103 protein-coding genes, 4 tRNA genes and 3 pseudogenes (1 of these 110 cut by a window edge) are annotated in these 113,174 nt (G+C 69.2%); 32 read left to right on the plus strand and 78 right to left on the minus strand.

What is annotated here, in order from left to right; genetic code table 11:
• Positions 1–88: 88 nt before the first annotated feature.
• From tuf to rpsL, 4 genes are all read right to left on the minus strand, one after another.
• Positions 89–1,282 carry an elongation factor Tu gene (tuf, locus tag ACFT9I_RS07605; protein ID WP_382561781.1) on the minus strand — a complete coding sequence of 398 codons (1,194 nt, stop codon included), beginning with the start codon at positions 1,280–1,282 and terminating at the stop codon, positions 89–91.
• A 166-nt stretch (positions 1,283–1,448) separates the two neighbouring features.
• Positions 1,449–3,578: an elongation factor G gene (fusA, locus tag ACFT9I_RS07610; protein WP_382561782.1), complete on the minus strand. Its 2,130-nt coding sequence runs from the start codon at positions 3,576–3,578 to the stop codon at positions 1,449–1,451.
• 38 nt (positions 3,579–3,616) lie between these two features.
• Positions 3,617–4,087 (minus strand): 30S ribosomal protein S7, encoded by a 471-nt coding sequence (gene rpsG / locus ACFT9I_RS07615; RefSeq protein WP_023539364.1) that lies wholly within the window; start codon positions 4,085–4,087, stop codon positions 3,617–3,619.
• A gap of 3 nt (positions 4,088–4,090) precedes the next feature.
• Positions 4,091–4,462: a 30S ribosomal protein S12 gene (gene rpsL, locus ACFT9I_RS07620; RefSeq protein ID WP_003948652.1), complete on the minus strand. Its 372-nt coding sequence runs from the start codon at positions 4,460–4,462 to the stop codon at positions 4,091–4,093.
• Between the two features lie 418 nt (positions 4,463–4,880).
• Here rpsL and ACFT9I_RS07625 point away from each other — a divergent pair, with 418 nt between their 5' ends.
• The 6 genes from ACFT9I_RS07625 (at position 4,881) to ACFT9I_RS07650 (ending at position 11,998) form a co-directional block, all read left to right on the plus strand.
• A complete protein-coding gene (locus ACFT9I_RS07625) occupies positions 4,881–5,588 on the plus strand; it encodes a Crp/Fnr family transcriptional regulator (protein WP_382561785.1) in 708 nt (235 codons plus the stop codon).
• A gap of 202 nt (positions 5,589–5,790) precedes the next feature.
• Positions 5,791–6,591, plus strand: coding sequence for a hypothetical protein (locus ACFT9I_RS07630; RefSeq protein WP_382561787.1), 801 nt, complete (start codon positions 5,791–5,793; stop codon positions 6,589–6,591).
• Positions 6,588–8,858 carry a hypothetical protein gene (locus tag ACFT9I_RS07635; RefSeq protein ID WP_382561788.1) on the plus strand — a complete coding sequence of 757 codons (2,271 nt, stop codon included), beginning with the start codon at positions 6,588–6,590 and terminating at the stop codon, positions 8,856–8,858. Before ACFT9I_RS07630 ends, ACFT9I_RS07635 begins: the two co-directional genes overlap by 4 nt.
• A gap of 42 nt (positions 8,859–8,900) precedes the next feature.
• On the plus strand, positions 8,901–10,292 hold the full coding sequence (locus tag ACFT9I_RS07640) for a hypothetical protein (RefSeq protein ID WP_382561790.1): 1,392 nt from the start codon (positions 8,901–8,903) through the stop codon (positions 10,290–10,292).
• Entirely contained in the window at positions 10,289–10,801 is a 513-nt protein-coding gene (locus tag ACFT9I_RS07645; protein WP_382561792.1) for a Pycsar system effector family protein, read from the plus strand. The genes ACFT9I_RS07640 and ACFT9I_RS07645 overlap by 4 nt, the downstream gene beginning before the upstream one ends.
• A gap of 264 nt (positions 10,802–11,065) precedes the next feature.
• Entirely contained in the window at positions 11,066–11,998 is a 933-nt protein-coding gene (locus ACFT9I_RS07650) for a M48 family metalloprotease (protein WP_382561793.1), read from the plus strand.
• A 64-nt stretch (positions 11,999–12,062) separates the two neighbouring features.
• On the opposite strand, the gene ACFT9I_RS07655 is transcribed toward ACFT9I_RS07650, so the two are convergent.
• The 10 genes from ACFT9I_RS07655 to ACFT9I_RS07700 all read right to left on the minus strand — a co-directional run bounded on the left by ACFT9I_RS07655 (position 12,063) and on the right by ACFT9I_RS07700 (position 25,823).
• Positions 12,063–15,968, minus strand: a complete 3,906-nt coding sequence (locus tag ACFT9I_RS07655; RefSeq protein WP_354606540.1) for a DNA-directed RNA polymerase subunit beta' — start codon at positions 15,966–15,968, stop codon at positions 12,063–12,065.
• 133 nt (positions 15,969–16,101) lie between these two features.
• Entirely contained in the window at positions 16,102–19,584 is a 3,483-nt protein-coding gene (rpoB, locus tag ACFT9I_RS07660) for a DNA-directed RNA polymerase subunit beta (protein ID WP_382561795.1), read from the minus strand.
• Between the two features lie 741 nt (positions 19,585–20,325).
• Positions 20,326–20,706: a 50S ribosomal protein L7/L12 gene (gene rplL / locus ACFT9I_RS07665; protein WP_382561797.1), complete on the minus strand. Its 381-nt coding sequence runs from the start codon at positions 20,704–20,706 to the stop codon at positions 20,326–20,328.
• An 84-nt stretch (positions 20,707–20,790) separates the two neighbouring features.
• The gene (rplJ, locus tag ACFT9I_RS07670) at positions 20,791–21,354 is read right to left on the minus strand and encodes a 50S ribosomal protein L10 (RefSeq protein ID WP_078075571.1); all 564 of its coding nucleotides are present in this window, start codon (positions 21,352–21,354) and stop codon (positions 20,791–20,793) included.
• A gap of 377 nt (positions 21,355–21,731) precedes the next feature.
• Positions 21,732–22,691 (minus strand): hypothetical protein, encoded by a 960-nt coding sequence (locus tag ACFT9I_RS07675; RefSeq protein WP_382561800.1) that lies wholly within the window; start codon positions 22,689–22,691, stop codon positions 21,732–21,734.
• A 142-nt stretch (positions 22,692–22,833) separates the two neighbouring features.
• Positions 22,834–23,556 (minus strand): 50S ribosomal protein L1, encoded by a 723-nt coding sequence (gene rplA / locus ACFT9I_RS07680; RefSeq protein ID WP_354606544.1) that lies wholly within the window; start codon positions 23,554–23,556, stop codon positions 22,834–22,836.
• Positions 23,557–23,653: 97 nt separating this feature from the next.
• Positions 23,654–24,088, minus strand: coding sequence for a 50S ribosomal protein L11 (rplK, locus tag ACFT9I_RS07685; RefSeq protein ID WP_023539372.1), 435 nt, complete (start codon positions 24,086–24,088; stop codon positions 23,654–23,656).
• A 204-nt stretch (positions 24,089–24,292) separates the two neighbouring features.
• Positions 24,293–25,270 (minus strand): transcription termination/antitermination protein NusG, encoded by a 978-nt coding sequence (nusG, locus tag ACFT9I_RS07690; protein ID WP_382561802.1) that lies wholly within the window; start codon positions 25,268–25,270, stop codon positions 24,293–24,295.
• An 80-nt stretch (positions 25,271–25,350) separates the two neighbouring features.
• Positions 25,351–25,641 carry a preprotein translocase subunit SecE gene (secE, locus tag ACFT9I_RS07695; RefSeq protein ID WP_382561804.1) on the minus strand — a complete coding sequence of 97 codons (291 nt, stop codon included), beginning with the start codon at positions 25,639–25,641 and terminating at the stop codon, positions 25,351–25,353.
• A gap of 109 nt (positions 25,642–25,750) precedes the next feature.
• Positions 25,751–25,823: transfer RNA gene (locus tag ACFT9I_RS07700), tRNA-Trp, on the minus strand.
• A 225-nt stretch (positions 25,824–26,048) separates the two neighbouring features.
• Between ACFT9I_RS07700 and ACFT9I_RS07705 the strand changes: the two genes are divergently transcribed.
• Positions 26,049–27,275: a pyridoxal phosphate-dependent aminotransferase gene (locus ACFT9I_RS07705; protein ID WP_382561805.1), complete on the plus strand. Its 1,227-nt coding sequence runs from the start codon at positions 26,049–26,051 to the stop codon at positions 27,273–27,275.
• Between the two features lie 195 nt (positions 27,276–27,470).
• Positions 27,471–28,520 (plus strand): adenosine deaminase, encoded by a 1,050-nt coding sequence (locus tag ACFT9I_RS07710; protein WP_382561807.1) that lies wholly within the window; start codon positions 27,471–27,473, stop codon positions 28,518–28,520.
• 44 nt (positions 28,521–28,564) lie between these two features.
• Here ACFT9I_RS07710 and ACFT9I_RS07715 read toward each other — a convergent pair whose 3' ends face one another.
• The gene (locus ACFT9I_RS07715) at positions 28,565–29,167 is read right to left on the minus strand and encodes a TetR/AcrR family transcriptional regulator (protein ID WP_382561808.1); all 603 of its coding nucleotides are present in this window, start codon (positions 29,165–29,167) and stop codon (positions 28,565–28,567) included.
• Between the two features lie 105 nt (positions 29,168–29,272).
• On the opposite strand from ACFT9I_RS07715, the gene ACFT9I_RS07720 reads away from it, so the two are divergent.
• Positions 29,273–29,908, plus strand: coding sequence for an NAD(P)-dependent oxidoreductase (locus tag ACFT9I_RS07720; protein ID WP_382561810.1), 636 nt, complete (start codon positions 29,273–29,275; stop codon positions 29,906–29,908).
• 34 nt (positions 29,909–29,942) lie between these two features.
• On the opposite strand, the gene ACFT9I_RS07725 is transcribed toward ACFT9I_RS07720, so the two are convergent.
• The 8 genes from ACFT9I_RS07725 to ACFT9I_RS07760 all read right to left on the minus strand — a co-directional run bounded on the left by ACFT9I_RS07725 (position 29,943) and on the right by ACFT9I_RS07760 (position 34,787).
• Positions 29,943–30,998: a UDP-N-acetylmuramate dehydrogenase gene (locus tag ACFT9I_RS07725; protein WP_382561812.1), complete on the minus strand. Its 1,056-nt coding sequence runs from the start codon at positions 30,996–30,998 to the stop codon at positions 29,943–29,945.
• A gap of 66 nt (positions 30,999–31,064) precedes the next feature.
• Positions 31,065–32,513, minus strand: a complete 1,449-nt coding sequence (locus ACFT9I_RS07730; protein ID WP_382561814.1) for an MFS transporter — start codon at positions 32,511–32,513, stop codon at positions 31,065–31,067.
• A 127-nt stretch (positions 32,514–32,640) separates the two neighbouring features.
• The gene (locus tag ACFT9I_RS07735) at positions 32,641–33,201 is read right to left on the minus strand and encodes a TetR/AcrR family transcriptional regulator (RefSeq protein WP_382561816.1); all 561 of its coding nucleotides are present in this window, start codon (positions 33,199–33,201) and stop codon (positions 32,641–32,643) included.
• Positions 33,202–33,340: 139 nt separating this feature from the next.
• A complete protein-coding gene (locus ACFT9I_RS07740) occupies positions 33,341–33,769 on the minus strand; it encodes a MaoC family dehydratase (RefSeq protein WP_382561818.1) in 429 nt (142 codons plus the stop codon).
• A gap of 5 nt (positions 33,770–33,774) precedes the next feature.
• A complete protein-coding gene (locus tag ACFT9I_RS07745) occupies positions 33,775–34,227 on the minus strand; it encodes a MaoC family dehydratase N-terminal domain-containing protein (RefSeq protein ID WP_382561820.1) in 453 nt (150 codons plus the stop codon).
• A gap of 118 nt (positions 34,228–34,345) precedes the next feature.
• A complete protein-coding gene (gene rpmG, locus ACFT9I_RS07750) occupies positions 34,346–34,510 on the minus strand; it encodes a 50S ribosomal protein L33 (RefSeq protein WP_003956487.1) in 165 nt (54 codons plus the stop codon).
• Between the two features lie 84 nt (positions 34,511–34,594).
• Positions 34,595–34,667, minus strand: a tRNA-Met gene (locus ACFT9I_RS07755).
• A gap of 47 nt (positions 34,668–34,714) precedes the next feature.
• Positions 34,715–34,787, minus strand: a tRNA-Thr gene (locus ACFT9I_RS07760).
• A gap of 310 nt (positions 34,788–35,097) precedes the next feature.
• On the opposite strand from ACFT9I_RS07760, the gene ACFT9I_RS07765 reads away from it, so the two are divergent.
• Positions 35,098–36,342, plus strand: coding sequence for an amidohydrolase family protein (locus tag ACFT9I_RS07765; RefSeq protein ID WP_382561822.1), 1,245 nt, complete (start codon positions 35,098–35,100; stop codon positions 36,340–36,342).
• Between the two features lie 72 nt (positions 36,343–36,414).
• Complete coding sequence (locus ACFT9I_RS07770; protein ID WP_382561823.1) at positions 36,415–37,074, plus strand: SDR family oxidoreductase; 660 nt, start codon at positions 36,415–36,417, stop codon at positions 37,072–37,074.
• 59 nt (positions 37,075–37,133) lie between these two features.
• Here the strand turns inward: ACFT9I_RS07770 and ACFT9I_RS07775 are convergent.
• Positions 37,134–37,215, minus strand: a tRNA-Tyr gene (locus ACFT9I_RS07775).
• Between the two features lie 227 nt (positions 37,216–37,442).
• Between ACFT9I_RS07775 and ACFT9I_RS07780 the strand changes: the two genes are divergently transcribed.
• Both ACFT9I_RS07780 and ACFT9I_RS07785 read left to right on the plus strand, forming a co-directional pair.
• Positions 37,443–37,931 carry a YajQ family cyclic di-GMP-binding protein gene (locus ACFT9I_RS07780; protein WP_382561825.1) on the plus strand — a complete coding sequence of 163 codons (489 nt, stop codon included), beginning with the start codon at positions 37,443–37,445 and terminating at the stop codon, positions 37,929–37,931.
• Positions 37,932–38,116: 185 nt separating this feature from the next.
• Positions 38,117–38,842 (plus strand): alpha-ketoglutarate-dependent dioxygenase AlkB family protein, encoded by a 726-nt coding sequence (locus ACFT9I_RS07785; protein ID WP_382561827.1) that lies wholly within the window; start codon positions 38,117–38,119, stop codon positions 38,840–38,842.
• Here ACFT9I_RS07785 and ACFT9I_RS07790 read toward each other — a convergent pair.
• Entirely contained in the window at positions 38,786–39,055 is a 270-nt protein-coding gene (locus ACFT9I_RS07790) for a GlsB/YeaQ/YmgE family stress response membrane protein (protein ID WP_382561829.1), read from the minus strand. The genes ACFT9I_RS07785 and ACFT9I_RS07790 overlap by 57 nt on opposite strands.
• A 124-nt stretch (positions 39,056–39,179) precedes the next feature.
• Between ACFT9I_RS07790 and ACFT9I_RS07795 the strand changes: the two genes are divergently transcribed.
• A complete protein-coding gene (locus tag ACFT9I_RS07795) occupies positions 39,180–40,445 on the plus strand; it encodes an APC family permease (protein WP_382561831.1) in 1,266 nt (421 codons plus the stop codon).
• Between the two features lie 2 nt (positions 40,446–40,447).
• On the opposite strand, the gene ACFT9I_RS07800 is transcribed toward ACFT9I_RS07795, so the two are convergent.
• The 12 genes from ACFT9I_RS07800 to ACFT9I_RS07855 all read right to left on the minus strand — a co-directional run bounded on the left by ACFT9I_RS07800 (position 40,448) and on the right by ACFT9I_RS07855 (position 51,666).
• The gene (locus tag ACFT9I_RS07800; protein ID WP_382561833.1) at positions 40,448–40,840 is read right to left on the minus strand and encodes a YccF domain-containing protein; all 393 of its coding nucleotides are present in this window, start codon (positions 40,838–40,840) and stop codon (positions 40,448–40,450) included.
• A complete protein-coding gene (gene htpX, locus ACFT9I_RS07805) occupies positions 40,837–41,700 on the minus strand; it encodes a zinc metalloprotease HtpX (RefSeq protein WP_382561835.1) in 864 nt (287 codons plus the stop codon). The genes ACFT9I_RS07800 and htpX overlap by 4 nt, the downstream gene beginning before the upstream one ends.
• A 199-nt stretch (positions 41,701–41,899) precedes the next feature.
• Positions 41,900–43,507, minus strand: a complete 1,608-nt coding sequence (locus ACFT9I_RS07810; RefSeq protein ID WP_382561968.1) for an NADH-quinone oxidoreductase subunit N — start codon at positions 43,505–43,507, stop codon at positions 41,900–41,902.
• A 2-nt stretch (positions 43,508–43,509) separates the two neighbouring features.
• A complete protein-coding gene (locus ACFT9I_RS07815; RefSeq protein WP_382561970.1) occupies positions 43,510–45,084 on the minus strand; it encodes a NuoM family protein in 1,575 nt (524 codons plus the stop codon).
• A gap of 27 nt (positions 45,085–45,111) precedes the next feature.
• A complete protein-coding gene (locus tag ACFT9I_RS07820; protein ID WP_382561837.1) occupies positions 45,112–47,118 on the minus strand; it encodes an NADH-quinone oxidoreductase subunit L in 2,007 nt (668 codons plus the stop codon).
• Positions 47,115–47,534 carry an NADH-quinone oxidoreductase subunit NuoK gene (gene nuoK, locus ACFT9I_RS07825; protein ID WP_382561839.1) on the minus strand — a complete coding sequence of 140 codons (420 nt, stop codon included), beginning with the start codon at positions 47,532–47,534 and terminating at the stop codon, positions 47,115–47,117. Before nuoK (ACFT9I_RS07825) ends, ACFT9I_RS07820 begins: the two co-directional genes overlap by 4 nt.
• Positions 47,534–48,121, minus strand: coding sequence for an NADH-quinone oxidoreductase subunit J (locus tag ACFT9I_RS07830; protein WP_382561841.1), 588 nt, complete (start codon positions 48,119–48,121; stop codon positions 47,534–47,536). The genes nuoK (ACFT9I_RS07825) and ACFT9I_RS07830 overlap by 1 nt, the downstream gene beginning before the upstream one ends.
• The gene (locus tag ACFT9I_RS07835) at positions 48,118–48,699 is read right to left on the minus strand and encodes a NuoI/complex I 23 kDa subunit family protein (protein ID WP_382561843.1); all 582 of its coding nucleotides are present in this window, start codon (positions 48,697–48,699) and stop codon (positions 48,118–48,120) included. Before ACFT9I_RS07835 ends, ACFT9I_RS07830 begins: the two co-directional genes overlap by 4 nt.
• Positions 48,700–49,668 (minus strand): NADH-quinone oxidoreductase subunit H, encoded by a 969-nt coding sequence (locus tag ACFT9I_RS07840; RefSeq protein ID WP_382561845.1) that lies wholly within the window; start codon positions 49,666–49,668, stop codon positions 48,700–48,702. It abuts the gene before it with no gap.
• Positions 49,665–50,645 carry an NADH-quinone oxidoreductase subunit C gene (locus tag ACFT9I_RS07845; protein WP_382561847.1) on the minus strand — a complete coding sequence of 327 codons (981 nt, stop codon included), beginning with the start codon at positions 50,643–50,645 and terminating at the stop codon, positions 49,665–49,667. The genes ACFT9I_RS07840 and ACFT9I_RS07845 overlap by 4 nt, the downstream gene beginning before the upstream one ends.
• Positions 50,642–51,274 (minus strand): NADH-quinone oxidoreductase subunit B, encoded by a 633-nt coding sequence (locus ACFT9I_RS07850; RefSeq protein ID WP_382561849.1) that lies wholly within the window; start codon positions 51,272–51,274, stop codon positions 50,642–50,644. Before ACFT9I_RS07850 ends, ACFT9I_RS07845 begins: the two co-directional genes overlap by 4 nt.
• Positions 51,265–51,666 carry an NADH-quinone oxidoreductase subunit A gene (locus tag ACFT9I_RS07855; RefSeq protein WP_023539403.1) on the minus strand — a complete coding sequence of 134 codons (402 nt, stop codon included), beginning with the start codon at positions 51,664–51,666 and terminating at the stop codon, positions 51,265–51,267. Before ACFT9I_RS07855 ends, ACFT9I_RS07850 begins: the two co-directional genes overlap by 10 nt.
• Before the next feature lie 270 nt (positions 51,667–51,936).
• On the opposite strand from ACFT9I_RS07855, the gene ACFT9I_RS07860 reads away from it, so the two are divergent.
• The 6 genes from ACFT9I_RS07860 (at position 51,937) to rarD (ending at position 60,181) form a co-directional block, all read left to right on the plus strand.
• A complete protein-coding gene (locus tag ACFT9I_RS07860) occupies positions 51,937–53,148 on the plus strand; it encodes a sensor histidine kinase (protein WP_382561851.1) in 1,212 nt (403 codons plus the stop codon).
• Between the two features lie 237 nt (positions 53,149–53,385).
• Positions 53,386–54,702: a sensor histidine kinase gene (locus tag ACFT9I_RS07865; protein ID WP_382561853.1), complete on the plus strand. Its 1,317-nt coding sequence runs from the start codon at positions 53,386–53,388 to the stop codon at positions 54,700–54,702.
• 216 nt (positions 54,703–54,918) lie between these two features.
• On the plus strand, positions 54,919–55,590 hold the full coding sequence (locus ACFT9I_RS07870) for a response regulator transcription factor (protein ID WP_329076666.1): 672 nt from the start codon (positions 54,919–54,921) through the stop codon (positions 55,588–55,590).
• 273 nt (positions 55,591–55,863) lie between these two features.
• The gene (locus ACFT9I_RS07875) at positions 55,864–57,882 is read left to right on the plus strand and encodes a 2-oxoacid:acceptor oxidoreductase subunit alpha (protein ID WP_382561855.1); all 2,019 of its coding nucleotides are present in this window, start codon (positions 55,864–55,866) and stop codon (positions 57,880–57,882) included.
• Positions 57,875–58,933: a 2-oxoacid:ferredoxin oxidoreductase subunit beta gene (locus ACFT9I_RS07880; protein WP_382561857.1), complete on the plus strand. Its 1,059-nt coding sequence runs from the start codon at positions 57,875–57,877 to the stop codon at positions 58,931–58,933. The genes ACFT9I_RS07875 and ACFT9I_RS07880 overlap by 8 nt, the downstream gene beginning before the upstream one ends.
• Positions 58,934–59,194: 261 nt before the next feature.
• The gene (rarD, locus tag ACFT9I_RS07885) at positions 59,195–60,181 is read left to right on the plus strand and encodes an EamA family transporter RarD (RefSeq protein ID WP_382561972.1); all 987 of its coding nucleotides are present in this window, start codon (positions 59,195–59,197) and stop codon (positions 60,179–60,181) included.
• Here rarD and ACFT9I_RS07890 read toward each other — a convergent pair.
• Positions 60,118–61,593, minus strand: a complete 1,476-nt coding sequence (locus ACFT9I_RS07890; protein WP_382561859.1) for an MFS transporter — start codon at positions 61,591–61,593, stop codon at positions 60,118–60,120. The genes rarD and ACFT9I_RS07890 overlap by 64 nt on opposite strands.
• Positions 61,594–61,675: 82 nt before the next feature.
• Between ACFT9I_RS07890 and ACFT9I_RS07895 the strand changes: the two genes are divergently transcribed.
• On the plus strand, positions 61,676–62,218 hold the full coding sequence (locus tag ACFT9I_RS07895) for a winged helix-turn-helix transcriptional regulator (RefSeq protein WP_382561861.1): 543 nt from the start codon (positions 61,676–61,678) through the stop codon (positions 62,216–62,218).
• Positions 62,219–62,289: 71 nt separating this feature from the next.
• A complete protein-coding gene (locus ACFT9I_RS07900; RefSeq protein WP_382561863.1) occupies positions 62,290–62,739 on the plus strand; it encodes a VOC family protein in 450 nt (149 codons plus the stop codon).
• Positions 62,740–62,760: 21 nt separating this feature from the next.
• Here the strand turns inward: ACFT9I_RS07900 and ACFT9I_RS07905 are convergent, their stop codons facing one another.
• Positions 62,761–63,258: a tyrosine protein phosphatase gene (locus ACFT9I_RS07905; RefSeq protein ID WP_382561865.1), complete on the minus strand. Its 498-nt coding sequence runs from the start codon at positions 63,256–63,258 to the stop codon at positions 62,761–62,763.
• Positions 63,259–63,400: 142 nt separating this feature from the next.
• Here ACFT9I_RS07905 and ACFT9I_RS07910 point away from each other — a divergent pair.
• A pseudogene (locus ACFT9I_RS07910) lies at positions 63,401–64,369 on the plus strand (M28 family metallopeptidase); the annotation flags it as partial.
• A gap of 81 nt (positions 64,370–64,450) precedes the next feature.
• Here the strand turns inward: ACFT9I_RS07910 and ACFT9I_RS07915 are convergent.
• From ACFT9I_RS07915 to ACFT9I_RS07930, 4 genes are all read right to left on the minus strand, one after another.
• Positions 64,451–65,377 (minus strand): ABC transporter permease, encoded by a 927-nt coding sequence (locus ACFT9I_RS07915; protein WP_382561866.1) that lies wholly within the window; start codon positions 65,375–65,377, stop codon positions 64,451–64,453.
• Positions 65,364–66,314, minus strand: a complete 951-nt coding sequence (locus tag ACFT9I_RS07920) for an ATP-binding cassette domain-containing protein (protein WP_382561868.1) — start codon at positions 66,312–66,314, stop codon at positions 65,364–65,366. The genes ACFT9I_RS07915 and ACFT9I_RS07920 overlap by 14 nt, the downstream gene beginning before the upstream one ends.
• A 113-nt stretch (positions 66,315–66,427) precedes the next feature.
• Positions 66,428–67,714 (minus strand): outer membrane lipoprotein carrier protein LolA, encoded by a 1,287-nt coding sequence (locus ACFT9I_RS07925; RefSeq protein WP_382561870.1) that lies wholly within the window; start codon positions 67,712–67,714, stop codon positions 66,428–66,430.
• A 327-nt stretch (positions 67,715–68,041) separates the two neighbouring features.
• Positions 68,042–69,052 carry a polyprenyl synthetase family protein gene (locus ACFT9I_RS07930; RefSeq protein WP_382561872.1) on the minus strand — a complete coding sequence of 337 codons (1,011 nt, stop codon included), beginning with the start codon at positions 69,050–69,052 and terminating at the stop codon, positions 68,042–68,044.
• 317 nt (positions 69,053–69,369) lie between these two features.
• Here ACFT9I_RS07930 and fahA point away from each other — a divergent pair, with 317 nt between their 5' ends.
• The gene (gene fahA, locus ACFT9I_RS07935; protein WP_382561874.1) at positions 69,370–70,593 is read left to right on the plus strand and encodes a fumarylacetoacetase; all 1,224 of its coding nucleotides are present in this window, start codon (positions 69,370–69,372) and stop codon (positions 70,591–70,593) included.
• Complete coding sequence (locus ACFT9I_RS07940) at positions 70,590–70,892, plus strand: hypothetical protein (RefSeq protein WP_382561876.1); 303 nt, start codon at positions 70,590–70,592, stop codon at positions 70,890–70,892. Before fahA ends, ACFT9I_RS07940 begins: the two co-directional genes overlap by 4 nt.
• A gap of 14 nt (positions 70,893–70,906) precedes the next feature.
• Here ACFT9I_RS07940 and ACFT9I_RS07945 read toward each other — a convergent pair whose 3' ends face one another.
• The 18 genes from ACFT9I_RS07945 to ACFT9I_RS08030 form a co-directional block, all read right to left on the minus strand.
• A complete protein-coding gene (locus ACFT9I_RS07945) occupies positions 70,907–71,551 on the minus strand; it encodes a hypothetical protein (RefSeq protein WP_382561878.1) in 645 nt (214 codons plus the stop codon).
• Positions 71,551–73,194, minus strand: coding sequence for a hypothetical protein (locus ACFT9I_RS07950; RefSeq protein WP_382561880.1), 1,644 nt, complete (start codon positions 73,192–73,194; stop codon positions 71,551–71,553). Before ACFT9I_RS07950 ends, ACFT9I_RS07945 begins: the two co-directional genes overlap by 1 nt.
• Before the next feature lie 58 nt (positions 73,195–73,252).
• Complete coding sequence (locus tag ACFT9I_RS07955; RefSeq protein ID WP_382561881.1) at positions 73,253–73,558, minus strand: hypothetical protein; 306 nt, start codon at positions 73,556–73,558, stop codon at positions 73,253–73,255.
• Positions 73,559–73,569: 11 nt separating this feature from the next.
• On the minus strand, positions 73,570–74,055 hold the full coding sequence (locus tag ACFT9I_RS07960) for a hypothetical protein (protein ID WP_382561883.1): 486 nt from the start codon (positions 74,053–74,055) through the stop codon (positions 73,570–73,572).
• A gap of 171 nt (positions 74,056–74,226) precedes the next feature.
• Positions 74,227–75,879, minus strand: a complete 1,653-nt coding sequence (gene nuoN, locus ACFT9I_RS07965) for an NADH-quinone oxidoreductase subunit NuoN (protein WP_382561885.1) — start codon at positions 75,877–75,879, stop codon at positions 74,227–74,229.
• Positions 75,876–77,447: an NADH-quinone oxidoreductase subunit M gene (locus tag ACFT9I_RS07970; RefSeq protein WP_382561887.1), complete on the minus strand. Its 1,572-nt coding sequence runs from the start codon at positions 77,445–77,447 to the stop codon at positions 75,876–75,878. The genes nuoN and ACFT9I_RS07970 overlap by 4 nt, the downstream gene beginning before the upstream one ends.
• 4 nt (positions 77,448–77,451) lie before the next feature.
• Positions 77,452–79,347, minus strand: a complete 1,896-nt coding sequence (nuoL, locus tag ACFT9I_RS07975; protein ID WP_382561889.1) for an NADH-quinone oxidoreductase subunit L — start codon at positions 79,345–79,347, stop codon at positions 77,452–77,454.
• Positions 79,348–79,361: 14 nt separating this feature from the next.
• Entirely contained in the window at positions 79,362–79,661 is a 300-nt protein-coding gene (gene nuoK, locus ACFT9I_RS07980; protein ID WP_069927518.1) for an NADH-quinone oxidoreductase subunit NuoK, read from the minus strand.
• On the minus strand, positions 79,658–80,491 hold the full coding sequence (locus ACFT9I_RS07985; protein WP_382561891.1) for an NADH-quinone oxidoreductase subunit J: 834 nt from the start codon (positions 80,489–80,491) through the stop codon (positions 79,658–79,660). Before ACFT9I_RS07985 ends, nuoK (ACFT9I_RS07980) begins: the two co-directional genes overlap by 4 nt.
• Positions 80,488–81,147 (minus strand): NADH-quinone oxidoreductase subunit NuoI, encoded by a 660-nt coding sequence (gene nuoI / locus ACFT9I_RS07990; protein WP_382561893.1) that lies wholly within the window; start codon positions 81,145–81,147, stop codon positions 80,488–80,490. The genes ACFT9I_RS07985 and nuoI overlap by 4 nt, the downstream gene beginning before the upstream one ends.
• Positions 81,140–82,537, minus strand: a complete 1,398-nt coding sequence (gene nuoH / locus ACFT9I_RS07995) for an NADH-quinone oxidoreductase subunit NuoH (RefSeq protein ID WP_382561895.1) — start codon at positions 82,535–82,537, stop codon at positions 81,140–81,142. Before nuoH ends, nuoI begins: the two co-directional genes overlap by 8 nt.
• Complete coding sequence (locus ACFT9I_RS08000) at positions 82,534–85,071, minus strand: NADH-quinone oxidoreductase subunit G (protein WP_382561896.1); 2,538 nt, start codon at positions 85,069–85,071, stop codon at positions 82,534–82,536. The genes nuoH and ACFT9I_RS08000 overlap by 4 nt, the downstream gene beginning before the upstream one ends.
• Complete coding sequence (nuoF, locus tag ACFT9I_RS08005; protein ID WP_382561898.1) at positions 85,068–86,423, minus strand: NADH-quinone oxidoreductase subunit NuoF; 1,356 nt, start codon at positions 86,421–86,423, stop codon at positions 85,068–85,070. The genes ACFT9I_RS08000 and nuoF overlap by 4 nt, the downstream gene beginning before the upstream one ends.
• Positions 86,423–87,241, minus strand: a complete 819-nt coding sequence (nuoE, locus tag ACFT9I_RS08010; protein WP_382561974.1) for an NADH-quinone oxidoreductase subunit NuoE — start codon at positions 87,239–87,241, stop codon at positions 86,423–86,425. Before nuoE ends, nuoF begins: the two co-directional genes overlap by 1 nt.
• Before the next feature lie 32 nt (positions 87,242–87,273).
• Positions 87,274–88,596: an NADH-quinone oxidoreductase subunit D gene (locus tag ACFT9I_RS08015; RefSeq protein WP_382561900.1), complete on the minus strand. Its 1,323-nt coding sequence runs from the start codon at positions 88,594–88,596 to the stop codon at positions 87,274–87,276.
• Positions 88,593–89,288: an NADH-quinone oxidoreductase subunit C gene (locus tag ACFT9I_RS08020; protein WP_382561975.1), complete on the minus strand. Its 696-nt coding sequence runs from the start codon at positions 89,286–89,288 to the stop codon at positions 88,593–88,595. Before ACFT9I_RS08020 ends, ACFT9I_RS08015 begins: the two co-directional genes overlap by 4 nt.
• A gap of 77 nt (positions 89,289–89,365) precedes the next feature.
• Positions 89,366–89,920 (minus strand): NADH-quinone oxidoreductase subunit B family protein, encoded by a 555-nt coding sequence (locus tag ACFT9I_RS08025; RefSeq protein ID WP_160506582.1) that lies wholly within the window; start codon positions 89,918–89,920, stop codon positions 89,366–89,368.
• A 19-nt stretch (positions 89,921–89,939) separates the two neighbouring features.
• Positions 89,940–90,299 (minus strand): NADH-quinone oxidoreductase subunit A, encoded by a 360-nt coding sequence (locus ACFT9I_RS08030; protein ID WP_354607312.1) that lies wholly within the window; start codon positions 90,297–90,299, stop codon positions 89,940–89,942.
• A 722-nt stretch (positions 90,300–91,021) separates the two neighbouring features.
• Between ACFT9I_RS08030 and ACFT9I_RS08035 the strand changes: the two genes are divergently transcribed.
• The gene (locus tag ACFT9I_RS08035) at positions 91,022–91,840 is read left to right on the plus strand and encodes a C40 family peptidase (protein ID WP_382561903.1); all 819 of its coding nucleotides are present in this window, start codon (positions 91,022–91,024) and stop codon (positions 91,838–91,840) included.
• A gap of 228 nt (positions 91,841–92,068) precedes the next feature.
• Complete coding sequence (locus ACFT9I_RS08040; RefSeq protein ID WP_382561905.1) at positions 92,069–92,617, plus strand: glycoside hydrolase family 25 protein; 549 nt, start codon at positions 92,069–92,071, stop codon at positions 92,615–92,617.
• A gap of 34 nt (positions 92,618–92,651) precedes the next feature.
• Here ACFT9I_RS08040 and ACFT9I_RS08045 read toward each other — a convergent pair whose 3' ends face one another.
• Positions 92,652–93,935 carry a geranylgeranyl reductase family protein gene (locus ACFT9I_RS08045; RefSeq protein ID WP_382561907.1) on the minus strand — a complete coding sequence of 428 codons (1,284 nt, stop codon included), beginning with the start codon at positions 93,933–93,935 and terminating at the stop codon, positions 92,652–92,654.
• A 145-nt stretch (positions 93,936–94,080) separates the two neighbouring features.
• On the opposite strand from ACFT9I_RS08045, the gene ACFT9I_RS08050 reads away from it, so the two are divergent.
• A complete protein-coding gene (locus tag ACFT9I_RS08050; RefSeq protein ID WP_382561977.1) occupies positions 94,081–94,599 on the plus strand; it encodes a GNAT family N-acetyltransferase in 519 nt (172 codons plus the stop codon).
• A gap of 40 nt (positions 94,600–94,639) precedes the next feature.
• Here the strand turns inward: ACFT9I_RS08050 and ACFT9I_RS08055 are convergent, their stop codons facing one another.
• The 5 genes from ACFT9I_RS08055 to ACFT9I_RS08075 form a co-directional block, all read right to left on the minus strand.
• Positions 94,640–95,341 carry a demethylmenaquinone methyltransferase gene (locus ACFT9I_RS08055; protein ID WP_382561909.1) on the minus strand — a complete coding sequence of 234 codons (702 nt, stop codon included), beginning with the start codon at positions 95,339–95,341 and terminating at the stop codon, positions 94,640–94,642.
• Between the two features lie 323 nt (positions 95,342–95,664).
• Entirely contained in the window at positions 95,665–96,318 is a 654-nt protein-coding gene (locus ACFT9I_RS08060) for a hypothetical protein (RefSeq protein ID WP_382561979.1), read from the minus strand.
• 10 nt (positions 96,319–96,328) lie between these two features.
• On the minus strand, positions 96,329–97,528 hold the full coding sequence (gene mqnC / locus ACFT9I_RS08065) for a cyclic dehypoxanthinyl futalosine synthase (protein WP_382561911.1): 1,200 nt from the start codon (positions 97,526–97,528) through the stop codon (positions 96,329–96,331).
• Positions 97,529–97,665: 137 nt separating this feature from the next.
• Entirely contained in the window at positions 97,666–99,390 is a 1,725-nt protein-coding gene (locus ACFT9I_RS08070; RefSeq protein ID WP_382561913.1) for a serine/threonine-protein kinase, read from the minus strand.
• 48 nt (positions 99,391–99,438) lie between these two features.
• Positions 99,439–100,332 carry a menaquinone biosynthetic enzyme MqnA/MqnD family protein gene (locus ACFT9I_RS08075; protein ID WP_382561915.1) on the minus strand — a complete coding sequence of 298 codons (894 nt, stop codon included), beginning with the start codon at positions 100,330–100,332 and terminating at the stop codon, positions 99,439–99,441.
• Between the two features lie 319 nt (positions 100,333–100,651).
• Between ACFT9I_RS08075 and ACFT9I_RS08080 the strand changes: the two genes are divergently transcribed.
• Positions 100,652–100,855: a cold-shock protein gene (locus ACFT9I_RS08080; RefSeq protein WP_003967102.1), complete on the plus strand. Its 204-nt coding sequence runs from the start codon at positions 100,652–100,654 to the stop codon at positions 100,853–100,855.
• A gap of 103 nt (positions 100,856–100,958) precedes the next feature.
• Here ACFT9I_RS08080 and ACFT9I_RS08085 read toward each other — a convergent pair.
• Positions 100,959–101,132, minus strand: a pseudogene (locus tag ACFT9I_RS08085) (ATP-binding cassette domain-containing protein); the annotation flags it as partial.
• A gap of 40 nt (positions 101,133–101,172) precedes the next feature.
• On the opposite strand from ACFT9I_RS08085, the pseudogene ACFT9I_RS08090 reads away from it, so the two are divergent.
• Positions 101,173–101,388: pseudogene (locus ACFT9I_RS08090) on the plus strand (transcriptional regulator); the annotation flags it as partial.
• Positions 101,389–101,400: 12 nt separating this feature from the next.
• Here ACFT9I_RS08090 and ACFT9I_RS08095 read toward each other — a convergent pair.
• The 8 genes from ACFT9I_RS08095 to ACFT9I_RS08130 all read right to left on the minus strand — a co-directional run bounded on the left by ACFT9I_RS08095 (position 101,401) and on the right by ACFT9I_RS08130 (position 109,776).
• Positions 101,401–103,353 carry an AMP-dependent synthetase/ligase gene (locus ACFT9I_RS08095; RefSeq protein ID WP_382561981.1) on the minus strand — a complete coding sequence of 651 codons (1,953 nt, stop codon included), beginning with the start codon at positions 103,351–103,353 and terminating at the stop codon, positions 101,401–101,403.
• A gap of 159 nt (positions 103,354–103,512) precedes the next feature.
• Positions 103,513–104,160, minus strand: a complete 648-nt coding sequence (locus ACFT9I_RS08100) for a TetR/AcrR family transcriptional regulator (protein ID WP_382561983.1) — start codon at positions 104,158–104,160, stop codon at positions 103,513–103,515.
• Between the two features lie 163 nt (positions 104,161–104,323).
• The gene (locus tag ACFT9I_RS08105; RefSeq protein WP_382561917.1) at positions 104,324–105,724 is read right to left on the minus strand and encodes a dicarboxylate/amino acid:cation symporter; all 1,401 of its coding nucleotides are present in this window, start codon (positions 105,722–105,724) and stop codon (positions 104,324–104,326) included.
• A 409-nt stretch (positions 105,725–106,133) separates the two neighbouring features.
• Complete coding sequence (locus tag ACFT9I_RS08110) at positions 106,134–106,430, minus strand: DUF4229 domain-containing protein (protein WP_382561919.1); 297 nt, start codon at positions 106,428–106,430, stop codon at positions 106,134–106,136.
• 155 nt (positions 106,431–106,585) lie between these two features.
• Positions 106,586–107,119 (minus strand): GNAT family N-acetyltransferase, encoded by a 534-nt coding sequence (locus ACFT9I_RS08115; protein WP_382561921.1) that lies wholly within the window; start codon positions 107,117–107,119, stop codon positions 106,586–106,588.
• A 105-nt stretch (positions 107,120–107,224) separates the two neighbouring features.
• Positions 107,225–108,388, minus strand: a complete 1,164-nt coding sequence (gene mqnE / locus ACFT9I_RS08120) for an aminofutalosine synthase MqnE (protein ID WP_382561984.1) — start codon at positions 108,386–108,388, stop codon at positions 107,225–107,227.
• Positions 108,389–108,473: 85 nt separating this feature from the next.
• The gene (locus tag ACFT9I_RS08125) at positions 108,474–108,929 is read right to left on the minus strand and encodes an Lrp/AsnC family transcriptional regulator (RefSeq protein WP_023539462.1); all 456 of its coding nucleotides are present in this window, start codon (positions 108,927–108,929) and stop codon (positions 108,474–108,476) included.
• Positions 108,930–109,038: 109 nt separating this feature from the next.
• A complete protein-coding gene (locus tag ACFT9I_RS08130; RefSeq protein ID WP_382561924.1) occupies positions 109,039–109,776 on the minus strand; it encodes a UbiX family flavin prenyltransferase in 738 nt (245 codons plus the stop codon).
• A gap of 93 nt (positions 109,777–109,869) precedes the next feature.
• Here ACFT9I_RS08130 and ACFT9I_RS08135 point away from each other — a divergent pair, with 93 nt between their 5' ends.
• Positions 109,870–110,475: a rhomboid family intramembrane serine protease gene (locus ACFT9I_RS08135; protein ID WP_382561925.1), complete on the plus strand. Its 606-nt coding sequence runs from the start codon at positions 109,870–109,872 to the stop codon at positions 110,473–110,475.
• A 25-nt stretch (positions 110,476–110,500) separates the two neighbouring features.
• On the opposite strand, the gene mqnP is transcribed toward ACFT9I_RS08135, so the two are convergent.
• Both mqnP and ACFT9I_RS08145 read right to left on the minus strand, forming a co-directional pair.
• Positions 110,501–111,466 (minus strand): menaquinone biosynthesis prenyltransferase MqnP, encoded by a 966-nt coding sequence (gene mqnP / locus ACFT9I_RS08140; RefSeq protein ID WP_382561927.1) that lies wholly within the window; start codon positions 111,464–111,466, stop codon positions 110,501–110,503.
• The gene (locus ACFT9I_RS08145) at positions 111,463–112,920 is read right to left on the minus strand and encodes a menaquinone biosynthesis decarboxylase (RefSeq protein WP_382561929.1); all 1,458 of its coding nucleotides are present in this window, start codon (positions 112,918–112,920) and stop codon (positions 111,463–111,465) included. Before ACFT9I_RS08145 ends, mqnP begins: the two co-directional genes overlap by 4 nt.
• Positions 112,921–113,004: 84 nt before the next feature.
• Between ACFT9I_RS08145 and ACFT9I_RS08150 the strand changes: the two genes are divergently transcribed.
• A protein-coding gene (locus ACFT9I_RS08150) for a PLD nuclease N-terminal domain-containing protein (protein ID WP_382561931.1) crosses the window boundary here: on the plus strand, positions 113,005–113,174 show its start. 301 nt of this gene lie beyond the right edge of the window; 170 of the gene's 471 nt are visible here — the first part of the coding sequence; the start codon lies at positions 113,005–113,007; its stop codon lies beyond the right edge, outside the window.

The following is a 113,174-nucleotide window of genomic DNA, read 5'->3' on the forward strand; positions in this document are numbered from 1 at the left end:
CACACTTATGTGGGCCCCCCACCAGCTTCGGTGCGGGGCCCACTTCTTGGCTGCTCTTGGTGGAGCTACCAGGTCGGACCAGCGAGTACTACTTGCTGATCTTGGTGACCTGGCCGGCGCCCACGGTCCGGCCACCCTCGCGGATGGCGAACTTCAGGCCCTCCTCCATGGCGACCGGCTGAATCAGCGAGACCGTCATGAGGGTGTTGTCGCCCGGCATGACCATCTCGGTGCCCTCGGGGAGGGTAACGACGCCGGTCACGTCAGTCGTACGGAAGTAGAACTGCGGGCGGTAGTTGTTGAAGAAGGGGGTGTGACGACCACCCTCGTCCTTCGACAGGATGTAGGACTGGGCCTCGAACTCGGTGTGCGGCGTGACCGAACCGGGCTTGATGATGACCTGGCCGCGCTCGACATCCTCGCGCTTGATGCCACGGAGGAGCAGACCGACGTTCTCACCGGCCTGGCCCTCGTCGAGCAGCTTGCGGAACATCTCGATGCCGGTGACCGTGGTGGTGGTCTTCTCGGTCTTGATACCGACGATGTCGACGGTCTCGTTGACCTTGAGCACACCACGCTCGATACGACCGGTGACGACCGTGCCACGACCGGTGATCGTGAAGACGTCCTCGATGGGCATGAGGAACGGCTTCTCGATGTCGCGCTCGGGCTGCGGGATCGACTCGTCGACCGCCTTCATCAGCTCGAGAACGGTCTTGGCCCACTCCTTGTCGCCTTCGAGCGCCTTGAGCGCCGAGACCTTGACGACCGGCAGGTCGTCGCCCGGGAACTCGTACTCGGAGAGAAGCTCACGGACCTCGAGCTCGACGAGCTCCAGGATCTCCTCGTCGTCCACCATGTCGGCCTTGTTCAGCGCGACAACGATGTACGGCACGCCGACCTGGCGGGCCAGGAGCACGTGCTCCTTGGTCTGCGGCATCGGGCCGTCGGTCGCGGCCACCACGAGGATGGCGCCGTCCATCTGCGCCGCACCCGTGATCATGTTCTTGATGTAGTCCGCGTGCCCCGGGCAGTCGACGTGCGCGTAGTGACGCGACTCCGTCTGGTACTCGACGTGCGCGATGGAGATGGTGATACCGCGCTGACGCTCCTCGGGAGCCTTGTCGATCTGATCGAAGGCCGAGGCCTCGTTCAGGGTCGGGAACTCGTCATGCAGCACCTTGGTAATGGCGGCCGTGAGGGTCGTCTTACCGTGGTCGATGTGACCGATGGTGCCGATGTTGACGTGCGGCTTAGTCCGCTCGAACTTCGCCTTCGCCACTGGGGTCCTCCTGGAGTGGTTCTGTACGCCTTACTCATCGGCGCCAGGTGATCTTTGCTGGGATGCCGGGGCCCGGGGCACCGGACACTTCGCGCGGTTTCCCGTACGCGGTGTCCGACGGCCCCAGGGCTTGCCGGTGACAAGCCTAAAGCGTGCTCGGGACGAGCTACTCGCCCTTGGCCTTCGCGATGATCTCCTCGGCGACGTTCCGGGGAACCTCGGCGTAGGAGTCGAACTGCATCGAGTAGCTTGCGCGACCCGAAGTCTTGCTGCGGAGGTCTCCGACGTAGCCGAACATCTCCGAGAGAGGCACGAGGCCCTTCACGAGGCGAGCGCCGTGCCGCTCCTCCATGGCCTGGATCTGGCCACGGCGGGAGTTGAGGTCTCCGATGACATCGCCCATGTAGTCCTCGGGCGTGGTGACCTCGACCGACATCATCGGTTCGAGGAGCACGGGCGACGCCCTGCGGGCACCTTCCTTGAACGCCTGCGAACCGGCGATCTTGAAGGCGAGCTCCGAGGAGTCGACCTCGTGGTAGCCACCGTCGAGAAGGGTGACGCGCACGCCCACCATCTCGTAACCGGCCAGGATGCCGAACTGCATGGCCTCCTGTGCGCCCGCGTCCACCGAGGGAATGTACTCACGGGGGATACGGCCACCGGTCACCTTGTTCACGAACTCGTAGGTCGCGTCGCCGCCCTCAATGGGCTCCATCGCGATCTGCACCTTCGCGAACTGACCGGTGCCACCGGTCTGCTTCTTGTGCGTGTAGTCGATACGCTCGACGGTCTTGCGGATCGTCTCACGGTAAGCGACCTGCGGCTTACCGACATTCGCCTCCACGCGGAACTCGCGCTTCATGCGGTCGACAAGCACTTCGAGGTGAAGCTCGCCCATACCACCGATGATGGTCTGGCCGGTCTCCTCGTCCGAGTGAACCTGGAAGGAGGGGTCCTCCTCCGCGAGGCGCTGGATGGCGACACCCAGACGCTCCTGGTCACCCTTGGACTTGGGCTCGATCGCGACCTCGATGACCGGCGCCGGGAAGTCCATGGACTCCAGGATCACCGGGTTCTTGTCGTCGCTCAGCGTCTCACCGGTGGTGGTCTGCTTCAGGCCCATGACGGCGACGATGTCGCCGGCGCCCACCGACTCGATCTCCTCACGCTTGTTCGCGTGCATACGGTAGATCTTGCCGATGCGCTCCTTCTTGCCCTTCACGGAGTTCAGCACCGCGGTGCCGGCCGTCAGGCGACCGGAGTAGATCCGGACGAAGGTGAGCTTGCCCAGGTGCGGGTCGCTCGCGATCTTGAAGGCGAGCCCGGCGAAGGGCTCGTCGTCGGACGGGCGGCGCTGGATGACCTTCTCCGGGTCCTTGACGTCGTGGCCTTCGATGGCGTCGACGTCGAGGGGGGAAGGCAGGTAGCGCACGACCGCGTCGAGCAGGGGCTGAACGCCCTTGTTCTTGAACGCGGTGCCGCAGAAGACGGGCGTGACGGTGACGGAGTCGGCCGCGCCCTTGGAGGCGAGCGTGATACGGCGGATCGCCGCGTGCAGCTGCTCCTCGGTGGGCTCCTGGCCCTCCAGGTACAGCTCCATCATCTCGTCGTCGTTCTCGGACACGACCTCGAGAAGCTTGCCGCGCCATTCCTCGGCGGCCTCGGTGTGCGTGTCCGGGATGTCGACGACGTCGTACATCTCGCCCTTGGTGGCCTCGGCGGACCAGACGAAGGCCTTCATCGACACGAGGTCGACGACGCCCTTGAAGTCCATCTCGGCACCGATCGGAAGCTGCATGACGATCGGAACCGCGCCAAGGCGGTCCGAGATCATGTCGACGCAGCGGTGGAACTCCGCGCCGGTCCGGTCGAGCTTGTTGACGAAGCAGATACGCGGCACGCCGTAGCGGTCCGCCTGACGCCATACGGTCTCGGACTGCGGCTCGACGCCCGCCACGCCGTCGAACACGGTGACAGCGCCGTCGAGGACGCGGAGCGAACGCTCCACCTCGACGGTGAAGTCGACGTGACCCGGGGTGTCGATGATGTTGATCGTGTGATCGACATCGTCGAGCGGCCAGTGACAGGTCGTCGCGGCAGACGTGATCGTGATGCCGCGCTCCTGCTCCTGCTCCATCCAGTCCATCGTGGCAGCGCCGTCGTGGACCTCACCGATCTTGTAGCTCACACCGGTGTAGAACAGGATCCGCTCTGTGGTGGTCGTCTTGCCCGCGTCGATGTGGGCCATGATCCCAATGTTGCGGACCTTGGCCAGGTCAAGCGAAGTGGTGGCCATAAGGCTCAATCTTCTCTCGGTCTCGATGTGGGCGCTGACTACCAGCGGTAGTGCGCGAAGGCCTTGTTGGACTCGGCCATCTTGTGCGTGTCCTCACGCTTCTTGACCGAAGCGCCGAGGCCGTTCGAGGCGTCGAGCAGTTCGTTCATGAGGCGCTCGGTCATGGTCTTCTCGCGACGGGCGCGGGAGTAACCGACGAGCCAGCGCAGCGCGAGGGTGGAGGCGCGACCGGGCTTGACCTCGATCGGCACCTGGTAGGTGGCGCCGCCGACGCGGCGGGACTTGACCTCAAGAGACGGCTTGACGTTCTCAAGCGCGCGCTTCAGCGTGATGACCGGGTCGTTGCCGGTCTTCTCGCGGAGGCCTTCCATGGCGCCGTACACGATCCGCTCGGCGGTGGAACGCTTGCCGTTGAGCAGAAGCTTGTTGATCAGCGAGGTGACAAGAGGAGAACCGTAGACCGGGTCGATGATGACCGGGCGCTTCGGGGCAGGGCCCTTACGAGGCATTGTTTACTTCTCCTTCTTGGCGCCGTAGCGGCTGCGGGCCTGCTTGCGGTTCTTGACACCCTGGGTGTCCAGGGAACCGCGGATGATCTTGTAACGAACACCCGGCAGGTCCTTCACACGGCCACCACGCACGAGCACGATGGAGTGCTCCTGCAGGTTGTGTCCCTCACCCGGAATGTATGCCGTGACCTCGATGCCGGAGGTCAGACGCACACGCGCGACCTTCCGCAGGGCGGAGTTGGGCTTCTTCGGGGTGGTCGTGAACACACGCGTGCAGACGCCGCGGCGCTGAGGGGAGCCCTCAAGGGCAGGCGTCTTGTTCTTCTCGACCTTGTCCTGCCGGCCCTTCCGGACCAGCTGCTGGATCGTAGGCACTACTTCTCCGGTTTCTGTGTGCCGTTAGTAAAACTAACCTGGAACACTCGCCGACCCACGCGGTCGGGTGTGTCGAATACTGCAAGATCCCGCTGGAGGCGAGGAAAGCGCAGATTGCGGTGGCCTTTAATCCGGACTCGCCATGCGGTTGAGGACACGCACAGGAGCCCAGGCACACCCCAGGCACAAGGTCTGAGCGTACCTACCTCATCGACTCCGGTCAAAACAAATGCCGTGGCCCCGGACACGCCGGATCCGTCGGGCGCTCTTCGTCACTCACCGCGTCCGCAGAAATGCCGAATCCCGCCGCATCTCGGTCACGCCCCACCCGGAATCGCCGGAAACTTCCACCACTGTCCCACGGCCCCACCAGTCACTACTTTGATTGGCCCATGTCACAGGGGGACAGGACCTGGCGATGACTACTGATGCGAGCAACTCGATGGACGGCGGCCTCGACGACCGTGTGCCCTTTCTGGCACGCCTGGAACGGGACGAACGCGCCCTGCTCCTGGGACTCGGCAATCCGCTGCGCTTCGCCGCCCGAGCACCCCTCATCCATCAGCAGGAGCCGTCGTCGCACGTCCTTCTGATTCTGCACGGCTGGACGAAGGTCACCGCGTCCGCGCTCAACGGCTACCAGGCGCTCCTCGCGCTCCGCGGCCCCGGCGACATCGTCGGTGAGTCGTCGGCCCTGACCGGACGGACTCGCTCGGCGACCGTCACCGCGCTGGAACCGGTACAGGCAGTCGCCGTCGAGTGCGAGCGCTTCAAGGGCTTCCTCGCCGATTCACCGCGTTCCGCGTTGCAGTTGCTGAGCCTGACCAGCGACCGGACCAGGGCGGCCGACCGGCGCAGGTTGGAGTTCGCCTCTCTCACGGTGCGTGAGCGGTTCGCCATACTGCTGCTCGATCTCGCCAGGTCCCACGGCAGGCGTACCCCGGAGGGAATCGAACTCGCCGTACCGCTGAGCAAACAGGAGCTGGCCGGATCCATCGGCGCCTCACGGGAGATGGTGCAGCGGCTGCTCCGTGAACTGCGTGAGCGAGAGGCCGTGGCCACGGGCCGCCGCGCACTGGTGATTCTTCGGCCGGACATCCTCCGCAGGCTCAGCAGCGCCGGCTGACGCAGCTCCGCCGCGCAGCCCCCCGGCGGTGGCGCTGGCACTGGCACTGGCGCTGGCACTGGCACTGGCACTGGCACCGGCACGCACCCACCGCCTTCCTTCTGTAAACACCGTCACAGTTCTTCTGCGTCATTCGCCCTCACGCCCGAACCGTCGGCCGCGCCACGCTTCGGGCACCTCAGGCGAACCACGAAAGGCGATCATGACCGACCCAGTGAGCCGCACCATCCTGCTCTTGGACATCGAGCGGTACAGCGACCGTGACGACGTCGAGCAGGCGTATCTGCGGCGCATGCTGTACGGCATCACCGATCGCACCCTCACGGTGGCCGGCGTCGACGAGACCAGCCGGCAGCGCGCCGACCGGGGCGACTCCGTGATGGAACTGATCGAGGCGAGCGTCTCGGTGACCGCTCTGCTTCGTACGCTGCTCACCGAGGTCCCCGCCCAGCTCCGCACCGTGAACCGGATGGCGTCGAGCAGCGCCCAGATCCGGCTGCGCGGAGTCCTGGCCTCGGGTTACGTCGCGATCGACGAGCGCGAGGGCTGGGTGGGTTCCGACCTCAACCACGCCTGTCGGCTGCTCGACGCGACGGTGCTCCGTGCGGCACTGCGCGAACGCGGCGACGACTTCGCGCTGTGTGTCTCGGAGTCCCTGTATCAGGGCATCGTGCGGCACGATCACCACGGTGTGCCCGCCGCCGAATTCCACCGGGTGGAGCTGGACAGCAAGAACGGCACGCTGACCGCGTATCTGCACGGTCCCGTCACTCGTATGCCCGACGCGGAGAATCCCAGCCCCGCCACGGGCAGCACCGACACCGGCGTGAGGGCCACTGCTCCCGACACCCCGGCCGCCGCTCCCGGCGCCTCGTACAACTTCTCCGGCGGGAGCCAGAGCTTCGGCGGCTCCCTCGTCAACGGCGATCAGAACATCCTCTCCGGCGGCACCGTCACCGGCGACGTGGTGCTCGGCACCAAGAACACGGGTGACCGAAGTTGAGTCCGTACGAACCTGACGGCACCACACCCGGCCAGGCGGCACCCGGCGGGCCGCGCGCCGACGCCGCGGAAGGCCCGCCCGACGACGACGGTGCCACTCCCGCCCAGGAAGAGACGGGAGCGGCCGATGAGGCGGAGCAGAAGGAGGAGTCCGACCGGCCGCAGAAGGCGTGGGACGCCCGCCGTGACCTGATCGACCACAGCCCCGCCTATGTCTTCGGTGACAAGACGCGGTTCGGCGGCTCCCTCGTCAACGGCGATCAGAACGTCCTCGCCGAGGGCAAGGTCACCGGCGATGTGATTCTCGGCACGAAGACCGTCATTCATCAGACGAGCTTCTTCGGAACCGGCCATGCCTCGGGTGAGATCCCGCACGAATCCCTGGAGCGGATGGCCGGGTTCGTCGTCACCGACGGTCCGGCGTTCGAGCGCGCCCTCCAGCACCTCCGCAGGGACCGCTTTGTGGTGCTGTCCGGTCCGCACTTCACCGGCCGGCGAACCGCCGCGCTCATGCTCCTGCACCGGCTGGGTGTGTCGTCCGTACGCGCCCTCGATCGCGGCACCTCGCCGAGCGGCCTCGCCCACCAGCTCGAAGGCGGTGACGCCGCCTCCGTCCATGGCCATGTGCTGTGCGATCTGGTGACCGGCCGCGATCTGCCCCTGCGTGAACCGCATCTGCTGGCGGCCAGGGACAAACTCACCGACCAGGACGGCTATTTGGTCATTACGGTGGGACCGAGCGCCGCGCTGGAGGATGTCTCCGTCGTCGCCTGGCACCCACCGCCCGCCGACGCGGTCCTCCACGCCCATCTGCTGGACCTGACACGCGATCTCCCGGATCCGGGGCCGAGCGGGCGGACGGTGGCAAGCGTGGCGCAGCTGGAACAGCTCCCCGCAGTCGTCGACTTCCTCAGCCGTGACCACCAACTCCGCGAGGTCGCCGCCTTCGCCGGGATCCTGGCCCGCCACGCCAGGGGCGAGGCGTCGGAAGCCGAGGTCACCGAGTTCTCCCTCGCCACACTGGAGAACCAGGTCCAGGAGTGGTTCGACGACCCGGCGACCCCTCTGCGCGACAAGGCGTTCCTCATCTCCCTCGCGGCCTTCAACGAAGGTCCCTACGCGCTGACGGCCGAACTGAGCGATCTGCTCTACACCTTGCTCCAGAAGACCGAGGGTGGCTCGTCCCGTATCCCGGTCTTCGGTACCTCGATCGAAAAGCGCCTCCAACTCGCTCGCGCCACACAGTACGAGGAGAACGAGGCCACCGAATGGGGCCCCGTCCCCCAGTCCAAGGCCGCCTACCGGGACGAGCGTGCCTCCCTGGTGCTGCTCCGCGAGGTGTGGACCGGCCATCCGTCAGCCCGTCCGGCGTTCGTCGGCTGGCTCCGGCGGCTCGCCGACGACGGCAGGCCGCTGGTCCGCAACCGGGCCGCCGTCACCGTCGCCATCCTCACCTGCGTCGATCTGCCCTCGGCCATGGCTCTGGTGATCGAGCCCTGGGCCACCGACAAGCTCTACCGGCGACGACTCGCCGCGGCCGGCTCACTCGTCCTGGCGCACCATCTCGACGCCCCGAATGTGCTGCGGATTCTCGACGGATGGTGCGAGGACGAAGAAAACGATCGGTTGCGCTGGACTGCCATCCGCGCCTACGCCCTGCTCGGCCCCGCCCAGCCCGAGGAGGCCCTGGCCGCCCTTCGCGCGGCCGCCCGCAGGCGGGACCGGCCCGGCACCGACACCGAGAGCCCCGCCTACGAGGAAGAGGGCGCCGAACTCGCCTCCGCCCTGGAGCTGTTGCTGCTCTCCACGATCGGAGAGCGCGTACTCCCCGAGATCTCCGAGCTTCTGCGCGGTGCCCCGTCCGAACACGAACTGGCGCTGCGGACGTTCTTGGGTGCCTGTGGCCGTGCCGACACCACGGGCCCGGATCCGACGGGGCGACCGCTGCTGCTGGAGTGGTACGGGCGTACGGCATCCGAAGGCGGGCGGGACGCCCACGCGATCGCGGCACTGTGGGTGGCGGCGCTGAACGACCTCACCTACACGACGCTCGCTCTCGACCGGCTCGCCGACTGGGTGCGTATCGCCGGCGACGACACGACCGCCGAGTGGGAACTCGCCTCACTGCTCGCCCTCCTCGCCGTGGGAGACCACGACCGACGCCGGCTCGCCCATCTGCTGCGCACGATGCCGGGCGAGCGCGGCGGCCCCCCACCTCCCGTAGCCACCCGCCTGTTGACCGTTCTGACGCCGTCGACCGTGAACTGACCCGAACACCACCGCCGACCACCCCTTTGAGGAGATGAGCCCATGCCTGATTTCCATCGCCCGCCCGAGTGGCAGCAACACGCCGACCGTAGCTCCGTGTTGACCGACCCCGTGCTGACCGTGCGGCAGCTGTCGCGCTTCCAGTACGCGGCCCGTAAATCCCCCCTGCGGATCGATCACGCCCTGGTGTTCGCCACGGCGCAGGGAGATTACGAGGCATTCCTCCCGCCGCTGCGGCCCACCCGTACCGAAGTGGCCACCAAGCGGTACACGGCCGTGTACGAGGTCGACATGGGGATCCACCCCCTGCACACCGAATTGGCACTGCCCAGCGACAACGACGCGTTCTCGTTCGGGGTCGGCGTCGATCTCTCCTGGCAGGTGGTCGACCCCGCACGCTTCGTCGACAGTCGCCATCGCGACGTGCCCGATCTGCTGCTCGGTGAGATCAGCAGGGCCGGCCGTGCGGCCACTCGGAACTTCGCGATCGCACGGAGCGCCGAGGCCGAACAGGCTCTGCTGCACGCCATTGATGTCTACGGTCCCCTCGGCGCGACCGCCGGTCTCCAGGTGAACTGGACGGTGCGGGTCCGCAGGGACGACGAGAACATCGAACACATGCGGCGGCTTCAGGCCCTGACCCACGCGGGCGCCGAGGAGATCCACGCCACTCGGCTCGGACAGACCCAGGACGTGGCCCACGACGAACGCGCGCGAGCGCAGGACATGCTCCAGCTGGGACGGGCGGAGGCGTACGGAACACGCCGGCACGAGCTGGTCCTGGAGCAGCAGAGGAGGGAGCACGAGCTGGCCCTGCTCCAGGGTGAGCAGCAGCTGACCATGCAGTCCGTCGAGGCACAGAAGATCGCTTTCTACCAGCATCATCTGGAAAGCGGTGGCGTCTCGGCCTGGGCACTGCACCTGTCCCAGCATCCGGACGACTCGCGACTGGTCATGCAGAGTCTGCACGAGGACCAACTGCGACTCGTCCAGTCGCAGATGGATCTGGTCACCCAGCTGCTCGGCGACGGTCAGGCCGAGCGGTTCGAGCTGGCCGGAGCCAAGGAGCTCGCTCTGCGGGCGGTGAACGAGATCCTGAACCAGCGGCTGCCAGGGGTCGCGAACGGGCCGTCGCCGTCGCCGCTGCCGGTGGAGATGGGGTCTGGCATCCACGACCACGAGCCGGCCCCTTCCATGCCGTCGGCGGCGCAGGTGTCGGAAGCACCGGCGGGGCCCGCGGAGCCGTACATGTCGCCTCCCGCGCCCCCGATACCTTCGTACGCACCGGCCGCAGGCTGGACGCCGCCTCCCGGATACGGCGTGCCGCCCTCGCGCCCGCCCTCGCACACGCCCCCTCCCCCCGCTGCGGACGAACACACGGGCGCGGATCCCACGGTCGACCGGGACGCCCCGCCTCCTCAGGCACAGCCGTGACCGTGCCCGAGCCCGTACCGGTCGTCGACGATGCCGCGACCCGCCTCCTCGCCGATCTGCGCACCGAGATCGCCAGGGCCGACAGCAAGGCGGCGGTGCTGGTGAGCGCGCTCGGTATGACGGTCACGGCGTTCGGCGCACTGCTGGCCGGCAGTAACTGGAGTCCGGCCGAACTCATCACCATGGCCGCCGCGGCGTGGTGGGTCGGCGCGGCCTCGCTCATCTCAGCTCTCTTCGCCCTGCTCATGGCGGTCCTGCCCCGCCACATCACCAGCCGGTGGACACCGGGACACCCGCTCACCTACTTCGGCGACATCCGGCGGGCGGTCGCGCTGGGGGTGCTGCCGGCCGCACTGGCGGCGACGGACGCCGACCCGCAGGCGGGACGGATACACGCGCTGGCCGAGACCAGCCGTATCGCCACCCAGAAGCACCGCTGGATCCGAGCCGGCCTCATCGCTTTCGTCGTCAGCGTCGTGCTGCTGCCGGGTGCCGCCGTCCTCGGCTGACCGCGACCCCCGGCACCCGTACGCACTCACCACCCGCGCACCCGTCCCTCATCAGGAGCACCTGACATGACGTACCCGCCGGAGCCGCAGCATCCGGGCGAGCCCGCCGCACCACCGAGGTACCCCACCGCACCACCCCAGTACCCGGTCCCTCCGCAGCGGTCGGCTCCGCCTCCGTACCCGCAGCCCCACTACCCTCAGAGCCCTCCCCCTCGGCCGGCGGCCGCCCCTGCGGCGCAGCAACCCGCCCGGCATCCGCATGAGATGGACTTCGAGCAGCGGCGTGCGCATATTGCAGCGCACCAGCGCGCCACCGACATCACGGCCTGGGGCCAACTCCTCTTCCACCTGCCGAACTTCGTGGCGAGCCTGCTGCTGATCGCGGGGATCTCCGTGACCCTGCTCGGCGATGCCTACTGGATCGCCCTGATCGTATGGACAGCCAGCGGCGCCCTGGTCTTCCACCGGCCGACCGAGAGCTTCTTCGCCACCTACTTCCTGCATCTGCGGCGGCCGTCCCCGGCCGAGGCCGCCAGGCTCGGCCCCATCTGGCGCGAGGTCACTCTGCGCGCCGGTGTCGACGGCGGCAACTACGAGCTGTGGATCGAGGAGAGCGACGACGTCAACGCCTACGCGGCGGCGGGCCATATCGTCGGCGTCACCCGCTTCTCGCTGGACCGGCTGCCCAGTGGCCAGCTCGCCGCCGTACTGGCCCATGAGCTGGGGCACCACACCGGCGGCCACGCCTGGTCCGGTCTGCTCGGGTTCTGGTACGCGCTGCCGGGCCGCTTCGCCTGGGTCGTGGTGCGCAAGGTGGCGCGGGCATTGATCGTGGTGTCATCGTTCCTGTCCCCACCCGTGACGGCGCTCATCGCGCTGGCTCTCGGCTGCGGACTGGTCGGCTTCGTCGCCACGGCGTGGTTCATCGTGCTGCCGGTGCTCCTCGCGCCCTATCTGCTCGCGGGGGTCAGCCGACAGGCGGAGCTACGGGCGGACCGGCACGCGGCCGCGCTCGGTTTCGCGCCGATGCTGGTCGAGGTGTTCGGGGCCATGCAGGCACAGGAGGCGGCGCGGGAGGCTGCCCATCTCGCCGCCGGCGGGGCCCCGCACCGGCCGGGGACACTGGCGAAGCTGCTCTCGTCCCACCCCGACCTGCACATGCGCGTGCACCATCTCCAGCAGGGGCCACCGCGGTAACGCCAGAGGGCGGTCACCCCGTACGAAACGGGGTGACCGCCCTCCGGTCGATCAAGCGACTCTCTTACTGGTTGTACGGACCGTAGTCGTAGTCCTCCAGCGGAACGGCCTGGCCGGAGCCCGTGCCGAACGGTGAGTAGTCGATGTCGTCGTAGCCGACGGCCGAGTACATCGCGGCCTTGGCCTCCTCGGTCGGCTCCACCCGGATGTTGCGGTAGCGGGAGAGACCCGTACCCGCCGGGATGAGCTTTCCGATGATGACGTTCTCCTTGAGGCCGATCAGGGAGTCCGACTTGGCGTTGATCGCCGCGTCGGTCAGGACCCTGGTCGTCTCCTGGAAGGACGCCGCCGACAGCCACGACTCGGTGGCCAGCGAGGCCTTGGTGATACCCATCAGCTGCGGACGGCCGGAGGCCGGGTGGCCGCCTTCCGTGACCACACGACGGTTCTCGGTCTCGAACTTCGAGCGCTCGACGAGCTCGCCCGGCAGCAGTTCCGCGTCGCCGGACTCGATGATCGTCACGCGGCGCAGCATCTGCCGGATGATGATCTCGATGTGCTTGTCGTGGATCGACACACCCTGCGAGTTGTAGACCTTCTGGACTTCGCCGACCAGGTGGACCTGGACCGCGCGCTGACCGAGGATTCGCAGCACGTCGTGCGGGTTGGTGGCACCCACGGTGAGCTTCTGGCCCACCTCGACGCGGTCACCGTCGCCCACGAGCAGACGGGCGCGCTTGGAGATCGGGAACGGCGTCTCCTCGCTTCCGTCGTCCGGGGTGACGACGAGCTTCTTCGTCTTCTCGGTCTCCTCGATGCGGACGGAGCCCGCGGCCTCGGAGATCGGCGCGACGCCCTTGGGCGTACGGGCCTCGAAGAGCTCGACGACACGCGGCAGACCCTGCGTGATGTCGTCGCCCGCCACACCACCGGTGTGGAAGGTACGCATCGTCAGCTGGGTGCCGGGCTCACCGATGGACTGGGCGGCGATGATGCCGACCGCCTCACCGATGTCGACCAGCTTGCCGGTGGCCAGCGAACGGCCGTAGCAGAAGGCACAGGTACCGACCGCGGACTCACAGGTCAGGACCGAGCGGGTCTTGACCTCCTCGACGCCCGCGGCGACGACCGCGTCGATCAGGACATCGCCCAGGTCGACGTTGGCCGGCGCGATGACCTTGCCGTCCACGACGACGTCCTCGGCGAGCATCCGCGCGTACACGGACGTCTCGACGTCCTCCGCCTTGCGCAGGACACCGTCGGCGCCGCGCTCGGCGATCCGCAGCTTGAGGCCGCGGTCGGTGCCGCAGTCCTCCTCGCGGATGATGACGTCCTGCGAGACGTCCACCAGACGACGGGTGAGGTAACCCGAGTCGGCGGTACGCAGGGCGGTGTCGGCCAGACCCTTACGGGCACCGTGGGTGGAGATGAAGTACTCCAGCACGGACAGGCCTTCACGGAAGGACGCCTTGATGGGACGGGGAATCGTCTCGTTCTTGGCGTTCGACACCAGACCACGCATACCGGCGATCTGACGCATCTGCATCATGTTTCCGCGGGCACCCGAGTTGACCATCATGGAGACGGGGTTGGTCTTCGGGAAGTTCGCGTTCATCGCCTCGGCAACCTCGTTGGTCGCCTTGGTCCAGATCGCGATGAGCTCCTGCGTGCGCTCTTCCTTGGTGATCAGACCGCGCTCGTACTGCTTCTGGACCCTCTCGTCCAGCGCCTCGTAACCCTGGACGATCGCCTTCTTCGCGTCAGGAACGACGATGTCGGAGATCGCCACGGTCACACCGGAGCGGGTCGCCCAGAAGAAGCCGGCCGCCTTCAGGTTGTCGAGCGTCGCCGCCACGATGACCTTGGGGTAGCGCTCGGCCAGGTCGTTGACGATCTCGGAGAGCTGCTTCTTGCCCACCGAGTAGTCGACGAACGGGTAGTCCTCGGGCAGCAGCTCGTTGAAGAGCGCGCGGCCCAGGGTCGTACGCAGCCGGAACGGGTCGCCCTGCTGCCACTCGGCGTTCGTCTCGCCGTCCTCGCCGACCGGCGGGGTCCAGCCGCGCGGCGGGATGGTGCCCACCGGGAAGCGGATGTCGACCTTCGCCTGGAGCGAGAGCTCGCGGTTGTCGAACGCCATCGTGGCCTCGGCGCTGGAGCCGAAGGACCGGCCCTCGCCGATGACTACGCGCTCCTCCTCGTCCGTGGTGAGGAAGAAGAGGCCGAGCACCATGTCCTGGGTGGGCATGGTGACGGGACGGCCGTCGGCCGGCTTGAGGATGTTGTTCGAGGACAGCATCAGGATGCGGGCCTCGGCCTGCGCCTCCGCGGAGAGCGGCAGGTGGACGGCCATCTGGTCACCGTCGAAGTCCGCGTTGAACGCGGTGCAGACGAGCGGGTGGATCTGGATGGCCTTGCCCTCGACCAGCTGGGGCTCGAAGGCCTGGATGCCGAGGCGGTGCAGGGTCGGAGCACGGTTCAGCAGCACCGGGTGTTCGGCGATGACCTCTTCGAGGACGTCGTACACGACGGTGCGGCCACGCTCGACCATGCGCTTGGCCGACTTGATGTTCTGCGCGTGGTTCAGGTCCACCAGGCGCTTCATCACGAACGGCTTGAACAGCTCCAGCGCCATGGCCTTCGGCAGACCGCACTGGTGCAGCTTGAGCTGCGGTCCGACGACGATCACGGAACGGGCCGAGTAGTCGACTCGCTTGCCGAGCAGGTTCTGGCGGAAACGGCCCTGCTTGCCCTTCAGCATGTCGCTGAGGGACTTCAGGGGCCGGTTGCCGGGACCGGTGACCGGGCGACCGCGGCGGCCGTTGTCGAACAGCGCGTCGACGGCCTCCTGCAGCATCCGCTTCTCGTTGTTCACGATGATCTCGGGGGCACCGAGGTCAAGGAGACGCTTGAGGCGGTTGTTGCGGTTGATCACACGGCGGTACAGGTCGTTCAGGTCGGAGGTCGCGAAGCGGCCACCGTCCAGCTGCACCATCGGACGCAGGTCCGGCGGGATCACCGGCACGCAGTCCAGCACCATGCCCTTGGGGCTGTTGCTGGTCTGCAGGAACGCGGAGACGACCTTGAGGCGCTTGAGCGCGCGGGTCTTCTTCTGGCCCTTGCCGGTACGGATGATCTCGCGGAGCCGCTCGGCCTCTTCGTTCAGGTCGAAGGACTCCAGGCGCTTCTGCAGAGCGGCGGCACCCATGGAACCGTCGAAGTACGTGCCGAAGCGGTCACGCAGCTCGCGGTAGAGCAGCTCGTCGCCCTCCAGGTCCTGGACCTTGAGGTTCTTGAAGCGGCTCCACACCTCGTCGAGCCGGTCGATCTCGCGCTGCGCACGGTCGCGCAGCTGCTTCATCTCACGCTCGGCACCTTCGCGCACCTTGCGGCGCACGTCGGCCTTGGCGCCCTCGGCCTCCAGCTCGGCCAGGTCGGTCTCGAGCTTCTTGGCGCGGGCTTCGAGGTCGGAGTCGCGACGGTTCTCGACCTGCTGACGCTCGACGGAGACATGCGCCTCCAGCGACGGCAGGTCACGCGTACGGCGCTCCTCGTCCACGAACGTGATCATGTACGCGGCGAAGTAGATGACCTTCTCGAGGTCCTTCGGCGCGAGGTCGAGCAGGTACCCCAGCCGGGACGGAACGCCCTTGAAGTACCAGATGTGGGTGACGGGAGCGGCAAGCTCGATGTGGCCCATCCGCTCACGGCGCACCTTGGCGCGCGTGACTTCGACGCCACAGCGCTCACAGATGATGCCCTTGAAGCGGACACGCTTGTACTTGCCGCAGTAGCACTCCCAGTCCCGGGTCGGACCGAAGATCTTCTCGCAGAAGAGTCCGTCCTTCTCGGGCTTGAGCGTGCGGTAGTTGATGGTCTCCGGCTTCTTCACTTCGCCGTGGGACCAGGTCCGGATGTCGTCCGCGGTGGCGAGGCCAATCCGCAGCTCGTCGAAGAAGTTGACGTCGAGCACTTGTCGTCAATCCCTCTTTCGGGGTCGAGTCTCAATTGATGGTCTGAGGGGGTCCCCCCACGCCCTCCAGGGCGTAGGGGGAGGGTCCAGAGGAGCCCCGGCCGCTCCGAGACGGGAGCGGCCGGACTACCCGTCAGACCTCTTCGACGCTGCTCGGCTCTCGCCGGGACAGGTCGATACCGAGCTCCTCCGCCGCGCGGAAGACGTCCTCGTCCGTGTCGCGCATCTCGATGGACATGCCGTCCGAGGACAGCACCTCCACGTTGAGGCAGAGCGACTGCATTTCCTTGATGAGCACCTTGAAGGACTCGGGAATGCCGGGCTCGGGGATGTTCTCGCCCTTGACGATGGCCTCGTAGACCTTCACGCGGCCGGTCACGTCGTCGGACTTGATCGTCAGCAGCTCCTGGAGGGCGTAAGCGGCGCCATAAGCCTCCAGCGCCCACACCTCCATCTCACCGAAGCGCTGACCGCCGAACTGGGCCTTACCACCCAGCGGCTGCTGGGTGATCATCGAGTACGGACCGGTCGAGCGGGCGTGGAGCTTGTCGTCGACCAGGTGGTGGAGCTTGAGGATGTACATGTAGCCGACGGACACCGGCTCGGGGAACGGCTCACCGGAGCGGCCGTCGAACAGGCTGGCCTTGCCGGAGGCCTTGACCATCCGCTCGCCGTCGCGGTTCGGGATCGTGGCCTCGAAGAGACCGGAGATCTCGTCCTCGCGCGCGCCGTCGAAGACGGGCGTGGCGACGTTGGTACCGGCGGCGACGTCGTCGGCGCCGATGACCTTCAGCCGCTCCATCCAGTCCTCGCTGCCCTCGACCTTCCAGCCCTGACTGGCGAGCCAGCCGAGGTGGATCTCGAGGACCTGTCCCGGGTTCATTCGGGACGGGACGCCGAGCGGGTTGAGGATGATGTCGACCGGGGTGCCGTCCTCGAGGAACGGCATGTCCTCGATCGGCAGGATCTTGGAGATGACACCCTTGTTGCCGTGCCGGCCGGCGAGCTTGTCGCCGTCGGTGATCTTGCGCTTCTGGGCGACGTAGACGCGGACCAGCTGGTTCACGCCCGGAGGCAGCTCGTCGCCCTCCTCGCGGTCGAAGACGCGGACACCGATGATCTTGCCGGTCTCGCCGTGCGGCACCTTCAGCGAGGTGTCGCGGACTTCACGGGCCTTCTCACCGAAGATCGCGCGGAGCAGGCGCTCCTCCGGCGTCAGCTCGGTCTCACCCTTGGGCGTGACCTTGCCGACGAGGATGTCTCCGGCCGTGACCTCGGCACCGATACGGATGATGCCGCGCTCGTCGAGGTCCGCGAGGACCTCTTCGGAGACGTTCGGGATGTCCCGGGTGATCTCCTCCGGGCCGAGCTTGGTGTCACGGGCGTCGACCTCGTGCTCCTCGATGTGGATCGAGGAGAGGACGTCGTCCTGCACCAGCCGCTGGCTGAGGATGATCGCGTCTTCGTAGTTGTGGCCCTCCCACGGCATGAACGCCACGAGGAGGTTCTTGCCGAGCGCCATCTCACCGAGCTCGGTGGCGGGACCGTCGGCGAGCACCTGGCTCTCGACGACCCGGTCACCCTCGGAGACGATGACCTTCTGGTTGACCGAGGTGCCCTGGTTGGAGCGGGAGAACTTGGCGATGCGGTACGTGGTGTACGTGCCGTCGTCGTTGGCGATGGTGATGTAGTCCGCGGATACCTCCTGGACCACACCCTCCTTCTCCGCCTTGATGACGTCACCGGCGTCGACCGCGCAGCGGTACTCCATGCCGGTGCCGACGAGCGGCGCCTCCGACGTGATGAGCGGCACGGCCTGACGCATCATGTTCGCGCCCATGAGGGCACGGTTGGCGTCGTCGTGCTCCAGGAACGGAATCATCGCGGTCGCGACCGACACCATCTGGCGCGGCGAGACGTCCATGTAGTCGACGTCGTCACCGGGGATGTAGTCGACCTCGCCGCCACGACGGCGGACGAGGACGCGCGGCTCGGTGAACCGCATCTCCTCGGACAGCGTCGCGTTGGCCTGCGCGATGACGAAGCGGTCCTCTTCGTCGGCGGTCAGGTAGTCGACGTCGTCGGTGACGACACCGCCGACAACCTTGCGGTACGGGGTCTCGACGAACCCGAACGCGTTGACCCGGCCGTACGACGCGAGCGAGCCGATCAGGCCGATGTTCGGGCCTTCGGGGGTCTCGATCGGACACATGCGGCCGTAGTGCGACGGGTGCACGTCACGGACCTCGAAGCCGGCCCGCTCACGGGACAGACCACCGGGGCCGAGCGCGTTCAGACGGCGCTTGTGGGTCAGACCCGACAGCGGGTTGTTCTGGTCCATGAACTGCGACAGCTGGCTGGTGCCGAAGAACTCCTTGATGGAGGCGACGACCGGCCGGATGTTGATCAGGGTCTGCGGCGTGATCGCCTCGACGTCCTGAGTCGTCATGCGCTCACGTACGACGCGCTCCATCCTCGCCAGACCCGTACGGACCTGGTTCTGGATGAGCTCGCCCACGTTGCGCAGACGGCGGTTGCCGAAGTGGTCGATGTCGTCGGTCTCGACGAGGATCTGGGTGCCGCTCTCGCCGACCGTCTCGGTCTCACCGGCGTGCAGCTTCACCAGGTACTTGATCGTGGCGATGATGTCGTCGGTGGTGAGCACACCGGCGTCCAGCGGCTCCGCCGCGCCGAGCTTCTTGTTCACCTTGTAGCGGCCGACCTTCGCGAGGTCGTAGCGCTTGGGGTTGAAGTAGAGGTTCTCGAGCAGCGTCTGGGCCGCCTCGCGCGTCGGGGGCTCGCCCGGACGCAGCTTGCGGTAGATGTCGAGCAGCGCGTCGTCCTGGCCCTGGGTGTGGTCCTTCTCCAGGGTGGCGCGCATGGACTCGTACTCGCCGAACTCCTCCAGGATCTGCTCGGTCGTCCAACCGAGAGCCTTGAGCAGGACGGTGACGGACTGCTTGCGCTTGCGGTCGATACGGACACCGACCATGTCGCGCTTGTCGATCTCCATCTCCAGCCAGGCACCCCGGGACGGGATGATCTTGGAAGAGAAGATGTCCTTGTCGGACGTCTTGTCGATCGAGGAATCGAAGTAGACACCCGGCGAGCGCACCAGCTGGGTCACCACGACACGCTCGGTGCCGTTGATGACGAAGGTGCCCTTGTCCGTCATGAGCGGGAAGTCGCCCATGAAGACGGTCTGGGACTTGATCTCGCCGGTCTCGTTGTTGGTGAACTCGGCGGTGACGAAGAGCGGGGCCGCGTACGTGAAGTCGCGCTCCTTGCACTCGTCGATCGAGTTCTTGGGCGGCTCGAAGCGGTGGTCGCGGAAAGTCAGCGACATCGACCCGGAGAAGTCCTCGATCGGAGAGATCTCCTCGAAGATCTCCTCCAGCCCCGACTTCCTGGGGACGTCCTGGCCGCTCTCAAGAGCTGCCTCGACACGCGCCTTCCAGATGGCATTGCCGAGCAGCCAGTCGAAGCTCTCGGTCTGCAGCGCGAGAAGGTTCGGAACCTCGAGGGGCTCCTTGATCTTTGCAAAGGAAATGCGCAGCGGGGCGGTGCTGGCGCCGTTGTTCGTATTCGTGGTCGAGGCGTTGCGCGAGGCGGCCAAGAGGGGGTCCTTCCGAGGGCTCGGACTCACTACGCGCGTACCGGTCCCGAGCTGGACACACCGGATGACAGGCCCCGAAAGGGCAGGTCAGCCGACGATGTCATGCATGGGGGTGCCCCTGGTGACGGGCAGGGAGCAGCTAACAGGCAGCGCAAAGGGTCAGTGTAGCCACTTGGCACACTGATGTCCAGGCCGGGTTTTGCGAGACCCTCGTTGTTCTCAACACCTTGTCTCAACTGCGTATCGACCCACGCCGTAGGCGCACATCGATCCTGCCCTCTTCGTCGCCGATCCATGCCTCGGATTCGGATCGATATCGCGACGCGTCCTGAGAATTGCGCGCTCCGTGCGGTTCGTCAAGGCCCCCCGCTCCGTACGGATCGTCACCGGTCGTACGGAAGGCACGGCGATGATCACCATACTCGCAGCCGGCCGAAGAGCAAGGAACCCCTCGCGGCAACGGAGAAGGGGGGGGGCCCCCAGCGGGGTGCCGCCCGAGGCGGAACACCAGGGCACAACCCGGGGGGGGGGGGGGCACCACGAGGGAGGGGGGGCGCGCGGCGGCACCGCCGCGGCCCCCCCCCCACCCCCCCCCCCGCGCCCCGGGCGCGGGGGGGCCCCCGCTGGGGGCCCCCCCCCTTCTCGTCAACGCTGTGCACCTCGCGGTGCGGTCGCCGTCACCTCGTCTCGCGGGAGCCGTCACGGCTCCCTGGGACGGATGTCGGCGAGGGTCCTACGAAGTCACTTGACCTCGACGGAGGCGCCGGCGGCCTTGAGGGACTCGGCAGCCTTCTCGGCGGCCTCCTTGGCGACCTTCTCGACGACGGGCTTGGGAGCGCCGTCCACGAGGTCCTTGGCCTCCTTGAGGCCCAGCGAGGTGAGCTCACGCACGACCTTGATGACCTGGATCTTCTTCTCGCCGGCACCCGTGAGGATGACGTCGAACTCGTCCTGGACCTCTTCTTCGACGACGACAGCGGCGCCACCGGCGGCGGCAGCGGCGACCGGGGCGGCAGCCTTGACGTCGAACTTGGCCTCGAACGCCTTGACGAAGTCGGACAGCTCGATGAGGGTCAGGTCTTCGAACTGCTTGAGCAGGTCGTCCTGGGACAGCTTCGCCATGGTGGCGGTCCTTCCACTAATTTCGGCAGGTGCCGGATGAATGTGAATGGCGGGCGTACGGGCCCGCTGCGACGCGGCGCCGAACTACTCGGCGTCGGCCTCGGCGGGAGCCGGCGTACCGGCACCGCCCTGCTCGGCCTCACGCTTGGCGCGAAGGGCGTCCGCGGTGCGGACGAACTCCGACAGCGGGGCCTGGAATGTCGCCGCGGCCTTGGCCATCGACGCCTTGATTCCACCGGCCACCTTGGCGAGCAGCACCTCGCGGGACTCGAGGTCCGCGAGCTTCTTGAACTCGTCGGCGGACAGCGCCTTACCGTCAAGGACACCGCCCTTGATGACGAGGTTCGGGTTGTCCTTGGCGAAGTCACGAAGACCCTTCGCCGACTCCACCGGGTCACCGGTGACGAAGGCAACCGCCGTCGGACCCGCGAACAGGTCGTCCAGCGTGTTGATCCCGGCCTCGTTGGCCGCGATCTTGGTCAGCGTGTTCTTCACCACGGCGTACTGGGCGTTCGCACCGAGGGAACGGCGCAGCTCCTTGAGCTGCGCCACGGTGAGACCCCGGTACTCGGTCAGCACTGCGGCGTTCGAACTGCGGAATTGTTCCGTCAGCTCGGCCACCGCGGCAGCCTTGTCGGGCCTTGCCATGAGCGTCGGCCTCCTTCCGGGTGATGAGGACCGCTCAGAAGGGGCTGAACAAGACGAACGCCCCGGCGCAAGCGCACGGGGCGTAGCTCAACCGGGACGAACCCGGGAACTCTCCTCGAACACCTACGCGGGTCGTCCGCTTCCAGCGGATCCTTCGGTCGCCTCACCCTCTTGCGAGAGCACGGCGACGACCAGCGGTCTTTGGCTTCCTGTGGAGAGTACGTGACGGAGTTACCCGCAGGCAAATCCGGTCGCCGGGGCCGTAAACCCGCCCCGGCGACCGGAATTGTGGATCAAGCACTTCCGGATCGCGCTCCGGACCGGCCCTCCGGAGAGGGCTGCCGGAGAGGGCTGCCGGATCAGCAAGAACCTCGGGATCAGATCCCGGAGTCGTCCGCGCCGGCGCCGGACTCAGCTCCGAGGTCGCCCAGCATCTTGAACAGGTCGACGGTGTCGGCGGCCGGCGGCGTCTGGACCGAGGCCTTGGCGCCATAGTCGCTGTACCGCGCGCTGATCTTGATGGCGCCGTCCGGGGAGTCCATCGCGACGTCCATCTTCACCGGGTAGTCGTCCTCGTTGACCCAGACCTCGGTGTCGTACCCCGTGATGCCCGTCTTCTCGATGTTGGCGAGAAGGTCCTTGCGCTCCTTGGCGCTGAGCACGTCGAGCGACTCGTTCGACTCCAGCATCTCGGCGACCGTGAGCGTGCCCTTGTAGTGCTGCGCCTCGACCCCGTCGACCTTCTCGGAGCCGACGTGCTTCACGTTCGGCGAGTCCAGCAGCAGCGCGAGCTGCTGGGCCGGGTCCTGGTTCATGTTCTCCATGCCACCGGTGAGCTCCTTGGTGGCCGCCGGGTCGCCCGAGGCCTCCGCCGCCGCGGCCAGGTCCAGCTTCATCCAGCGCTTGCCGTCCATGTCCTTGGCCGCCTCGGCGCCCATGTCCATGTACATCGCGTTCTTGACCCACACCATCCGGATCTTCTCCGGGGCGTCGGGCTCGGCCTGCATCATCGAGCCGGACATGGTCATGTCCATCACCATGGGGTCCCAGCCCATGACGCCGGTCATCTCCATGTCGCCGCCCCCCGCGGCACCCGCCAGGCCCTCAGGCATCGACATCGTCATGCTGACCTTGGCCGACTTCGCGGCCGCCGTCTTCTCGTACGCCGCCGTCAGCACGTCCGTGACCGCGGAACGCGACTGCGGCGCGTCCTTGGCCGACGAACTCCCGGCGTTCTTCTTCGAGTCCGCGTCTCCGCTCTGACAGCCGGCGACACCCGCTACAACGGCCACTGCCGTCAGCGAGACGCCAACGCGCCCCCATGTCGACATGGTCATACCCCACCCCTTTTTTCGATGTACTTAGTTGAACGGTAACGCACGGGTATGACAGCCCGCGCACGTAAAAACCGGCCCCGACACCTCAACAGAGGTGCCGGGACCGGCTCTTGACACGCGTTGGCGCGACTTCCGTCCAGGATCAGACGGAGGCCGGGTCCTCCTCGACGAGGAGGTTACGAGTGCGGTTGGCGTCCAGCGGGATGCCGGGGCCCATCGTCGTCGCCAGGACCGCCTTCTTGATGTAACGGCCCTTCGCGGCGGACGGCTTGAGACGGAGGATCTCCTCCAGCGCCGCGGCGTAGTTCTCGACCAGCTTCGTCTCGTCGAAGGAGACCTTGCCGATGATGAAGTGCAGGTTCGAGTGCTTGTCGACGCGGAACTCGATCTTGCCGCCCTTGATGTCGTTCACGGCCTTCGTGACATCGGGGGTGACGGTGCCGGTCTTCGGGTTGGGCATCAGACCACGCGGGCCGAGGACGCGGCCGAGGCGGCCGACCTTGCCCATGAGGTCCGGGGTGGCGACGACGGCGTCGAAGTCGAGACGGCCCTTCTGGACCTCGTCGATCAGCTCGTCGGAGCCGACGATGTCGGCGCCCGCGGCGCGCGCTGCCTCGGCACGGTCACCGGTCGCGAAGACCAGGACCCGGGCGGTCTTGCCGGTGCCGTGCGGGAGGTTCACGGTGCCACGGACCATCTGGTCCGCCTTGCGCGGGTCGACGCCCAGACGCATGGCGACCTCGACGGTGCCGTCGAACTTGGTGGTGTTGGTGTCCTTGGCGATACGGACGGCCTCGAGCGGAGGATAGTTACGCTCCGCGTCGATCTTCGCGTCCGCGCTGCGGAGTGCCTTGCTGCGCTTCACTTCTGCTCCTGGTGATTCATTCAGGTGTGGAGTTCGTGGTACGGGCCGCGCATGGCCCTTCCACTTGGCGCGCCCGAACGGGCCCGCCGGGCGGGACTCAGCCCTCGACCGTGATGCCCATGGAACGGGCGGTGCCGGCGATGATCTTCTCGGCGGCGTCCAGGTCGTTGGCGTTCAGGTCGGGCATCTTGGTCGTGGCGATGTCACGCACCTGGTCGCGGGTGAGCTTGGCGACCTTCTTGACGTGCGGCTCGCCCGATCCCTTGTCCACACCGGCGGCCTTGAGGATCAGCTTCGCGGCCGGCGGAGTCTTGGTGATGAAGGTGAAGGAGCGGTCCTCGTAGACCGTGATCTCCACCGGCACGACCATGCCACGCTGCGACTCGGTCGCGGCGTTGTAGGCCTTGCAGAACTCCATGATGTTGACGCCGTGCTGGCCCAGCGCGGGGCCGACCGGCGGCGCCGGGTTGGCCGCGCCGGCCGAGATCTGGAGCTTGATGAGCCCCGTGACCTTCTTCTTCTTGGGAGGCATGTGCTCTCTCCGGGTCCTAGTGAGAGTGTTCCGGCCCAGTCATCCGGTCATCCGGATGCGGGCATACCGCGCAACGATAACGGGTATAGCTGCACGGCCAAAAACCGAGCAGGTCAGACCCTCTCCCGCGAGCGGGGAGCAACCCCCTGCGAGAGCCTGTCTGACCTGGTCGGAAGTGGCTTTACGAGCGCGCGGAACCGCGCGTCAGTTCTTCTGGATCTGGTCGAAGCTCAGCTCGACCGGAGTCTCGCGGCCGAAGATCTCGACGAGGCCCTTGACCTTCTTCGAGTCGGCGTTGATCTCGTTGATCGTCGCCTGGAGCGTCGCGAACGGGCCGTCGGTGACGGTGACCGAGTCGCCGACCTCGAAGTCCAGCACCTGGACCTCGACCCTGCGGGACGGAACCGGCTTGCCCTCGGCCTCGGCCGCCTCGCGCGCGGCCTTCTCCTCGGCCTCGGGGGCGAGCATCTTGACGATCTCGTCCAGCGTCAGCGGGTACGGGTCGTAGGCGTTGCCGACGAAGCCGGTGACGCCCGGTGTGTTCCGTACGACACCCCAGGACTCGTTCGTCAGGTCCATCCGCACCAGGACGTAGCCCGGGAGCTTGTTCTGGCGGACGTTCTTGCGCTCGCCGTTCTTGATCTGGACGATCTCTTCCTCGGGCACCTCGGCCGAGTAGATGAAGTCCTCGACGTTGAGCGAGACGGCGCGCTGTTCCAGGTTGGCCTTCACGCGCTTCTCGTAGCCCGCGTACGTGTGGATGACGTACCACTCGCCGGGCAGCGTGCGCAGTTCCTCACGGAGCGCGGCGACCGGGTCGGCGGCGGGAGCGGGCTCCTCGACGAGCTCGATGTCGTCGCCGTCCTCGCCGTCCTCGGTGTCAGCCTCGGCTTCGGCGTCCTCGGCCTCTTCGGCGTCGGTCGCGGCGTCAAGCTCGGCTTCGGCTTCGGCTTCGGCTTCGGCTTCGGCTTCGGCGGGAGCGGACTCCGCGTCGTCGTCCGTGTCCACGTCCACGTCCGCTTCCTCGACGTGCAGCGCCGACTCCTCGGCCGGCTCGCCGGCCTCGGCGTCAGCGGCTTCGGCCTGGTCTGGCTCGACAGCGTCCGCCGCCTCGACGATGTCGGTCTCGTCCTCGCGGGACTCGACCGCCTCGTTGGCGTCGTTCAGGTTCGGGTCAGACACGTTGGCTGCTTCTTCCTGGCTTCACGATGGGTGGAACATGCGGAAAGGGACGCCTGTGGGCGCCCTCCGCCTCCGCGGCTTTAGCCGAAGACGTACTTGACTACTCTCTGGAAGCCGTAGTCCATCACGGTCACCAGACCGATCATGACGACGACGAAGACGATCACAACAGTCGTGTAGGTCGTCAGCTGGTTGCGAGTCGGCCAGACGACCTTGCGCAGCTCCGCGACGATCTGACGGTAGAAGAGCGCGAGACGGCCCAGGGGGCCCTTCTTGCCGCGCTTGCCACCCTTACGGGTCTTCTTGCTCGACTCTGCGGACTCGTCATCGTCAGCATCAGGCTTGTCGATGGAGCCCACGGCGTCCGTCACGCTCTCTCACCTGATTCCGGGTCGTGGCCGTGCCGCGCCCGGTGGAGCCGCACGGCAGTGCTTTTGAAGTACGTACATGCGCACACATCCTGGCGAAGGATGTGTGTAGCAGGGCCGGAGGGACTTGAACCCCCAACCGCTGGTTTTGGAGACCAGTGCTCTACCAATTGAGCTACGACCCTTTGCGTTTTCCCCAACCTACCGCATCCGACCGGGAGCACGGTGTGTGCGGATCGGCGGTGGCGGGTGAGGGCCAACGACCAGTGAGTGTACGTGCTCAGGGGCCATGCGTCGAACAGGTAACACGGGACCGGCTCTTGTCCGAACCTGTCCACTCTCTGTCCGGGGCTGTCCAGTCGGCGAAACCCCTGTGCCCGGGTCTCGGGGGGTCTGGGACCATGGCCCGCATGAGCGCTGCAATTCCTCCGACCGAGCGCCGGGTCTCCGCCCGAGTCGGCGCAATCTCCGAGTCCGCCACCCTCGCCGTCGACGCCAAGGCCAAGGCCCTCAAGGCCGCCGGCCGGCCGGTGATCGGCTTCGGTGCGGGTGAGCCCGACTTCCCGACGCCCGGCTACATCGTCGAGGCCGCGAGTGAGGCCTGCCACAACCCGAAGTACCACCGCTACACCCCGGCCGGCGGGCTTCCCGAGCTGAAGGCCGCCATCGTCGCGAAGACGCTGCGTGACTCCGGCTACGAGATCGACCCCGCCCAGGTCCTGGTGACCAACGGCGGCAAGCAGGCGATCTACGAGGCCTTCGCCGCGATCCTCGACCCGGGCGACGAGGTCATCGTCCCGGCGCCGTACTGGACGACGTACCCCGAGTCGATCCGGCTGGCGGGCGGTGTCCCGGTGGACGTCGTGGCCGACGAGACCACCGGCTACCGGGTCACCCTCGAACAGCTGGAGGCGGCGCGCACGGAGCGTACGAAGGTCGTGCTCTTCGTCTCGCCCTCCAACCCGACGGGCGCCGTCTACAGCCGCGAGGACACCGAGGCCATCGGCCGCTGGGCCGTCGAGCACGGTCTGTGGGTGCTGACGGACGAGATCTACGAGCACCTCGTGTACGGGGACGCGGAGTTCACCTCGCTGCCCACGGTCGTGCCGGAGCTGCGCGACAAGTGCATCGTGGTCAACGGCGTCGCCAAGACGTACGCGATGACCGGCTGGCGGGTGGGCTGGGTGGTCGGCCCCAAGGACGTGGTGAAGGCCGCGACCAACCTCCAGTCGCACGCGACGTCGAACGTGGCCAACGTGTCGCAGGCCGCCGCGCTCGCCGCCCTCACCGGCAACCTGGACGCGGTGGACGAGATGCGGATCGCCTTCGACCGGCGCCGGGGCACCATCGTCCGGATGCTCAACGAGATCGACGGCGTCATCTGCCCGGAGCCCGAGGGTGCCTTCTACGTGTACCCGTCGGTGAAGGCGCTGCTCGGCAAGGAGATCCGCGGCAAGCGCCCGGCGACCTCGGTCGACCTCGCCACGCTGATCCTCGAAGAGGCCGAGGTCGCGGTCGTACCGGGTGAGGCCTTCGGTACGCCGGGGTATCTGCGGCTGTCGTACGCGCTGGGTGACGAGGACCTGGCCGAGGGTGTCGCGCGGCTGCAGAAGCTGCTGGCGGAGGCCCGCGACTGAGCGTCCTCCGACGAGATATCACGGGTCCCCGGTGCCGTCCGGGGGCCCGTTCTTCTGTGCGGGCTTTCGTGAGGGCTTCGGTACGGGCTTCCTTGCGGGATTTCGTACGGGATCGCGTTCGGGCTTTCGTTCGGGCAACGACCCGAAGGTGGAAAGGGACTCCCGGAGTCCGCGTGAGTACGGCAAGATCCATGGATGGAGAACGTTTCCGGCCCCCCGCACGACGACCGCGCCACCCGCGACATCCGTCTGTTGCCCAAGGCCCATCTGCATCTGCACTTCACCGGCTCGATGCGGCCCACGACCCTGCTGGAGCTGGCCGACAAGTACGGCGTCCATCTCCCCGACGCGCTCACCGGCGGTGAGCCGCCCGAGCTGCGGGCGACCGACGAGCGGGGCTGGTTCCGCTTCCAGCGGCTCTACGACATCGCCCGGTCGTGTCTGCGCTCCCCCGAGGACATCCAGCGGCTGGTGCGCGAGGCCGCCGAGGAGGACGTCCGGGACGGTTCGCAGTGGCTGGAGATCCAGGTCGACCCCACCTCGTACGCCCCGCTGCTCGGCGGACTGATCCCGGCGCTGGAGATCATCCTGGACGCCGTGGACGCGGCGGCCAGGGACACCGGGCTCGGGATGCGCGTCGTGGTCGCGGCGAACCGGATGAAGCACCCGCTGGACGCCCGCACGCTGGCGCGGCTGGCCGTGCGGTACGCGGACCGGGGTGTCGTCGGCTTCGGTCTGTCGAACGACGAACGCCGGGGCATGGCACGGGACTTCGACCGGGCCTTCGCCATCGCGCGGGAGGGCGGGCTGCTCGCGGCGCCGCACGGCGGTGAGTTGAGCGGGCCGTCGTCGGTACGGGACTGCCTGGACGATCTGCGCGCGACCCGGGTCGGGCACGGCGTACGGGCGGCCGAGGATCCGCGGCTGCTGCGCAAACTGGCCGAGCGCGGGGTGACCTGTGAGGTGTGCCCGGCGTCGAACGTGGCGCTGGGCGTCTACGAGAAGCCCGCCGACGTACCTCTGCGGACACTGTTCGACGCCGGGGTGCCGATGGCGCTGGGCGCCGACGACCCGCTGCTCTTCGGCTCGCGGCTGGCCGCGCAGTACGAACTCGTGCGCAAGCACCACGGGTTCACGGACGTCGAGCTGGCGGAGCTGGCGCGTCAGTCGGTACGGGGCTCGGCGGCGCCGGCCGGGACGCGGGACAAGATGCTGGCCGGGATCGACGGCTGGCTGGAGGACTGACCGGGGCCAGGGCGGGGACGGGGGCTGTCAGGGGGTCGGGGCTGTCAGGGGTTGAGGCCGGACAGGACCGTCCGCACCAGCGCCGGGGCGAACTCCTCCAGTGGCGTGACCTGTTCGCCGTCCGGGAAGGCCTTCAGGAAGGCCCGCTGCAAGCACGCGCCGAGCAGCAGCGAGGCCACGGCGTCGACGTCGGCGTCGGCCCGTACGCGGCCCGCCTCGCGTTCGGCGCGCAGGTAGTCGGCGAGCGCGCGCAGCGGCCGGTGCGGGCCCGCTCCCAGGGCGTGAACGCCCTCGGCGTGACGGCGCAGCAGCGCCGGTTCGGCGAAGAGTGAGGCGCCGATCGGGAAGGTCGCCTCGTAGAAGAGTGCCGCCTGGCGGACGACCTCGGTGAGATTCTCCTCGACACTCCGGCCGGCGCTCGCGTCGAAGGGCCCTTCCGCGAGTTCGGCGAGCAGCGGGCCGAGGCGGGGCAGCCGTTCCTCCAGTACGCGCAGGAAGAGTTCCTCCTTGCCGGAGAAGTACTTGTAGAGGGCGGCCTCCGAGCAGCCTGCGGCGCGGGCGATCTCCTTGGTGGTGGCGCGCGCCAGCCCGATGGTGCCCATCAGCTGGGCGGCGGCGTCCAGAATGCGGGCCCGCGCGGGTTTCATCGATGCGCTCCGATCGCCATGACGAGGCTTGACGTGGGGTGGGTGGATACTCACCATAGAGGTGAGTGAATACTCACCCACCATAGAACGGAAGAGGCGAGGACGATGAAGCTCACCGTGTTCGGGGCGACAGGCGGCGTCGGCCGGGAGATCGTGCGGCAGGCCCTGGCGGCGGGCCATCGGGTCACGGCGGTGGTGCGCGACCCTGCGCGGCTGGACGTCACCGGGGACCGCCTCGATGTGTTCACCGCGACCGCGTTCGACGACCCGGAGTCGCTGCGGCCCGCCGTGGCGGGGCGGGACGCGGTGCTGTCGGGCGTCGGTCCGCGCGGGCGCAAGGACGCGGGGCTCGCGGCACCGGTGACCCGCTCGATCCTGCGGGCGATGGACGCGGAGGGGGTGCGCCGGCTGGTGGTGGTGAGCGCGGCGCCGGTCGGCACGGTGCCGCCGGGTGAACCCCTGCTGGGGAGGCTGGCCATGGGCGTGGTCAAGATCGTGCTCAAGCCCGTCTACACCGACCTGGCCCGCATGGAGGAGGAGTTGATCCGGAGCGCCACCGACTGGACCTCCGCCCGGCCCCCGCAGCTCGTGGACACCCCGGTGACGGGCGTCTACCGCGCGGTGGTGGGCGCGAACCCCCGCGGCGGCAACAAGATAGGCCGCCCGGACCTGGCCCACGCGATGCTGGCGATGCTCGACGACCCGGCGACGGTGAGGCAGCCGGTGGGGGTCGCGTACTAGGGGGTGTCTTGTCGATCAGGCCGGATCAGGGAGGTCAGAGGCTTACGCCGACCGTCACCGGCTCGTTGACCAGGGTGATCCCGAACGCCTCGTGCACCCCGGCGACGACCTCCCGCGCGAGCGCCAGCAGGTCCTCGGTGGTGGCGTCGCCGCGGTTGGTCAGGGCCAGCGTGTGCTTCGTGGAGATGCGGGCCGGGCCCGTGCCGTACCCCTTCGTGAAGCCCGCGCGGTCGATCAGCCACGCCGCCGACGTCTTCGTGCGGCCCTCCCCCGCCGGGAACGCGGGCGGTGTGACGTCCGGCCCCAGCCGCTCCGCCGCGCGGGCGAGGAAGGCCGCGTGATCGGCGTCGTCGAGGATCGGGTTGGTGAAGAAGGAGCCGGCCGACCAGGTGTCGTGGTCCGCAGGGTCGAGCACCATGCCCTTGCCCGCGCGCAGTTCGAGTACGGCCCGGCGGGCGGTGGCCGCCGGGACCCGGTCGCCGGGTTCGACGCCCAGGGCGCGGGCTGTCTCCGCGTACTTGAGCGGGGCCGAGAGCCCGCCCGCGTCCTCCAGCGCGAACCGGACGCGCAGGACGACATGGCGCTCGGGGTGCTCCTTGAAGCGGCTGTGGCGGTACGAGAACCGGCAGTCGGCGTTCGTGAGGGTCAGCGTCTCGCCGGTGACCCGGTCGTAGGCGACGACCTCGGTGATGGTGCTGGACACCTCCTGGCCGTACGCGCCCACGTTCTGGATCGGCGTGGCACCGGCCGAGCCGGGGATGCCGGCCAGGCACTCGATGCCCGCCAGGCCCGCCTCGACGGTACGGGCGACGGCGTCGGTCCAGGTCTCGCCGGCGGCCAGTTCCAGCGCCGTACCCGCGAGGTCGAAGCCGCGCGTGGCGATCCGCAGGGCGGTGCCCTCGAAGCCCTTGTCGCCGATGACCAGATTGCTGCCGCCGCCGATGATCAGCAGCGGTGTGCCCGCGTCGTCCGCCTCGCGCACGGCCGCGACGACCTCGGCGTCGGTGGTCGCGGTGATCAGCCGGGTGGCGGGGCCGCCGAGGCGGAAGGTGGTCAGGGGGGCGAGGGGGGCGTCGTGGAGTTCCTGCACGGCACAAGACTACGTTCGGATCCGGAGACGGTTCGTTCCGGATCCGAACGTGCGAGTCGGCAAAGGTCAGACGCCCGCCGTCTCGCGTGCCTCCTCGCCCGCCGACTCCCGTACGACCGTGGACTTCCGCAGCGTCCGGCGACCCGGCATCGCCAGGGCCGCCAGGGCGGCGAGCGCTACGACGCCCGAGCCGATCCACAGGGCAGGGACCGTGCCGTCGACGAAGATCTGCGGCGTCTCGTAACCGCCCTGCGCCGAGAACACCGCGCCGAGGATCGCGACTCCGAGCGCTCCGCCGACCTCGCGGAGCGCGTTGTTGGCGCCGGACGCGATGCCCTGTTCGGCGGGCCGGACGCTGGACATGACCAGGCTCGCGGCCGGGGCGAAGTACAGCGCCATGCCGAGCCCGCTGACGATCAGGGCCGGCAACTGCGCCGCGTACGACACGCCGGGCTCGATGGTCATGGCGAACAGGGCCAGGCCGACGGCCTGGAGGGCGAGGCCCGCGGTGACGACGGGCCGGCCGCCGATCCGGTCGGAGAGGATCCCGGCGAGCGGCGCGACGAGCAGCGGCATCGCGGTCCACGGGAGCATCCGCAGGCCGGCCTCGGTGGGCGAGTATCCGGCGACGCCCTGCATGAACTGGCTGAGCAGGAAGATCGAGCCGAACATGCCCAGGAACATCAGCAGGCTCGCGGCGTTGATCCCGGCGAAGGTGCGGTCCTTGAACAGCCGCATCGGGAGCATCGCGTCGGGCCTGCGGATGCCGTGGTGCACGAAGCCGCCGATCAGGAGCGTGCCGACGATCAGTCCGGTGAGGACGAGCGGGCTGGTCCAGCCCTCGGCGTTGGCGTTGACCAGGGCGTAGACGATGCCGAAGAGGCCGCCGCTGATGAGCAGGGTGCCGGGGATGTCGATACGGGCGTCGGGGGCGTACGACTCCTTGAGCCGCGTCCTGGCCAGCGGCAACAGCACGAGGCCGACCGGGACGTTCAGCCAGAAGATCCATTCCCAGGAGATGTGCTCGGTGAGGCTGCCGCCGACGAGTGGACCGGCGGCGACGGCGATGCCGGTGACGGCGCTGAATATGCCGAGGGCGGCGCCGCGCTTCGCGGCCGGGACCGCCGCGGTGAGCAGGGTGAGTGCCAGCGGCATCATGATCGCCGCGCCGACCCCTTGGACGGCGCGGGCGGCGATCAGGCTGTTGATGCCGGGCGCGAGGGCGGCGGCGGCCGACGCCGCGGTGAAGATCGAGAGACCGCTGACGAAGAGTCGGCGACGGCCGAACCGGTCGCCGAGGGCCGCGCCGAACATGAGCAGCACCGCGAAGGTGAGCGTGTAGGCGTTGACCGTCCACTCCAGGTCGGCGAGCTTGCCGCCGAGGTCCTCGCGGATGGAGGGCAGGGCGGTGGTGACGACGAGGTTGTCGAGGGCGGCCATGAAGCCCGCGGCGCCGGTGATTATGAGGGCCCAGGTGGCGTTCGCGCCGCCGCGGGCTGTTGCTGGCTGGTTCATCGTTCTCCCCGATCTGGTTAGTTATTAATGACTAACTTCTATGGGCATGGCGAGAGTGGGCGATCCGCCGCCCATCTCGGATCAACTTGTCCGCACTACCTGAACTGCCTGAACTACCTGAACCACCTCAACCGCCCGTCGGCCGCGCGGAGTCGTAGAAGCCGGCCCAGACGCGGTGGTCGGGCGGAAACCCCATCGCGACCAGTGTGTTGATCAGCATTCCGTACGCCAGGAAGTTCGTCGTCTCCTCCGGGTCCGCGCCGAGCGCCAGGTGCGAGGTGTCCCAGAGCGCCTCCCACCCGGCCCGTACCGAACGGCCGAACTCGTGGTCCCCCGCCGCCTCGGCCGCCGCGACCGCGACGTACGTCTGCATCTGCATCATCAGCTTCGCCGGGTCGTCCGCGATGAGCCGCTGATAGGCGGAGCCCATGGCGTGGACGGCTTCCTCGGGGCCCAAGCCCTCGGACGCCTTCTCGAAGATGCGCCGGGTGTCGCCGAGGCAACGCTCCGCCGCCGCGAGGAAGATGGCCTGCTTGTTCGGGAAGAGCCGGAAGAGGTACGGCTGCGAGACGCCCACGCGACGGGCGATCGCCTCGGTGGAGGTGCCGTGGTATCCGGTGCGGGCGAACTCGGTGATCGCCGCGCGGATGACGCTCTCGCGTCGCTCTTCTGCGCTCATCCTGACCATGAGAGCTAAGTTATTGAGCAATTACTAACCTGTCAAGCCCCACCGCTCCACAGCCCCGGAGCCGCACCCGGCTCCCGAGCACCGACGCCGGGCGGCCCCGCATGGGGGGCTGCCCGGCGTCGGACGCTCAGGGATCGACTCAGGCCAGCTGGACGACGGCGCGGGACATCCCCAGCACCTTCTTGCCCTCGCTGGTCGCCGTCAGATCCACCCGCACGCGGTTGTCGTCGAGCTTGGCGCCGACCTTGGCGGTCACCTCGACGACCGCGCCCGTCCCGTCGTTGGGCACCACGACGGGCCTGGTGAAGCGGACGCCGTACTCGACGACGGCCCCCGGGTCCCCCACCCAGTCGGTCACCACCCGGGCCGCCTCGGCCATGGTGAACATGCCGTGCGCGATGACGTCGGGCAGCCCGACCTCCAGGGCGAACTTCTCGTTCCAGTGGATCGGGTTGAAGTCCCCGGACGCGCCCGCGTACCGCACCAGGGTGTCGCGCGTCACCGGGAACGTCCCGGTCGGCAGCTCCGTGCCGACCTCGACGTCCGCGTAGGTGATCTGCGTAGCCACCGTCATCACTCCCCCTCGGCGCCGCGCGCCACCAGCTTGGTCCACGCGGTCACGACGTGCGCGCCCGCCTCGTCGTGCACCTCGCCGCGGACGTCGAGGATGTCGTTCCCCGCCATGGACTTGATGCCCTCGATGGTCGAGGTGACGGTCAGCCGGTCGCCGGCCCGTACAGGACGGGTGTACGCGAACTTCTGGTCGCCGTGCACGACCCGGCTGTAGTCGAGACCGAGCTGCGGATCGGCGATGACGTCGCGCGCCGCCTTGAAGGTGATCGCGAAGACGAAGGTCGGCGGGGCGATCACATCGAGGTGGCCGAGGGCCTTCGCCGCGTCCGGATCGGCGTACGCGGGATTGGCGTCGCCCACCGCCTCGGCGAACTCGCGGATCTTCTCCCGGCCGACCTCGTACGGCTCGGTCGGCGGATAGGTCCGCCCGACGAAGGACTGGTCGAGCGCCATGGACTCGTTCCCTCCTGATGAGACTGCCCTGATGAATGGTGCACAACTATGGATCGGGCACGGCAAACGACACGAGGCCGCCCCCCGTTAAGGGGACGGCCTCGGGTACGAGCCTGGTTCAGCGCGTTTCGCGGTGAGCCGTGTGCGAGTTGCAACGAGGGCAGTGCTTCTTCATCTCAAGACGGTCCGGGTTGTTACGCCGGTTCTTCTTGGTGATGTAGTTCCGCTCCTTGCACTCCACGCAGGCCAGCGTGATCTTCGGGCGGACGTCGGTGGCAGCCACGTGAGTGCTCCTGGACAGATTGACGGGTTAACGCATAAAAGAGTAGCCGATCGAAGGATCGCCCCCACCATCGGCTACCGTGTGTAGCGGTGACCGGACTTGAACCGGTGACACAGCGATTATGAGCCGCTTGCTCTACCGACTGAGCTACACCGCTGTGATGTCGGATCCCCTCGCCCGAAGGCGAGGAGCGCCGTACACCAGAGCCCCAATACGGAATCGAACCGTAGACCTTCTCCTTACCATGGAGACGCTCTACCGACTGAGCTATTGGGGCGAGCGATGAAGACATTACACGGTCCGTCGCCGATCGCCCAAATCCGTTTCCCGGTCTCTCGTCCGGCTCTCGTCCCACCTGTCCCTTCCGTCTCGGGGCGGGTGCCGGGCGGGCGTTGAGAGGGTGCGGCACGGGCGTTGGGGGGCCTTGGTGAGGGGCCTGCGGACGGGGGCGGAAGGCGTTCCGTACACCAGGGAGAGCCACGCCGGTATGACTATTCCCTTCCTCCTCGAAGCCCGCCCGGGGCGCCTCTAGGCTCGACGCACGCCGCGTGATCTTGCACGTCAGAGCCACCCAGCCCAGGAGCGCGATGCCCGACAGCCAGCCGCAGCCGTCACACGGCGCCACGGCGAACGCCACCGCGCTGCTCCTGCGCGGGGCCCGGCTCACCGACGGCCGGGTCGTCGACGTACGGCTGAGCGGCGGCCGTATCGAGGCCGTCGGCACCGCCGGCAGTCTCACCGCGCTCGGCGCGTGCGTGGACCTCGACGGGCATCTGCTCCTGCCCGCCCCCGCCGAACCGCACGCGCACAGCGACACCGCGCTGAGCGCCGTCACGTCGGACGGGCCCGTGTCGTACGACCCCGACGACGTCCAGCGCCGCGCGACCGAGGCCGCGCTGCTCCAGGTCGGACACGGCGCGACCACGCTGCGTACGCATGTGCGGATCGGTGACGCGCAGGAGTTGGCTCCGCTGGGGGCCGTGCTCCAGGCGCGGCGTTCGCTGCGCGGGCTCGGCGATCTGACGGTCGTCGCCGTGCCGCGCCTGCTGACCGGGGTCGCCGGGGCCGACGGGCTCGCGATGCTGCGCGACGCGGTGAAGATGGGCGCGGGGGTGGTGGGCGGCTGCCCCGACCTCGACCCCGATCCGACCGGGTACGTGGAAGCGGTGCTGAGCGTCGCCGCCGAGCACGGCTGTCCCGTCGACCTCCATACGGACGGCGGCGACCCGGCCCGGCTGGCGCGCCTCGCGGCGATGGCGGGCGGGCTGCGGCCCGGCGTCTCGATCGGGCCCTGTGCCGGTCTGTCCCGGCTGCCGGCGGACGCCGCGGGCCGGGCGGCCGACCAGTTGGCGGCGGCGGGCGTGACGGTCGTCTGTCTGCCCCAGGGCGGCTGCGGCGGTGTCGAGCAGCGGGGCGTGGCGCCCGTACGGCTGCTGCGTGCCGCCGGTGTGCGGGTGGCGGCCGGCAGCGGGGCCGTACGGGACGTGGCGAACCCGGTGGGGCGCGGGGATCCGTTGGAGGCGGCGTATCTGCTGGCCTCCCAAGGAGGACTGCGGGCGGCGGAGGCGTACGAGGCGGTGAGCACGGTCGCGCGGGAGGCCATGCGGCTGCCGGAGGTACGGGTGGAGGCGGGGTTTCCCGCCGAGTTGCTGGCGGTGCGCGGGGAGCGGCTGGAGGGGGTGCTGTCGCTGGCGTACAGCAGGATCGTCATCCACCGCGGCCGGGTGGTGGCCCGGACGAACGCCGTGCGGGAGTACTGCGACTCGGCGGTGGCCGTGGCGCTGGACCTCCCGCGACAGGGGCGGCAGGGGCGGCCGGAGTCGGCGCCGTAGGCTGCGGGAATCGCGCCTCTTACGGAGGTGGTGCGTGAGCGGTGACGGCCCGTCGGACGTACGGTCGTGAGCATGCGAATTGTCATCGCCGGAGGACACGGTCAGATCGCGCTGCGGCTGGAGCGGTTGCTCGCCACGCGCGAACACGAGGTCGCGGGCATCATCCGCAAACCCGAACAGGCGGAGGCGCTGAGGGAGGCGGGCGCCGAAGCCGTCGTACTCGACCTGGAGTCGGCCTCGCCGGACGAGGCCGCCGCGGCGCTGGAGGGCGCGGACGTGGCGGTCTTCGCGGCCGGGGCGGGACCGGGCAGTTCCACGGAGCGCAAGGACACCGTCGACCGGGGCGCGGCGGTCCTGTTCGCCGACGCGGCGCAGCGGGCGGGCGTACGGCGCTATGTGATCGTCTCGTCCATGGGCGCCGACCCGGACCACGAGGGCGACGACATCTTCGACCACTACCTGCGGGCCAAGGGCGCGGCGGACGCGTACGTGCTGTCCAAGGAGGGGCTCGACACGACGGTACTGCGCCCGGGAATGCTCACGAACGACGCGGGCACGGGCCTGGTGAACCTGGCGCCGTCAACGGGCCGTGGGCCGGTGCCACGGGACGATGTGGCCGCGACGCTGGCGGAGTTGGTGGAGTCACCGGCGACGGCGGGCCTGACCCTGGAACTGATCAGCGGGACGGTGCCGGTCGCGGACGCGGTGAAGAACGCCGCGTCGTCCGCCTGAGGGATACGAAGATGGCCCCCGGTCTGCGTCTCCGCAGGCCGGGGGCCATCATTTCCGTGTGGCGGCGCCAGGATTCGAACCTGGGAAGGCTAAGCCGGCGGATTTACAGTCCGCTCCCATTGGCCACTCGGGCACACCGCCATGGGATGTCGCTGCGGGATGGGCGCTGTGGGCGCTGCTCCGTGGCAACGACGTAAACGATACCCGATGCGTGGGGGTGCTCCGCCACCGGATTGATCAGGCCGGAAGAGGGTGGAGATGACTAGGCTTTGCGGGAGCGGGCCGGGAGCCCGGCCCTGATTTTCGGCATCAGTTGCGGCGAGAGCCGCGGCACCCTTTCCAGTACCCGATACAAGGAGCCACAGGACATGGCCGACTCCAGTTTCGACATCGTCTCGAAGGTCGAGCGGCAGGAGGTCGACAACGCCCTCAACCAGACCGCGAAGGAGGTCTCCCAGCGGTACGACTTCAAGAACGTCGGAGCCTCGATCGCCTGGTCCGGCGAGAAGATCCTCATGGAGGCCACCAGCGAGGAGCGGGTCAAGGCGATCCTCGACGTCTTCCAGTCCAAGCTGATCAAGCGGGGCATCTCGCTGAAGGCGCTGGACGCGGGCGAGCCGCAGCAGTCCGGCAGGGAGTACAAGATCTTCGCCTCCATCGAGGAGGGCATCACCCAGGAGAACGCGAAGAAGGTCGCCAAGATCATCCGCGATGAGGGCCCCAAGGGCGTCAAGGCGCTCGTGCAGGGCGACGAGCTGCGCGTCAGCTCGAAGAGCCGGGACGATCTGCAGGCCGTACAGGCGCTGTTGAAGGGGCAGGACTTCGACTTCGCGCTGCAGTACGTGAACTACCGCTGATCGACGGGTCCCACGGGGCCGGCGCGTCCGACACGTCCGGCGCGCAGGGGCGTTGTCGGGCCCAGCACGGGCGAGCGGGCAGGGTGCGACGGGGGCGGTCGGCCGGGGACTTCCTCGGCGGCGGCCCCCGTCGCGTTCTTCCGCACGGATTCGGCCGGACCGGGACCGAGGGAGTGGGGGTGGGCGTGAACGAGGCGTTGTTTCCGCGGGCGCGGGCCGTTGTCGCCGATGGGGCCGTGCATGTGCCGGGGTGGCTGGGGGGCGCGCGGCAGCGGGAGTTGGTGGAGGCGTGCCGGGCGTGGGCGCGGGGGCCCGTGCCCATGCGGCACACCACCCTGCCCAACGGGGGCGTGATGTCCGTGCGGACGGTCTGTCTGGGGTGGCACTGGCAGCCGTACCGCTACACGCGTACCGCCGGGGACGTGAACGGCGCGCGGGTCGCGGCGTTTCCCGAGTGGCTCGTGGAGTTGGGGCGCGCGGCGGTCGACGAGGCGTACGGGGAGGGGGCCGGGGCCGGCTATACGCCGGACACCGCGCTGGTCAACTTCTACGAAGGCGCCGCCACCATGGGCATGCACCAGGACAAGGACGAGAAGTCCGGCGCGCCGGTGGTGTCGCTGAGCATCGGGGACAGTTGTGTCTTCCGCTTCGGCAACACGCGGACGCGGACGCGTCCTTATACGGATGTCGAGTTGGCGTCCGGCGATCTCTTCGTCTTCGGCGGGGCGTCCCGGTTCGCGTTCCACGGCGTCCCCAAGGTGTATCCCGGGACCGCCGACCCGGCGAGCGGGATGCGCGCCGGGCGGCTGAACATCACGTTGCGCGAGACCGGGTTCGGTGGCGGCCGAGCCGCGTCAGCGGGAGCGGGAGTGGCCGAAGAGGAGGCGGTAGATGATCAGCAGCACCAGTGAGCCGCCGATCGCCGCCGCCCAGGTCGCGCCGTCGTAGAAGTCGCTGGTGATCGGGCGGTCCAGCCAGCGGGACGATATCCAGCCGCCGATGAAGGCGCCCGCGATACCGATGAGGGTCGTGCCGACCAGGCCACCCGGGTCCCGGCCGGGCAGCAGGATCTTGGCGACGGCTCCGGCGAGGAGTCCGAGGACGAGCCAGCCGATGATGGTCATGCCGTGAACCTGCCTTTCGTGCGGTGTTGTGCGTGTTCAGCCGTGCTGTGCGGGCTGTGCCGTGTTGTGCGGAAAGACGCCCGTGGGGCGGGGCGCGGTTGCGGAGATCGGTAGCGTGCGGCGTATGACACAGCAACTGCGTCGCACGCTGGGCGTCTTCGATGCCGTGGTCGTCGGGCTGGGGGCGATGCTCGGGGCCGGGGTCTTCGTCGCGCTCGGACCGGCGGCCGGGGCGGCCGGGACCGGCCTGCTGTGGGGGCTGGCGGTGGCGGCCCTGGTGGCGTACTGCAACGCGATGTCGTCGGCCCGGCTGGCGGTCGACTACCCGGCTTCGGGCGGGACATACGTGTACGGCCGGGAGCGCCTGGGGCCGTTCTGGGGCTGGCTGGCGGGCTGGGCGTTCGTGGTCGGCAAGACCGCCTCGTGCGCGGCGATGGCGCTGACGGTCGGGACGTACGTGTGGCCGGGGCAGGCGCACGCGGTGGCGGTCGCGGCGGTGGTGGTCCTGACCGCCGTGAACTACGGGGGGGTACGGAAGTCGGCGACGCTCACGCGGGTGATCGTGGCCGTGGTGCTGGGCGTCCTCGCCGCCGTCGTGGTGGTGTCGCTCAGCTCGGACGCGGCCGACGCGGGGCGGCTCGGGCTCGGCCTCGGTACGGAGGCGGACCCGGGTTCGGTCCCGGTTACGGCGCGGGGGGTGTTGCAGGCGGCCGGGCTGCTCTTCTTCGCCTTCGCCGGGTACGCCCGCATCACCACGCTCGGCGAGGAGGTGCGTGACCCGGCCCGTACGATCCCGCGCGCCGTACCGCTGGCCCTCGGGCTCGTGCTGGCCGTGTACGCGTGCGTGGCGGTGGCGGTGCTCTCGGTCCTCGGGGCCGGGGAGCTGGGGCGCTCAGCGGCTCCCCTGGCCGATGCCGTACGGGCCGCCGGGGCGTCCTGGCTGGTGCCCGTGGTGCGCGTCGGGGCCGCCGCGGCGGCGCTGGGGGCGCTGCTGGCCCTGATCCTCGGGGTCTCCCGTACGACGCTGGCGATGGCACGGGACGGGCACCTGCCGCGCGGGCTGGCCGCCGTGCATCCCCGCTTTCAGGTGCCGCACCGCGCGGAGGTGGCGGTGGGCGCGGTCGTGGCCGTGCTGGCGGCGACCGTGGACGTGCGCGGGGCGATCGGCTTCTCGTCGTTCGGGGTGCTGGCGTACTACGCGATCGCCAACGCGTCGGCGTGGACGCTCGGTTCGGCCGGGGCGGGCGTACGGGTCCGGGTGCGCGTACGGGCGGCGGTCGGGCTCGTGGGCTGTGTCGTGGTGGCCCTCGCGCTGCCTGTCCCGTCCGTTGTGGCCGGGGCGGCCGTGCTGCTGCTGGGGGCGGCCGTGTACGCCGTACGACGCCGCTGAGGTCACCAGCCCGCGAACGCCTGGTCCGTACGGACGATGTCGCGGCCGAAGGGCAGCAGCGAGACCGGGATCAGCTTGAAGTTGGCGATGCCCAGCGGGATGCCGATGATCGTCACGCAGAGCGCGATACCGGTGAAGATATGGCCGAGGGCGAGCCACCAGCCGGCCAGGATCAGCCACAGCACGTTGGCGACGAACGAGGGTGATCCCGCGTCGCGGCGCTCCACCGTCGTATAGCCGAACGGCCACAGCGCGTAACGGGCGATCCGGAACGCGGCCACCCCGAAGGGGATGCCGATCACGGTGATGCACAGGAGCAGTCCGGCGAACATGTAACCGAGGAACAGCCAGAAGCCGCTCAGGAACAGCCAGATGATGTTGAGGATTGTCTTCATGGACGGCCACCTGCCATCTGCTCGAGTCGGGCGATGCGCTCCGCCATCGGCGGATGCGTGGAGAACATTCTCGATACACCCTGCCCAGGCCGGAACGGATTAGCGATCATCAGGTGACTCGCTGTCTCGATCCGTGGCTCGGGCGGCAGCGGCAGCTGCTTCGTACCGGCTTCGAGCTTGCGCAGGGCGCTCGCGAGGGCCAGCGGGTCGCCGGTGAGCTGGGCGCCGGACGCGTCCGCCTCGTACTCCCGGGAACGGCTCACGGCGAGCTGGATCACCGAGGCGGCCAGCGGGCCGAGGAGCATCACCAGGAGCATGCCCACGATGCCGGGGCCCTCGTCGTCGTCCGAGCGGCCGATGGGGATGAGCCACGCGAAGTTCACGAGGAACATGACGACCGAGGCGAGGGCGCCGGCGACCGAGGAGATGAGGATGTCGCGGTTGTAGACATGGCTCAGCTCATGGCCGAGGACCCCGCGCAGCTCCTGCTCGTTCAGGATCTGCAGGATCCCGTCCGTACAACAGACGGCCGCGTTGCGGGGGTTGCGGCCCGTGGCGAACGCGTTGGGTGCCTGGGTCGGCGAGATGTAGAGCCGGGGCATCGGCTGGCGCGCGGTCGTGGACAGCTCGCGGACGATGCGGTAAAGCTCCGGCGCCTCGAACTCGCTGACCGGGCGGGCGCGCATGGCGCGCAGCGCGAGCTTGTCGCTGTTCCAGTACGCGTACGCGTTCGTGCCGAGCGCGACGACGACCGCGACGATCAGCCCCGTCCGGCCGAAGATGCTGCCGATGACGATGATGAGTGCGGACAGTCCCCCGAGGAGTGCGGCGGTCCTCAACCCGTTGTGCCGGCGGTGCACGGAACGCCCTCCAAATCATGCGGCAGGGGAACCCTCTACGTGATGTCGCTCCACTCTCCAGTGGACCCTTCCTCACTGGTCAACGCCAGGCGAGGGTCACGGGTTCCCTGGCGCGCCCGCGCAGGGGTCTACGCCGTACGGGTGGCGGCCGGGACGGGCGGGGGGACGGGTGGGGTGGGCTCCGGGGGCGGCGCGTGCCTCAGAAGAGGCTTTCGGCGGCGAAGCGGAGGACCAGCTGGGGTGCTCCCGACAGGGCGACACCGGCGGCGGCGGTGAGGCCGATCGCGGCGAGCACCGGGGCCGGGGCCGGGGCGCGGTGGACGGCGAGGGTGCCGACGGGCTGGGGGGACGGCTCGGCGGCCGGGGTCTGTGCCGCGTCCGGGGTCTGTGCCGTCTCCGGGGCGCGGAAGAGGTCCGCCGTCCACTGGAGGTAGTAGAAGAGCGCGATGACGACGTTGACGGCCATCACCACGGCCAGCCAGCCGAGCCCCGCGTCGACGGCCGAGGAGAAGACCGTGACCTTCGCGAAGAGGCCGATGACGCCGGGCGGCAGTCCCGCGAGGCAGAGCAGGAAGAAGCCCATGGCGAGCGCGACGAGCGGGCGCTCGGAGGCGAGGGCGCGGTAGTCCGAGAGTCGGTTCAGGGGCTTCGTACGGGCGACCAGGGCGGCGACGGCGAAGGCGCCGAGGTTCACGACGGCGTACATCAGGGCGTACGCGACGGTGGAGCCGATCTGGTCCGTGCCGGCGTACGCCGCCGCCGCGATCGGCACCAGCAGATAGCCGGCCTGGGCGACGGACGACCACGCGAGGAGGCGTACCGCGCTCCACGCGCGCGTGGCCGACTGGCGGAGCGCCGCGACGTTGCCGACGGTCATGGTGAGCGCGGCGAGCACGGCCACGGCCGGGCCCCACACGTCGGAGTGGCTCGGGAAGGCGATGACCGTCACCAGGACGAGGCCGGAGAATCCGACGGCCTTGCCGACGACGGAGAGGTACGCGGCGATGGGCAGCGGCGCGCCGACGTAGGTGTCGGGGACCCAGAAGTGGAAGGGCGCGGCGGCGGCCTTGAAGGCGAAGCCGACGAGGGTCAGGGCGACGCCCGCCGACGCGAGGGTCTCGAACTTTCCGGGGACGTCGTCGAGCCGGCCGGCGATCTCGGTGAGATGCAGGGTGCCGGTGGTGGCGTACACGAAGCTGACGCCCAGCAGCATGACGGCGGTGGCCGTCACCGAGGAGAGGAAGAACTTCAGGGCGGCCTCGGACGAGAGCCGGTCGCCGCGCTTGAGGCCGACCAGCGCGAAGGCGGGGAGGGTCGCGACTTCGAGGGCGACGACGAGGGTCGCGAGGTCGCGGGCGGCGGGCAGGAGGGCGGCGCCGGCCGCCGAGGAGAGCAGCAGGAACCAGAATTCGCCCGGCGGGAGCTGCCCATGCCTGTCGCCGTCGCTCGTGCCGCCGCTGAGTTCGGTGACGGAGAGCAGCGCGGTGAGCAGCGCGCCGCCGAGCACCAGGAGCTGGATGACGAGTGTGAAGTGGTCGACGGTGTAGCTGCAGACGTCGGCGTCGGCCGTCAGGCAGAAGGTGGAGCGGTCGCCGGCGCGGAGCGGGATGAGCAGGAGGAGCGCGGCGGCGAGGCCGGCGACGGAGAGGGCGCCGAGGAGCGGCTTACGGCGTTCCGGGACGAACAGGTCGGCGACCAGGACGATCAGTGCGACGGCGGCGGTGAGGGCCGGGGGCGCGATGGCGAGCCAGTCGACGGACTGGACGAGGCTGGCGGCGCTGTCGGCGGCGCCCTGGGCAGCGGCCACGATCACGACTTGCCTCCTGCGAGAAGCTTCTGCACGGCCGGGTCGGTGAGGCCGAGGAGGACGGCGGGCCAGAGTCCGGCGAGGACGGTGAGGGCGACGAGCGGGGTCCAGGCGGCGAGTTCGTAGCCCTGGACGTCGGCGAGTTCGGGTGCCGGGCCCGTCTCCTCGGCTCCGGCGGGCTGGTGGGTCGCGCCCATGCAGACGCGGCGGACCACGATCAGCAGGTACGCGGCGGTGAGCAGTGTGCCGAAGCAGGCGATCGCCGTGAAGGTGACGAAGGCGGGGCGGCTGAGGCCGGGCGCGGGGTCGAAGGCGCCGAACATCGCGAGCATCTCGCCCCAGAATCCGGCGAGGCCGGGCAGGCCGAGCGAGGCGACGGCGGCGAAGGCGAGCAGGCCGCCGAGGCGCGGTGCGCGGCCGTACAGCGCCGCGCCGGTGGCGCCGGCGAGGGTGTCGAGGTCGGCGGTGCCGTAACGGTCCTTGAGCGCTCCGACCAGGAAGAACAGCAGGCCGGTGATGAGGCCGTGGGCGACGTTCGCGAACAGCGCGCCGTTGACGCCGGTGGGGGTCATGGACGCGATGCCGAGCAGCACGAAGCCCATGTGGCCGACGGAGGAGTACGCGATGAGGCGCTTGAGGTCGCCGCCCGCGCCCTGCCGGGCGAGGGCGAGGCAGGCCAGGGAGCCGTAGATGATGCCGACGACGGCCAACGCGGCGAGGTACGGCGCGAAGGTCCGCATCCCGTCGGGTGCGACCGGCAGGACGATACGGACGAACCCGTACGTACCCATCTTGAGCATGACCCCGGCGAGGAGAACCGATCCGACGGTCGGGGCGGCGGTGTGGGCGGCCGGGAGCCAGCTGTGCAGCGGCCACATCGGGGTCTTGACCGCGAGCCCGATCCCGATCGCCAGAACGGCGGTGACCTGCACGGATGTGCTCAGCCCACGGCCGTTGTCAGTGGCGAGTGCCACCATGTCGAATGTGCCCGCGTGCAGCCCGACGAGCAGCAGGCCGAGCAGCATGACCACAGATCCGAGCAGCGTGTAGAGGATGAACTTCCAGGCGGCGGCCTGCCGTTCGGCACCGCCCCAGCGGGCGATGAGGAAGTACATCGGGATGAGCACCATCTCGAAAGCCAGGAAGAAGAGCAGCAGGTCGAGGACGGCGAAGGTGGCGAGGGTGCCGGATTCGAGGACGAGCAGCAGGGCGACGAAGGCCTTCGGGGAGGGGCCCGCCGGGGGCTTGAAGTAGCTGTAGAGCGCGCAGAGGAAGGTCAGCAGCGCGGTCAGGACCAGAAGGGGGAGAGAGATGCCGTCGACGCCGAGGTGGATCCGCACGTCGAGTGCGGCGATCCAGCTGATGTCCGTCGTGGCCTGCATCCTCGACGGCTGGTCGTGGTCGAAGCCGAGCGCGAGGACGATCGCGGCGATGAGGACCGCGCCGGTCACGGTCACGCCGTGGCGTAGTACGGCCTGGTCGGGGCCGGTGCCCCGGAGTCCGGGCGGGGCGGGGAGCAGCGCCGCGACGGCGCCCAGGAGGGGGGCGACGACGATGAACGCGAGAAGGAACTGCATCACGGACGGACTGATATCGATCACGGCTCACGCTCCGGCGGCAACGAGTACGGCGGCGATCGCCAGGACGACCGTTCCGGCGAGCAGGGCGCCCAGGTAGGTCTGCACATTGCCGGTCTGCGCGCCGCGTACGGCGGTGCCGAGCCAGCGGGTGCCGGTGCCCGCTCCGCGTACGTAGGTGTCGACGACCTCGCGGTCGAGGAAGCGGACCAGCCGGGCCGCGCCCTGGACCGGGCGTTGGAAGAGGACGCGGTACACGGCGTCCAGGTGGAAGCCGGCCGCGGCGTGCGGGTGGAGCCTGCCGAGCAGGAGCCGGCCGGGGTCCGCGGGGTCGGGTGCCGAGGCGATGTCGCCGTAGGCGGGGGTGTGGCTGGCGATGGCCTCCGCCTCGGAGAGTGCGGGCTCGGCGTCGGGGTGCGCGGCGACGGCGCCCATGGGGGTGCGGGCGGCGAGCGCGGTGGTGTGGGTCCAGGCGCCGTAGGTGATCAGTCCGCCGACGAGCGCGACTCCCGTGCCGAGTACGGAGGTGGTGACCGTCGGGGTCAGGCTCTCCGCGTCCACCCAGGGGGCGATGAGGCCGACGGTCAGGCCGAAGGCGAGCGAGGGGACGGCGAGTACCCACAGGACGGCGTTCATCGAGAGGGGCTGCTTGCCGTGGTCGGCCGCTTCGGCGCCCCGGCCGCGGAAGGCGAGGAGCCACAGGCGCATCGCGTAGGCGGCGGTGAGGAGGGCGGTGAGCAGACCGGCGACGAGCACGGTCCAGCCGGCGATGTCCGGGGCGATGTCGGACTCGCCGAGAGCGGTGTGTTCGGCGGCGACGAGGACGGCTTCCTTGGAGAAGAAGCCGGCGAACGGCGGGATGGCGGCGAGCGCGAGGAGCGCGATCGTCATCGTCCAGTAGGCGTCGGGGACGCGTTTGGCGAGGCCGCCCATCCGGGACATGGCGGCGAGCGAGTTGGTGCCGGCGGCGTGGATGATCACGCCGGCGCCGAGGAAGAGAAGCGCCTTGAAGGCGCCGTGCGAGATGAGGTGGAAGACGGCCGCGCCCCGGTCGCCCACGGCCAGCGCGCCCGACATGTAGCCGAGTTGGCCGATGGTCGAGTAGGCGAGGACGCGTTTGATGTCGTCCTGCGCGAGGGCGGCGAGCGCGGACCCGACCATGGTGATCGCGGCCATCACGGCGAGCACGGCGAGGGCGACCGACGAGGCGGCGAAGACGGGGAGGAGACGGGCCACGAAGTAGATACCGGCGGCGACCATCGTCGCCGCGTGGATCAGCGCGGAGACGGGGGTGGGGCCGGCCATCGCGTCGGGCAGCCAGGTGTGCAGCGGGAATTGGGCCGACTTGCCCGCGACGCCCGCGATCAGCAGCAGCGCGATCAGGGTGGGGTGGTCGAGCCCGTCGTCCGCGACGGACTGGAGGACGCCGGTGATCCGGAACGTTCCGGTGTCGACGGCGAGCGCGAACAGCCCGAGCAGGAAGGGGACATCGCCGAGCTTGGTGACCAGGAAGGCCTTCAGGGAGGCGGCGCGCGCCTCGGGGGTCTCCCAGTAGTGGCCGACGAGGAAGTACGAGCAGATGCCCATGATCTCCCAGCCGACCAGGAGCACCATCAGGTCGCCGGAGTAGACGACGAGCAGCATCGCGGAGGTGAAGAGGGAGACGAGGGCGGCGTACGAGGGGTAGCGCGGGTCGTCGCGCAGATAGCCCGTCGAGTAGATCTGCACGCAGGTCGCGACGACGCCGACGAGGATCGCGACGAGGGCGGCGAAGCCGTCGATGTGCAGGGCGAGATCGATCGGGACCGAGCCGGTCGGGGTGAGCTGGGTCGCGGCGTCGATCGGTGCGCGGGTGCCGCCGTGCCCGTTGCTCTGGCGTACGGCGACGATCACGGCGAGTACGGCGGCGGTGAGCGGCGGCAGCACGGCCAGGGGCCGGACGAATCCGGGGGCCGTACGGCCGAGGAGCAGTCCGGCGACCGCGCCGAGGAACGGCAGGAGGGGGACGAGGACGGCGAGGGTGGTCGTGGTCACGCGGTGGCCTCAGCCTTCTTTGCCCGGACGGCGGCTTCGGCAGCGGCTTCGGCTTCCGCTTGGGCTCGGGCCTGTTGGACGGACTCGGCCGCGGCCTCGTCGGTCGCGTCGCTCTCGACGCTGTCGCGGAGCCGGTCGACGTCCGAGGTGCCGCGGTTGCGGTAGACCATCAGCACGATCGCCAGGCCGATGCCGATCTCGGCGGCGGCGATGGCGATCACGAAGAGGGTGAGGGCCTGGCCGGCGTGCAGGGTGTCGCGCAGCCATACGTCGAAGGCGACGAGGTTGAGGTTGACGGCGTTGAGCATCAGCTCGACGGACATGAGGACGAGGATCGCGTTGCGGCGGGCGAGCACCCCGTACAGACCGGTGCAGAACAGCAGCGCCGCGAGCACGGCGGGATAGGCGAGATGCATCAGCGCTGCTCCTTGCCACGGGGGCTGCCGGGCGCGTCGCTCTTGCGGGACAGGACGATCGCGCCGATGAGCGCGGCGAGCAGCAGGACGGAGAGTGCTTCGAAGGGCAGGACCCAGTGCCGGAAGAGGAACTGGCCGGACACCTCGGTGGATCCCTGGGCGGGTCCTTCGAGTTCGATCCAGGTCGTACGGAACGCGTCGACGACGACCCACACCAGTGCGACGGCGGCGGTGAGGGCCACCGCGAGCGCGACCCACCGGTTCTCCGAATCCGCGTCGGGGGAACGGCCGATGGGCGCCTTCGTGAGCATCAGCCCGAACAGAAGGAGGACGACGACGGAGCCGACATAGATCAGGACCTGCACCCAGGCGATGAACTCGGCCGTCAGCAGCAGGTATTCGACGGCCAGGCCGCCGAGCGCGACGACGAGCCACAGGGCGGCGTGCACGAGTTGCTTGGTCGTGACGGTGATGACGGCCGCGCCGAAGGTGACGAGGCCGACGAGGAGAAAGGCGATCTCGACGCCGGTCGGGGACAGGAAGCCGGGGTGGGCCGCCGCGAGGGAGGTCGCCGCGAGGGGGGTCACTCGCCGTCCACCCGCTCCTGGGCGGCTGCCGTGGTCACGGCGGCTTCCGCCGCTGCCGCCGCGGCCAGCTTGTCGGCCGTCTTGCGGGCGGCGGCGATCTCCTTCGGCTCCTCGGCGCCCGGGTCGAGGGCGGGCGGGGCAGGCACGGTCCACATCCAGTCGCGGAGTTTGTCCCGCTCGTGGGTGAGTTCCAGGATGTCCGTCTCCGCGTACTCGAACTCCGGTGACCAGAAGAGCGCGTCGAAGGGACAGACCTCGATGCAGATACCGCAGTACATGCAGAGCGAGAAGTCGATGGCGAACCGGTCGAGGACGTTCCGGCTGCGCTCGCGCCCGCCGGGGGCCGTGGCGGGCAGCGTCTCCTTGTGGGAGTCGATGTAGATGCACCAGTCGGGGCACTCACGGGCGCAGAGCATGCAGACCGTGCAGTTCTCCTCGAACAGTCCGATCACTCCGCGGCTGCGGGGCGGGAGTTCGGGCTGGGTGTCCGGGTACCGCGCGGTGACGGTCTTCCTGGTCATCGTACGAAGGGTGACGGCCAGCCCCTTGGCCAGGCCGCTACCGGGGATCGGAGGCACTTACTGGATCACCACCTTGACGATGCCGGTGAGGGCGATCTGGGCGAGGGCGAGCGGGATGAGGACGGTCCAGGCGAGCTTCTGGAGCTGGTCCTCGCGGAGCCGGGGATAGCTGACGCGCAGCCAGATGACGACGAAGGCGAGGAGGAACGTCTTGAGGAGGGTCCAGAGCCAGCCGAGGTCGTCGCCGCCGAACGGGCCGTGCCAGCCGCCGAGGAACAGGACGGTGGTCAGTCCGCACAGGACGACGATGCCCGCGTACTCGGCGAGCAGGAACAGCGCGAACCGCAGACCGGTGTACTCGGTGTACGCGCCGAAGATGATCTCGGAGTCGGCGACCGGCATGTCGAAGGGAGGGCGCTGGAGTTCGGCGAGGCCGGCGATGAAGAAGACGAGGGCGCCGACGATCTGCCAGGGCACCCACCACCACTCGAAGGCGTTGAGGATGCCGGGGAGGGAGACGGTGCCGGCCGCCATCGCGACGGAGGCGGCCGTGAGGAGCATGGGCAGTTCGTACGCGAGGAGTTGGGCGGCGGTGCGGAGGCCGCCGAGCAGGGAGAACTTGTTCGCCGATGCCCAGCCGGCCATGAGCGACCCGAGGACACCGACGCCCATCACAGCGAGCACGAAGAAGATCCCCGCGTCGACGACCTCGCCGACCGCGCCCTCCTGGGGGCCGATCGGGATCGCGACCAGTACGAGGAGGTAGGGCAGCAGGGCGACGGCCGGGGCGAGTTGGAAGATCCGGCGGTCGGCGGCGGCCGGGACGATGTCTTCCTTCTGGGCGAACTTGACGCCGTCGGCGACGAGTTGGGCCCATCCGTGGAAACCGCCGACGTACATGGGCCCGAGGCGGCCCTGCATGTGGGCCATGACCTTGTGCTCGGTCTGCCCGACGACGAGGGGAAGCACGAGGAAGGCGGCGAAGACGATGAGCAGCCGAATGGCGACGTCGAGCACGTCGTTCACGCGTCTCCTCCGGGGCGGTCGGGGTCGGGAGCGGGAGCGGGGCCGGTGGAGCCGCTGTCACGGTCGCCGCTGTCGCTGCCACCGGGTTCGGCCTCCGGCGCCGACGGCGACTCGGGTTCCGGCTTCGGTGACGGGGCGTCGAACGCCGGGCGCGGGTCGTGCCAGGGGGCCGGGGCGGCGTTCGGCGTGGGGGCTGCGGGCGCTGCGGGTTCCGTGGGTGCGTCGGGCTGCTGGCTCGTGGAGCCTTCCGAGACGCTGCGGGCGCGCCGGACCGGGCGGTCTCCCGTCGCCGCACGCGGGGTGCGGGGCGTGCGGGCCGGGGCCGGGGGGAGTTGGCCCTTGAGGGGGCCCCATTCGTTCGGGTCCGGTACGCCCGGGGGAAGCATCTGACGGCGCTTGGGGCCCGAGTGGCCCGGCGCGGACTCGCCCGGCTCCTTCGCGCCCGGCCAGGCCTTCGCGACCCGGGCCGCCAGGACGAAGTCCTTGCGCAGCGGGTGGCCTTCGAAGGTCTCGGGCAGCAGGAGGTGCACCAGGTTGGGGTGGTCGGTGAAGGAGATGCCGAACATCTCGTACGTCTCGCGCTCGTGCCAGCCCGCGCCCGCGTAGACCCCGAGGGCCGTGGGCAGTTCGGGGGCGTCGTGCGGGACGGTCGTACGGACCAACAGGCGCCGTACGGAACGGGGTTCGACCGACGCGACGTGTGCGCTGACGCGGAACCCGGTGCCCGGTTCGTCGACGGCGCTCAGCCAGTCGAAGTACGTGCACCCCAGCGCGTCACGGGCGGTTTCGAGCGCGGTCAGCCAGGAGGCGGCGGGGACGTCGACCGTCAGGAGGTCGTACGCGCGCTCCGCCGTGGCGTCCGCGCCGAAGATCTCGGCGACGCCGTCCGGCAGGCTGTCGTACGCGTCGGCGGGCGTCAGGCGCTCCCCGGTGTCCGCGGGCGTCAGGCGCTCTCCCCCGGCGTCGGCGGGCGTCACGTGCTCTCCCCCGGCGTCGGCGGCGCCGCGATCAGCCCGCTGCGCAGTGCGGCCGTGCTGGGCCGCCGGCCCTCGGAGCCGTAACGCTCCCCCAGCGACTCGCGGGAGATCTTCTCCTGGAGCTTGAGGATCCCCTGGAGCAGCGCCTCGGGACGCGGCGGGCAGCCCGGTACGTAGACGTCGACCGGGATGATCTGGTCGACGCCCTTCGTGACGGAGTACGAGTCCCAGTACGGCCCACCGCAGTTGGAGCAGGCGCCGAAGGAGATCACGTACTTCGGCTCGGGCATCTGCTCGAACAGCCGCTTCACCGCCGGTGCCATCTTGTCCGTCACCGTGCCGGACACGACCATCAGGTCCGCCTGGCGCGGGCCCGGTGCGAGGGGGATGACGCCGAGCCGGATGAAGTCGTGCCGGGCCATCGACGCGGCGATGAACTCGATGGCGCAGCAGGCGAGTCCGAAGTTGAAGACCCAGAGGCTGTAGCGGCGGCCCCAGTTGAGGACCACCTTCATCGGCTGGGGCGCCAGGCGGGAGAGCACGCCCAGGCGTTGCGGGTTCGGCAGCTCGACCGGTGCGGCGGGAGTGGCGGCGGCAGCGGGAGCGGGAGCGGCGGGGGTCACGTCCATTCCAGGACGCCCTTCTTCCATGCGTAGAGCAGTCCTACGGCCAGGAAGCCGAGGAAGATGAACATCTCGACGAGCGTCGTCGCGCCGTATCCCGGCGCCGCGAAGACCGTCGCCCACGGGAAGAGGAAGATCGAGTCGACGGCGAAGATGACATACAGGAAGGCGTAGACGTAGTAGCGGACCTGGGTATGTGCCCAGCCCTCGCCCACCGGGTCGACGCCGCATTCGTACGTAAGCAGTTTCTCGGGCGTCGGTACCACCGGCCGCAGCAGTCGGCCCGCCCCGAAGGCCACGGCGACGAAGAGCACGCCGACGACCGCGAGCAGTCCGACCACCGAGTAGCTCTGGAAGTACTCCGACGCGAGAACGGTCGGTTCCGGCACGTCCGTCACCCGCTCCTCGCTCCGCCGTTCGGTGATCCGTCAGTGATCCGTGTGGTCTGTGATTCGTACGGACGGGAGTCTAGGCCCTGCTAAAGGGACCGTAAGCAGTCGGTCGCGCATCAGTCATGGCGGGGTCATGACCAGCTCCGGCACGGGCGGGTTCAGGCGCTGGTCGCACCGCGTTTCCGGGGTCATGGCGGGATGGTGGGGTTATCCCCACCTCGGCTCCCCCAGCCACCCCATGGCGTGGGCCCCCGTGGCCGTGCAGGCTAGGGCCTTATGAGCGTCCGCAACAGTGCCCCCGACGACGACCGGCCACCGCCGCCGCCCCGTTTCGCCTTCAACCGGCACACCTGGAAGGAGATCGCGCATCTCCTCGCCAATCTGCCGGTCTCCATCGCCGGTTTCGTCTATGTCGTGGCCGTCGTGCCCACCGGTGTCGTCCTGTCCGTCACCGTGATCGGTCTGCCCTGGCTCACCGGCGGCCTGGCCGGTGCCCGGCTGCTGGGCAAGGCCGAACGGGCGCGTGCGCGCGCCCTGCTGGGGGTCCGGATCGACGAGCCGAGCCCCCTCCGGGGCCGGAACCGCCGGGAGAGGCGCGCACGCGGCACCGACGGGTTCTTCCACTGGATGTGGACGGGGCTGAAGGACCCGGTGGCCTGGCGGACCACGCTGTACGAGTTCATCCGGCTGCCGTGGGGAATCCTGACCTTCGCGATCACCCTGGTGAGCCTCTTCGTCCTCTGGCCGGTGCTGCCCCACATCGCGCGCGGTCTGACCAACGTCGACCGGGCCCTGGTGCGCGGGCTGCTCTCGCCGTCCGACGAGTTGGAGAGCCGGATCGCGGAGCTGGAGTCCGACCGGGGCGTCGTCGTGGACACGGCCGCCGCCGATCTGCGCCGTATCGAGCGCGATCTGCACGACGGGGCACAGGCCCGGCTGGTGGCGCTGGCCATGGGGCTCGGCCTCGCGAAGGAGAAGCTGCTGGAGGACCCGGAGGCGGCGGCGAGCATGGTCGACGAGGCGCACGGCGAGGTGAAGCTGGCCCTCCAGGAGCTGCGCGATCTCGCGCGGGGCATCCACCCCGCCGTACTGACGGACCGGGGCCTGGACGCCGCGCTCTCGTCCGTGGCGTCCCGCTGCACCGTCCCGGTCAAGGTCGAGGTCGAGCTGACCGAGCGGCCGGCGGCGGCGATCGAGGGCATCGCCTACTTCACCGTCTCGGAGCTGCTGCAGAACGTCAGCAAGCACAGCGGGGCGCGCATGGCCAGCGTCGAGGTGTGGCGGACGAAGGACCGGCTGCTGATCCAGATCGAGGACGACGGGCGCGGGGGCGCGCGGCTGGAGGGCGGGACGGGCATGGCGGGGCTGGCCGAGCGGCTGGGGGCGGTCGACGGGCTGTTCGTGCTGGACTCGCCGGTCGGGGGGCCGACGATCGTCACGGCCGAACTGCCGTGGCGTGAGCGTGAGCCTGAGCGCGAGCCGTCCTGACTCCTGACCGGGAGCGGGCGCTGACGCGGGCGCGGGCGTCGGTACGGGCGCAGGTACGCACGCCGGGGCCGGTACGGGTGCCCGCGCCGGTGCCGGGGACGTGAAACCGCACCACGGGGGTGGGGAAAACCCCAGGGCGAAGACGGATACCGCCCTCATGGTGCGGGCGCCGCCGGCGGATCAGCATGGAGATACGACTTGAAGCCCGACCGCCCCGCTCGCAGAACGGACGACACGATGGCCACGGATTACGGCACGCGGACAGAGCCACGGCGCCACACCCTTCCTCCGGCACTGCGCGCTCCGTTCGAGGCCCGCATGGCGAAGGAGTTCGTCTATCTCCTTCTCAACCTTCCGATGGGCATCCTCTTCTTCGTCTACGTGGTGACGACGCTCTCGCTCAGCGCGGGCCTCCTCGTGACCTTCCTCGGCATTCCGCTGCTGGCCGCCGCGCTCGTCGGCTGCCGGGCCCTGGGCGCGGTCGAGCGGGCCAGGGCGCGGGTCCTGCTCGATCTGGACGTCGCGAGCCCGCTGCCCGTACGGGGGGAGAAGGCCGGAGTGATGTCCTGGGTCGGCGCGGTCCTCAAGAGCGGCGTGTCCTGGCGCCACGTGCTCTACGGCTTCCTGCACTTCCCGTGGGTGCTGTTCTCGTTCGTCACGTCCGTGACCTTCGTGGTCACCAGCTGGAGCCTCTTCCTCTATCCGCTGTGGCAGTGGGTCTTCCCGGAGTATCTGAACCAGGACGGCATCGCGGTCTTCAGCGACGGCTCCCGGGAGTTCTACGTGGACACCCCGTTCGAGATCGCCGCCACCAGCGTCGTGGGTCTCGTCCTCGTCCTCGGCTCGCCGTGGCTGGTCCGTGGACTGACCGGGGTGGACCGGCTGTTGGTCGCCGGTCTGCTGGGCCCGTCCAAGCTGGCGACGCGCGTCTCCGAGCTGGAGTCGGACCGGGGCGTCGTGGTCGACACCGCCGCCGCGGATCTGCGCCGTATCGAGCGTGACCTGCACGACGGGGCGCAGGCCCGGCTGGTGGCGCTGGCCATGGATCTGGGGCTGGCGAAGGAGAAGCTGCTGGCGGACCCGGAGGCGGCGGCCCGGATGGTCGACGAGGCGCACGGCGAGGTCAAGGTCGCGCTTCAGGAGCTGCGGGACCTGGCGCGGGGCATCCACCCGGCGGTCCTCACCGACCGGGGCCTGGACGCCGCGCTCTCCTCCGTCGCCTCGCGCTGCACCGTGCCGGTCCAGGTCGAGGTCGACCTGGAGTACCGCCCGGCGGCGGCCATCGAGGGCATCGCCTACTTCACCGTCTCGGAGCTGCTGCAGAACGTGAGCAAGCACTCCCAGGCCACGCGCGCCTCGGTGGACGTGTGGCGGATGGAGGACCGGCTGATGCTCCAGGTCGCGGACAACGGCCGGGGCGGCGCCAACACCTCGTCGGGCAGCGGCCTGGCCGGTCTCGCGGAGCGGCTCGACTCGGTGGACGGGATCCTGGTCGTGAACTCGCCGGTCGGCGGGCCGACGACGGTGACAGCGGAGCTGCCCTGGCGGAAGTGACGCCTCCGAGGACCAGGAGACTCGAAGACATACGTACGCGGCTGCGGCGCACCGGACCTGGTCCGGTGCGCCGGAGGCGCGTCCAGCGCGTCCATCGCTTCGATCGCTTCGATCGGTTCCCGGTCGGTGGGCGCACGGCGATACGAATACTGGGATGCTGGGACCGCAGGGCGGACGCGGAGCGCGTACGCACATCGACATGGGGGCTACACGGTCGTGGAGGACAGGGTACGAGTGGTCATCGCCGAGGATTCGGTGCTCCTGCGGGAGGGCCTGACCCGGCTGCTGACCGATCTCGGGCATGACGTGGTCGCCGGTGTCGGGGACGGCGAGGCGCTGATCAAGACCGTCGGCGACCTGGCCCGTGAGGGCGCGGCGCCGGATGTGGTGGTGGCCGACGTACGGATGCCGCCGACGCACACCGACGAGGGGGTGCGGGCGGCGGTGCAGCTGCGCAAGGAGCATCCGGGGATCGGTGTGCTGGTGCTCTCGCAGTACGTGGAGGAGCAGTACGCGACCGAGCTGCTCGCCGGCAGCAGCCGGGGGGTCGGCTATCTGCTGAAGGACCGGGTGGCCGAGGTCCGCGAGTTCGTGGACGCGGTCGTACGGGTGGCCAGGGGCGGCACCGCGCTGGACCCGGAGGTGGTGGCCCAGTTGCTCGGCCGGAGCCGTAAGCAGGACGTGCTGGTCGGCCTGACCCCTCGGGAGCGTGAGGTGCTGGGCCTGATGGCGGAGGGCCGGACGAATTCGGCGATCGCCAGGCAGCTGGTCGTGAGCGACGGCGCGGTGGAGAAGCACGTCAGCAACATCTTCCAGAAGCTGGGCCTGTCCCCGAGTGACGGAGATCACCGCAGGGTGCTGGCCGTGCTGACGTATCTCAACTCATGACCGCGGCCCCGGCTGGACCGGACGCCGCTGTCATATAGCAGGTTCTAGGGGTCCTAGTCCAAAAGACTGAGTTCAAATCGGCACAGACAGGGACGAAGACAGAGCGCCCGGGGGCGGAGAAAATATGGCAAATTGCCACAAGAGGGTGTCTCAAAAAGACGTCCACCATGCGAGCGGTCAAGGGAAGGCGACCCTTACCGACGTAGGGTGGCCCCTGGGTGTGCCGGTCGCGCCGGTCAGCCCCAGCAGCCGCCTCGAGGGAGGTCCAGTTCAGTGACCAGCCAGGTCAGTAGCCCAGCCGAGCAGGCCGACGAGGCTGACGACGCGAGTGACTCCGTCGTCGGCGAACAGCGCACCTTGCCAGGCACGTCCGACGCACCTGACACGGTCGGCGTGGACGGCGCCGTCGGCGTGGACGGCACCGTCGGCACCGTCGGCACGAAGGAAGTCCGCCGTCTGGACCGGGTGATCATCCGTTTCGCGGGTGACTCCGGTGACGGCATGCAGCTGACGGGTGACCGGTTCACCTCGGAGACGGCGTCGTTCGGGAACGACCTGTCGACGCTGCCGAACTTCCCCGCCGAGATCCGCGCGCCCGCAGGCACACTGCCGGGCGTCTCCTCGTTCCAGCTGCACTTCGCCGACCACGACATCCTCACCCCCGGCGACGCGCCGAACGTGCTGGTCGCGATGAACCCGGCCGCGCTCAAGGCGAACATCGCCGATGTGCCGCGCGGCGCCGACATCATCGTCAACACGGACGAGTTCACCAAGCGCCCCATGGCGAAGGTCGGCTATCTCACCTCGCCGCTGGAGGACGGGTCGCTGGAGGCGTACCAGCTCCACCCCGTCCCCCTGACGACGCTGACGATCGAGGCGCTGAAGGAGTTCGGGCTCTCCCGCAAGGAGGCCGAGCGTTCGAAGAACATGTTCGCGCTGGGTCTGCTGTCGTGGATGTACCACCGCCCGACCGAGGGCACGGAGCAGTTCCTGCGGACGAAGTTCGCGAAGAAGCCGAACATCGCCGAGGCCAATGTGGCGGCGTTCCGGGCGGGCTGGAACTTCGGTGAGACGACCGAGGACTTCGCCGTCTCCTACGAGGTCGCCCCCGCCACCAAGGCGTTCCCGACCGGTACTTACCGCAACATCTCCGGGAACCTGGCGCTGTCGTACGGGCTGATCGCCGCGTCCCACCAGGCTGATCTGCCGCTGTACCTCGGGTCGTACCCGATCACCCCGGCGTCCGACATCCTCCACGAGCTGTCGCGCCACAAGAACTTCGGCGTCCGCACCTTCCAGGCGGAGGACGAGATCGCCGCCATCGGCGCGGCGCTCGGCGCCTCCTTCGGCGGCTCCCTCGCCGTGACGACGACCTCCGGACCCGGTGTGGCCCTGAAGTCGGAGACGATCGGTCTGGCGGTGTCGCTGGAGCTGCCCCTGCTGGTGGTGGCGATCCAGCGCGGCGGGCCGTCGACGGGTCTGCCGACCAAGACCGAACAGGCCGACCTGCTCCAGGCGATGTACGGCCGCAACGGCGAGGCGCCGGTGCCGATCGTCGCCCCGCAGACCCCCGCGGACTGCTTCGACGCGGCCATCGAGGCCGCCCGGATCGCGATCACGTACCGCACACCGGTCTTCCTGCTCTCCGACGGCTACCTCGCCAACGGCTCCGAGCCCTGGCGGATCCCCGAGCAGGAGGAACTGCCGGACCTGGGCGTGCAGTTCGCGTCGGGACCGAACCACACGCTGGCCGACGGCACCGAGGTGTTCTGGCCGTACAAGCGTGACCCGCAGACTCTGGCCCGTCCGTGGGCCGTGCCCGGCACGCCCGGTCTCGAACACCGCATCGGCGGCATCGAGAAGCAGGACGGCACGGGCAACATCTCGTACGACCCGGCGAACCACGACTTCATGGTCCGCACCCGCCAGGCCAAGATCGACGGCATCCAGGTGCCGGACCTCGTCGTGGACGACCCGGACGGCGCGCGCACGCTGGTGCTGGGCTGGGGCTCCACGTACGGCCCGATCACCGCCGCCGTCCGCCGGCTGCGCACCAACGGCCACCCGATCGCGCAGGCGCACCTCCGCCACATCAACCCCTTCCCGCGGAATCTGGGCGAGGTGCTGAAGCGTTACGACAAGGTCGTGGTGCCGGAGATGAACCTGGGTCAGCTCGCCACGCTCCTGCGGGCGAAGTTCCTCATCGACGCGCACTCCTACAACCAGGTCAACGGCATGCCGTTCAAGGCAGAACTGCTCGCCACGGCTCTCAAGGAGGCCATCGATGCCTGAGGTCAACGAGCTGCTTTCCCTCGTCCCCAAGGCCGAGGCCAAGCAGTCCATGAAGGACTTCAAGTCCGACCAGGAGGTCCGCTGGTGCCCCGGCTGCGGCGACTACGCCGTGCTGGCCGCCGTGCAGGGCTTCATGCCGGACCTCGGGCTGGCCAAGGAGAACATCGTGTTCGTGTCCGGGATCGGCTGCTCCAGCCGCTTCCCGTACTACATGAACACCTACGGCATGCACTCCATCCACGGACGCGCGCCGGCCATCGCCACCGGGCTCGCGTCCTCGCGCCGCGATCTGTCCGTCTGGGTCGTCACCGGTGACGGCGACGCGCTGTCCATCGGCGGCAACCACCTGATCCACGCGCTGCGACGCAACGTCAACCTGAAGATCCTGCTGTTCAACAACCGGATCTACGGGCTGACGAAGGGCCAGTACTCGCCCACCTCCGAGGTCGGCAAGATCACCAAGTCGACGCCGATGGGTTCGCTGGACGCGCCCTTCAACCCGGTGTCGCTGGCGATCGGCGCCGAGGCGTCCTTCGTGGCCCGCACCGTCGACTCCGACCGCAAGCACCTCACGAGCGTGCTGCGCCAGGCGGCCGACCACCCGGGCACGGCGCTCGTGGAGATCTACCAGAACTGCAACATCTTCAACGACGGTGCCTTCGAGGCGCTGAAGGACAAGGACCGCGCCCTGGAGGCGGTCATCCGCCTGGAGCACGGTGAGCAGATCCGGTTCGGGGCCGACAACGCCAAGGGTGTCGTACGGGACCCGGCAACCGGCGATCTCGTCGTCGTACCGGTGACGGCGGACAACGAGCACCAGATCCTGGTGCACGACGCCCACGCCACCAGCCCCACCACGGCGTTCGCGCTCTCACGGCTCGCCGACCCGGACACGCTGCACCACACGCCGATCGGTGTGCTGCGCAGCGTCCAGCGACCGGTCTACGACACGCTGATGAACGACCAGCTCGACACCGCCGTCGAGCAGCACGGCAAGGGCGACCTGTCGCAGCTGCTCGCCGGCAACGACACGTGGACGGTCGTCGGCTGACACCGCCGACCCGTCCGTACATGCCGGGGCCCGGATCTCGTCCTCCACGAGATCCGGGCCTCGTCGTTGTCCCGGGCCTCGTCGTTGTCCCGGCGCGAAAGGCTGTCATGACCGTATGCCGATACGGACATGACAGCCCGGCCCGCCCGGCGCTACCTTCGTCGAACTGATGTGTGCGGTTCGGGAGGGCCAGTGCCAGTGCCAGAGAAGTCGGACGGCGAGCAGCGGGCGGGATTGCTGTACGGGATCGGCGCCTACGGCATGTGGGGTCTGGTCCCGCTCTTCTGGCCCCTGCTGAAGCCCTCCAGCGCGGTCGAGATCCTGGCCCACCGGATGGTCTGGTCGCTGGCCGTCGTCGTGATCGCGCTGCTCGTGGTGCGCCGGTGGGCGTGGATACGGGAGTTGCTGGGCCGGCCCCGCAAGCTCGGCCTGCTGGTGGTCGCCGCCACCGTGATCAGCGTCAACTGGGGCCTGTACATCTGGTCGGTGAACACCGGTCATGTCGTGGAGGCGTCCCTCGGTTACTTCATCAACCCCCTCGTCACCATCGCCATGGGCGTCCTGCTCCTCAAGGAGCGGCTGCGGCCCGCCCAGTGGGCGGCGGTCTCCGTCGGCCTGCTCGCCGTACTGGTACTGGCGATCGGTTACGGGCAGCCGCCCTGGATCTCGCTCACGCTGGCCTTCTCGTTCGCGACGTACGGCCTGGTGAAGAAGAAGGTCAACATCGGCGGTCTGGAGTCGCTGGCCGCCGAGACCGTGATCCTGTTCGTGCCCGCGCTCGGCTATCTGATCTGGCTCGGGGCCTCCGGGGACGCCACGTTCGGTCCGGAGGGGGCGGGGCACGCCGCGCTGCTGGCGGCCACCGGTGTGGTGACCGCCGTGCCGCTGGTCTGCTTCGGGGCGGCGGCGATACGGGTGCCGCTGTCGACGCTGGGGCTGTTGCAGTATCTGGCGCCGGTCTTCCAGTTCCTGCTCGGGATCCTGTACTTCCACGAGGCGATGCCGGCCGAGCGGTGGGCCGGCTTCGCGCTGGTGTGGGCGGCGCTGACGATCCTGACGTGGGACGCGCTGCGGACGGCCCGGCGTAACAGGGCGGCGGCGGAGGCACTGCGGCGGGCGGCGACCGAGGCGGCGTCGGCGTCGGCGTCGGCGTCGGAAGCCGAGGCGGAAGCCGCGATCCGTGCTCAGTCGCCGGACGGGGCCAAGGCGGTGGGCGGACGCGTGGAGTCGAGTACGTCCGGCGAGTGAGGACCGCGCGGCTTTCGGGGCCGTAGTCCCGCCGCCGTGACCATCAGCCCCAGCAGCACCATCACCACCGGCACCACCAGCGCCGCCCGGAAGGCGCCCAACTCCCCATCCGCGCCTGTCGTCGAGGCCAGGCCGTACACGGCCGTCACCGCCGAGATACCGATCGCCGAACCGAACTGGGTCGACGTGTACAGCAGCCCGCTCGCCAGCCCCTGCTCCTCCGGCGCGACACCGTCCGTCGCCGCGATGGACAGCGGCCCGTACGCCAGCGCGAACGCGACGCCGGTCAGGATCAGCGTCGGGGCCATCAGCCAGAACGACCAGTCCGCGCCGACCGGCAGGAACAGCGCGTACGCCACGGCCGCCGCCGCGAAACCGCCCAGTGCCACCCGTGTGTTGCCGAACCGGTTGACCAGGACGGGCGTGAGGGTCGGGGCGAGGATCGCGTCGAGGCCCATCAGGGCCAGCGCGAGCGAGGTCTCCAGCGACGACCAGCCGCGCAGCTCCTGAAGGTAGAGCGTCGCCATGAACTGGAAGCCGAAGAAGGACCCGAGGAACAGCATCGCGCTCAGATCCGCGCGGACCATCGACGCCTTGCGGAAGATCGCGAGCCGCACCAGCGGGGCGGCCGACCGGCGTTCGACGGCGACGAAGACGTACACCAGCAGCAGTCCGGCGGCGAACGCCCCCACCGTCAGCGGCCATCCTGAACCGCCGTGCTCCAGCCGTACGACGCCGGCGGCCAGCAGCATCATCGCGCCCGCCGCCGCGGCGGCTCCCGGCAGGTCGAAGCCGCTCGGCGTCTTCTCGGGTACCTCGGCGGCGGCCTCGGTACGCGGCAGCAGCCGGAACGCGGCGATCAGGATGGCGCCCGCGAGCAGCACGGGGGCGAAGAACACCCAGCGCCAGCCGATCTGTGTCAGCAGACCGCCGATGACCATGCCGAGCGAGAAGCCGCCGGCGGCCGTACCGGCGAAGACCAGCAGGGCGCGGTTGCGCTGCGGCCCCTCCTCGTAGGAGGTGGTGATGATCGACATCGCCGCCGGGGTCATGAAGGCGGCGGACACGCCGGTGACGAACCGGGCGACGAGCAGCATCCAGCCCTCGGTCGCGAAGCCGCCGAGGCCGGAGAAAAGCATGAAGACCGTGAGCCAGACGAGGAACATCCGGCGCCGTCCGAGCAGATCGGCGGCGCGCCCGCCGAGCAGGGTGAATCCGGCGTAGCCGAGGATGTACGCGCTGATCACCCAGGCCGCGGTGCCGGTCGACAGGCCGAGATCGGCCCGGATCGAGGGGATGGCGACGGCGAGCATGGCGATGTCGATGCCCTCAAGGAAGATCGTTCCACTCAGGACCAGCAGCAGTGCCCAGGCCCGTGCGGACAGGGCTGGGACCGCGGTGGCGGATGGCATGACTGTCTCCTCGGATCGGTTACCCACGCGAGGGTCGGTTCCCTCTTGTAACCGTCCCGATCCTGCGGCACCATCAGGTGCCATGGAAGAAGGCACTTTGAAGTCACCGAGGCACCCTGCGGGTACCGTGACCGCCGCCGCCACCACCGTTTCCGCAGCCGCCGTTTCCGCTGCCGCCGCGTCCGTCGCCGTCGGAGCCGCCGCAGTCGGAGCCGCCGCCGCGCGCTGCGACTACGGAGACGCGGACCCCTTCCAGTGGGACACCCGCGAGGACTGCGAGGTACGGCAGATCCTCGACCGGATCGGCGACAAGTGGTCGCTGCTGGTCATCGCCCTGCTCGACCTGAACACGCTGCGCTTCACCGAGCTGCGCCGGGAGATCGACGGCATCAGCCAGCGCATGCTGACGGTGACGCTGCGGCAGTTGGAGCGCGACGGCCTCGTGAAGCGCACGGTGCATCCGGTGGTGCCGCCGCGCGTGGAGTACCAACTGACGCCGATGGGGCGGACGTTGCACACGACGATCAACGCGCTGGTGGTCTGGACCGAGGAGCACCAGAACCAGATCGCGTCGGCGCGCGAGGACTACGACCGGCGCGCGGCGGAGGCGGCGGAAGCGCTCTGACGGATCGGTGTGGTCGATGTGATCGGCGTGTTCGCCGGGTGCGATGACGGGCGGGCGCTACGACTGGTCCCATGACCCTGCACTGGAAACTCGTCATCGATACGACCGATCCGCACAGCCAGGCCGACTTCTGGGCCGGGGCCCTGGGTTACGAGGTCGAGGACAACAGCCCGTTGATCGAGCGGCTGCTGGGCATCGGAGCCGTACCGATCGAGCAGACGGTCGATTCGCACGGCCGCCGGGCGTGGCTCGATCTCACCGCCGTCCGCCATCCGGACGACCCCTTCGACCCGGACACGGGCGAGGGCGCCGGCAGGCGCATCCTCTTCCAGCGCGTACCGGAGACGAAGGCCGGCAAGAACCGCGTCCACCTCGACGTACACGCGCCGGAGGGACGGCGCGCGGTGGAGGTGGCCAGGCTGGAGGGGCTGGGCGCGACGGCTCTGTACGAGGCGAACGAGCCCGGGGGTGTGTGGGTGACAATGACGGACCCGGAGGGCAACGAGTTCCGCGTGCAGTAGGAACGCCCGGTCCCGGGTGCCTCAGGGGGCGCCCGGCGCCGGCAGGCGCAGCGTCCACTCCCGCTGTTCGGCGGTGTCCGGGACCGCGAGACCGCGGGCCTTCTCAAGGGCGGCCCACGCGGTGTCCTGGTCGGTGCCGCCCAGGATCAGCAGGGCGGCCGCCAGGAGTGAGGCGCGGCCTATGCCGGCCCGGCAGTGGGTGCCCACATGCGCGCCGTCCGCGAGTCGGGCGGCCAGTTCGCGCAGCGTCGGGAGAATCGCGGCCAGGTCCGGCGGGGTCGTGCGGTCGGGGATGGGGACGGAGACGAAGCGCAGGCCGGCCGCGCCGGCCGCTCGTTCCTCGTCGGACAGACCCAACTCGTCGCGTTCGGCCGCTGTGAGCGCGCAGACCAGGACATCGACGCCCGCGTCGCGCAGGCCCCGCATCTCGTCGTCCAACCAGTCGGCTCCCCGAGGTTTGGCCATGGTGCTCAGACGTCCGGGGCCGGGCAGGTCGACGGTGAACAGCGTGGGTCGCATGTCAGCAGCATAAGTATCCGTAAGTCGAACACGCGTGTCCGATTCCCGCCCTTGACGCTGAGTCAAGCGTGCATTGACCATCAGCACGCATCATGCGCACCACCTTCCGTCAGTCCCCATACGGAATCCGGAGCCCCCACCCATGAAGCTCAGATCGCTCTCCGTTCCCGCCCGTACCGTCCTCGTCAGCGCGCTCGCGATCGGCGGGCTGCTCGCGTCCGTCGCTCCCGCCGCGACGGCGTCACCGGCCCCCGCCACCACCACGGCGACGTCGAAGGCGCTCGCCGCCCCCGACATATCCCTCGCCAACGTGAAGGCGCACCTCACCCAGTTCTCCTCGATAGCCGCCGCCAACGGCGGCAACCGCGCCCACGGCCGCCCCGGCTATCTGGCGTCGGTCAACTACGTGAAGGGCAAGCTGGACGCGGCCGGGTTCACCACCTCCGTACAGCAGTTCACCTCCGGCGGGCGCGTCGGCTACAACCTGATAGCCGACTGGCCCGGCGGCGACCCCAACCAGGTCCTGATGGCCGGAGCCCACCTCGACTCGGTGACCTCGGGCGCCGGGATCAACGACAACGGGTCCGGCTCGGCCGCCGTACTGGAGACCGCGCTCGCGGTGTCCAGGGCCGGGCTCCAGCCGACGAAGCATCTGCGGTTCGGCTGGTGGGGCGCGGAGGAGCTGGGGCTCGTCGGCTCCCGCTACTACGCGAACAACCTGCCGACCGCCGAGCGCGCGAAGCTCGACGGCTATCTCAACTTCGACATGATCGGCTCGTCGAACGCCGGTTACTTCGTCTACGACGACGACCCGGCCATCGAGCAGACCTTCAAGACCTACTTCGCCGGACTGGGCGTCCCGACGGAGATCGAGACCGAGGGCGACGGCCGCTCGGACCACGCCTCCTTCATGAGCATCGGCGTACCGGTCGGCGGGCTGTTCACCGGCGCCGGGCGTACGAAGACGAGTGCCCAGGTCCAGAAGTGGGGCGGCACGGCCGGCCAGGCCTTCGACCGCTGCTACCACTCGTCGTGCGACACGACGGCGAGCATCAACGACACGGCGCTGGACCGCAACAGCGATGCCGTCGCCTACGCGATCTGGGAGCTGGGGACCTGACCCCTCGTAGCATCGTCAGCCGCTGAAGTCGTTGAAGTCGCTAAAGCCGCTGAAGTCGCTGACCCGCTGACCTCACGCACTGATGTCCTTCGCCGTGAAACGCGCCCAGGCCGCCGAGCCGAACACGGCCGCGTACACGCCCTGCAGGCCGAGATTCTTCAGCACGTCGTCCCAGTAGAACGGCTCGCGGAGCAGATCGGCGAAGGACAGCCAGTAGTGCGGGAAGAGATACGGGTGGATCCCGTGCAGCTGCGGGATCGTGTCCAGGATCTGCACCGTGATCACCAGCCCGACCGTCGTCGCCATGGCCGCGATACCGCTGCTGGTGAGGGTCGAGACGAACAGGCCGAGCGCCGCGAGCCCGATCAGTGAGGCGGCGACGACCAGCGCGATCAGCAGCGCCCTGACCAGCCCGTCGCCGAACGAGATGCGTGTGCCGGAGATGGTCGTGACCTCGCCGAGCGGGAAGAGCAGCGCCCCCACGATCAGCGCGGAGACCGCCACCGCCAGGGTCGCGGCCAGGCAGAACACCAGCGTCGCGGCGTACTTGACCAGCAGGAGCCGGGTCCGGCCCGCCGGTGCGACCAGCAGATAGCGCAGGGTGCCCGCGTTCGCCTCGCCCGCGACCGCGTCGCCCGCGATGACGCCGACCGCCATCGGGAGGAAGACCGGCAGCGTCGCGGCGAGCGCGGCGAAGACCAGGAACAGCCCGTTGTTGGTGATCTGCGTCAGGAAGGCCGGGCCGCCCCCTCCCCCGCCGGGCCCGACGGAGCCGCCGTCGCTCGTCTCTATCTTGATGGCGATGCCGATCAGGACCGGTACGGCGGCCAGCACGCCCAGCAGCGCGAGGGTGCGCCAGCGGCGGAAGGTCGTGGTCAGCTCGGAGCGGAGGAGCCCGAGCGTCCAGAGCGGCGATACGGGACGGGCCCCGGCGCCGCCCGGAGCCGTACCCGCCTCCGTACTGACGTCCTCAACCTTCACGTCCTCAGCCCGCGACATCGAATCCCTCCCCGGTCAGCGCCACGAACGCGTCCTCCAGCGACGCCCGTTCGACCCCGAAGGCCCGCACGCGCACCCCCGCCCGTACGAGCCCCGCGTTGAGGTCGGCCGGCTCGGCCGGATCCCCCTCGCCGGACACCGGCAGCTCCCCGCTCACCCGGTCCCCGGCCACCGTCACATCGGTGACGCCCAGCTCCTTCAGCACCCGCGCCGCGTCCGCCGGATCGGGCGTCGTGACCGCCAGCCGCCCCCGGGTGCCGGCCGCCAGCTCGGGGACCGTGCCCTGGGTCAGCAGCCGCCCGCGCGCCATCACGGCGGCGTGCGTGCAGACCTGCTCGATCTCGTCCAGCAGATGTGAGGAGAGGAAGACCGTCGTGCCCTCCCGCGCCAGCTCGCGCACGAGCGCCCTGATCTCGCGCATGCCCTGCGGGTCGAGGCCGTTCGTCGGCTCGTCGAGCACCAGGAGCTTTCGCGGCTGGAGCAGTGCGGCGGCGAGCGCGAGCCGCTGCTTCATACCGAGCGAGTACGCCTTCGCCTTCTTGCCGCCCGCCGCCGTGAGCCCGACGCGCTCCAGCGCCCCGGCCACCCGGGCCCGCCGGGTGCGCGGATCGGCGGTCGGGTCGGCGGAGTCGTACCGCAGGAGATTGTCGCGGCCGTTCAAGTACCCGTACAGCGCGGGGCCTTCGATCAGCGCGCCCACCTGCGGCAGTACGGCCCTGGCGGCGCGCGGCATGGCGCGGCCGAGGACCGACGCGGTGCCCGCGGTCGGTTCTATGAGGCCCATCAGCATGCGGATGGTGGTGGTCTTGCCGGAGCCGTTGGGGCCGAGGAAGCCGAAGACGCTGCCGGCCGGTACGGCGAGGTCGAGACGGTCGACCGCGAGCTGCCCGCCCCGGTAGCGCTTGGTGAGCCCGTGTGTCTCTATGACGACGGTCATCCCGCGCCCATCCCTTCTCCCGCCCCATGTACTCCGGTGCGTCCGCGGACAGCGGTCCGCCCCGCCGTACGGAGCGTACGACGGGGCGGGCCACCTGTGCGTGGTGCTTCGCGCTACTTCGCCTCGTTGGCCGCCTTCACCAGCGCGTCCTTGGTGACCGCGCCGACGAAGACCTTGCCGTCGTCCGTCATCAGGGCGTTCACCAGGCGCGTCTTGAAGACCGTGCCCGAACCGAACTTCCCGTCGACCTTGTCGCCCAGCGCGTTCATGAACTGCTCCGCCTGGGCGGGCATGTCCTTCGACACGGCGCCCGGTCCCTTGGCGCCGGTGTCGAGCTGGACCACGGTGGTCCAGCCCTCGCCGATGACGTTCGGCTCCGTCCCGAGGTCCTTGGCGTCCTTGGGCGCCTTGTGGGCCTGGTCCTTGCCCGCGGCCTTCGACTCGTCGGCCTCCGTCACCTTCGCGCCCTTGGGGGGCGAGAAGTCGAAGGTGGACGCGGCCGGCTTCGAGAAGTCGACCTTGGTGAAGCCGACGTCGATCGCGGCCTTGCCACCGCTGCTCGGCTGGAGCGTGAACTTCAGCGGCGTACCGGTCTCGGAGTCGACCGCCACCTTGACGGAGCCGACCGTCGAGCCGTCCTGCTTGGGCTTGATCAGCAGCTGGTAGGCGTCACGGCCCGCGATCCGCGCCGTGCCGTCGACGGTCACCGAGGTGGTGTCGCCCGCGGCCTTCAGTGCCTCCTTGGCGAAGTCCTGGGGCGTGGCGGGCAGGTCCTTCGGCGCGACCTGGTCCTTGCCCTTCTCGCCCTTCTCGCCCTTCTCGCCCTTTTCCGAGCCCTTCGCGTCCGCAGGCGCCTTGGCGTGGTACGCCTCGTTGGAGGCGCTGTCGTACGCCCACACCTCGTCGCCGTTGCGGATCAGGCTGTACTCGGCGGCGCTGTCGAGGATCGACACGCGCTGCTTGTCGGGTCCGTCGGCGGCGACGCGCAGCGTGTGCTCGCCGGTGGCCAGCTCCATCAGCCGGCCGGTCGGCTCCGCGGCCGAACCGCCGTCCTTGTCGCCGTCGGCTCCGCCCTTCGGCGCGAGCGCTCCGGCGGCCGAACCACCGAGGTCGCCGAGGCTCCCCAGCGACGGGATACCGAGGTCCGTGGTGATCTTGACCGTGCCGGACAGCTGTTCGGTGTCGGACGCGGCGATCTTCTCGATCAGCTTCTCCGCGCTGATCTTCGGCAGGTCCGGATCGCCCGACGCGGCGAGAGCCGGGACGAGGCCGATGGTGGCCGCCGCGATTCCCGCGACCGCGACCGGGACGACATAGCGCGCCGCTCTGCGACGGCCCGCCGGAACATCCCCGGTCTCGCCGGTCTCGCCGGTGATCTGTGCGCTGTCGTTCGGTGCCATGTGTGCCCTACCTCCGTGGTCGGCGGCTTCCGTCCCTTGCACTCGTCCACCCCTTGCCGCCATTCTCACTCGAATTGGTCCGGGGTGGTGCTCTCCATAAGACCAAATCGGCTAATCGGAAGCGTCACCCCGCAGAGGCAACCTCGCGTACTGCTCTGGGATGACAGTCGCCGCCGCCAACTCCCCCATCCAGTAGGGGACGGGGGAATCCGGCCTCGGGGACGACGCGACAGGACTCGAACGGGCGTCGAACGGGCGCCGAAGGGGCGTCAACGGGGCATCGACGGAGACGCCGACGGGACGTCAACAGGACCTCAACGGGCGGGATCAGCCCGCCCGGTGGACCACCGCGTCGCACAGCTCCAGCAGCGCGGACTTCGCGTAGCACTCCGGCAGCGGCGCCAGCGCCGCCCGCGCCTCCTCGGCGTACCGGACGGTGTCCCGCCGTGCCTGCTCCAGCGCCGGGTGGGCGCGCAGCCTGCGCAGCGCCTCCCCGTGCCGGGCGTCGTCCGTCAGGTCGCCGTCCAGCAGCTCCACCAGCTCGATGTCCTCCGGGCGGCCGTGCGCCTGCGCCTGGGCGCGCAGCAGCAGCACCGGCAGCGTGGGGATGCCCTCGCGGAGGTCGGTGCCGGGGGTCTTGCCGGACTCGTGGGAGTCGCTGGCGATGTCCAGGACGTCGTCGGCGAGCTGGAAGGCGACGCCGAGCCGCTCGCCGTACTGGGTGAGGATGTCGATGACCGTCTCGTCCGCGCCGGACGTCAGCGCGCCGAAGCGGCCGGACACGGCGAACAGCGCGCCGGTCTTGCCGGCGAGCACGTCGAGGTAGTGGCCGACCGGGTCGCGCCCGTCGCGCGGTCCGGCCGTCTCCAGGATCTGACCCGTCACCAGCCGCTCGAACGCCTCGGCCTGGATCCGTACGGCCTCGGGGCCGAGGTCCGCCAGGATGTACGAGGCGCGCGCGAAGAGGAAGTCGCCGGTGAGGACCGCGACGGAGTTGCCCCAGCGGCTGTTGGCGCTGTCCACACCTCGGCGTACGTCCGCCTCGTCCATCACGTCGTCGTGGTAGAGCGTCGCCAGGTGGGTCAGCTCGACGACCACGGCGGCCGGGACGATCCCCGGGGCGTACGGGTCACCGAACTGGGCCGCCAGCATCACGACCAGCGGCCGGAACCGCTTGCCGCCGGCGCGCACCAGATGCTGCGCCGCTTCCGTGATGAAAGGGACCTCGCTCTTGGTGGCTTCGAGGAGACCCGCCTCCACGGCCGACAATCCGCTCAGGACATCGGCTTCAAGAGCCGGGTCCCGCACGCTCAGCCCGAACGGCCCGACGACGGTCACGAGGGGTACTCCTGTCTGCTGACGATCACATGGATTGTCGATGTGTCGCTGCTGTCATTCAAGTCAGCGTATCCGGTCGAGTTTCGATCACCATGGGCGCCTTCCCGGCTCCGCCCGTATGTTCGTGATCAGTAAATACGACCCGAACTGACCCCGTTTGTCCGCACCCCTGCCCGTTCGGGCTACCGCCGGTACGGTGCCCCAACACCCCACCACACTCAGGCCCTTTCGGTCATTGCGCGCTTTTCACCACTGCCGCCGCTGGGCAACACCGACGTAACGTGTCCAGCATCGATCCGGAAAGCGAGGCAGCACCGATGCCCGAGCAGAGCCCGCTCGAACTGGCCGAGGGTGACCCCTTCGGTCCGCACAACCTCCCGTACGGCGTCTTCACCACGGCCGACGAGCCCGAGCGCCGTCGGCTCGGGGTCCGTGTCGGCGGCCATGTGCTCGACGCGGGAGCCGCCGCGCACGCGCTGGGCTCCCCGTACGCCGCGCTGCTGGACCGGCCAAGTCTCAACCCGCTGATGGCCGCGGGACGCACCGCCTGGCGCGATGTCCGCCGGGCCCTCACCGCCTGGGTCACGGTGCCCGCCCACCGCCCGGACATAGAGCCCCTGCTGCACCCGCTCGGCTCGGTCACGATGCATCTGCCGTACGAGGTCGCCGACTATGTCGACTTCTACGCGAGCGAGCACCACGCCACCAACGTGGGCCGGATCTTCCGCCCCGACGGTGACGCGCTGACCCCCAACTGGAAGCATCTGCCGATCGGTTACCACGGCAGGGCGGGCACGATCGTCGTCTCGGGTACGGACGTGACGCGCCCGTCCGGGCAGCGCAAGGGGCCCGCCGACCCGGCGCCCGTCTTCGGGCCCTCCGTCAAGCTCGACATCGAGGCGGAGGTCGGCTTTGTCGTCGGCACGCCCTCGCGGCAGGGCAGCCCGGTGGAGCTGGCGTCCTTCCGTGACCATGTCTTCGGCCTCTCCCTGCTCAACGACTGGTCGGCGCGGGACATCCAGGCCTGGGAGTACGTTCCGCTCGGCCCGTTCCTCGGCAAGTCCTTCGCCACGTCCGTCGCCGCCTGGGTGACCCCGCTGGAGGCTCTGGACGCGGCCCGCGTGGCGCCCCCGGCCCGTACCGACGGCCTGCTCCCCTATCTGGACGACGCGGACGACGAGGAGCCGGGCGGCTTCGACCTGCGGATCTCCGTATCCCTCAACGGACAGGTGATCTCCGAACCGCCGTTCTCCACGATGTACTGGACGGCGGCGCAGCAGCTGACCCATATGACGGTCAACGGCGCCTCGCTCCGTACGGGCGACCTGTACGGCTCCGGCACCGTCAGCGGCGCCCGGCGCGAGGAGCGCGGCTCCCTCCTCGAACTCACCTGGAACGGCACGGAACCCCTCGAACTGCCCGCCGGCAAGCGGACGTTCCTGGAGGACGACGACGAGGTCACCCTGACAGCCTGGGCCCCGGGCCCGGACGGCACCCGCGTCGGCCTCGGCGAGGTGACGGGCCGGATCGTCGCGGGATGAGCACGGCACGACCGTTCAGGCGACCGCTCCTCCTACTGGGCGTACTGCTGCTCGTCCTGCTGACGGCGCTCGCCCTCAGGGGCCGTGGGGACGAGCCCGGTTACGCGGAGGGCTATGCCTTCGGCCGGGACAAGGGCCCTCGCGGCCATCTGGGCGGGGCCGACGCGTCCGACACGGGGGCCGCCCAGTCCGAGTGCGGCGAGCACGCGGAGACCGACGGCGTCACGACGAACGACGTCTGGATGGCCGGCTGCGTGGACGGCGCACTCGGACTCCCGAAGACACCCCCGGACTCCTGAGCCGGGCATCCCGCTCAGGCGACGGTGATATCGCGCGGGATGTCCGGCTTGTTGACGCAGCCCAGCTCCGCACTCAGCTTCCGGGCGAACGCTGAGGCCGTCTTCTGCCGGAGGGTTTCGTCGAACTTCGGCATTCCCTTGCCCCAGACCGACACTCCCAGCGGAAGATCCTTCTCCTGCTGCTTGTGCGCGCCCGGAACCTCGCACGGGAAGACGAGTTCGAGCCTGCGGCCCTCCCGTACGGTCGCTGTTACGTCACCTGCAGTACCGCGCCACTCGTATGACTCATTTCCGCCATTGACAGGAAACGACGTCCAGCGCACCTCCGAGGTAAAACGCTTACCATAATCCGAGATCGATATCCGACACGGCGATTCTCCACCCATATGCGCAAAACTCTCGGGCTCCCAGGCACGAGCCTTTGAAGTCAGCGCGGCCGTCAGATCCTCGACCGGATAGCTCTCGTCTTCGATCTGCAACTGACCTTCGCCCATCTGATCCTCAAGGGCATCGATATTCTTGGCCCCGAAGAGCTCATTGCAAGTACTCCAGCCGATGCTGCCCTTCTCTCGCTTGGGTGGCTCGCTTGAACATCCGGCCACGAGCAGGACCATGACTATGCCGCACCCAACCGGCCACAGGCGAACCGTCTTCATCATCAGCTCACCTTCTCCGCGTCGCCAATAATATCCTTACCGTCCCTGTAGGATCCTTCAAAAACCGCGGCCAGGGCTCTTTTCTCGGTCAAGTCCATTCCAGCGGAATCGGCATATCTGAGCACAGGGTTCAATGCCGCAGCCTCGGCGATCTCTTCGTGAGTCTGAACCTCTCGCAGAGCTTCGGGGTCATTCTTGAACTCGTTGTCCTTGAGATACTGAAGCGTGTGGTTTCCATAAGCGGTATTGACCGCCTCCCCACCCGTCTCCATCAGCAGAGGGACTGCGGTCGCAACCACGACACCCGCAGCGGGCCCCACAACGAGCGCGCTTCCGACTCCGACCACGCCGGCCACTCCGGCACCCACACCGAACTTCCGCCATTCACCCTTCTGCTCTTCGAGCAGATCCTTCTCTTCCTCCGTGCCTTTGAACTCCTCGCGAATAAAATGAGAGCGGGATTCGTCGAGAATGCCGTGCACCTTGGCCGCATTTTGAGTGAAAGCTGTCCCGGAGTCACGGTCCCCTTCGAATGCGGCGAACCCGCTGGCCGTGAAGACCTGCTGCGCGGAGGAGAGTGCCTTGTATCCCTCTTCGTCTCCTGCGGCCACCATCATGAAGTTACGGGCGGCCTTTTCCCCGAAGTCCGTCCGTTCGGACCCGTCACTGCTGTTGGCGAACAGCGCACCACGCCCCAGCTCGTCCCCGGCCCCACCGAAGTTGTTCGTGGAGTAGTTCAGGTCGTCGATGTACGCGGCTCCCATACGACCGAGACTGTCCTTCATCACGTCACGCGGTTGGGCATCCGAGTCCGCACCGTAGACCTCGATGACCCTCTTCATGATCGCGGCCGTGTCCTCGTCCCGGCGCAGCACAGGGTTTGCGGCGTCCCAGGCATGGCCGGTCGTGGCTGCTTCCAGTGCGTGACCCAGCGCGTCCGGGCCTCCGTTGGTGACCTTCTCGTCGGATCCGGAACCTACGGGCTGAAGAGAGTCAGGCGGCCACTCGAAGTCCTTCTTGGTCAGTTCATCGAAGTAGTTGTAGTCGAGCGACTTGTCCTTGTTGACGGAGCCGTCCTCGTTGTAGACGGTCGGGCTCTCGTCGGAGAAGAACTTCTTTGCCGCGTCCGGGCTGTGCCCCAGCGCTTCCATGACACTGGTCAGCGGATCGTATCCGGCACCGGTCTTTCCCGACGGGTTGAAGCCGTAGTCGAGATCTCCTGCCGTCAGCGGCTTGTTCGACATGAAGCGGTTGGGATCGTTGTGATGTGTCTGGACTATATGCTCGGCGATGGGATTGATGAAGCGCGCATCGTAGTTTCCGTACCTGAGCAGGCCGCCGAGGACCTGGTATCCGTATGGGGATACCGGCCCACCCCGGGCGAGTTCGAGGCGCTGATTTCCAAGTTCACGGAACTCTTTCTGCCAACTCGCAGGCAGATGGGATTTGTTGTCCGGGTCGGTGGCCGACGCCAGGGCGGTGCCCATGTTGCGCTGGAGTTCCTTGGTCAGTTCGAGCCGTGACTTGTCGTCCCCCACGGTGCCGGCCAGCGACATCTCCGCGTAGAACTCAAGAGTCTTCTTCGGCCCGCCGAGCGTCTGGTAGAAGGCGGTCGAGAAGTCGGAGTCCTTCGCGTTGTACTTCATGATGGCGTTGAACTCAGCGAGCTGCTTCTCGCTCGTCTTCGTGCCGAGCTGGGCCAGTTCACCCGCCCGCTCCTGCTGGGCGTCGTCCAGCGACGAGTACGACTTTGTGGCCGAAGTTGTTCGGGTCGCTGTCGGCCTCTGCGTGGGCGTCGGTGAACTCTTTTGCCGTCTTCGCCACGAACCCCCGTGTCACCTGCGCATTGCTCCCGGACCACCGAGCGGAATCCGACTTCGCCAACAGCCCGGATTTGGCATCACCCGCAAGAGTCTTGAGGTGGGCGACGGTCTTCTGCCAGTCCGAGACCGCTGCGCCGAGCTTGCCGAGGTCGACCTCGGCCACATCCAGGAAGGTAAGGCTGCCCACCACGAATCTCCCTACTTGAAGTACTCGTTGATCCGTGACACGGGTACTGCGGAACCGTCATCGGTCCGGAGCGACGCCCGGATCTGCTCTTCATCCCTGGCATGTGACGCCTTGGTGTAGTCGAGATGATTGGAGATGTGGGCGCAGGCCTGAAGCAGTGTCTTCAACTGAGCGCTCCAGGTCTCCACCGTTGTCTCCAAGGCCGGGCCCAGGGCGAAGTTGTGGCTCTTGAGTGAGGCGGCGGCCTGCATGGTGGTGCCTGCGCCGTCCTTGTTCATGCCCGCACCAGCGATGTCCGCCTGCTTCCCGAGGTGGTCATGCAGCTTGAATGCCTCGTTGCCCACGGCGCCCAGGTCGTCCTGGTTGACGACCAGATCACCCTGCACGCCACTCGGGTTGCCCCCGCCGCCCCCTGGGTCCGCCGGCAACTGGTTGAGCTGCATGCCCTGCTTCTCGGCCGCCTCAGCCTTCAGTTGATCCCACTCGCCCCACGGCATCCAGCGATCCCTTCCCCCATGGACACGGCTACTCCTGCCAGCTCACTGTGTGTTGACAAGTTATCAACTCACCGGAGCCCTGGTCCGGGCGGCAGGTAGGCAGGCAGGCACAGCAGGGGGCCCGGCACCTTGGTGAACGAGGTGCCGGGCCCCTTGCAACGCGTACCGGAACTACCGCACGAAGACGCCCGCCTGGCTTGCCAGGTCCAGGAAGTACTGGGGCGCGAGGCCCAGTACCAGGGTGACCGCGACGCCCACCCCGATCGTCGTCATCGTCAGTGGCGAGGGCACGGCGACCGTGGGGCCGTCCGCCTTCGGCTCGCTGAAGAACATCAGCACGATGACCCGGATGTAGAAGAACGCGGCGATCGCCGACGAGATCACACCGACCACGACCAGCGAACCGGCCCCGCCGTCCGCCGCCGCCTTGAAGACGGCGAACTTGCCGGAGAAGCCCGAGGTCAGCGGAATGCCGGCGAAGGCGAGCAGGAAGATCGCGAAGACCGCGGCCACCAGTGGTGAACGCCGGCCGAGCCCCGCCCACTTGGACAGGTGCGTGGCCTCGCCGCCCGCGTCGCGCACCAGTGTGACGACGGCGAACGCGCCGACCGTCACGAAGGAGTACGCCGCCAGATAGAAGAGGACGGAGGAGATGCCCTCGTCGTTCATCGCGATGACACCGGCCAGGATGAAGCCCGCGTGCGCGATCGACGAGTACGCCAGGAGGCGCTTGATGTCCGTCTGGGTGATGGCGACGATCGCGCCGAACAGCATCGTGGCGATCGCGACACCGAACATGACCGGCCGGTAGTCCCAGCGCAGGCCCGGCAGGACGACGTAGAGCAGCCGCAGCAGCGCGCCGAACGCGGCCACCTTCGTCGCGGCGGCCATGAAGCCGGTGACCGGCGTGGGCGCGCCCTGGTAGACGTCCGGGGTCCACATGTGGAACGGCACCGCGCCGACCTTGAAGAGCAGGCCCATGAGGATCATCGCGGCGCCGATGAGCAGCAGCGCGTCGTTGCCCATGGTGTCCGCGAGGACCGGGTCGACGGTGCCGACCGAGCCGTCGACGACGGCGGCGATGCGCGCGTACGTCACCGAGCCCGCGTAGCCGTACAGCAGTGCGATGCCGAAGAGCAGGAACGCGGAGGAGAAGGCGCCGAGGAGGAAGTACTTCACCGCGGCCTCCTGCGACATGAGCCGCTTGCGGCGGGCCAGGGCGCAGAGGAGGTAGAGCGGGAGGGAGAAGACCTCCAGCGCGATGAAAAGCGTCAGCAGGTCGTTGGCGGCGGGGAAGACCAGCATGCCCGCCACCGCGAACAGCATGATCGGGAAGACCTCGGTGGTGGTGAACCCGGCCTTGACGGCCGCCTTCTCGCTCTCGCTGCCGGGCACCGAGGCGCCCTGGGCGGCGAACGAGTCGATGCGGGTGCCGTGGCTCTCCGGGTCGAGCCTGCGCTCGGCGAAGGTGAACACGGCGACGACCGACGTCAGGAGGATGACGCCCTGCAGGAACAACGCGGGGCCGTCCACCGCGATCGCGCCCATGGCCGCGAGGTGCGCCTTGGTGCTGCCGTAGCCGCCCGCCGCCAGGGCGACCACCGCGGCGAACGCGGCGGCCAGGGCGACGACCGAGAGGAAGAGCTGCGCGTAGTAGCGCCCCTTCCGGGGGACGAAGGCCTCAAGGAGGATGCCGACGACCGCGGCGCCCAGCACGATCAGCACCGGAGCCAGTTGCGCGTATTCGATCTTGGGGGCCTGGATCTTGTCGATCCCCTGGGCCGCCGTCGTTGTCCACAGGCTGTGGACAGCTGTCGCACTCACGGGGCTGCCTCCACCTCGGGCTTGGGGTCGGTCTTATGGACGTCACTCATGGTGTGCTCCACCGCCGGGTTCACGATGTCGGTCAGCGGCTTCGGGTAGACGCCCAGGAAGAGAAGGAGCGCGATCAGCGGGGTGACGACCGCCAGCTCACGGAGCTTCAGGTCCGGCATGTGGCGGACCGACTCGTTCACCGGGCCCGTCATCGTGCGCTGGTAGAGGACCAGGACGTAGAGCGCGGCGAGCACGATACCGATGGTCGCGATGATGCCGATCACCGGATATCTGCTGAACGTGCCGACCAGGACCAGGAATTCACTCACGAACGGGGCGAGCCCCGGTAGCGAGAGGGTCGCCAGACCACCGATCAGGAACGTGCCGGCCAGGACGGGCGCGACCTTCTGCACCCCGCCGTAGTCCGAGATGAGCCGCGAACCGCGCCGCGAGATCAGGAAGCCCGCGACCAGCAGCAGCGCGGCCGTCGAGATTCCGTGGTTGATCATGTAGAGCGTCGCGCCCGACTGGCCCTGGCTGGTCATCGCGAAGATGCCCATGATGATGAAGCCGAAGTGCGAGATCGACGCATAGGCGATGAGCCGCTTGATGTCACGCTGGCCGACCGCGAGCAGCGCCCCGTAGATGATGCTGATCAGCGCCAGCACCAGGACCACGGGGGTGGCCCACTTGGACGCCTCCGGGAAGAGCTGGAGGCAGAAGCGCAGCATCGCGAACGTGCCGACCTTGTCGACCACCGCGGTGATCAGGACGGCGACGGGCGCGGTGGCCTCGCCCATGGCGTTGGGCAGCCAGGTGTGCACCGGCCACAGCGGCGCCTTGATGGCGAAGGCGAAGAAGAAGCCCAGGAAGAGCCACCTCTCCATGCCCGTCGACATGTCCAGCGTGCCGTTGGCCCTGGCCTCGGCGATCTCGGCCAGCGAGAACGTCCCCGTCTGCGTGAACAGACCGATGACGGCGGCCAGCATGATCAGGCCGCCGGCCAGGTTGTAGAGGAGGAACTTCACGGCCGCGTACGACCGCTGGGTGGCTCCGGCCTCGTCGCCGCCCGCGTGGGCCCGGTCCCCGAAGCCGCCGATGAGGAAGTACACCGGGATGAGCATGGCTTCGAACAGGATGTAGAAGAGGAAGACGTCGGTGGCCTCGAAGGAGAGGATCACCATCGCCTCGACCATCAGGATCAGGGCGAAGAAGCCCTGCGTCGGCCGCCAGCGGGAGCTTTTCGTCTCCAGCGGGTCGGCGTCGTGCCAGCCCGCGGCGATGACGAAGGGGATCAGCAGGGCGGTGAGCGCCATCAGCGCCACGCCGATGCCGTCCACGCCCAGTTCGTATCTGACCCCGAAGTCGGAGATCCAGGCGTGGGACTCCGTCAGCTGGTAGCGGTCGCCACCGGGTTCGAAGCGGACCAGCGCGATCGCCGCCAGTACGAGCGTGGCGAGCGAGAAGGCCAGCGCGATCCACTTGGCGGCGGTGCGCCGGGCGGCCGGAACGGCCGCCGTGACGATCGCGCCGATCGCCGGGACGGCTGCCGTCGCCGTCAGAAGGGGGAACGACATTTGATTACACCGCCCTCATCAGCAGGGTCGCGGCGATGAGCACTGCCGTACCTCCGAACATCGAGACCGCGTAGGAGCGGGCGTAGCCGTTCTGCAGCTTGCGCAGCCGGCCGGAGAGCCCGCCGAACGACGCCGCGGTGCCGTTGACGACACCGTCGACCAGGGTGTGGTCGACGTACACGAGCGAGCGGGTGAGGTGCTCGCCGCCGCGGACCAGGACCACATGGTTGAAGTCGTCCTGGAGGAGATCGCGGCGGGCGGCGCGGGTGACCAGCGAGCCGCGCGGCGCGCTGACCGGCACCGGCTTGCGGCCGTACTGGAGATACGCGACACCGACGCCGATGAGCAGCACCACGACCGTGCAGGTGGTGACGGCCGCCGCGCTGATCGGCGGGTGGCCGTGCTCGAACTGGGTGACCGGCTCAAGCCACTTCACGAACGACTCGTCGATCGAGAAGAGACCGCCCGCGAAGACCGAGCCGAAGGCGAGGACGATCATCGGGATCGTCATCGACTTGGGCGACTCGTGCGGCTTCGGCTCGTTGCCGGCCGCGTCCGGCTGCCAGCGCTTCTCGCCGAAGAAGGTCATCAGCATCACGCGCGTCATGTAGTACGCCGTGAGGGCCGCGCCCAGCAGGGTGACGGCGCCGAGGATCCAGCCCTCGGTGCCTCCCTTGGCGAACGCCGCCTCGATGATCTTGTCCTTCGACCAGAAGCCGGAGAGACCGGGGAAGCCGATGATCGCGAGATAGCCGAGACCGAAGGTGACGAAGGTGACCGGCATGTACTTGCGCAGGCCTCCGTACTTCCGCATGTCCACCTCGTCGTTCATGCCGTGCATGACCGAGCCGGCGCCGAGGAACAGCCCCGCCTTGAAGAAGCCGTGCGTCACCAGGTGCATGATCGCGAAGACGTAGCCGATGGGGCCGAGGCCCGCGGCGAGGATCATGTAGCCGATCTGGGACATCGTCGAGCCCGCGAGGGCCTTCTTGATGTCGTCCTTCGCGCAACCGACGATCGCACCGAAGAGGAGCGTGACCGCTCCGACGATCACGACCACCAGCTGGGCGTCCGGCGAGGCGTTGAAGATCGCGCCGGACCGGGTGATCAGATACACGCCCGCCGTCACCATCGTCGCCGCGTGGATCAGGGCCGAGACCGGGGTCGGGCCCTCCATCGCGTCGCCGAGCCAGGACTGGAGCGGCACCTGCGCCGACTTGCCGCAGGCCGCGAGCAGCAGCATCAGGCCGATGCCGGTGATCGTGCCGCCGCTCGCCTCACCGGTGGACTCCAGGACGGGCCCGAAGGCGAACGTGCCGAAGGTGGTGAACATCAGCATGATCGCGATCGACAGACCCATGTCGCCGACGCGGTTGACCAGGAACGCCTTCTTGGCCGCCGTGGCCGCGCTGGGCTTGTGCTGCCAGAAGCCGATGAGCAGGTACGACGCGAGGCCGACGCCCTCCCAGCCGAAGTACAGCAGCAGGTAGTTGTCCGCGAGGACCAGCAGCAGCATCGCGGCGAGGAACAGGTTCAGATAGCCGAAGAAGCGGCGGCGCCGCTCGTCGTGCTCCATGTACCCGATGGAGTAGATGTGGATCAGGGTGCCGACGCCGGTGATCAGCAGCACGAACGTCATGGACAGCTGGTCGAGCTGGAAGGCGATGTCCGCTTGGAAGCTCTCGACGGGAACCCAGCTGAACAGGTGCTGGTGCAGGGCGCGTTCCTCGCCGCCCTTGCCCAGCATGTCCGCGAACAGCACGACGCCGATCACGAAGGAGGCAGCCGCCAGCAGCGTGCCGAGGATATGGCCCACCCGGTCGAAACGCCGCCCGCCGCACAGCAGAAGACCTGCTCCGAGCAGGGGCGCCGCGATGAGCAGCGCAATCAGATTCTCCACGATTCAGCGACCCCTCAGAGCTTCATCAGGCTGGCGTCGTCGACCGAGGCCGAGTGGCGCGAACGGAACAGCGACACGATGATCGCGAGCCCGACGACGACTTCCGCCGCTGCCACGACCATCGTGAAGAAGGCGATGATCTGGCCGTCCAGATTGCCGTGCATCCGGGAGAAGGCGACGAACGCGAGGTTGCACGCGTTGAGCATCAGCTCGACGCACATGAAGACGACGATCGCATTGCGCCGGATCAGCACTCCGGCCGCACCGATGGTGAACAACAGGGCGGCGAGATAGAGGTAGTTGACCGGATTCATTTGGTGACGCCCTCCTCGCGGTCCTCGCGGTCCCGGCGCTCGTCGCGGCCGAGGCGCTCCGACGAGCGCTGTTCCAGCGCCTTCAGGTCGGCGATGGCCTCACCGGAGACGTCCCGGATCTGGCCGCGGTCCTTCAGCGTCTTGTTGACCGTCAGCTCCGAGGCGGTGCCGTCGGGCAGCAGACCGGCGATGTCCACCGCGTTGTGCCGGGCGTAGACGCCGGGCGCGGGCAGCGGAGGCAGGTGCTTGCTGCGGATGCGCTGCTCGGACATCTCGCGCTGGGTCAGGGCCCGTTCGGTGCGCTCGCGGTGCGTGAGCACCATCGCGCCGACGGAGGCCGTGATCAGCAGGGCGCCGGTGATCTCGAAGGCGAACACGTACTTGGTGAAGATCAGGGCGGCCAGGCCCTCGACGTTGCCTCCGGCGTTGGCGACGCCGAGTCCGGTGAAGGTCGTCAGCGACGCGTTGCCGATGCCGGCGATCAGCAGGACGCCGAAGCCGAGCCCGCAGGCGGCGGCCCACCAGCGCTGGCCCTTGATCGTCTCCGTGAGGGAGTCGGCGGCGGTGACGCCGACGAGCATGACCACGAAGAGGAACAGCATCATGATCGCGCCGGTGTAGACGACGATCTGCACGATGCCCAGGAAGTACGCCCCGTTGGCCAGGTAGAAGACCGCCAGGATGATCATGGTCCCGGCGAGACAGAGCGCGCTGTGCACGGCCCGCCTCATCAGGATCGTGCAGAGCGCGCCGATCACGGCGACGGTGCCGAGAATCCAGAACTGGACGGCCTCGCCGGTCGAGGTGAGGGAAGCGGCGAGCGTGTTCATCCGCCGATCACCTTCTTCGAAGCCGGTTCGTCCTCGCCGAAGGTGGAGGCGCTCTCCTGCGGGACTTCGCCCTTGGTGTACGCGACCTGCTTGACCGTGCCGGGAGCGGCCTCGGTCACCAGGCCCCGGTAGTAGTCCTGTTCGTCCGTGCCGGGGAAGATCGAGTGCGGGGACTCGACCATGCCCTCCTCCAGGCCGGCGAGGAGCTGCTCCTTGGTGTAGATGAGGCTCTCGCGCGAACTGTCGGCCAGCTCGAACTCGTTGGTCATCGTGAGCGCCCGCGTGGGGCACGCCTCGATGCACAGTCCGCACAGGATGCAGCGGGCGTAGTTGATCTGGTAGACGCGGCCGTAACGCTCGCCCGGGGAGTAGCGCTCCTCCTCGGTGTTGTCCGCGCCCTCGACATAGATCGCGTCCGCCGGGCAGGCCCAGGCGCACAGCTCGCAGCCGATGCACTTCTCCAGGCCGTCCGGATGACGGTTCAGCTGATGGCGGCCGTGGAAGCGCGGCGCCGTCACCTTCTCCGTCTCCGGATACTGCTCGGTCAGCCGCTTCTTGAACATGGCCTTGAAGGTCACGCCGAAGCCGGCGACCGGATTCAGCCGGCGCTCGCCGGGGTCGTCCCCCTTCGAACCTTTGGAAGTGTTGTCAGGCACCGTCAGCCTCCTTTCCGTCACTCGCGTCACTCTCAGTATTGACTCCGCCACTGACAACCAGTTCGCGCTCACCGCGTGAGCGCCGGCGCGGCACGGGCGGCAGGGTCTGCCCCGGCAGCGGAGGCACCGGGTAGCCACCGGCCATCGGGTCGAACGGCGGCGGTGGTGGTTCGGCCGCGGCGGCGGCCTTCTCCTTCTTGTCCCGGAAGATGTCGGCGACGAAGGAGAGCAGCAGGATCGCGATGACGGCCCCGGCGACGTACAGGACGATGTCCTGGAAGTCGTAGTTCTCGTTCCGCAGGGCGCGCACGGTCGCCACCAGCATCAGCCAGACGACCGAGACCGGGATCAGGACCTTCCAGCCGAGCTTCATCAACTGGTCGTAGCGCACCCGCGGGAGCGTGCCGCGCAGCCAGATGAAGAAGAACAGCAGCAGCTGGACCTTGACGATGAACCAGAGCATCGGCCACCAGCCGTGGTTCGCGCCCTCCCAGAACGTGGAGATGGGCCACGGGGCCCGCCAGCCGCCCAGGAAGAGCGTGGTGGCCACGGCGGAGACGGTGACCATGTTGACGTACTCGGCCAGCATGAACAGCGCGAACTTGATCGACGAGTACTCGGTGTTGAAGCCGCCGACCAGGTCGCCCTCGGACTCGGGCATGTCGAACGGCGCGCGGTTGGTCTCGCCGACCATCGTGACGATGTAGATGATGAAGGAGACCGGCAGCAGGATGATGTACCAGCGGTCGGCCTGTGCCTCGACGATCGCCGAGGTCGACATCGACCCGGAGTAGAGGAACACCGAGGCGAAGGCGGCGCCCATGGCGATCTCGTACGAGATCATCTGCGCGCACGAGCGCAGACCGCCGAGCAGCGGGTACGTCGATCCGGACGACCAGCCGGCGAGGACGATGCCGTAGATGCCGACCGAGGCGACCGCGAGGATGTAGAGCATCGCGATCGGCAGGTCGGTCAGCTGCATCGTGGTGCGCTGGCCGAAGATCGAGACCTCGTTGCCCGCGGGCCCGAAGGGGATCACGGCGATCGCCATGAAGGCGGGCACCGCCGCGATGATCGGCGCCAGGATGTAGACGACCTTGTCGGCCCGCTTGACGACGACGTCTTCCTTCAGCATCAGCTTGATGCCGTCGGCGAGCGACTGGAGCATGCCCCAGGGGCCGTGCCGGTTGGGGCCGATGCGCAGCTGCATCCAGGCGACGACCTTGCGCTCCCAGACGATGGCGACCAGCACGGTCACCATCAGGAACGCGAAGCAGAAGACGGCCTTGAAGGCCACCAGCCACCAGGGGTCGGTGCCGAACATCGAGAGGTCCTCGGCGGCGAGGACACTCTGCGCGGGGGCCGCGCCGAGTCGGTCGAGGGCGGTCATGCGCGCACCTCCGGTGCGTCGGACTCCGGGGCGCCGGCCGGAATGGCGTCGGCCGGGGCCGGTGCCTCGGCGGGGCCGATCCGGACCAGCGTGCCCGGCCGGGAGCCGGTGTCCGCGAGGACACCGCCGCCGGTCGAGTTCAGCGGCAGCCAGACGACCTTGTCGGGCATCTCCGTGACGCTGAGCGGCAGTTCGACCGTGCCGGCGGGCCCGGTGACGGCCAGGACGTCGCCGTCCTTGACGCCCGTCTCGGCCGCCGTGGTGGCGGAGAGCCGGGCGACGGCCGCGTGGCGCGTGCCCGCCAGGGCCTCGTCGCCGTCCTGGAGCCGGCCCTGGTCGAGCAGCAGCCGGTGACCGGCGAGGACCGCCTCGCCCGCGCCCGGACGGGGCAGCGGACGCGACGACTCGACGGGCGGTACGGCGCGAGCGCCGTCCCAGTTGCCGAACCGGTCCAGTTCGCGGCGTACGGACTTCAGGTCGGGCAGCGCCAGCGGTACGTCCATGGCGTCGGCGAGCATGTGCAGCACCCGCGCGTCGTCCGTGGCCAGCCTGCGCGTCATCTGCTCGGGCTTGAGCGCCGCGTCGAACATGCGGGCCCTGCCCTCCCAGTTGAGGAAGGTGCCGGCCTTCTCGGCGACGGCGGCGACCGGGAAGACGACGTCGGCGTGGTCGGTGACCTCGCTGGGACGCAGTTCCAGCGACACCAGGAAGCCGACGGCCGCGAGCGCCTCACGCGCGCGTGCCGGGTCCGGCAGGTCGGCGACCTCGACGCCCGCGACGACCAGCGCGCCGAGTTCGCCGGTCGCGGCGGCCTCGACGATCTGGCCGGTGTCCCGGCCGTGGCGGTGCGGCAGTTCACGTACGCGCCAGACCTCGGCGGTCTCCTCACGGGCCCGCGGGTCCGTGGCGGGACGGCCGCCGGGCAGCAGCGTCGCCAGCGCGCCGGCCTCGATCGCGCCGCGCTCGCCGGCCCTGCGCGGGACCCAGACGAGCTTGGCGCCGGTCGCGGTGGCGGCCCTGGCGGCGGCGGTGAGCCCGCCGGGAACGGCGGCGAGCCGTTCGCCGACGACGATCACCGCGCCGCTCTCGCGCAGGGCCTCGGCGGCGCGGGTGCCCGCGCCTTCGAGGCCGGTCTGCGAGGCGAGCGCGTCGAGCCATTCGGTCTCGGTGCCGGGCGCGGCGGGCAGCAGCGTGCCGCCCGCCTTCGTCAGACCGGGGGTGGCGTGCGTGGCGAGGGAGAAGCTGCGCTGCCCGTGCTTGCGGTGGGCCTTGCGCATCCTCAGGAAGACGCCGGGCGCCTCCTCCTCGGACTCGAACCCGACGAGCAGGACGGCCGGGGCCTTCTCCAGCGTCGTGTTGGTGATCCCCTTGCCGTCCAGGTCGAGGCCGTGGCCGGCGACATGGGCGGCGAGGAACTCGGCCTCCTCGGCGCTGTGCACGCGCGCGCGGAAGTCGATGTCGTTGGTGTCGAGCGCGACCCGGGCGAACTTGGCGTACGCGTAGGAGTCCTCGACCGTCAGCCGGCCGCCTGCCAGGACGGCGGCCCGGCCGCGTGCGGCGGCGAGACCGTTCGCGGCGGCCTCAAGTGCCTCCGGCCAGCTCGCCGGTGCCAGCTCGCCGTCCGCGCCCCGTACGAGAGGCGTGGTGAGCCGGTCCGGCCGCTGCGCGTAACGGAAGCCGAACCGCCCCTTGTCGCAGATCCACTCCTCGTTGACCTCGCGGTCCTCGGCGGCCATCCGCCGCATGACCTTGCCGCGCCGGTGGTCGGTGCGGGTGGCGCAGCCGCCCGAGCAGTGCTCGCACACGCTCGGCGAGGAGACCAGGTCGAACGGGCGGGAGCGGAAGCGGTACGCCGCCGAGGTCAGCGCGCCGACCGGGCAGATCTGGATGGTGTTGCCGGAGAAGTACGACTCGAAGGGGTCGCCCACGCCGATGCCGACCTGCTGGAGCGCGCCGCGCTCCAGGAACTCGATCACCGGGTCGCCCGCGACCTGGTTGGAGAAGCGGGTGCAGCGCGCGCAGAGCACGCACCGCTCGCGGTCGAGCAGCACCTGGGTGGAGATCGGCAGGGGCTTCTCGAAGGTCCGCTTCTTGCCCTCGAACCGGGTGTCGGCCTGGCCGGTGCTCATCGCCTGGTTCTGCAGCGGACACTCACCGCCCTTGTCGCAGACCGGGCAGTCCAGCGGGTGGTTGATGAGCAGCAGCTCCATCACACCGCGCTGGGCCTTCTCGGCGACCGGCGAGGTGATCTGCGACTTGACGACCATGCCGTCGGTGCAGGTGATGGTGCAGGAGGCCATCGGCTTGCGCTGGCCCTCGACCTCGACGATGCACTGCCGGCAGGCGCCGACCGGGTCGAGGAGCGGGTGGTCGCAGAAGCGGGGGATCTCGATGCCGAGGAGTTCGGCCGCGCGGATCACCAAGGTCCCCTTGGGGACCGAGATCTCGATGCCGTCGATCGTCAGCGAGACGAGATCTTCGGGCGGGACCGCCGCCTCGCCGCCGCCGGAGGGGGCAGACGTGGTGACTGTCATGCGTTCACCTCCAGGTGCGTGTGTCGGTCGGCCCATAGGGTGGACTTCGCCGGGTCGAAGGGGCAGCCCTTGCCGGTGATGTGCTGCTCGTACTCCTCGCGGAAGTACTTGAGCGAGGAGAAGATCGGCGCCGCGGCGCCGTCCCCGAGGGCGCAGAACGACTTGCCGTTGATGTTGTCGGCGATGTCGTTGAGCTTGTCGAGGTCGGAGGGCACGCCCTTGCCGGCCTCGATGTCGCGCAGCAACTGGACCAGCCAGTAGGTGCCTTCACGGCACGGGGTGCATTTGCCGCAGGACTCGTGGGCGTAGAACTCGGTCCAGCGGGTGACGGCGCGCACCACACAGGTGGTCTCGTCGAAGCACTGGAGCGCCTTGGTGCCGAGCATGGATCCGGCGGCGCCGACGCCCTCGTAGTCGAGGGGCACGTCCAGGTGCTCGTCGGTGAACATCGGGGTGGAAGAGCCGCCCGGCGTCCAGAACTTGAGCCGGTGGCCCTTGCGCACGCCGCCGCCCATGTCGAGCAGCTGGCGCAGGGTGATGCCGAGCGGGGCCTCGTACTGGCCGGGGCTGGTGACGTGCCCGCTGAGCGAGTAGAGCGTGAAGCCCGCGGACTTCTCGCTGCCCATCGACTTGAACCAGTCCTTGCCGCGGTTGAGGATCGCGGGAACCGAGGCGATGGATTCGACGTTGTTCACCACAGTGGGGCACGCGTAGAGACCCGCGACCGCCGGGAACGGCGGGCGGAGGCGGGGCTGTCCGCGCCGTCCCTCCAGCGAGTCCAGCAGCGCGGTCTCCTCGCCGCAGATGTACGCGCCGGCCCCCGCGTGCACGGTGATGTCGAGGTCGATCCCGCTGCCGAGGATGTCCTTGCCGAGGTAGCCCGCCTCGTAGGCCTCACGTACGGCCTCGTGCAGCCTGCGCAGTACGGGCACGACCTCGCCGCGCAGATAGATGAAGGCGTGCTGCGAGCGGATCGCGTAGCAGGCGATGATCATTCCCTCGATGAGGGAGTGCGGGTTGGCGAAGAGAAGGGGGATGTCCTTGCAGGTGCCGGGCTCCGACTCGTCGGCGTTGACGACGAGATAGTGCGGTTTGCCGTCGCCCTGCGGAATGAACTGCCACTTCATACCGGTGGGGAAGCCCGCGCCGCCCCTGCCGCGCAGACCGGAGTCCTTCACGTACGCGATGAGGTCGTCGGGCGTCATGGCGAGCGCCTTGCGCAGGCCCTCGTACCCCTCGTGACGCTTGTACGTCTCCAGCGTCCACGCGTCGGGCTGGTCCCAGAACGCGGACAGGACCGGAGAGAGAAGCTTCTCCGGGCCGGTGTCGCTCATCTCGGGTGCTGTGGTCATCACTTCCCCTCCTCGGCTACCGGGCCCGTGGGGTTCGCGGGGTCGGACGCCGAGGTCTTCTGCGGCGCGTCGTGCGAGCTCAGGTGCTCGGAACCGGGCTGGTGGGGTGCGGCATCCGCGGGCGCGGCCGGCTGCGGTCCCGGCGTACGGCCCGAGACCGCCTCGCCCTTGGCGAGCTTGAGGCCGATCAGCGAGGCGGGGCCCGCGCCACCGGTGGCGCCGACGGCGCCGGGGCGCTCGTCGGGGAAGCCCGCGAGGATCCGCGCGGTCTCCTTGTACGTGCACAGGGGCGCGCCGCGGGTCGGGGTGACCTGCTCGCCGGCCATGAGGTCGTCCACGAGCTGCTTCGCCGACTCGACGGTCTGGTTGTCGAAGAACTCCCAGTTGACCATCACCACCGGCGCGAAGTCGCAGGCCGCGTTGCACTCGATGTGCTCCAGCGTGACCTTGCCGTCCTCGGTGGTCTCGTTGTTGCCGACGCCCAGGTGCTGCTTCAGCTCGTCGAAGATGGCGTCGCCGCCCATCACCGCGCACAGCGTGTTGGTGCAGACGCCGACCTGGTAGTCGCCGGACGGCTTGCGCCGGTACATCGAGTAGAAGGTGGAGACCGCGGTCACCTCGGCGGTGGTCAGCCCCAGCATCTCGGCGCAGAACCGGACGCCGGTACGGGTGACGTACCCCTCCTCGGACTGGGTGAGGTGCAGCAGCGGCAGCAGGGCCGAGCGGCTGTCGGGGTAGCGGGCGATCACCTCCTTCGCGTCCGTCTCCAGCCGGGCGCGTACATCGGCCGGGTAGTCGGGGGCGGGGAGTTGGGGCATTCCGAGGCTGACCTCGGAATTCGGTGTGGTGGTCACCGGTCGACGCCTCCCATCACGGGGTCGATGGACGCGACGGCGACGATGACGTCGGCGACCTGGCCGCCCTCACACATGGCCGCCATGGACTGGAGATTGGTGAACGACGGGTCGCGGAAGTGGACCCGGTAGGGGCGCGTGCCCCCGTCGGAGACGACGTGCACGCCGAGTTCGCCCTTGGGCGACTCGACGGCGGCGTACGCCTGGCCGGGCGGGACCCGGAAGCCCTCCGTCACCAGCTTGAAGTGATGGATCAGAGCCTCCATGGACGTGCCCATGATGTTCTTGATGTGGTCGAGCGAGTTGCCGAGTCCGTCCGGGCCGAGCGCGAGCTGCGCGGGCCAGGCGATCTTCTTGTCGCCGACCATGACCGGGCCCGGCTCCAGGCGGTCCAGGCACTGTTCGACGATCCGCAGCGACTGGCGCATCTCTTCCAGCCGGATGAGGAAGCGGCCGTAGGCGTCGCAGGTCTCGGCGGTCGGGATGTCGAAGTCGTACGTCTCGTAACCGCAGTACGGGTCGGTCTTGCGCAGGTCGTGCGGCAGCCCGGCCGAGCGCAGGATCGGTCCGGTGGCGCCGAGCGCCATGCAGCCGGCCAGGTCGAGATAGCCGACGTCCTGCATACGGGCCTTGAAGATCGGGTTGCCGGTGGCGAGCGCGTCGTACTCCGGCAGGTTCTTGCGCAGGGTCTTCAGCAGTTCGCGCAGATGGTCGACGGCGCCCGGGGGAAGGTCCTGGGCGAGGCCGCCGGGCCGGATGAACGCGTGGTTCATCCGCAGGCCGGTGATCAACTCGTAGGCGTCGAGAATCAGTTCACGATCGCGGAATCCGTAGATCATGATCGTGGTCGCGCCGAGTTCCATACCGCCGGTGGCGATACAGACGAGGTGCGACGAGAGCCGGTTCAGCTCCATCAGCAGGACGCGGATGATGTTCGCCCGGTCCGGGATGTCGTCCTCGATGCCCAGCAGCGTCTCCACGGCCCGGCAGTACGCCGTCTCGTTGAAGAACGACGTCAGGTAGTCCATCCGCGTGACGAAGGTGGTGCCCTGCGTCCAGTTGCGGAATTCGAGGTTCTTCTCGATACCGGTGTGCAGATAGCCGATGCCGCAGCGGGCCTCGGTGACGGTCTCGCCCTCGATCTCCAGGATCAGCCGGAGCACACCGTGCGTCGACGGGTGCTGGGGACCCATGTTGACGATGATGCGCTCGTCGTCCGACTTGGCCGCGGTCTCGACGACCTCGTCCCAGTCACCACCGGTGACGGTGTAGACGGTGCCCTCGGTGGTGGCACGGGGAGTGGCGTGTGGGGTGGTCATGAGTACGACCTCCGCTGGTCCGGAGACGGGATCTGGGCGCCCTTGTACTCGACGGCGATGCCGCCGAGGGGATAGTCCTTGCGCTGCGGGAAGCCCTGCCAGTCGTCCGGCATCATGATCCGGGTGAGGGCGGGGTGGCCGTCGAAGATCAGGCCGAAGAAGTCGTACGTCTCACGCTCGTGCCAGTCGTTGGTCGGATAGACCGCGACGAGGGACGGCACGTGCGGGTCGGCGTCCGGTGCGGACACCTCAAGACGGATCAGCCGGCCGTGCGTCAGTGAGCGCAGGTGGTAGACGGCGTGCAGCTCGCGGCCCTTGTCGCCCAGGAAGTGGACGCCGGACACACCCGTACAGAGCTCGAAGCGGAGCGCCGGGTCGTCGCGCAGGGTCTTGGCGACCTGGACCAGGTGCTCGCGGGCGATGTGGAAGGTGAGTTCGCCGCGGTCGACGACCGTCTTCTCGATGGCGTTGGAGGGGAGCAGTCCCTGCTCCTCCAGCGCGCCTTCGAGTTCGTCGGCGATCTCGTCGAAGACACCGTCGCGGCCGCCGTACGGGCGGCTGGCGGCGCCGGGCAGGCTCACGGTCCTGACGAGACCGCCGTAGCCGCTGGTGTCACCGCCGCCGGTGTCGGTGCCGAACATGCCCTTGCGTACGCCGATGACCTCGGCGGCCTGGCCACGCGCGGACGGCACGCTGCTGCCGGCCTCGTCGCCCGGCCGGGCGTCGGTCGGCTCGTTGTCCGGGGAACTTCCGGATCGCTGCTCGTCGCTCACCGCAGCAGCCCCTTCATCTCGATCGTCGGGAGCGCCTTGAGCGCCGCCTCCTCCGCCTCGCGGGCGGCCTCCTCCGCGTTGACCCCGAGCTTTCCGCCCTGGATCTTCTGGTGGAGTTTGAGAATGGCGTCCATCAGCATTTCCGGACGCGGCGGGCAGCCCGGCAGGTAGATGTCGACAGGGACGATGTGGTCGACGCCCTGGACAATCGCGTAGTTGTTGAACATCCCGCCGGACGACGCGCAAACCCCCATGGAAATGACCCACTTGGGATTCGGCATCTGGTCGTAGACCTGCCTCAGGACGGGCGCCATCTTCTGGCTCACCCGTCCTGCCACGATCATCAGGTCGGCCTGGCGCGGCGAACCGCGGAAGACCTCCATGCCGAACCGGGCCAGGTCGTAGCGGCCGGCGCCCGTCGTCATCATCTCGATGGCACAGCAGGCGAGGCCGAAGGTCGCCGGAAAGACGGACGACTTCCGCACCCAGCCCGCGGCCTGCTCGACGGTGGTCAGCAGAAATCCGCTCGGCAGCTTCTCTTCGAGTCCCATTGGTTGCCCTTCCGCGCCTTTAGTCCCATTCCAGACCGCCGCGCCGCCACACATACGCGTAGGCGACGAAGACGGTGAGCACGAAGAGCAACATCTCCACGAGCCCGAAAAGCCCCAGTGCGTCGAAGGTGACGGCCCAGGGGTAAAGGAAGACGACCTCGATGTCGAAAATGATGAAGAGCATCGCCGTCAGGTAGTACTTGATGGGAAAGCGGCCACCTCCGGCCGGCGTGGGAGTGGGCTCGATGCCGCACTCGTACGCTTCGAGTTTTGCCCGGTTGTACCTTTTCGGGCCGATAAGCGTGGCCGATACCACGGAGAAGATCGCAAACGCGGCACCGAGAGCGCCGAGCACGAGGATTGGCGCGTAGGCATTCACGCTCCTCGCTCCTTCCAGTCGTCCCTGACCGTTGGTCCTCAACCGAGCTTCTGTCTCGCCGCCCCACGAAGATCACGCGTATGTGAGGCAGTTCACAAGCCGGACTGCCCCGCATCCTATGCCTCCCACTCTGTGACGTGCGACACGGGGTGCAACAACGAGTTTGTGATCTCCACCACCTGACGATCGATCATGTGTCGGAGGGCCGTTGGACCTTCGAACGGGCAGCGGTCGGTCGATCACCTGAGGTAACAATGCGGAGAGTTACCGCTGGTCGGAGGCGCGCGGCCCTATCAAGGCAATGCGGAGAGCAGCAAATTGGAGATGGACGCGCGCGGGTGATAGAGGCGCGCGCCACCCGCCCGGGGGAGGTCACGGGACAGAGGTGGACGGGGGCGGGCGGAGGCGGACGAACACGGATCACGTGCACGCGTTCACGAGCGCCCGGGAGTCCCGGCGTTCATCATTCTGTGACCTGCGCCACTCCGCTCAACCGTCCCAAGAGTGGGGCTTGGCCATCAGAGCGAACGGATGGTAGGTGACGGGCAATCCGGGCGATTCACCGAAACCCTATGATCACAGCCATGATCACGAGTGCCCGATATGCCCGTTACGGCGTCAATAAAGGTCTCCAGCAAGCGGATTGACCCATTCCGAACGTAACTGTGGCGCAACACACTTTGCTTGAAGGGAACCCGAAAGCCCTGATAGCGATTGTCCTCATGTCCCACACCGCTCACATACCCAGCCACCGGAAGCCCCGCCGAAACGCGTCGAAAACCGCGATCCGGTCCGGAGTTGCCGGTGGCGTCCTCAGCACCATCGCGCTGGCTGGTGCCGCCGCTCCGGCCAACGCCGAGCCGGTGACCGAGACCATCGAGATGCCCACGCTCACCTCCGGCCTCGCCGGCAGCGTCGCGCAGTCCGCCGCCGCCACCCAGCAGGTCGCGGTCGACCTCGAACTGAGGGCCCAGCAGGACGCAGCGGCGACCCACGCCGCGAAGGTCGCCAAGAAGGCCAAGGCCGAGGCGGAGCGCAAGGCCGAGGCGAAGGAGAAGGCCGCGGCCGCCGCCCGCGCCAAGGCCGCCGAGGAGGAGCGCGCCTCACGCTCCGAGGAGCGGACGACGCTCGCCGCTTCCTCCTCCGGTTCCTCCACCCCGGCCTCGTACGGCACCACGCAGGCCTCCGGTTCCGCCGCGGCCGTCCTGGCCTTCGCGCGCGCCCAGGTCGGCGACGCGTACGTCCTCGGCTCCACCGGCCCGAACTCGTGGGACTGCTCCAGCCTCGTCCAGGCCGCGTACCGCCAGGCCGGTGTCGACCTGCCGCGCACCTCGCAGCCGCAGTCGACGGCCGGCACCCAGGTCTCCCTGGACAACCTCCAGCCCGGCGACATCCTCTACTGGGGCGGCGCGGGCAGCGCGTACCACGTGGGGATCTACTCCGGCGGCGGCAAGTTCATCGGCGCCCAGAACTCCGGTACGGGCGTCGTCGAGAAGACGCTGGACTGGGACCCGCCGAGCGGCGCGGTCCGTCTCCTCTGACGCATCGGCACCTCTGACCCACCGGCACCTCCGCACGACCCTCATGACCAAAGGGCCGCCACTCCCCCGCCCCGGGGAGCGGCGGCCCTTCGCCGTGCCGCGCGCCCCGGCGTACCCCGACGGGCCTCGCGGACAGACGTGTTCGAGAGTGGCCCGACGCCATCGGGGGCATCGGACTGGCAGGGAACCTCTCCCCCCACACCACGCACAGCGCAGGAGGCACCACCGATGACCGTCAACGGCGTCGACGTTTCGTCGTACCAGAGCTCGTCGTTCTCCACGCAGGGCCTGCACTTCGCCATCGTCAAAGCCACCGAGGGCACCTCGTACCTCAACCCCCGTATGAAGGCCCAGGCTTCACACGCGCGGGAGGCCGGGCTCGTCGTCGGCTTCTACCACTTCCTGCGGCCCGGCAGCATGAAGGCGCAGGCGGAGTACTTCGTGAACAAGGCCGCCGAGCGCGCGGGCGACCCGCTGTTCGCCGACTGGGAGGACGCGGACGTCAGTTGCGCGTCGAAGGACGCCTTCCTGGCGGAGGTCAAGCGGCTGCGGGGCGCGGACCACCGCGTCGGGCTGTACTGCAACCGGGACTTCTGGCTCAACCGCGACACCACGAGCGAGGCGGGCGACGCCCTGTGGATCGCGGACTATGTGACGGCGGGCAAGCCCCGGATCAAGGCCGCGTGGAAGTTCCACCAGTACACGGACACTCCGCTCGACACGAACGTCGGCAAGTTCGCGGACGCCGCCGCCCTGCGGAAGTGGGCCGAGGGATAACCCGGCCCACCGCACCGCACCGCCCCGCACCGTCCTACGACTTCGGCGCGACCTTGCTGAGACCGTTGATGATGCGGTCCATCGCGTCGCCGCCCGACGGGTCGGTCAGATTCGCCAGCATCTTGAGCGTGAACTTCATCAGCAGCGGGTGCGTGAGCCCCCGCTGCGTCGCGATCTTCATGACCTTCGGGTTGCCGATCAGCTTCACGAAGGCGCGGCCCAGCGTGTAGTAGCCGCCGTAGGTCTCCTTGAGCACCCGCGGATAGCGCTGGAGGGCCATCTCGCGCTGTCCGGGCGTCTGCCGGGACTGCGCCTGCACGATGACGTCCGCCGCGATCTGGCCGGACTCCATGGCGTACGCGATGCCCTCACCGTTGAACGGGTTGACCAGACCGCCCGCGTCACCGACCAGCAGCAGGCCCTTGGTGTAGTGCGGCTGCCGGTTGAAGGCCATCGGCAGCGCGGCGCCGCGGATCGGCATCGTCATGTTGTCGGGCGTGTAGCCCCAGTCCTCCGGCATCGACGCGCACCACGCCTTCAGCACCTCGCGCCAGTCCAGCTCCTTGAAGGCGGACGACGAATTGAGGATGCCCAGACCGACGTTGGAGGTGCCGTCGCCCATGCCGAAGATCCAGCCGTAGCCGGGCAGCAGCCGGTCCTGCGGACCGCGCCGGTCCCACAGCTCCAGCCACGACTCCAGGTAGTCGTCGTCGTGCCGGGGCGAGGTGAAGTACGTACGGACGGCGACGCCCATCGGCCGGTCCTCGCGCCGGTGCAGCCCCATCGCGAGCGACAGCCGTGTGGAGTTGCCGTCGGCGGCGACGACGAGCGGGGCGTGGAAGGTGACGGGCGTCTTCTCCTCGCCCATCTTGGCGTTGACGCCGGTGATCCGGCCGGTGCGCGGGTCGATGATCGGCGCGCCGACGTTGCAGCGCTCGTGCAGCCGCGCCCCGGCCTTCTGCGCCTGCCGGGCCAGTTGCTCGTCGAAGTCGTCGCGCTTGCGTACGAGTCCGTAGTCCGGGTAGCTGGCGAGATCCGGCCAGTCGAGTTGGAGCCGTACACCGCCGCCGATGATCCGCAGGCCCTTGTTACGGAGCCAGCCGGCCTCCTCGGAGATGTCGATGCCCATGCCCACGAGCTGCTTGGTGGCGCGCGGGGTGAGACCGTCGCCGCACACCTTCTCGCGCGGGAACGCGGTCTTCTCCAGCAGCAGGACGTCCAGGCCCGACTTGGCGAGGTGGTACGCCGTGGTGGAGCCCGCCGGGCCCGCACCGACGACGATCACATCTGCGGTGTGTTCGGAGAGGGGCTCGGTCACAGCGGGATCTCCCGAAGACTCGTGGGACTCGGCTGGCGGGTCCCATCATGGCGTACCGACGGCTGTGGACATGTTCGGCACTGGACAGGTGCAGTCTATGGGTGCGTATTGATCGACAAGTTGAAGGGCTGCCCTCGTGAACGACATCACCCGACCGGTCCCCGTCGTGCGGCTCCGTGTTCCCACCGAGGAGGACTCGCGGGAGTGGCACCGGCTCTTCGACGATCCGGATGTCATGGAGTTCCACGGCGGTCCCGCGCCGCTCTCCGAGTACGAGGAGTTCACCGCCCGCCAGCGCGGGCACGCCGCCGAACGCGGCTTCTGCCTCTGGACGATGCTGGACTCCGAGGACCGGGTGATCGGCTTCACCGGCGCGCAGCCGTGGCCGCACACGTCGTTCGGCCCGGTCGGCGAGATCGAGATCGGCTGGCGCCTCGGCCGCGCGTACTGGGGCAAGGGGTACGTGACGGCCGCCGCGCACGCGACGCTGGAGCGGGTACGGGCGGCGGGCGTCCCCACCGTCGTGGCGATGGTCGACGCCCGCAACGACCGCTCGGTCGCGGTGGCGCGGCGCCTGGGCATGGAGCTGGAAGAGACGTTCGTGACGCCGGTGGGGCAGCGGAAGGCGTACCGCTTCCGGCTCAGGCTCGACCGGCGGCCCTGACTCCGCTCAGGCTTCGACCCCGCTCGGGCTTCGACCGCGCTCAGGCTTCGGACGGCTTGATGCCGCGGTGCAGTGCCACGACCCCGCCGGTCAGATTCCGCCACGCGACCTTCGACCAGCCGGCCTTCTGGAGCAGACCGGCGAGGCCCGGCTGGTCGGGCCAGGCGCGGATGGACTCGGCGAGGTACACGTACGCGTCCGGGTTCGAGGACACGGCACGCGCCGTCGGCGGCAGCGCGCGCATCAGGTACTCGGTGTAGACGGTCCGGAAGGGCTCCCAGGTCGGCTGGGAGAACTCACAGATCACGACCTGCCCGCCGGGCTTGGTCACCCGGTACAGCTCGCGCAGCGCGCCGTCCGTGTCCTGGACGTTGCGCAGGCCGAAGGAGATCGTGACGGTGTCGAAGACGTCGTCGCGGAACGGCAGTTTGGTCGCGTCGCCCGCGGTCAGCGGCAGCCAGGGGTGGCGCTTCTTGCCCTCGCGGAGCATGCCGAGCGAGAAGTCGCACGGCACGACGTAGGCGCCGGTGGCCGCGAAGGGCATGGAGGAGGTGGCGGTGCCCGCGGCGAGGTCGAGGACCTTCTGCGCGGGGCGGGCGTTCACCGCCTTCGCGACCTCCTTGCGCCAGAGCCGCGCCTGGCCGAGGGAGAGCACGTCGTTGGTGAGGTCGTACTTCGCCGCCACGTCGTCGAACATCGAGGCGACTTCGTGCGGCTGCTTGTCCAGGGAGGCCCGGGTCACTGGCGTTCCGCCTGACTTGTCTCGGTTGTCTCTGCGCGATCCACCGCGGTACACCGCGGTACGGCGCCATTCTCGCAGGCGGGCCGCGGCGCCGCGCGCCTGCCTCGCACGCGTCGGCCCGGTCGCTCGGGGGCGCGCCGGCGTGTGCCTCACGCACGTCCGTGCGTCGGCTCGCCCGCCTCCGGCGTCGGCTCGGGGACTGTCCGGCGCCGCGGCCGGGAACGTCGGCCCGGTCGTGCGGCTCGTGGGCCGCGCTTGTCCTCGATCGCTGGACGGGCCGCATATGCGGCCCGTCCGGCGATCGACACGAACCGGCCGCGGCCTCAGGCGCGTCGGTGGACCAGTCGGCCGTCGAGGACCGTCGCCACGCAGCTCGTCGCGCCCGCGCGCGACAGCGCGGTGTACGGGTCGTCGGCGGGCGGGACGTCGAACACCGCGAAGTCGGCCTGGCGGCCCTCGAAGCCCAGCGGCGGCAGCACGAACGCCTCCTCGACCGGCCGTCCTGCGAGGGGGTCCAGGCCGGGTGGGCCCGGTGGTTCGGTGAGGCGTTGCTCGATGCCGAGGCCCGAGCGCGCGACGGCGTCCGCCACCGTGGCCCGCCGCAGGGTCCCGGCGACCGCGACCGTGCCGTGCGCCAGCATCCGCCGGATCCCGCGCCGCGCGCTCGCGCCCCAGCGGGTGTCGGTCATCTCCAGCGCGGCGAGCGCGGCGCCGGTCAGCGGTTCCGTCCCCAGCTCGTCGGCCTCGCGCGGGTCGGGATGGTAGGTCTGCTCCAGCAGTTCGGGACCGTACGGATTGCACAGCCCCGGTGTGAGGACGCCCGGCCACCGTCTGACCCGGGCGGCGGAATGCGAGGCCGCCAGCTCCTCGTACGGGCCGACGGCCTCGATCGCGTCTCCCGCGACCAGGACCGCGCCGCCCGGTACGGGCGCGCGTCCGGCGCCGGGCAGCAGCAGGTCCGCCCGGTGAATCGTCAGTGCCACCCGGTCAGTTGGCGTCGAGCAGCTTGAGTTCCGGGTGCGCCGTGCCGCCCGCGATGGCGGTGGACGAGATGTGCGAGGCGACGCGCTCGTCGACCGGGTCGTTCGCCGGGTCGTCGTGCACGACGATGTGCTCGTACGTCGTGGTGCGCTGCGCCGGCACCCGGCCCGACTTGCGGATCAGGTCGATGATCTCCAGCCGGTTCGAGCGGTGCTTGGCGCCCGCCGACGAGACGACGTTCTCCTCCAGCATGATCGAGCCGAGGTCGTCCGCGCCGTAGTGCAGGGACAGTTGGCCGACCTCCTTGCCCGTGGTCAGCCAGGAGCCCTGGATGTGCGCGACGTTGTCGAGGAAGAGGCGGGCGATGGCGATCAGCCGCAGGTACTCGAAGAGCGTGGCCTGCGTCTGTCCCTTCAGCTTGTTGTTCTCCGGCTGGTAGGTGTACGGGATGAACGCCCGGAAGCCGCCCGTCCGGTCCTGTACGTCGCGGATCATCCGCAGGTGCTCGATCCGCTCGGCGTTCGTCTCGCCGGTGCCCATGAGCATCGTGGACGTCGACTCGACGCCGAGGCCGTGCGCGGTCTCCATGATCTCCAGCCACCGCTCGCCGGACTCCTTGAGCGGCGCGATCGCCGTACGCGGCCGGGCCGGCAGCAGTTCGGCGCCGGCGCCCGCGAACGAGTCGAGGCCCGCCGCGTGGATCCGGCGGATCGCCTCCTCCACGGTGACGTCCGAGAGACGGGCCATGTGCTCGACCTCGGACGCGCCGAGGGAGTGGATGACCAGCTGCGGGAACGCGGCCTTGATCGCGCCGAAGTGCTTCTCGTAGTACTCCACGCCGTAGTCGGGGTGGTGGCCGCCCTGGAACATGATCTGGGTGCCGCCGAGTTCGACCGTCTCCGCGCAGCGGCGCAGGATGTCGTCGAGGTCGCGGGTCCAGCCCTTGTCGGTGTCCTTGGGGGCCGCGTAGAAGGCGCAGAACTTGCACGCCGTCACGCAGACGTTGGTGTAGTTGATGTTCCGCTCGATGATGTACGTCGCGATGTGCTCCGTGCCGGCGTACCGGCGGCGGCGCGCGCGGTCGGCGGCGGAGCCGAGCGCGTGGAGGGGGGCCGAGCGGTAGAGGTCGAGCGCCTCTTCGGGGGTGATCCGGCCACCCTCGGCAGCGCGGTCGAGGACAGACTGCTGGTCGGCCTTCTCGGTCACCGGGGCGTCACCTTTCGGCGGTGTATCAGTGGATCTACGGACCGATCCAGCGTACGCCAGGGGTACGGGCCGACCGGCTGCCGGGCTCGCGGGGTCCTCGCGGGGCCTCGTGGGGACCCGCAGGGTCTTCGAGGTCGCTACTGCTTCTTCAGCGTCCCCGTCGGGTTGCCCGCCGCCTCCTCCGTCGAGACGAAGCTCAGATCACCGTTGCCGGTGAGCGTGAACGTCAGCGCGGCGGCCTCCGTGGTCGTGCACAGCCCCGCCCTGCCGGGCCGCTCGGGATCGGTCGACTCCTCGATCCGGATCTCCTTGGCGGTGGCCGACACGAGCGTGCCCACGCCGTAGCACTCGACCTCCACGCCGAGCAGCGAGAGGAGGCTGGTCGAGCGGAACACCTTCTCGCCCTTCCCGCCCTCGGTGATCTCGACGGTGTAGTCGCCGTGCGGCACGCCGGAGTCCTCGGTCGTCGGCCCCTTCCAGGTGCCGACGAACTGCTCGGGCACGGCCGCCGGCGCGCCGGTGGCACTCTCCGTGGGGCTGCCGGTCGGGCTGCCGCTGGGGCTGTCCGTGGCGGCATCGGGCGCCGTGGCCGACGGCTTGGGGCTCGCGCCCGCCGAGCCCCGGTCGGCCGAGTCCGACGACTTGTTGTCCGAGAACTGGTCCAGGAGCAGCGTCCCGCCCAGCGTGACCGCGGCCAGCGCTCCCGCCACGGCGAGGGCGACGGTGCAGCTCACCTTGCGGCGGCGCGGTCCGGCCCGGCCCGCGGTGACCGAGAGGGACATCCGGGGGTCGTCGGTGTCCTGGCCGCCACGGGGCGGGCCAGTCGGGTGCGCCTTCACGTCCGGCTCCGTCGGCGGCCCGAACTCGCCGAGCGGGAGCGCCGGCTGGGATGGGTGTCCGGTCGACTCCGGAGGCGTGGGCCAGTGCACCGGCTGCCCGGGAGCGTCCCGTACGGGCTGCGCCGTCTCCAGGTTCAGCAGTTCTATGGCGGCCCGGCTGATCTCCCGTACCAGTGGGTCCGGCAGCCAGCCCTCGTCCACCAGCGCGACCGCCCCGCCCGACGCGGCCGCGAGCCGCGCGGCGATCTCCGCCGGCGCGGGGCGCGCGGCCGGGTCCTTGGCGAGGCAGTGGGCCACCAGGTCCTTCAAGTCGCCTTCCAGCGCGCCCAGTTCGGGCTCCTCGTGGACGACCTTGTAGAGCAGCGCGGCGGAGGAGTCGCCGGGGAACGGGCTGACCCCGGCGGTGGCGTACGCGAGCACCGCGCCGAGCGAGAAGACGTCGGCCGCGCCCGTGACGCCCTTGCCGAGTATCTGCTCGGGCGACATGTAGCCGGGTGAGCCGACGGAGACGCCGGTGGAGGTGAGTGAGGCGGTGCCGTCCGTGGCGCGCGCTATCCCGAAGTCGATGAGCCGGGGCCCGTCGAGGGCGAGCAGGACGTTGGACGGTTTGACGTCGCGGTGGACGAGGCCCAGTTCATGGACCGCGCCCAGCGCCTCGGCGAGCCCGGCTCCCAGCGCCCGTACCGTCCGCTCGGGCAGGGGGCCGTACGTGGCGACCGCCTGGGTCAGCGAGGGGCCCGCCACATAGCCGGTGGCGACCCAGGGCGTGGCCGCCTCCGGGTCGGCGTCGAGCACCGGCGCCGTCCAGGCGCCGCCGACCCGGCGGGCCGCCGCGACCTCGCGGCGGAAGCGGGCCCGGAACTCCTCGTCCAGCGCGAAGTGCGGATGGATGACCTTGACGGCGACCGTCCGGCCGCCCTCCGACCTGGCCAGATAGACCCGGCCCATGCCGCCGGCGCCGAGTCTGCCCAGCAGCCGGTACGCGCCGATGGTGCGAGGCCCGTCCGCGTCGAGCGGCTGCATACCCGTCCCCTCCCCGTTCCCCGTCCCCCGTGTGCCGCTCCTACCTTCTCAGGACGGGAGCAACTCGACGTGGGGGTCGGCGGGATAGCCGGTCGTGGGTCCGGTGCGCCGGGCGAACTCCCGTACGCCCGCGAGCTGGTCGGGCCCGAAGCGGAAGTCGAGCGTCGTGAAGTAGCGCTCCAGCAGTTCCGCGTCGAAGGTCTCCCAGCGCGCGGCCTGCTCGGCGACCTTGGTGACCTCCTCCAGCGACACGTCGCGGGAGGCGAGGAACGCCTGGTGCACCAGGCGTACGGTCTCCGGCTCGCGCGCCAGGTAGTCCTTGCGCGCCGCCCACACCGCGAAGACGAACGGGAGCCCCGTCCAGTCCTTCCACATCTGTCCGAGGTCATGGACCTGGAGGCCGAGGCGCGGCGCGTCGTGCAGCGAGGCGCGCAGGGCGGCGTCGCCGATCAGTACGGCCGCGTCCGCCTCCTGCATCATCAGGCCGAGGTCGGGCGGGCACGTGTAGTAGTCGGGCGTGACTTCGTACTTCTCGGCGAGCAGGAGCTGCGCGAGCCGTACGGCGGTCCGCGAGGTCGAGCCGAGGGCCACCCGCGCCCCGTCCAGTTCGTCGAGCGGCACCTGCGAAACGATCAGGCAGGACATGACGGGGCCGTCGCAGCCGACCGCCAGATCGGGGAATGCCACGAGGTTCTCGGCATTACGGAGGAATTCGACCACGGTGACGGGACCGATATCGAGATCTCCGCGCACGAGGCTCTCGCTGAGCTTCTCCGGGGTGTCCTTCGTCAGCTCAAGATCGAAGAGGGCTCCTGTTCTGCCGAGGCCCCAGTAAAGGGGGAGGCAGTTCAGGAACTGGATGTGACCGACGCGCGGCCGGACGCGGGGGTGATCGCTTCCGCCCGTGTCGGGGCCTGCCGTGTTTTCAGAGGAGCTGTCCACACCGCGAGGCTAGACCTGTGAGGCGGGTGGGACGGGCAGGGGGTGCTGGACGGCGGCCTCGGGCGGGTCTCCTTCGCACGTCAGGAGCGTCGCCGCGTCACCCCGCCGGAGTCCTCTTCAAACGTCCGGGTGAGCCGATCTTTGGGTGATCTTTCCCCCTACCGCTGCCCGTGAGACGCGTGCTAGGCTCGCCGCAAGTTGCAGTTTGGTTTCCCTTGCAGTACAGAGCCTGCGGAGCATGTGACCCGCAGGCTTTTGTAGTTTTCAGACTTGTTTGCAGGTTCTGGAGCAGGGCAACCCTTTGGCCCAAGGAGGGCTTATGGCTACCGGAACCGTCAAGTGGTTCAACGCTGAAAAGGGCTTCGGCTTCATCGCCCAGGACGGCGGCGGCCCGGATGTCTTCGTCCATTACTCCGCGATCAACGCGTCCGGGTTCCGCTCCCTCGAGGAGAACCAGGTCGTGAACTTCGACGTCACCCAGGGCCCGAAGGGCCCGCAGGCGGAGAACGTAACCCCGGCCTAGTTGCCCGGGTCGGAAGATCGCGCACGGAAAAAGCAGTATCAAGGAGCCCTGTCCCCCGCATGTCCAGTGCGGGGAGCAGGGCTCCTGCCTTTCCTGCCGGCTACAGCGCGGCCACCGCCTCGTCGAGCACCAGCACCTTCGGGTCGACGGCCAGCGCCCGCGCGATCGCGAGCCGCTGCCGCTGACCGCCGGACATCCCGTGCGGACGCGCCCCGGCCTCGCGGGCGCCCAGCCCCACCCGGTCGAGCAGCCCGTCGGCCAGTGAGTCCTCGCGGCCTCCGAACTAGCCGCCCGGCACCTGGCGTTGGCGCTGGGCCGACGAGTTGGGCGAGACCTTCGCGAGCCGGGTGGAGTCGGTCCTCACCGCGCCGCACACACCGACCGGCATCACGGCGGAGTCCCTGACGGGGCTGGTGGTGGCGGACGTACTGCTGCTGGCGCTCACCACGCTGGACGAGACGCGCGCGGTCGAGTCGTCCCATCAACTGACGGCGCTGCGCGAGCAGTTGCCGGCGCCGCGCCGTAAGGGCTGAGATCGGGGGGCGTCAGCTGTACAACTCGTCGATCTCCGCCGCGAAGTCCGCCACGACCGCCGTCCGCCGCACCTTGAGCGACGGCGTCAGCTGCCCGCTCGCCTCCGTGAAGGAGACGGGCAGCACGCGGAAGCGGCGGATCGACTCGGCCCTGGACACCAGCCGGTTGGCCTCGTCGACCGCCCGTTGGAGCGCGGAGAGCAGGTCCTCGTCCGTGACCAGCTCGTCCCGCGTCAGGTGCTCCTTCTTCTTCATCTGGCGCCAGTGCGCGAGCCCTTCCGGCTCCAGGGTGATCAGGGCCGTGACGTACGGGCGGTTGTCGCCGAGCACCAGGCACTGGCCGATCAGCGGGTGGGCGCGCAGCCAGTCCTCCAGCGGGGCCGGGGCGACGTTCTTGCCGGCCGAGGTGATGATGATGTCCTTCTTGCGGCCGGTGATGGTGAGATAGCCGTCGTCGTCCAGCGCGCCCAGGTCCCCGGTCGCGAACCAGCCGTCGTCCAGGGCCGGTACGGGCTCGCCACGCTCCATGTCCCAGTAGCCGGTGAACACTTGACCGCCGCGCAGCAGCACCTCGCCGTCGTCGGCGATCCGTACGGAGGTGCCGGGCAGCGGCCAACCGACCGTGCCCAGGCGGGGTTTGAGCGGGGGCGTCACCGTGGCGGCGGCCGTGGTCTCCGTCAGGCCGTACCCCTCGAAGATCGTGATCCCCGCGCCCGCGTAGAAGGCGGCGAGGGAGCGCCCCAGCGGGGAGCCGCCGCAGATGGCCTGCACGACCTTGCCGCCGAGGGCGGCGCGTATGCGCCGGTAGACCAGCGGGTCGTAGAGCGCGCGGGCGGCTCTGAGGGGCAGCCCGGGGCCGGGGCCCGTACCGGCGGTGGCGGCCTCGACGGCCAGCCCGTACCGGCGGGCGATCCTCGCCGCGCGGTCGAAGGAGGCGGCGCGGCCCATCTTCTCGGCGGTGGCGCGGCCGGTGTTGAAGACCTTCTCCAGGACGTACGGGATGGCCAGCAGGAAGGTCGGCCGGAAGCCGGCGAGATCGGCGATGAGGTCGTCGGTGCGCAGCGACGGCGCGTGCCCGAGCCGTACCCGCGCGCGCAGACAGCCCACCGCGACCATGCGTCCGAAGACATGGGAGAGCGGCAGGAAGAGCAGCGTGGAGGCGGGCTCCTTGCTCACCGACTTGAAGACGGGGTGGAGCAGTTCGATGCAATTGTCCACCTCCGCGAAGAAGTTGGCGTGCGTGAGGACGCAGCCCTTCGGGCTTCCCGTGGTGCCGGAGGTGTAGACGAGGGTCGCGAGGGACGCGGGCGAGAGCGCGGCGCGCCGCGCCTCCAGCTCCGTGTCGGGGACATCGGCGCCGGCCGCGCACAACGCGTCGACGGCGCCGGTGTCGAAGGTCCAGAGGTGGGCCAGGTCCGGCAGTTGCCTGCGCTCGTGGCTGATCAGCCGGGCCTGTTCCTTGCTCTCGACCGCGCAGGCGACGGCGCCGGAGTCCTGGAGGATCCAGCGGGTCTGGAAGGCGGAGGAGGTGGGGTAGACGGGGACGGTGACGAGGCCGGCGGCCCAGGCCGCGAAGTCCAGGAGCGTCCACTCGTAGGTCGTACGGGCCATGATCGCGAGCCGGTCACCGGGCCGCAGCCCCTCCGCGATCAGCCCCTTGGCGACAGCGCGGACCTCGTCGGCGAACGCGGCGGCGGTGACGTCCCGCCAACGCCCGTCGGCCTCTTTACGGCTGAGGACGGCCTCGTCCGGGGCGTCCCGCGCGTTGTCGAAGGGGATGTCGGCGAGTGAGCCGTCCGGTGCGGGCGGCACGAGGGGCGGCACGGAGACCTGTCGTACGACTCCGTCCACCCACAGCTTCTCGGGCTCGACCTGCGCGAGACCCGGCGGCGCGGACGGTTGAGCCGGCGGCGCGGGCGGGAGCGGGGGCTCAGGCGCGGACGGCGGCTCCGGCGGCGCGGGCACCTGCCATGGCTGGGCCCCGGCGCCATCGGCGGGTACGTCTGCGGACACGCGCTGTTCCCTCATCTCTGCACGGAGCGGGAGGCTCCGGCCCGGCCAGAGTAAATCCGGAGCGGGTCGCGAAATCAAGACAGCGACGCCGTCACCGCGTCCCCCGGCCAACTACCGCAGTGTGGCTGCCGAGTTGCCCGCCGACCAACGCTCGCCGTCCAGCAGTCTCCCCAGCCCCGTCCAGGCGAAGTTCATCAGCGTGGACGCGGCCTCCTTGGCCGAGACGTCCGGCGTCTCGTTCGCCCACCCGGCCAGCGCCTCGGCGGCGCCGACGAGTGCCTGGGCGACCCCGACGACGTCCCGGTCACCGAGATCCGCCAGATCGGGCGCGGCGGGTGACGCGCGGCCCGCGTCCCTGAGCAGGCCGGTCACCAGGGCGACCAACTCCTCCCGCATCGAGCCAACTTCGGCGGCGAAGGACTCCCCGTGCGTACGGGCCTGCCGGTGCAGCACCGACCAGGCGTCGGGGTTCTCCGCCGTATGCGCGAAGAACGCGGTGAGCCCGGCCCACAGTTGCTCGTCCGGCGCGAGCCCCGGCTCCACGACACCGGCGCGTACGGCCACGAGGAGCGCGTCGGCCTCGCGGCGGATGCACGCGGTGAACAGGTCCTCCTTGGAGTTCAGATACAGATACACCAACGGCTTGGAGACACCGGCCAGTTCGGCGATCTCGTCCATCGACGCCGCTCGATATCCCCGCCGCCCGAAGGTCGCCACCGCGGCGTCCATCATCTGCCGCTCACGCACCTCACGCGGCATCCGTTTGATCTTGCCCGCGCCTGCGGAACCCACCTGGTCGTCCTCCCACCCCACGTCCCCCCGAACCCGGGTAAGCCTACGGTCAGCGAGGAGGACGCGGCGGCGCCCCCGGCCGAAAAGACCGGGGGCGCCACCAGGATGTGACTCGTGATCAGTTACCGCGTCACGCGGCGACCGGGACAGCGGTCTTGCGGTCGCTGGGCTCCGGCTCCGGCTCCGGCTCGTCGATCGGGTTCGCCGACGCCGAGTTGTACTTGTCGTGGTCCAGGATCTTCTCCCGGGCCGCGACGATGACCGGGACCAGGGCCTGGCCCGCGACGTTCGTCGCCGTACGCATCATGTCCAGGATCGGGTCGATGGCGAGCAGCAGACCCACGCCCTCCAGCGGCAGACCCAGCGTGGAGAGGGTCAGGGTCAGCATGACCGTCGCGCCGGTGAGACCGGCCGTGGCCGCCGAACCGACCACCGAGACGAAGGCGATCAACAGGTAGTCCTGGATGCCGAGTTGGACGTCGAAGATCTCCGCGATGAAGATCGCGGCCAGCGACGGGTAGATCGCCGCGCAGCCGTCCATCTTGGTGGTGGCGCCGAACGGGACGGCGAAGCTCGTGTACTCCTTCGGCACGCCGAGGCGCTCGGTCACCCGCTGGGTGACGGGCATCGTGCCGACCGAGGAGCGGGAGACGAAGGCCAGCTGGATCGCGGGCCAGGCGCCCTTGAAGAACTGGATCGGGCTGACCTTGGCGACCGTCACCAGCAGCAGCGGGTAGACGCCGAAGAGGACCAGGGCGCAGCCGATGTACACGTCGGCGGTGAAGGTGGCGTAGTCGCCGATCAGGTCCCAGCCGTAGTCCGCGATGGCGTAGCCGATGAGTCCGACGGTGCCGAGCGGGGCGAGCCGGATGACCCACCACAGGGCCTTCTGGAGCAGTTCGAGCACGGACTCGCTGAGCGCCAGGATCGGCGCGGCGCGGTCACCGAGCTTGAGCGCGGCGATGCCCGCGACGGCGGCCAGGAAGACGATCTGGAGGACGTTCAGCTCGGTGAACGGGGTGATCACGTCCGTCGGCACGATGCCGGTCAGGAAGTCGAGCCAGGAGCCCGAACCCTCGGGCTTCTGGCCGTCCTTGGGGGTGAGGCCGGTGCCGGAGCCGGGGTTGGTGATCAGGCCGATCACGATGCCGATGACGACGGCGATCAGTGAGGTGATCAGGAACCAGAGCAGGGTGCGCGAGGCCAGCCTGGCGGCGTTGTTGACCTTACGGAGATTGGTGATCGACACCAGGATCGCGAAGAAGACCAGCGGGGCGACGGCCAGCTTCAGCAGCTGGACGAAGATGCTGCCGACCTTGTCGAGCGTGGTGTAGAGCCAGTTGATGTCCTGGCTGCGGGCGAGCCAGCCGAGCAGGACGCCGAGTACGAGACCGGCGACGATCTGGGCCCAGAACGGGACCTTGGGTATGGAGAAACCTGGGCCTGAACCGGCCGGCTTGTCGGCCTGGTCGGCCTTGCCGGTGGTGGCGGGCTCGGAATTCGCGGACACGGACACACTCCAGTTGGGCATACGGAGGTACGGGGACGAGGGGGTGGAACTGGGGGGTGCGGCGCCCGTGCGTCAGAAGGGGCGCCGCCGCATGAAGCGGGCTCGGATCAGCGAGAGCCGCAACAGACCGCGGACATGCAGCGGCAGAGATCGACATGCAGGCGCGCCACGAGCGGGACGCTCACGGCAAGATGGCGCACTGATGTCTTCATGCTCAGTACATTAACACCGGGACTTTGGGATACTCAAAGGTCTGCTTTGAGGTATCGGCACGCGGAGAGCCGCGCGGAGAGCCGCCAACTGCCCCTGGAAACACCGACGCCCCAGCGCGTGAGCGGCTGGGGCGGGACGGACCGGGGTACGGACCGGCGTACGGGTGTGACGAAACTTACGCGGAGCTTATGGCGCGCATACGGGACAGGGGCGCGTCCTACTGGGTCGCGCCGTCCTCCTGCGTACGGTTCGCCTCCAGCTTGGCCTTCGCGGAGTCGACCTTCCCGACGAGCTGCGCGGACATCTCGTCGCGCTGCTTGCGCAGCAGGATGAAGCTGAGCGGCGCGGAGACGACCAGCGCGAGCAGCAGCACCCAGATGAAGTTGGAGTCGCCGAGGCCCTTGGGCAGCGCGCCGAACTGGACCAGGGCGGCGACGACGACGAAGGACCCGACGAAGATGCCCAGGCGCATCGCGGTGTAGCGAATCGTGGCGCTCGTTCTGGCGGCGGTCACAGCGGCCCTCTCTCCTCGTGCTCCTCGTGACGACGTCCGTGTCCGACGTCCGTGTCGGACATACGCGTCCGACGTACGGCATCCAGTGAAGCACGCCGCCCGGCGTCCCATATAAGGGGGTTACCGCTCAGGGCACTCGGTTCAAGACGTTCGGTTCAAGGGACCCGGTGCAGCGGCAGCAGCATCGTGATGTCGTCGCGGTCGTCGCCGGGCGCCACCCGTATCGCGTCCGGCACCCGGCCGACCTCCTTGTAGCCGCACGACTCGTAGAAGCGGTCCACCCCCGTGCCACCCCGGCAGGTGAGCCGTATCGCCTCGATGCCGTCGATGCCGCGGGCCGCGTCGGCCGTCGCGTCCATCAGGTCGCGGCCGTACCCGTTGCCCTGGTGCCGCGGGTGGACCATCACCGTGTACAGCCAGAGCCAGTGCCGCATCAGCCGGTGGGTGTTGAACGTGAGGAAGGCCGTGGCGGCCACGGCGCCCTCCTCGTCGTACCCGACGAGCAGCCGGGTCCGCCCCTCGGCCATCGACACGAGATGCTTGACCAGCTCGGCGCGTACGTCGTCCGGATTCGCCGGGGGTACGAAGCCGACGGCGCCGCCCGCGTCGGAGACGTCCGTCCAGAGCGCGACGACGCCGTCGCGCAGGGCCGGGTCGACGGGCGGGTCCAGGATGAACGTAAGCGGCATTCCGCAACAGTAACCATTACCCGCCCATGCGCTCAACCCCGGTCCAGAACGCGAGAAGCCCCAGCTCAGCGAGCTGGGGCCGCTCGACGGGAACGTACCGGAAGATCAGAGCCGCATCGGCTGCGGCGTCTCACGCCGGTCCGCGTCGGGGCCCGGGTACTCCCGGATGATCTCGTAGCGCGTGTTCCGCTCGACGGGGCGGAAACCGGCGTCGCGGATCAGGTCGAGCAGATCCTCACGGCCGAGCTTGTTCGGCGTGCCGTAGTTGTCGGCGTCGTGCGTGATCTTGTACTCGACGACCGAGCCGTCCATGTCGTCCGCGCCGTGCTGGAGCGCGAGTTGGGCGGTCTGCACACCGTGCATCACCCAGAAGACCTTCACGTGCGGGACGTTGTCGAACAGCAGCCGGGAGACGGCGAAGGTCTTCAGCGCCTCGGCGCCGGTGGCCATCGTCGTACGCGCCTGGAGGCGGTTACGGACCTTGCCGTCCTGCATGTCCACGAAGTCGTGCTGGTAGCGCAGCGGGATGAAGACCTGGAACCCGCCGGTCTCGTCCTGGAGTTCACGCAGCCGCAGCACATGGTCGACCCGGTGCCTGGGCTCCTCGATGTGGCCGTACAGCATCGTGCACGGGGTCTTGAGACCCTTCTCGTGCGCGAGCCGGTGGATGCGCGACCAGTCTTCCCAGTGCGTGCGGTGGTCGACGATGTGCTGCCTGATCTCCCAGTCGAAGATCTCGGCGCCACCGCCCGTCAGCGATTCGAGCCCGGCGTCGATCAGCTCGTCGAGGATCTCACTGGCCGTCAGCCCGGAGATCGTCTCGAAGTGGTGGATCTCGGTGGCCGTGAACGCCTTGAGCGAGACCTCCGGCAGCGCCTCTTTAAGAGCCTTGAGCGAGCGCGGGTAGTAACGCCAAGGGAGCGTCGGGTGGAGCCCGTTGACGATGTGCAGCTCGGTGAGGCTCTCGCCGCGCATCGCCGTGGCGAGCCGGACCGCCTCCTCGATACGCATCGTGTACGCGTCCTTCTCGCCCGGCTTGCGCTGGAACGAGCAGTAGGCGCACGACGCGGTGCAGACGTTCGTCATGTTGAGGTGACGGTTGACGTTGAAGTGGACGACGTCACCGTTCTTACGCGTCCGCACCTCGTGCGCGAGACCGCCCAGCCAGGCCAGGTCGTCCGACTCGTAGAGGGCGATGCCGTCCTCACGGGTCAGCCGCTCGCCGGCCCTGACCTTCTCCTCCAGCTCGCGCTTGAGCCCCACATCCATGACAGATGCAGTCATGCGGCGCCTCCCACTGTGTGTGCCATATGTCCGCCGGACGCCCGGTTATCAGGCTCCACCAACCGTACGCCTACGTTTCGTCGGGAAGTTCGCCGACCCGGTTCTCCCACTTCGTGGAGAGCACGATGGTCGTACGGGTCCGCGAGACGCCCTTCGTACTGCCGAGGCGGCGGATCGTCTTCTCCAGACCGTCGACGTCGCCGGCGCGGACCTTGAGCATGTACGAGTCGTCGCCGGCGATGAACCAGCAGTCCTCGATCTCGCTCAGACCGCGCAATCGGTGCGCGACGTCCTCGTGGTCGGCGGCGTCGGAGAGCGAGATGCCGATCAGCGCGGTGACACCGAGGCCTAGCGAGGCCGAGTCGACGGTGGCGCGGTAGCCGATGATGACGCCTGCGGCCTCCAGCCGGTTGATGCGGTCGGTGACGCTGGGCCCGGAGAGCCCGACGAGCCGGCCGAGCTCGGCGTACGAGGCTCTGCCGTTCTCCCTGAGGGCCTGGATGAGCTGCCTATCCACGGCGTCCATATGCCTGAAGCCTTCCATTGTTCAGCTATCTCGCAAGTTGATGTATGCAATCTGAGGCAGTGTGCAATCTAGGGCAGTGCGGCGACGAGCCGGTGCATGCACGGACTCGCTACGATGCTCCCGGCCCCGGCCCCGTCCCCGTACGGGAGCCGCCGCCCAGCTCCCCCTCCCAGCGGCGGTACAACCGGTGCGGCACCCTTGCCGCGTCCAGCACCCGCCCGGCGACGAAGTCCACCAGGTCCTGGATGTGCGTCGCCCCCGCGTAGAAACCCGGGGACGCGGGCAGCACGACGGCGCCCGCCTCGTCCAGGGTCACCAGATGCTTGAGGGTCCCTCCGCCCAACGGGGTCTCCCGGACGGCGACCACCAGTGCGCGGCGCTCCTTGAGCGTGACGCTCGCCGCGCGTTGCAGCAGGTCCTTCGACAGCCCGAGCGCGACACCCGCCACACAGGCCGTGGAGGCGGGGACGATCAGCATCCCCTTGACCGGGTACGACCCCGAGGACGGCCCGGCCGCCAGATCACCGGCGGCCCAGTGCCGTACGTCCGACACGTCGGGGGCGAAGGTGTCCGGCTTTCCGTCGGCGCCCCGGGCCAGCCACGTGCGCAGATCGTCCCGCCAGTGCGCGTCCCGGAAGGAGATCCCCGTCTCGTCGAGCAGCGTGAGGCGCGACGCGCGGCTGACGATCAGATCGACGCTCTCGCCGGCGTCGAGCAGCCCGCGCAGCACCGCCGCCGCGTACGGGGTCCCCGACGCGCCGGAGACTCCGACGACCCACGGCCGCCGGGGCCCCGCCGTGGGCCGCTCGGCATGGCGCTGGTCCTCAAGGTCCGATCCGGGTTTCACGCGTCCGACCCTATCCGGCGTCCGGAAGCAGGAACCGGGGACGGTGCCTCGTGCGTTCCAGGGATGGGAGCGCGACGACCCTTGGGGGGCGACATGCCGGATTCATCCATCGACAGGAACGCGGTGCGCCGTATCAAAGCGGCGGCCGCGCTGATGCTGGGCTGGCTGGCGCTGCTCTGGATCCTGGAGGCCGTGGACACCTCGACGGGCGCGCTGGAGACGTACGGGCTGAGCCCACGCGATCTGGGCGAGCTGCGCGATGTCATCCCGATGGCGTTCCTGCACCACGGATTCGACCATCTGGCGTCCAACGCCCTGCCGTTGCTCGTGCTCGGCTTCCTCGCGGCGCTCAGCGGCATAGGCCACTTCCTGCGCGTGGTCCTCACGATCATGGTGATCGGCGGCCTGGGCGTCTGGCTCACGGCCGCGGACAACTCCGTCACGGCGGGGGCGTCCGGTGTGGTCTTCGGGCTGCTCGGCTATCTGCTGGTCCGCGGCTTCGTGAATCGCAGCATGGTGGACATCGTGGTGGGCGTGCTGGTCCTGGTGATGTACGGATCGGCGCTGTGGGGCGTCCTGCCCACGAATCCGTCGGTGAGCTGGCAGGGGCATCTCTTCGGCCTGATAGGCGGGGTGCTGGCGGCGTTCATGTTCCGCCGCCCCAAGCGCCAGGTCCCGGCGGGCGCGCTCATATCCTGACCGCGCCCACCGCTCCGCCTGCCCGTCAGACGGTCAGGCCGCGTACGAGCAGGTCGAGCAGCGCGCAGATGAAGAGCGCCATCCCAATGAAGCCGTTCACGGTGAAGAAGGCCCGGTTGAGACGGGACAGATCGTTCGGCTTCACGACCTGGTGCTCGTAGAGGAACGCGGCGGCGACGATCAGCAGACCGACCCAGAAGAACAGACCGGCGTCGGTGGCCAGCGCGTACCAGACCAGCAGGGCCGTGGTCACGACGTGCGCGACCCGCGCGCCGTACAGCGCGGCCGGGATGCCGAAGCGCGCCGGGACGGATTTCACGCCGTGCGCGCGGTCCGCCTCGACGTCCTGGCTGCCGAAGATCAGGTCGAAGCCGCCGATCCAGATGCCGACGGCCAGACCGAGGATGACGGCGTCCCACGACCACTCGCCGGTGACGGCGATCCAGGCGCCGACCGGGCCCATGGCTTGGGCGAAGCCGAGGATGGCGTGCGGGAAGTTCGTGAAGCGCTTCCCGTACGGATAGACGACCATCGGGACCACGGCGACGGGAGCGAGCGCCAGACAGAGCGGATTGAGCAGGGCGGCGGCGCCCAGGAACACCACGAGGGCGACGAGCGCGCCCGTCCACGCGGAGCGCACCGACACCGCGCCGGTCACCAACTCGCGGTTCGCGGTACGGGGGTTACGGGCGTCGATCTCGCGGTCGATGATCCGGTTGCAGGCCATCGCGAAGGTCCGCAGGCCCACCATGGCGATCGTGACGAGCAGCAGCCGGCCCCAGTGGATGTTCTTGTCGAGCTGGAACATGGCCGTCAGCGCGGCGATGTACGCGAACGGCAGCGCGAAGACCGAGTGCTCGATCATCACGAGCCGCAGGAACGCCCGGGTCCTGCTGCCGGACGGCGCGGACCCCGGCCCCGAGGACCGCCCCTGTCGTCCCTGTCGTCCCTGCCCGACGAGTCCGTCGGCTCCCTCGGCGGCACTGGTCACAGGCCGTACTCCCTCCAGCGCTTCGTCACCCGGTCTGCGGTCTCCGGGTCGGACTCGACCATCTCCGGCCAGCCGCCGTCCCGCGTGTACCCCTCCTCGGGGAGTTTGCGCGTCGCGTCGATACCGGCCTTGCCACCCCAGAACTGCTGGTACGAGGAGTGGTCGAGGTGGTCGACCGGGCCCTCCACGACCGTCAGGTCCCGCGAGTAGTCGGTGTTCCCCAGCGCCCGCCAGGACACCTCGTGCAGATTGTGGACGTCGCAGTCGGCGTCCACGACGACGATCAGCTTGGTGAGCGACATCATGTGGGCGCCCCAGATGGCGTGCATCACCTTCTGCGCGTGCTTCGGGTACTTCTTGTCGATCGCGACGATCGCGCAGTTGTGGAAGCCGCCCGACTCCGGCAGGTGGTAGTCCACGATGTCGGGCACGATGATCTTGAGCAGCGGCAGGAAGAACCGTTCCGTCGCCCGCCCCAGCGGCCCGTCCTCCGTCGGCGGCCGGCCGACCACGATCGACTGGAGCAGCGGGCGCTTGCGCATCGTCACGCAGTCGATGGTCAGCGCGGGGAACGGCTCCTGCGGCGTGTAGAAGCCGGTGTGGTCGCCGAACGGCCCCTCCGGCAGCATCTCCCCCGGCTCCAGCCAGCCCTCGATGACGACCTCGGCGTTGGCCGGCACCTGGAGCGGCACCGTACGGCAGTCGACCATCTCGATCCGCTTGCCCTGTACGAAGCCGGCGAAGAGGTACTCGTCGATGTCGCCGGGCAGCGGGGCGGTGGAGGCGTACGTCACAGCGGGCGGACAGCCGAAGGCGATGGCGACGGGCAGCCGCTCACCGCGCCTGGCGGCGACCTGGTAGTGGTTCGCGCTGTCCTTGTGGATCTGCCAGTGCATGCCGATGGTGCGCTTGTCGTGGCGCTGGAGCCGGTAGAGCCCGAGGTTGCGGACGCCGGTCTCCGGGTGCTTGGTGTGTGTCAGACCGAGGTTGAAGAAGGATCCGCCGTCCTCGGGCCAGGTGAACAGCGCGGGCAGCCGGTCCAGATCCACGTCGTCGCCGGTGAGGACGACCTCCTGCACGGGCGCGCTGCCGGGCTTCACCTTCTTCGGCGGCACATGCGTCATCGTGCCGAGCTTCCCGAACGCCTCGCGCACCCCCACGAAACCCTGCGGCAGTTCGGGCTTGAGCAGCCCGCCGATCTTGTCGCTGATGTCCGTGTACGACGTGAGGCCGAGCGCCTTGAGGAGCCGGCGGTCCGTCCCGTACACGTTCATCGCCAGGGGCATGTCGGAGCCCTTGACGTTCTCGAAGAGGAGCGCGGGCCCGCCCGCCTTGTTCACCCGGTCGACGATCTCGCCGACTTCCAGATACGGATCGACCTCGGCCTTGATGCGCTTGAGGTCGCCGTCGCGCTCCAGCGCCCGGAGCAGAGAGCGAAGATCGTCGTAAGCCATGCCGTCCAGTATCTGCTACTCGCTACCCTGGACCTGTAACCGGGGCCACCGCCCCGTAATCGATCTCCATTCCCAGGGGGCGCCATGCTTCGGGTGCTGATGATTCTGGTGCCGCTGGCTCTCAGCATCTATGCCTTCATCGACTGCATCACCACCGACGAGAAGGACATCCGCCATATCCCCAAGCCCATCTGGGCCATTCTGGTGCTGCTCTTCCCGCTGGTCGGCTCGATCGCGTGGCTGATCGCGGGCAA

This window comes from Streptomyces sp. NPDC057137, from assembly GCF_042670825.1.
GTDB lineage: Bacteria > Actinomycetota > Actinomycetes > Streptomycetales > Streptomycetaceae > Streptomyces.

What these genes read in the sequence shown, in the direction of transcription:
- fusA (WP_382561782.1), bottom strand. Translation starts at nt 3,578, where the DNA reads ATGGCCACCACTTCGCTTGACCTGGCCAAGGTCCGCAACATTGGGATC.
- rpsG (WP_023539364.1), bottom strand. Translation starts at nt 4,087, where the DNA reads ATGCCTCGTAAGGGCCCTGCCCCGAAGCGCCCGGTCATCATCGACCCG.
- ACFT9I_RS07625 (WP_382561785.1), top strand. Translation starts at nt 4,881, where the DNA reads ATGACTACTGATGCGAGCAACTCGATGGACGGCGGCCTCGACGACCGT.
- ACFT9I_RS07630 (WP_382561787.1), top strand. Translation starts at nt 5,791, where the DNA reads ATGACCGACCCAGTGAGCCGCACCATCCTGCTCTTGGACATCGAGCGG.
- ACFT9I_RS07640 (WP_382561790.1), top strand. Translation starts at nt 8,901, where the DNA reads ATGCCTGATTTCCATCGCCCGCCCGAGTGGCAGCAACACGCCGACCGT.
- ACFT9I_RS07650 (WP_382561793.1), top strand. Translation starts at nt 11,066, where the DNA reads ATGGACTTCGAGCAGCGGCGTGCGCATATTGCAGCGCACCAGCGCGCC.
- rplL (WP_382561797.1), bottom strand. Translation starts at nt 20,706, where the DNA reads ATGGCGAAGCTGTCCCAGGACGACCTGCTCAAGCAGTTCGAAGACCTG.
- rplJ (WP_078075571.1), bottom strand. Translation starts at nt 21,354, where the DNA reads ATGGCAAGGCCCGACAAGGCTGCCGCGGTGGCCGAGCTGACGGAACAA.
- ACFT9I_RS07675 (WP_382561800.1), bottom strand. Translation starts at nt 22,691, where the DNA reads ATGACCATGTCGACATGGGGGCGCGTTGGCGTCTCGCTGACGGCAGTG.
- rplK (WP_023539372.1), bottom strand. Translation starts at nt 24,088, where the DNA reads ATGCCTCCCAAGAAGAAGAAGGTCACGGGGCTCATCAAGCTCCAGATC.
- ACFT9I_RS07705 (WP_382561805.1), top strand. Translation starts at nt 26,049, where the DNA reads ATGAGCGCTGCAATTCCTCCGACCGAGCGCCGGGTCTCCGCCCGAGTC.
- ACFT9I_RS07710 (WP_382561807.1), top strand. Translation starts at nt 27,471, where the DNA reads ATGGAGAACGTTTCCGGCCCCCCGCACGACGACCGCGCCACCCGCGAC.
- ACFT9I_RS07715 (WP_382561808.1), bottom strand. Translation starts at nt 29,167, where the DNA reads ATGAAACCCGCGCGGGCCCGCATTCTGGACGCCGCCGCCCAGCTGATG.
- ACFT9I_RS07720 (WP_382561810.1), top strand. Translation starts at nt 29,273, where the DNA reads ATGAAGCTCACCGTGTTCGGGGCGACAGGCGGCGTCGGCCGGGAGATC.
- ACFT9I_RS07730 (WP_382561814.1), bottom strand. Translation starts at nt 32,513, where the DNA reads ATGAACCAGCCAGCAACAGCCCGCGGCGGCGCGAACGCCACCTGGGCC.
- ACFT9I_RS07735 (WP_382561816.1), bottom strand. Translation starts at nt 33,201, where the DNA reads ATGGTCAGGATGAGCGCAGAAGAGCGACGCGAGAGCGTCATCCGCGCG.
- ACFT9I_RS07745 (WP_382561820.1), bottom strand. Translation starts at nt 34,227, where the DNA reads ATGGCGCTCGACCAGTCCTTCGTCGGGCGGACCTATCCGCCGACCGAG.
- ACFT9I_RS07765 (WP_382561822.1), top strand. Translation starts at nt 35,098, where the DNA reads ATGCCCGACAGCCAGCCGCAGCCGTCACACGGCGCCACGGCGAACGCC.
- ACFT9I_RS07770 (WP_382561823.1), top strand. Translation starts at nt 36,415, where the DNA reads ATGCGAATTGTCATCGCCGGAGGACACGGTCAGATCGCGCTGCGGCTG.
- ACFT9I_RS07780 (WP_382561825.1), top strand. Translation starts at nt 37,443, where the DNA reads ATGGCCGACTCCAGTTTCGACATCGTCTCGAAGGTCGAGCGGCAGGAG.
- ACFT9I_RS07790 (WP_382561829.1), bottom strand. Translation starts at nt 39,055, where the DNA reads ATGACCATCATCGGCTGGCTCGTCCTCGGACTCCTCGCCGGAGCCGTC.
- ACFT9I_RS07795 (WP_382561831.1), top strand. Translation starts at nt 39,180, where the DNA reads ATGACACAGCAACTGCGTCGCACGCTGGGCGTCTTCGATGCCGTGGTC.
- ACFT9I_RS07800 (WP_382561833.1), bottom strand. Translation starts at nt 40,840, where the DNA reads ATGAAGACAATCCTCAACATCATCTGGCTGTTCCTGAGCGGCTTCTGG.
- ACFT9I_RS07815 (WP_382561970.1), bottom strand. Translation starts at nt 45,084, where the DNA reads ATGCAGTTCCTTCTCGCGTTCATCGTCGTCGCCCCCCTCCTGGGCGCC.
- nuoK (WP_382561839.1), bottom strand. Translation starts at nt 47,534, where the DNA reads ATGCATCTCGCCTATCCCGCCGTGCTCGCGGCGCTGCTGTTCTGCACC.
- ACFT9I_RS07850 (WP_382561849.1), bottom strand. Translation starts at nt 51,274, where the DNA reads ATGGACGTGACCCCCGCCGCTCCCGCTCCCGCTGCCGCCGCCACTCCC.
- ACFT9I_RS07860 (WP_382561851.1), top strand. Translation starts at nt 51,937, where the DNA reads ATGAGCGTCCGCAACAGTGCCCCCGACGACGACCGGCCACCGCCGCCG.
- ACFT9I_RS07865 (WP_382561853.1), top strand. Translation starts at nt 53,386, where the DNA reads ATGGCCACGGATTACGGCACGCGGACAGAGCCACGGCGCCACACCCTT.
- ACFT9I_RS07880 (WP_382561857.1), top strand. Translation starts at nt 57,875, where the DNA reads ATGCCTGAGGTCAACGAGCTGCTTTCCCTCGTCCCCAAGGCCGAGGCC.
- rarD (WP_382561972.1), top strand. Translation starts at nt 59,195, where the DNA reads ATGTGGGGTCTGGTCCCGCTCTTCTGGCCCCTGCTGAAGCCCTCCAGC.
- ACFT9I_RS07890 (WP_382561859.1), bottom strand. Translation starts at nt 61,593, where the DNA reads ATGCCATCCGCCACCGCGGTCCCAGCCCTGTCCGCACGGGCCTGGGCA.
- ACFT9I_RS07895 (WP_382561861.1), top strand. Translation starts at nt 61,676, where the DNA reads ATGGAAGAAGGCACTTTGAAGTCACCGAGGCACCCTGCGGGTACCGTG.
- ACFT9I_RS07900 (WP_382561863.1), top strand. Translation starts at nt 62,290, where the DNA reads ATGACCCTGCACTGGAAACTCGTCATCGATACGACCGATCCGCACAGC.
- ACFT9I_RS07905 (WP_382561865.1), bottom strand. Translation starts at nt 63,258, where the DNA reads ATGCGACCCACGCTGTTCACCGTCGACCTGCCCGGCCCCGGACGTCTG.
- ACFT9I_RS07915 (WP_382561866.1), bottom strand. Translation starts at nt 65,377, where the DNA reads ATGTCGCGGGCTGAGGACGTGAAGGTTGAGGACGTCAGTACGGAGGCG.
- ACFT9I_RS07920 (WP_382561868.1), bottom strand. Translation starts at nt 66,314, where the DNA reads ATGACCGTCGTCATAGAGACACACGGGCTCACCAAGCGCTACCGGGGC.
- ACFT9I_RS07925 (WP_382561870.1), bottom strand. Translation starts at nt 67,714, where the DNA reads ATGGCACCGAACGACAGCGCACAGATCACCGGCGAGACCGGCGAGACC.
- fahA (WP_382561874.1), top strand. Translation starts at nt 69,370, where the DNA reads ATGCCCGAGCAGAGCCCGCTCGAACTGGCCGAGGGTGACCCCTTCGGT.
- ACFT9I_RS07940 (WP_382561876.1), top strand. Translation starts at nt 70,590, where the DNA reads ATGAGCACGGCACGACCGTTCAGGCGACCGCTCCTCCTACTGGGCGTA.
- ACFT9I_RS07945 (WP_382561878.1), bottom strand. Translation starts at nt 71,551, where the DNA reads ATGATGAAGACGGTTCGCCTGTGGCCGGTTGGGTGCGGCATAGTCATG.
- ACFT9I_RS07950 (WP_382561880.1), bottom strand. Translation starts at nt 73,194, where the DNA reads ATGAAGTACAACGCGAAGGACTCCGACTTCTCGACCGCCTTCTACCAG.
- ACFT9I_RS07960 (WP_382561883.1), bottom strand. Translation starts at nt 74,055, where the DNA reads ATGCCGTGGGGCGAGTGGGATCAACTGAAGGCTGAGGCGGCCGAGAAG.
- ACFT9I_RS07970 (WP_382561887.1), bottom strand. Translation starts at nt 77,447, where the DNA reads ATGTCGTTCCCCCTTCTGACGGCGACGGCAGCCGTCCCGGCGATCGGC.
- nuoK (WP_069927518.1), bottom strand. Translation starts at nt 79,661, where the DNA reads ATGAATCCGGTCAACTACCTCTATCTCGCCGCCCTGTTGTTCACCATC.
- ACFT9I_RS07985 (WP_382561891.1), bottom strand. Translation starts at nt 80,491, where the DNA reads ATGAACACGCTCGCCGCTTCCCTCACCTCGACCGGCGAGGCCGTCCAG.
- nuoH (WP_382561895.1), bottom strand. Translation starts at nt 82,537, where the DNA reads ATGACCGCCCTCGACCGACTCGGCGCGGCCCCCGCGCAGAGTGTCCTC.
- ACFT9I_RS08000 (WP_382561896.1), bottom strand. Translation starts at nt 85,071, where the DNA reads ATGACAGTCACCACGTCTGCCCCCTCCGGCGGCGGCGAGGCGGCGGTC.
- nuoF (WP_382561898.1), bottom strand. Translation starts at nt 86,423, where the DNA reads ATGACCACAGCACCCGAGATGAGCGACACCGGCCCGGAGAAGCTTCTC.
- nuoE (WP_382561974.1), bottom strand. Translation starts at nt 87,241, where the DNA reads ATGCCCCAACTCCCCGCCCCCGACTACCCGGCCGATGTACGCGCCCGG.
- ACFT9I_RS08015 (WP_382561900.1), bottom strand. Translation starts at nt 88,596, where the DNA reads ATGACCACCCCACACGCCACTCCCCGTGCCACCACCGAGGGCACCGTC.
- ACFT9I_RS08025 (WP_160506582.1), bottom strand. Translation starts at nt 89,920, where the DNA reads ATGGGACTCGAAGAGAAGCTGCCGAGCGGATTTCTGCTGACCACCGTC.
- ACFT9I_RS08035 (WP_382561903.1), top strand. Translation starts at nt 91,022, where the DNA reads ATGTCCCACACCGCTCACATACCCAGCCACCGGAAGCCCCGCCGAAAC.
- ACFT9I_RS08040 (WP_382561905.1), top strand. Translation starts at nt 92,069, where the DNA reads ATGACCGTCAACGGCGTCGACGTTTCGTCGTACCAGAGCTCGTCGTTC.
- ACFT9I_RS08070 (WP_382561913.1), bottom strand. Translation starts at nt 99,390, where the DNA reads ATGCAGCCGCTCGACGCGGACGGGCCTCGCACCATCGGCGCGTACCGG.
- ACFT9I_RS08080 (WP_003967102.1), top strand. Translation starts at nt 100,652, where the DNA reads ATGGCTACCGGAACCGTCAAGTGGTTCAACGCTGAAAAGGGCTTCGGC.
- ACFT9I_RS08100 (WP_382561983.1), bottom strand. Translation starts at nt 104,160, where the DNA reads ATGCCGCGTGAGGTGCGTGAGCGGCAGATGATGGACGCCGCGGTGGCG.
- ACFT9I_RS08105 (WP_382561917.1), bottom strand. Translation starts at nt 105,724, where the DNA reads ATGCCCAACTGGAGTGTGTCCGTGTCCGCGAATTCCGAGCCCGCCACC.
- ACFT9I_RS08115 (WP_382561921.1), bottom strand. Translation starts at nt 107,119, where the DNA reads ATGCCGCTTACGTTCATCCTGGACCCGCCCGTCGACCCGGCCCTGCGC.
- mqnE (WP_382561984.1), bottom strand. Translation starts at nt 108,388, where the DNA reads ATGGATGTGGGGCTCAAGCGCGAGCTGGAGGAGAAGGTCAGGGCCGGC.
- ACFT9I_RS08125 (WP_023539462.1), bottom strand. Translation starts at nt 108,929, where the DNA reads ATGGACGCCGTGGATAGGCAGCTCATCCAGGCCCTCAGGGAGAACGGC.
- ACFT9I_RS08135 (WP_382561925.1), top strand. Translation starts at nt 109,870, where the DNA reads ATGCCGGATTCATCCATCGACAGGAACGCGGTGCGCCGTATCAAAGCG.
- ACFT9I_RS08145 (WP_382561929.1), bottom strand. Translation starts at nt 112,920, where the DNA reads ATGGCTTACGACGATCTTCGCTCTCTGCTCCGGGCGCTGGAGCGCGAC.